We start from the raw sequence: 115,343 nt of genomic DNA on the forward strand, positions 1-115,343 counted from the left end.
CCCGCGTGGTTTCACTCCCACCAACACCCCCCGCACCCCCCATACCCCGAAAACTTGGGGCCCCGTCCGCCGTCGTGCGTGGCTCAGGCCTCGTCGGCCGCGGCCGTGACGGACGGCAGCGACTGCTGCTCGGCCGCCGCGGTCTTCTTCGCGGTCGTCTTCTTGGCGGCGGTCTTGGTCGCCGCCTTCTTGGCCGTCGTCTTCTTCGCGGCCGTCTTCTTGGCCGCGGTCTTCTTGGTGGTGGTGGCCGCCTTCTTCGCCGTCGCCTTCTTGGCCGTCTTACGGGCCGTCTTCTTGGCGGCGGGCGCCTCCTCGGCCTCGGGAGCCTCGGTGGCCTCCTCCGTGGCCGACGGGACGACCAGGACGGCCGTCTCCTCGGACGCGGTCGGGGCGGTCGCCTTGCGCACGGCACGGCGGCGCGGGCGGGCCGGAGCGGCCGTCCCGGCCTCCGGCGCCGTCTCCTCGGCGGCCTTGGGCTGCTCCGCCTTCGGCTCCTCGGCCTTGGGCTCGGCGGCCTTGGGCTCCGACTCCACGACGGTCACCGCGGCGGCCTCGTCGGACGACGCCTTCGGCGCACCGGCGGGGGCGCTGGCCTTGCGGGTGGCACGACGGCGCGTCCGCGGGGCCGGGGCCTCGGCGGCCTGCTCCACCACGGGCTCGGGCGTCTCCTGCGCCGTGGGCGCCTCGACGACCGGCTCGGCCTCGGCCACCGGGGCGGCCGCGGCGGCCTCCCGCTGCTCCTCGGCCTGCTCCGCCTTGCGGGCCCGGTCGGCACGGGCGGACCGCTTGTCGGTCTGCTCGGCCTTCGGGGCACCGGCCGGAGCCGACGCGCGGCGCGTGGCACGGCGGCGCGAACGGCCGCGGCCCGCCGCGGCCTCCGCCTCGGCGGCGCTGGAGTACAGCTCGTCGTCGACCGTGAAATCGACCTCGGCCGGCGCGGTCCCGGCGGCCGTCTCGACGTCGCTCTCGGCCGTCTCCGGCGCCGACGCGTCCTCGTGGGCCTCGTGCTCGTGCGTGTCGTGCTCGTGCGTCTCGTGCTGGTGGTCCGCGCCGTTGCCACCGCGGCCACGCTTCTTGCGCTTGCCGCCGCCACCGGAGCCGGCGGAGGACGCCTGCTCCATGTGGACGATGACGCCACGGCCGTTGCAGTGCACGCAGGTCTCGGAGAAGGACTCCAGGAGGCCCTGGCCGACGCGCTTGCGGGTCATCTGGACCAGGCCGAGCGAGGTGACCTCGGCGACCTGGTGCTTGGTCCGGTCACGGCCCAGGCACTCCAGGAGGCGGCGCAGGACCAGGTCCCGGTTGGACTCCAGGACCATGTCGATGAAGTCGATGACGACGATGCCGCCGAGGTCGCGCAGCCGCAGCTGACGGACGATCTCCTCGGCCGCCTCCAGGTTGTTCCTGGTCACGGTCTCTTCGAGGTTGCCGCCCTGACCGGTGAACTTCCCGGTGTTGACGTCGACGACGATCATCGCCTCGGTCTTGTCGATCACCAGGGAGCCGCCGGAGGGCAGCCACACCTTGCGGTCGAGCGCCTTGGCGAGCTGCTCGTCGATCCGGTACGTCGCGAAGACATCGACCTCGGACGTCCACCGGGACAGCCGGTCGGACAGGTCGGGGGCGACATGGTTGACGTAACCGTGGATGGTCTCCCACGCCTCGTCACCGCTGACGATGACCTTGGAGAAGTCCTCGTTGAAGATGTCGCGCACGACGCGGACGGTCATGTCCGGCTCGCCGTACAGCAGGCTCGGCGACGACGTCGAGATCTGCTTGGACTTCTTCTGGATGTCCTCCCACTGGCCCTGCAGACGCTCGACGTCGCGGCGCAGCTCGTCCTCGCTCGCGCCCTCGGCGGCGGTGCGCACGATGACGCCCGCGTCCTCGGGGACGATCTTCTTGAGGATGGTCTTCAGACGCGCGCGCTCGGTGTCGGGCAGCTTGCGGCTGATGCCGGTCATCGAGCCCTCGGGCACGTAGACCAGGTAGCGGCCGGGCAGCGAGACCTGGCTGGTCAGGCGGGCGCCCTTGTGGCCGATCGGGTCCTTGGTGACCTGCACCAGGACCGACTGGCCGGACTTGAGGGCGGTCTCGATGCGGCGCGGCCCGTTGGCCATGCCGAGCGCCTCGAAGTTGACCTCACCGGCGTACAGCACCGCGTTGCGGCCCTTGCCGATGTCGATGAAGGCGGCCTCCATCGACGGCAGCACGTTCTGCACCTTGCCCAGGTACACGTTGCCGACGTACGAGGTCGACTGCTCCTTGTTGACGTAGTGCTCGACGAGGATGTTGTCCTCGAGCACGCCGATCTGGGTGCGGTCGCCGTTCTGCCGGACGACCATCACGCGCTCGACGGCCTCACGACGGGCCAGGAACTCGGCCTCCGTGATGATCGGCACCCGGCGGCGGCCCTGCTCACGGCCCTCGCGGCGGCGCTGCTTCTTGGCCTCCAGACGCGTGGAGCCCTTGATGGACTGCACCTCGTCCGAGGAGGTCGAGCGCTCGGCCTTCTCTTCCTTCTTGCGCGGCTCGCGGACCTTGACGACGGTGCGCTCCGGGTCGTCCGTGGACGACTGCTCGGCCTCGGGGGACGCGTCACCGGCGCGACGGCGACGACGACGGCGGCGACGGCTGCTGCTCGACCCACCGGACCCGCCGTGCGCGTCCTGCTCGTCGTCCTGCTCGTCAGCGTGCTCGTCCTGGTCCTCGTCGGCCTCGGCGTCCTCGTCGGAGGCGCCGTCCGTCTCGGCGTCGGCGTCCGTGTCGGCGGCGTCCCCGCGGCGACGGCGGCGGCCACCGCGACGGCGACGGCGGGCCGGGCGGTCGCCCTGCTCGTCGTGGTCGTCGGCGCTGTCCTGCTCGTCGGCGGCCTGCTCGTCCTGGTCGTCGGCCTCCGCCTCGACGGCGGGCTCCGGCGCGGCCACGGTCACGGCCTCGGCCTCGGGCTCGGCGGCGGGGCGCTCGTCCGTGGCGCGGCGACGACGGCGACGGCGCGGCGTCTGGTCCTCCTCGACGGCCGCGACCGGCTCGGGCGCGACCTCGGCCTCGGGCTCGGGCTCTGCGGCGGCCTCGGCCGCGGCGGCGGCAGCGGCGCGCTCCGGCGTCTGGAACATCGGCTCGGTGAAGACCGGCGCCTTGAACACGGCGATGGACGGCCGCTTCGGGCGGCCGCCGCCCTCGGTCCCGGCGGTTTCGGTCTGCTGCTTCGCCTGCTTGCCCTGCTTGCCCTGCTTGGGCTCGGAGAAGCCTCCGGCGGCCTTGCGGGTGGCGCGGCGACGGCCCCGGCGCGGGGTGCCGTCCTCGGCGTCGTCGCCGGACTGGGGGGTCTGGGTGGCCTGGGCGGGCTCGGCGGCGGGCGCGGCCTGCTCCTGTGCGGCCGGCTCGGCGGTGGGCGCGGCGGCCTGCGGGGCGTCGGGGGTGGACACGGCGCGGGTGGCCCGGCGGCGCGCACGGCGCGGGGCGGCGTCCTCGGCCGGGGTATCGGCGACCGGCTCGGCGGCGGGCGCCGCGGCCTGCGGCTCCTCGGCCGGGGCCTCCTCGACGGCCTGCGGCTCGTCGGCGGCGGGCGCGGTCACGGTGCGGGTCGCACGGCGGCGACGGCGCGGCGCGGCGGCCTCGGCCGGTGCCTCGTCGGCGGCGGCCGGGGTCTCCTCCGCGACGGCCTTCGGCTCGTCGGCGGCGTTCGTGGTGTCCGTCACGGGCGCGGACACGGTGCGGGTCGCACGGCGCCGGCGGCGCGGCGCGGCGGCCTCGGCGGGCGCCTCGTCGGCGGCGACCGGCTCGGCGGCTGCCTCGACGACCGGCTCGGCGGCCTCGGCCTGTGCGGGCGCACCGGTGGGCGCGGAGGCGCGCCGGGTGGCACGACGGCGCGGGCGGGCGGCGGGCGCCGCGTCCGCGGAAGTCTCAGGGGTAGTGGCAGCGGCCTCGGCTGCCTCGTTCACGGCGTCGAGCTCTTCCTCGGCGTCCGTGGCAGTGGCCGGTATGGCCGGCGCGGCGGCCTCGGCGTCCGTCGCGGAGGGGGCCACGGGCGGGCCCGCGGGGCGCGACGCGGCCCGGCGCCGACGGCGCGGGGGCAGGGTGTCGCTGGGGCTGTCCAGCTCGGAGGTGGTGGGTTCGGTCGGCTCGGGCATGCGGGTGGATCTCCCGTCGGGCCCCCGGGCGCCGCGCCTGATCCATGACCGGTGACGTCCGCGGCTCGCTCACGCTTCTTGTCGGGCGCGAGGGCCGCCGGTCCGGGGCGCGGGCGCCGCACGGGGGCTCTTCTGTCTGTTCTCGCCGGTTCCGGTACGCGATGTACGTACGGCCTGGCGAAAGTCCTTGGGTGGGTGCGCTGCCCGACCCAGGTGGCTCCCGAGTACGAGGGCGGCGCGACGACGACCGTCCTTACGCGGAACCGTCCGCCGCGGGCACCGTCGCGGCGGCAGTTCCTGCGGCCTCCACAAGGGGGGCGGCCGGGGCTGCCTCGCGGTCGGGCGCGAGCGGGTCGGTCACCGTGCCGGTCTCTTCATCGAAAGGCCCCTGCGCCAGCCTGGTCACCGCTGCGGGGACCGGCGGCGCCAGGTCGGCCACGGCGCGGAGACCGGACAGGACGTCGTCGGGTCGAACGGCAGGCGTCACGTGCCGAACAACCAGGCGCAGTATCGCACAGGCCGTGTCGCCGGGCCTATCAGCCGGGACATCCGAGGTCTGCGCCGCATCATGTGCCTCCAGGGACACCACGGCTCCGCGGGCGTCGAACGTCCGCATGCCGTTCTTGGTGCGGCGCTGCACCTCGACCGTCTCGGCGGTCCGGAAGGCCTCCGCGGCGCGGGCGGCCTCCTCGGCCGGGACCCCGTCGAGCCGCAGCTCCCACACGGATGCGGTGAGCCGGTCGGCGAGACCTGAGGTGCGGGCCTCGACGGCGTCGACGATGTCGAGGCCGTGGGGCATCGACTCGTCGAGCAGCGCGCGGAGGGTGCCGGGGTCGCGGGGCGCGGTGAGCGCGATCTCCAGATACTCGGCCTCACTGCCCGTGCCGGTGGGTGCGGCATTGGCGTACGACACCTTCGGGTGCGGCGTGAACCCCGCCGAATACGCCATGGGCACCTCGGCGCGGCGCAGCGCACGCTCGAAGGCGCGCTGGAAGTCACGGTGGCTGGTGAACCGGAGGCGGCCGCGCTTGGTGTAGCGCAGTCGGATGCGCTGCACCGCGGGTGCGGGCGGCGGGCCTACGGGCTGTCGCTTGCCCAGTGTCCTAATCCTTAATGAATGCGGTCTTCGTGAGAGCGGTCGTACTGCTATCAAGAGTACGTCCCTGCGCGTCCTGCGGTTCCCGCACCTCCCCGGGCGGCGGCTCGGGCGGGCGGCCCGGACCGAACAGGGCGCGCCGCACGTCGGCCCGCACCTGGCGGACCGTGGCACGGACCGTGCCGAGCGCCTCCCGGGCCACCCGGGCGGCGGGCCGCCACAGCTGGTCCCGTACGACGTGCCCGAGCGGGGTGAGCACGCTGCGGTACGCCCAGCGCACGGGTTCCACGAAGGTCCACCGCAGCAGGGTGGCGAGGAACCGCCCGACGGCGAGCGACACGTACCCGGCCACGCGCCAGGCGACGCCGAGCGCCGCGCCGATCTCCCGCAGGAGGACGCCGAGGGCCCGCCCGACGGGCACGAGCACCCAGCGCCACAGGGCGAGCGCGGGCAGCACGAGAATCCACCGGACGAGTGCCAGGGCGGCGAGGCCGAGCGGGGTGAGGAGATACCGGTACAGCGCGGCCGCGAGCCAGTGCAGACCGGCGGCGATCCCCGTGAAGAGCAGGGCGATCGCGTGCCCGATCGGGGTCAGCACGCGCGCGTACAGCCACGCGGCGGGGACGACGAGGAGCACCCGCGCGAGCCAGGCGAGCCCGCGCCCCAGCGCGACGGCACCGGCACCCAACTGCCGTACCAGCCAAGCGAGTCCACGCCCCACGGGTGCGAGCACATACCGCCACAGCGCGACCCACGGCCATACGAACAGGGCCTTGCCGATCCAGCCGAGCGCCACGCCCGCCGCCCGTCCGAGCGGCGCGAGCACGTGCGCGTACAGCCAGACCGCCGGCACGGCCACCAATACCCGCCACAGGAAGGCGAGTCCGCGGCCCAGCGGCGCCAGCACGTACCGCCCGAGCAGGACGAACGGCCAGACGATCACCGCGCCCAGCAGCAGCCCCACACCGCGGCCGAGCGGCACGAGCACCTTCTCGTACAGGAAGCGGCCGCCGGTGACGAGCGCGTCCCACACGAGCCGGACCGGCACCACGACGACGAGCGCCACGATCCGCACCGGCATGCGGATCGCCGCCACCAGACAGCCCTCCGCGGGGGCCGGTGCCGGGGCGGGCGCGGGGTCGTGGCGCTTCTCCATGTCCATGCAGTGTCAGACGCCGCAGAGGGCTCTTCGGATGCGGAGGAAACTCCTCCTCAGGTGTCGAATTGGACGCCGGTGCTTCACAAAGCGGCCGTGCCAGGCACAATCTGCGCATGATTACGCTTACGAAGGAAGACGGCCCCGCGGATCTCGACGGTGTCACCCATCTCTCCATCGGGGTCTCCTGGGACCCGACCGCCGGCAGCAGCGGTGGCGTGCTCGGCGCGCTGCGGCGCAAGCAGGGCACGGACCTGGACCTGATAGCGGTCGCCCTCCAGGGCAACGACCCGGTCCGGCTCGCGGGCCTGGACTCCCTGGACCCGCTGGGCAACGGCGCGCTGCGGCACAGCGGCGACAACCAGACCGGCAAGGGTGACGGCGACGACGAGACGGTCACCGTCGAGTTCGCGAAGGTGCCGCCGGTCATCACGTCGATCGTGTTCATCGCGGCGGCCTACAAGAAGGGCAGTTCGTTCCAGAAGGCCCGCAACATCAGCTTCAAGGTGTACGACGCCACGGGCGGCAGCAGCCAGCAGGTGGCCGACATCTGGCCGAGCCTGCTCAGCGCCGACAACGGCTGCCTGGTCGCGAAGGCGATCCGCACGGCCGGCGACGTCTGGAAGCTGGAAGTGATCAATGAGAACGGGAAGATCAAGCAGGGCGACGAGCGCGCGCTGATGCGCTTCGCCGTCAGCAAGTAGCCGTACGGCACGAGGAAGGGCCGGGCGTGTGAGCCCGGCCCTTCTTCGTGTCCGCCTGATGTCAGCGGTGGGCGCTACTTGACGACCGTCAGCGGCAGCAGCTTCTTGCCGGTCGGGCCGATCTGGATGGTCGTGTCCATCGCGGGGCAGACACCGCAGTCGAAGCACGGCGTCCAGCGGCAGTCCTCGACCTCGGTCTCGTCGAGCGAGTCCTGCCAGTCCTCCCAGAGCCAGTCCTTGTCGAGACCGGAGTCCAGGTGATCCCAGGGCAGGACCTCCTCGTACGTGCGCTCGCGCGTCGTGTACCAGTCGAGGTCCACGCCGTACTTCGGGAGCTCCTTGCCCGCGCACTCCATCCAGCGGTCGTAGCTGAAGTGCTCGCGCCAGCCGTCGAAGCGGCCGCCGTCCTCGTAGACGGCGCGGATGACGTCGCCGATGCGGCGGTCACCGCGGGAGAGCAGGCCCTCGACGATGCCGGGCTTGCCGTCGTGGTAGCGGAAGCCGATGGAACGGCCGTACTTCTTGTCGCCGCGGATCTTGTCGCGCAGCTTGGTCAGGCGCGCGTCCGTCTCCTCGGCGCTCAGCTGCGGCGCCCACTGGAACGGGGTGTGCGGCTTGGGCACGAACCCGCCGATCGACACCGTGCAGCGGATGTCGTTCGAACCGGAGACCTCGCGGCCCTTCTGGATCACGTTCATCGCCATGTCGGCGATCTGGAGGACGTCGTCGTCCGTCTCGGTGGGCAGGCCGCACATGAAGTACAGCTTCACCTGGCGCCAGCCGTTGCCGTACGCGGTCGCGACGGTCCGGATGAGGTCCTCTTCCGAGACCATCTTGTTGATGACCTTGCGCATGCGCTCACTGCCGCCCTCGGGGGCGAAGGTGAGGCCGGAGCGGCGGCCGTTGCGCGTCAGCTCGTTGGCCAGGTCGACGTTGAACGCGTCGACGCGGGTCGACGGCAGCGACAGACCGATCTTGTCCTCGGTGTACCGGTCCGCGAGGCCCTTGGCGATGTCGCCGATCTCGGAGTGGTCCGCCGACGACAGCGACAGCAGGCCGACCTCCTCGAAGCCGGTCGCCTTGAGGCCCTTCTCGACCATCTCGCCGATGCCGGTGATGCTTCGCTCCCGCACGGGGCGCGTGATCATGCCGGCCTGGCAGAAGCGGCAGCCTCGGGTGCAGCCGCGGAAGATCTCGACGGACATCCGCTCGTGGACCGTCTCGGCGAGCGGCACGAGGGGCTGCTTGGGGTACGGCCACTCGTCGAGGTCCATGACGGTGTGCTTGCTGACCCGCCACGGCACGCCCGACCTGTTGGGCACGACGCGGCCGATGCGGCCGTCGGGCAGGTACTCGACGTCGTAGAAGCCCGGGACGTAGATGTTCCCGGTCTTCGCGAGGCGGAGCAGGACCTCCTCGCGTCCGCCCGGACGGCCTTCGGCCTTCCAGGTGCGGATGATCTCGGTCATGTCGAGCACGGCCTGCTCGCCGTCGCCGATGACGGCGGCGTCGATGAAGTCGGCGATCGGCTCCGGGTTGAAGGCCGCGTGGCCGCCCGCGAGGACGATCGGGTCGTCCAGCGTGCGGTCCGCCGACCTCAGCGGGATGCCGGCCAGGTCGAGCGCGGTGAGCATGTTCGTGTAGCCCAGCTCGGTGGAGAAGGACAGTCCGAAGACGTCGAAGGCCTTCACCGGGCGGTGCGAGTCGACCGTGAACTGGGGCACCCGGTGCTCGCGCATCAGGGCTTCCAGGTCGGGCCAGACGCTGTAGGTGCGCTCGGCGAGGACGCCCTCCCGCTCGTTCAGCACCTCGTACAGGATCATGACGCCCTGGTTGGGCAGGCCGACCTCGTACGCGTCCGGGTACATCAGCGCCCAGCGGACGTCACAGGACTCCCACGGCTTGACCGTGGAGTTGAGCTCTCCGCCGACGTATTGGATCGGCTTCTGCACGTGCGGGAGCAGCGCTTCGAGCTGCGGGAACACAGACTCGACCGCTTGGGGCGCCGCGGCGGCGGCTTCGGCAGACATAACCGTGGACCTTTGTGAGCTGACAGGCATGACCCTCAACCCTAACCCGCCGAGAGGCCCGCCTCCGCCGCGCTTTCCCACACTCCGGGCAGCTCGCGCTCGCGGTCCGCGGCGGCCGCCTGCTCCTGTCCGTACAGCAGTCCCCAGGTGAACGCCGTCTCGCCCGCCGCGTGCGCCTGGATCGCGAGGTGGCGCAGCGTCTCCCGGGCGACGACCGAGTCCTGGTGGTCGCCGAGGAGGGACTGGACCGCCTTCATCCGCTTGCCGAACCGCTTGGCCTGCTTGCCGAGCGCGGGGACGGCGGCCTCGCCCGCGTACCGGGCGCGCTTGGCGGCCTTGCGGGCCTCGTGCATCGCCAGGTCGCGGTCGGTGCCGGCCGGCAGTGACAGGGCGTGCTCGACGCGGGCCGCGAGACGGGCCTGGTCCTTGAGGGCGGCGGCGACGAGCACGCCCGCGGCCGGTTTCCGGGCGGCGGGCCGCAACGGCGGGTCGGCGAGCAGCGCGTCGAGGGCGTCCAGCAGGGCCAGGTAGCGCTTGCTGTCGAGCACGGCGACCGTGTGGCGGCGCGAGCCCTGGCGCCGGGCCACCGCCCAGATCCGCAGCCGGCCGCGGACCGGGCCGAGAAGCAGGGTGCGCGGCAGGGCGTCGATCCGGGAGGTGAGCCGCTCGGTCAGCACCTCGCGGTCGCGGTCCACACCCAGTTCGGCGCCGAGCCATTTCAGCTCTTCGGCGACCGGCTCGGTGACGGCCACGTCGAGGACCTTCTTGTACGTCTTGAACGCGCTGCGCATCCGGCGGGCGGCGACCCGCATCTGGTGCACGGCGTCCGGCAGGTCGCGGCGGACGGCCGGGTCGAGGTCGACGAGCGCGTCGCGCTGGGCGCGGAGGCGGGCGATCACGTGGTCCCCGGCAGTGCCGGACGGCGGGCTCTCGGGAGGCTTGCGTGTCTGTCCCCCGGCGCCCGTCTCGTCGAGGGCGCGGGCCAGTTTGGAGACGGATCCTGAGCGGTCGGCGCCGGCCTTGCGCAGCCGCTTCTCGACCTTGCCGAGGAAGTCGGGGTCGCCGTCGTCCGCCAGCTCTACCTCGATCTCCGTCCAGGCCGTGCCGCCCAGGCCGTCGGACCGCTCGGCGCGTACGGCGTCCACGCTCACCTCAGCGAGCAGCGCGCCGTCGGCGTCGGTCAGGTGGGAGACGTCGCGGGACGACAGCAGGCGCACCACGGGCAGCAGGGGCGCTTCCCGTACGCGGGAGCGGACGAGGCCGGCCAGGGAGCGGGGCAGTTGTGCGGAGAGCGGGGCGCGGATCTCGTCGCGTACGCCCTCGCCGAGCGCGACCGGCAGTTTGAGGTGCCAGCCCGCGTCGTCGCCGCCGGTGCGGCGGCGCAGGGTGATGTCGTCGGCCGCGAGGCGCTGGTCGGCCGTGTCGTAGTACACGGCGTCGAGTTCCAGGACGCCCTTGTCGACGACCTCCGCCACGCCGGGGACCTTTCCCAGGTCGGGCAGCTCGAAGGGCTCGTCGGGAGCGCCCGGAACCTCATACTTCCGCTCGATCTCGCGCTTCGTCTCCGCCATGACCCGAATTTAGACGTTGCGGGGTTGTGCCGATAGAGGCCGGCGTCACGGGGCGCATTGAGTGCGGGCTGCTGGCAGCCCCGATAGGGGCGCGGGGAACTGCGCGAGAAGCCCCACCGGGCGTTCACCCGCGAACGGCGCTGTACTGGCCGCCCACTAGGCGCTAGCCCCGCGCCGGGGTGCCGCCTTGCCCACCCTGCCGCCCCAGGCGGCAGATTGCCCAAGACGGCGGCCGCCGGGCCAGCCGAGGCGGCGGGGGCGGCCCGGCGCAATCACCAGGCCGCCGCAAAGCCGTCAGGCAGACATAGGGCGTTGGACCCTGATCGATTGGAGGAGGCCGATTGCCACCCAGACCGCGAACATCGAGGAACCGCCGTACGACACGAACGGCAGGGGCAGACCGGCGACGGGCATGATGCCCAGCGTCATCCCGATGTTCTCGAACGCCTGGAAGGCGAACCACGCGATGATCCCGGCGGCGACGATCGTCCCGTACAGCTCCGTCGTCTCGCGCGCGATCCGGCAGGCCCGCCACAGCACCACGGCGAGGAGCAGAAGAATGGCGCCGGCGCCGAGGAAGCCGAGCTCCTCCCCCGCCACCGTGAACACGAAGTCGGTCTGCTGCTCGGGCACGAACTGCCCGGTGGTCTGCGAGCCGTGGAAGAGCCCGGAGCCGGTGAGCCCGCCCGAGCCGATCGCGATGCGCGCCTGGTTGGTGTTGTAGCCGACGCCGGCCGGGTCGAGCGCCGGGTTGGCGAACGCCGCGAAGCGGGCGATCTGGTAGTCGTCGAGGATGCCGAGCTGCCAGACCGCGACGGCGCCCGCCGCGCCGACGCCGATCAGCCCGAGCACCCAACGGTTGGAGGCCCCCGACGCCAGCAGCACGCCGAGCACGATCATCACCATGACCATGACGGACCCGAGGTCCGGCATCAGCATGACGACCATCATGGGGACGGCGGCGAGGCCGAGGGCCTGGAGGACGGTCCGGTGGTCGGGATGCTCCCGGTCACCGGCGTCCACCCGCGCCGCGAGCAGCATCGCCATCCCCAGGATGATCGTGATCTTCACGAACTCCGAGGGCTGGAGCGAGAAGCCGCCGCCGATGATGATCCACGCGTGCGCGCCGTTCACGGTCGCGCCGAGCGGGGTGAGGACCAGCAGCACCAGGAAGACCGAGATGCCGTAGAGGATCGGCACGGCGGTGCGCAGCGTGCGGTGGCCGAGCCAGATCGTGCCGACCATCAGCCCGATGCCGATGCCGGTGTTCATCAGGTGCCGGAAGAGGAAGTAGTACGGGTCGCCCTGGTTCAGCTCGGTCCTGTTGCGGGTCGCCGAGTAGACGAGCGCGGAGCCGATCAGCGAGAGCGCGACCGCCGACAGCAGTATCGGCCAGTCGAGCCGGCGCACCACCGAGTCCCTGGCCATGAGCCGGGACATGGTGGAGCGCTGCTGCGGACCGTATCCGGAGACGGAGAAACCGTTGGTGTGACCTGCCATGGCCGGCTCAGTCCCTCCTGCTGTACGTCGAGGCGGGCAGTCCGGCCGCCAGCTCCTGCTGCGCGGGCGCCTGCTGCTTGCTCGGGTCGTACGTGTCGATCGTCGGGGCGTCGATCGAACCGTCCTTCTGGATCTTCGGCAGGGCCTTCTCCGGCTCGGGCAGCAGGGCCTTCTTCAGGTTCTGCTGGCCCTTGTCGTCGAGGCCGTACATCGCGTCGTAGATCTTGCGGACGGCCGGTCCGGAGGCGCCCGAGCCCGTACCACCCTGGGAGATCGTCATCACGATCGAGTAGTCCTTGGTGTACGACGCGAACCACGACGTCGTCTGCTTGCCGTAGACCTCCGCCGTACCGGTCTTGGCGTGCATCGGGATCTTGTCCTGGGGCCAGCCGCCGAAGCGCCAGGCCGCCGTACCGCGGGTCGCCACTCCCGCCAGTGCTTCGTCTATCTCGTCGCGGGTCTTGCCCTTGAACGGCAGCTTGGCGTTGACCTTCGGCTGGATCTCCTGGACGTGCTTGCCGTCGGCGCTGACGATGGCCTTGCCGACCTCGGGCTCGTGCAGGGTGCCGCCGTTGGAGATCGCGGCGTAGATGGACGCCATCTGGATCGGGGTGACGAGGGTGTCGCCCTGGCCGATGGAGTAGTTGACGGAGTCACCGGCGCGCATGAGGTTGCCTTCGAGGCAGTTCTCGTAGTTGAGGCGCTGGACGTAGTCGCCGTCCTTCTTGCCGGACTTGCACCAGGAGTCCTTGTTGGCCTTCCAGAACCGCTGCTTCCACTGGCGGTCGGGGACCCGGCCGGTGACCTCGTTGGGCAGGTCGATGCCGGTCTCCTTGCCGAGGCCGAACTGGTGGGCGGTCTTGTAGAACCAGTCCTGGGTGTCCTTGTTGCCCTTGAGGCCGCCGTCCTTCTTCCACTCGTTGTGGGCGATGCCGTAGAAGACGGTGTCGCAGGAGACCTCCAGCGCGCGGCCCAGCGAGATCGGCCCGAAGTTCTCCGACTCGAAGTTCTTGAAGACCTGGTTGCCGATCGAGTACGAGCTGGTGCACGGGTAGCGACCGTTGAACGCGTAGCCCGCGTTGACCGCCGCCGTGGTCGAGACGACCTTGAAGATGGAGCCGGGGGCCGCCTGGCCCTGGATGGCCCGGTTCAGCAGCGGGTAGTTGGAGTTCTTGCCGGTCAGGTTGGCGTAGTCCTTGCCGGAGATGCCGCCGACCCAGGCGTTCGGGTCGTAGCTCGGGTTGGACGCCATGGCGACGACGCGGCCGGTCTTGGCCTCCATCACGACGACGGAGCCGGAGTCGGCCTTGTAGTTGGTGCCGGTGTTCTTGTCGAACTCCTTGCGGGCGGCCTTCATCGCATCGTTCAGCTCGTACTCGGCGACCCGCTGGACCCGTGCGTCTATCGAGGTGACGACGTTCGCTCCGGGCTCGGCGTCGTCGCTCTTGGCGCGGCCGATGACGCGGCCGAGGTTGTCGACCTCGTAGCGGGTGACACCGGCCTTGCCGCGCAGATCCTTGTCGTACGTGCGTTCAAGACCGGAGCGGCCGACCTGGTCGGAGCGGAGGTACGGCGATTCGCTGTCCTTCGCCTGCTCGATCTCGGAGTCGGTCACCGGGGAGAGATAGCCCAGCACCTGCGCGGTGTTGGCCTTGCCGGGCGCGGCGTAGCGGCGTACGGCGGTGGGCTCGGCGGTGATGCCGGGGAAGTCCTCGCCGCGCTCGCGGATCTGGAGCGCCTGCTTGGGAGTGGCCTCGTCGGTGATCGGGATGGGCTGGTACGGCGAGCCGTTCCAGCAGGGCTGCGGCGTCTTGGCGTCGCACAGCCGGACCTTCTCCTCGACCTCCTTGGCCGTCATGCCGAGGACGCCCGCGAGCTTGGCCAGGACGGCCTTCCCGTCGTCCTTCATCTTCATCAGGTCGGTCCGCGAGGCGGAGACGACGAGGCGGGTCTCGTTGTCGGCGAGGGCGACGCCCCGCGAGTCCAGGATCGAGCCGCGCACGGCGGGCGTGACGACCTGCTGGACGTGGTTGCCCGACGCCTCCTTGGCGTACTCGTCGCCGTTGCGCACCTGGAGGTACCAGAGGCGGCCGCCGAGCGTGAACAGGAGGGACAGGACGAGGATCTGGAGGACGACGAGACGGATCTGGACGCGCGGGGTCCGGCCGGTCTCAGGGATGTTGGTCATGGTGCCCGTGCTCCCCCTAGTACGTGTGCGAGTACGAGTAGTACGTGTACACGCCCGACCTGTGCGCGGCCGGAGCGGCCGGAGCGGTCGACTTCGCTGCGCTCACAGGCGCTTGACCCCCTTGATGCGTCCGGCGCGGGCGGCGCGCGCCTTCACGGACCTCATGCGCAGACCGCCGCGCTGATTGCCGACGCGCAGGCCGGTGCCGGACGAGAGCCATCCGGAGGAGACGTCGGAGACCTTGCCGGAGCCGCCGCTGTCGGCCAGTGGATCGTTCTCGGCGCGTCTGGCCAGCGCCATCACGCCGGGTACGACGAACGGCGCGAGCAGCAGATCGTAGAGCGCGGCGGTGAACAGCAGGCTGCCGAGGCCGACATGGCGGGCGGCGGTGTCGCCGACGAGGGCGCCCACTCCCGCGTACAGCAGGGTGGTGCCGACGGCGGCGCCGACCACCACGACCATCGGGCCGAAGGCCGAGCGCAGCTGTCCGGTCTCGGGCTTCGCGAGGCCCGCGAGGTAGCCGATGACGCACAGGACCAGGGCGTAGCGCCCGGCGGCGTGGTCGGCGGGCGGGGCCAGGTCGGCGAGCAGGCCCGCGCCGAAACCGATGAAGGCGCCGCCGACGTGGCCGTAGACGAGCGCGAGACCGAGGACGGTCAGCAGCAGCAGGTCGGGGACGGCGCCCGGGAGCTGGAGCCGGGCCAGGACACAGACCTGGACGACGAGGGCGACGACGACGAGGGTCGTGGAGAGGAGGATCCGGTTGAAGCGCATGGTGGTCAGCTCCTCCTGTTACTGCTGGACGCCGGCGGCCGGCGCGGACGGCGTGACGGTGACGGTCACGGTCGGCGCGGGCTTGGGCTTCGCGGGCTTGGACGGCAGGACCTCGTCGCGCGGGTCGCTGCGCGGCGGCTGGACGACGATGCCCACGATGTCGAGCTTGGTGAAGCCGACGTACGGCTCGACGTAGACGGTGCGGGTCAGGTCGCCGCCCGACGGGTCGACGCGGACGACCCGGCCGACGGGCACGCCGGGCACGAACGGCTTGTCGGCCTCCGAGCCGAAGGTGACGAGCCGGTCGCCCTTCTTCACCTTCGCCTTGCCGTTGAGCAGCTGGACGCGCAGCGGCCGGTCGCCCTGGCCGGTGGCGAAGCCGAGCTCGTCGGTCTTCTCCATCCGGGTGCCGACGGTGAAGTCCGGGTCGTTGGCCAGCAGGATCGTGGAGGTGCCGGGGCCGACCGTGGTGACGCGGCCGACCAGCCCGTCCCCGTTCAGCACCGTCATGTCGCGCTTGATGCCGTCGTTGGCACCGGCGTCGATGGTCACCGTCCAGGAGAAGCCCTGCGCGGACCCTATGGCGATGACCTGGGCGCCCTTGATGCCGTACTGGCCGGCGCCCGCCGTCTTGAGCATGGTGTCGAGCTGGCGGATCTTGCTGCGGTTGCGGTCGTCGCTGCCGAGCTTCGACTTCAACGCGGCGTTCTCGCGCTCCAGTTGGCCGATCCGGTCGTGCCGCTTGTCCGAGTCGCGGACCGCGCTTATGGCGTTGCCGATCGGATCGACCGCGCCGGCGACACCGCTCTCCACGGGGCCGAAGACCTTGGCGGCGGCCTGACGGGCACCGTCGACCGGCGAGTCCTCTCCTCCGCGGATGTCCACCGTGATCAGTGCGAACGCGACGGCGATCAGCAGTACCAGGAGCAGCCGGCTCTCTCGTGTGTCCCTCACGTGCGGCGGCCGTGCCTTCCTCAATCAGAAATCGGGTGGGGCGTTGTCACGATGTCCGGAGATATGGGCTTGTCGGGGTGATAGGGGGATGCCGGACGGATGTAACCGATGCAACTCATGTCCGGGAATTCTTACGCCTTGCCTCTATATCAACGATCCGCCGTACGAAGTGGCAGGCACTCGTACGGCGGACCCACCCTTTCAGGTGTCAACACCCGCTCATCTGCGCGGCGAGGCGTCAAGTACTTGCTGCAGCGCCTCGAACTCCTCGACACACTTTCCGGAACCGAGCGCCACGCTGTCCAGCGGGTCCTCGGCGATATGGATGGGCATGCCCGTCTCGCGGCGCAGTCGCTCGTCGAGGCCGCGCAGCAGAGCGCCGCCTCCGGTGAGAACGATGCCGCGGTCCATGACGTCACCCGACAGCTCGGGCGGGCACTTGTCGAGGGTGGTCTTGACCGCGTCCACGATCGCGTTGACCGGTTCCTCGATGGCCTTGCGGACTTCCGCCGCCGAGATGACGACGGTCTTCGGCAGACCGGACACCAGGTCACGGCCGCGGATCTCGGTGTGTTCGTCGGAGTCCAGGTCGTACGCGGAACCGATCGTGATCTTGATCTGTTCGGCGGTGCGCTCACCGAGGAGGAGCGAGTACTCCTTCTTGATGTGCTGGATGATCGCGTTGTCCAGCTCGTCGCCCGCGACGCGGATGGACTGCGCCGTGACGATTCCGCCGAGCGAGATGACCGCGACCTCGGTGGTGCCGCCACCGATGTCCACCACCATGTTTCCCGTGGCCTCGTGGACCGGGAGGCCGGAGCCGATGGCCGCGGCCATGGGCTCCTCGATGATGTGCACCTGGCGGGCACCGGCCTGCGAGGAGGCCTCGATGACCGCGCGGCGCTCGACGCCGGTGATGCCGGACGGCACGCAGACCACGACTCGGGGCCGGGCGAGGTAGCGCCGCTTGTGGATCTTCAGGATGAAGTAGCGGAGCATGCGCTCGGTGATCTCGAAGTCGGCGATCACGCCGTCCTTCAGCGGGCGCACGGCCACGATGTTGCCAGGGGTGCGCCCGATCATCTTCTTGGCTTCGGCGCCGACCGCGAGAATGCCACCGGTGTTGGTGTTGATCGCGACCACGGACGGTTCGTTGAGCACGATCCCGCGACCCCTGACGTACACCAGCGTGTTGGCGGTCCCGAGGTCGACAGCCATGTCACGGCCGATGAACGACATTGAGTTCCCCATCAGGATTCGTCTGGCCTTCCCAAGTGGAGCGTTTGATTGCTTGTCAGGTAGGCGAGAGGTGGACGCGGTGTGGCGTGGAGGCTCCATCGTAGTCTCGCCTGCACGATCACGGCGCGAGGGTCTTCGCCATTGTCAGCAGATGAATCCCCGCCCCGCTAATGGGGACGTGCCGACGGAGGGTTGCGTTCCCCCAATCGGGGCGCATATGCCAAAGAACGACCTGAATTCTCAGGCCGTTCCAGGTCAGTGGCGCTCCGTGACTGACGAATCGTCAGAATCATCAGAAGGAGAATGCCGGTTCGTCTCAGTGGACGAGATCCGGGCTTCAGACCAGGTTCGGGAAGAAAATCTTCAGCTCGCGCTCGGAGGACTCCTCGGAGTCGGACGCGTGAATGAGGTTCTCGCGGACGATGGAGCCGAAGTCTCCTCGGATCGAACCCGGGGCCGCCGCGATCGGGTCGGTCGGACCGGCCAGCTGGCGGACACCCTCGATGACGCGCTCGCCCTCGACGACCAGCGCCACGACCGGGCCGGACGCCATGAACGTCATCAGCGGCTCGTAGAAGGGCTTGCCCTTGTGCTCGCCGTAGTGCTGCTCCAGCGTCTCCTGGCCGAGCTCGCGCAGTTCGAGTGCGCTGATCGTCCAGCCGGCCTTGCGCTCGATTCGGCCGAGGATCTCGCCGATCAGGCCACGGCGGACTGCGTCGGGCTTGAGCAGGACGAGCGTGCGCTGGGTCATTTTGGGTGGGCTCCTTGTGCGGCCTGGATGTGCGGTGGGCCCGAGATTACAGGGGGTTATCGCCCGCCCGGCACCGGGGTTCCACGTTCACCTGCGGCCCGGCGGGGCTTCTCGCGCAGTTCCCCGCGCCCCTCGTCGGGTTGTCGTTCGTCCGCGGCCCGGTGGGGGCTGGTCGCGCAGTTCCCCGCGCCCCTGAGGCAGGCGCTGCGCGCCGCCTCCCCTGAGGCTGCGCTTCGCGCGCCTCTCCTGGGGGACCGGGGCGCGGCTCTCCTGGGGGACGGGGGGCTCGCCTCCACCTTGGGCAGGTGGCGCGCCTCTCCTGAAGGGGGGGGTGACGCGCCTTTGATGAGATGGCGCACGAAGTGCGCATCTCAGGGGCGCGGGGAACTGCGCGAGAAGCGGCCACCGGGCCGCAGACGAACAGCCCCGCCCGAGCCGTGGCTCAGGCCGCGCTCGACTCCTGCTGCGCCCAGCGGGCCTTCGCTTCGTCGATCTTTCGGCCGAAGTGGATCGAGGCCCACCACAGCGCCGCGAAACAGGCCCCGAGGAAGAACATCACCGGCACCCAGAACCCGCTGACGATCAGCGCGATCTGCAGGGCCCAGCCCAGCTGGACGCCACCGGGACGGGTGACCATGCCGCACAGCAGCACCGAGAACAGCATGGCCACGCCACAGACCGTCCAGACCAGGCCGCTCGACAGGTCCTGGTCCTTCATGGCGACCAGCCCGGCGAACCCGATGACGAAGAACTCGCCGATCAGCGTCGACGCACACAACGTACGCACAGTGCTCAGTCCTTCCCCAGCAACAACAGCCGGGCTTCCCCGACGGTGATCACGGAACCGGTGACGAGAACGCCGCCGCCCGCGTACTCGCCCTCTTCCTCGGCGAGCGTGATCGCGGCCTCCAGCGCGTCGTCGAGCCGCGGCTCGACCTGCACCCGGTCGTCCCCGAAGACCTCCACCGCGATGCCCGCCAGCTCATCGGCGTCCATGGCCCGGTGGCTGGAGTTCTGCGTGACGACGATCTCCGCGAAGATCGGCTCGAAGGCCTCCAGCAGTCCCCGTACGTTCTTGTCGGCGCTGGCCCCGACGACCCCGATGAGCCGGCTGAAGTCGAAGACCTCGCTGATGGCGTCGGCGGTGACCCGGGCGCCCGCGGGGTTGTGCGCGGCGTCGAGCACGACGGTCGGCGACCGGCGTACGACTTCCAGGCGGCCCGGCGAGGTGACGGACGCGAACGCCGTACGGATGGTGTCGATGTCGAGCGGGCGCGCGTGCTCCGAGCCGATGCCGAAGAACGCCTCGACGGCCGCGAGCGCCACCGCCGCGTTGTGCGCCTGGTGGGCGCCGTGCAGCGGGAGGAAGACCTCCTCGTACTCGCCGCCGAGCCCGCGCAGGGTGACCAGCTGGCCGCCGACGGCGATCTGCCGGTCCACCAAACCGAACTCCAGGCCCTCGCGGGCGACCGTGGCGTCCGTCTCGACGGCCTTCTTCAGGATCACCTGCGCCGCGTCCACCGGCTGCTGCGCCATGATCACGGTGGCGTCCTGCTTGATGATCCCGGACTTCTCGACCGCGATCTCGCCCGGCGTGGAGCCCAGGCGGTCGGTGTGGTCGAGGTCGATGGGGGTGATGACGGCGACGGAGCCGTCGATCACGTTCGTCGCGTCCCAGCTGCCGCCCATGCCGACCTCGACGACCGCGACGTCGACGGGGGCGTCCGCGAAGGCCGCGTAGGCCATTCCGGTCAGCACCTCGAAGAACGACAGCCGGTACTCCTGCTGGGAGTCGACCATGTCGACGTACGGCTTGATGTCCTCGAACGTCTCGATGAAGCGCTCGTACTCGATCGGCGCGCCGTCCAGGCTGATGCGCTCGGTGATCGACTGCACGTGGGGCGAGGTGTAGCGGCCGGTGCGCAGGTCGAAGGCGGCGAGGAGGGCCTCGATCATGCGGGCCGTCGACGTCTTGCCGTTCGTCCCCGTGATGTGGATCGACGGGTACGCCTTCTGGGGCTCGCCGAGCACGTCCATCAGCGCCGCGATCCGGGCGACGGACGGCTCCAGCTTGGTCTCGCCCCAGCGGGTGGCCAGGTCCGCCTCGACCACCCGCAGCGCCTTCTCCACCTCCGGGTCCTGCGGCCGGGCCGGGATGCCGTCGCCCTGCGGGGTGCCGCCCTGCGTGCGCAGGGTGCGGCTGCCCGCCTCGATGACCGCGAGGTCGGGGTCGCGGTCGGTCTCGGCGCCCACGATCTCCTCGAAGGCGTCCGGGCTGTCGCTGGGGCCGTGGTCGTCGCTGCTGTCGCGCGGGGGGAGGTCACTCACGTACGCCAGTCTACGGAGGTCCCCGACAAGTGCGGACAGCGGTACGCAAGCCGCCCTCCGGGACGGAACGGGACTTTGGGCCTGTCCGAATCGGGACTTTGGTCCCGCCGCGGCACAGAGTCACCCTGCAAACTTGGCGATCATGGACATAGGTATCGATCTCGGAACCGCCAACACTCTTCTCTACGTACGCGGTCAGGGGATCGTGCTGAACGAACCGTCGGTGGTCGCCGTCAAGCAGGGCGGCAAGCACGACTCCGTGCTCGCCGTGGGGACCGAGGCGAAGGAGACCATCGGGCGCACCCCGGGCTCCATCACCGCGATCCGGCCGCTGCGCGACGGCGTCATCAGCGACTACGAGGCGGCCGAGCAGATGATCCGGCACTTCGTCCGCAAGGTCGCCCCGGGCCGCCGGCCGCGTACCCGGATGGTCGTGTGCGTGCCCAGCGGGGTCACGCCCGTCGAGCGGCGGGCCATCATGCACGCCGCGCAGAGTTCGGGGGCGCGGGCCGTACATCTGATCGAGGAGCCGATGGCGGCGGCGATCGGGGCCGGGCTGCCGGTGTCGGAGCCGCGCGGGTCGATGGTGGTCGACATCGGCGGCGGGACCACCGAGGTCGCCGTCATCTCGCTCGGGGGTGTCGTCACGGCGCGGTCGCTGCGGGTGGGCGGGGACCGGTTCGACGAGGCCATCACCGCTCACGTGCGCAGGGAGCACGGGCTGCTGATCGGGGAGCGCACCGCCGAGGACGTCAAGGTCGCGATCGGGTCGGCGTGGCCCGTGCCCGGGGAGGACGCGTTCGAGATGCGGGCGTTCACCGTGCGGGGGCGGGAGAAGGTGGCCGGGCTGCCGAAGACGGTGGAGCTGACCGTGCGGGAGGTGCGGGCCGCGCTGGACGAGCCTGTGGAGGCGGTCGTCTCGGCCGTGAAGGCCACCCTGGAGGAGTGTCCGCCGGAGCTGTCCGGCGATGTGATGGAGCACGGGATCGTGCTGACCGGTGGGGGTGCGCTGCTGCCCGGGCTCGATCTTCGGATTGCTTCCGGTACGGGGATTCCGGTGTTCGTCGCCGACGAGCCGTTGGACAGTGTCGCGCTGGGGTGCGGGAAGTGTGTCGAGGACTTCGACGGGCTGGAGCGGATGCTGGGGGCCGCCTGACGGGGCGGGTGCGGGTGCGCCGTGGGTTTTGCGCAGTTCCCCGCGCCCCTGAGGGTGGGGGTAGAGGTGCGTGGGTGGGTGACCCGTGCGTCGTGGCTGGTCGCGCAGTTCCCCGCGCCCCCCGCCGCCTTGGGCAATCTGCCGTCCCCCAGACTCCGTCCGGGGGGTCCCCCGGAGCGGCAGGGTGGGCAAGGCGGCACCCCGGCGCGGGGCTAGCGCCTCATGGGCGGCCAGTACAGCGCCGTTCGCGGGTGAACGCCCGGTGCGGGCTGAGCGCGCCCACGCGGCGGAGCCGCAAATCGATACAGCCCCGCGCCCCTGGTGGGGCGCACCGCCATATGTCGTAAAGGCGCACCGCTGTTCGGCGCGGTGAGCGCCCCGTACGGGCGACAAGGGGTCCAATCGGACCATGTGGTACGCACATCAGCCGAGTCGGCGCGCTCGGCAGATCATCGGTGACGGGGCGGCTCTGCTGTGGGTCGCGGGGTGGGCCGGGATGGCGGTCGTGGCTCATCGGGTGCTCGGGCACGCGACCCGGCCGGCGCCCGCCGGGCCCCGGATCGGGCTGCCCGGGCCGCTGCACGGTGTGGCGCGGGCCGGTGACCGGATCGTGAGCGCCGCGCCCGAAGGGGCGGGGCCGGTCAGGGTGCTGGTGCTGCTCGCCGCCGTCGCGGTGTTCGTCGTGCCGGTGGCGCTGCTCTGCGCGCTGTGGCTGCCGCGCCGGATCCGCTGGGTGCGGCGGGCCGCCGCCGCCCGGGACCTCGCGAACAGCGAGGACGGCCGGGAACTGCTCGCGCTGCGGGCGCTGCTGCGCCCCCTCGACGAGGTCGGCCGCACCGCGGAGACGCTGCCCGAGAGCACCCCGGGCAGTCTCGCCGAGGGCTGGCGCGAGGGCGACCCCGCGACCCTGGACGCGCTGGCGGAGGCCGAACTGATCCGGCTCGGGCTGCGCACCGCGTGACGTCGCAGGGGCGCCCGTCCACCGAACGGGCGCTGCCGCTGCTGCTCGTGGCGGCCCCGGCCGATGTCCACCGCCTGGTGCGCGCCGAACTCAACGACACCCGCTACACCTTCCACCTCGTGACCACCGGCACCGAGGCGCTGCGCGACCTCTACCGCTACCGGCCGAACGTGCTGCTGCTGAGCGCCCGGGTGCGCGACCCGGACCTGTGGGAGGTCCTGGGGCGGGTGCGCGAGATGACCGAGGACCTCTTCGTGGCGGTGTACGACCGCACGTACCGCGAAGGCGTCGCCCGGCGGGCGCTCGCGGCGGGCGCCGACGACTACGCGACGCCGGACGTGCCGCTGCCGCTGGCCAGGGCGCTGCTCGGTGCCCGCCTGCGGCGCGCCCGGCCGGCCGATCCCGGGGCCCAGCTCGTCGACGACGGCTGCGTCCGCCTCGACACCGTCACCCACGAGGCGTCGGTGGCGGGCAACTATCTGCCGCTGACCCCGCTGGAGTTCCAGGTCCTCCTCGTCCTCGCCCGCAACCCCGGGCAGGTGTTCAGCGCTGCCCAGCTCCTGGAGCGCGCCTGGCGCGACCCGGCCGGCAGCGACCCGGCCAACGTCCGCTACGTCGTCCTGCGGCTGCGGCGCAGTTTCCGGGCGGCCGGTTTCGAGGCGCCGATCGAGACGGTCCGCGGCGTCGGCTACCGCTACCGGCGCGTGCGGTGACCTTGGCCCCGGGCCCAACGGCCCCAATGGCGACCCGAGTTGCCGCTGCCACATTCGTGCAACATTGAACCAACATCTCTGCCACAGCTCCGGCCCACAGTCGGCGGCGTACGGAAATCCCCGTACGGCACGACGAAGGCCCGAGGGGCTGCTTGGCAATGGAACTGGTCGCGGTGATCCCCGCGCACGACGAACAGGACCGCATCGGCACGGCCCTGGCCGGCCTGCGGCAGCAGACCGTGCCGCCGGACCGGATCGTGGTGGTCGCCGACAACTGCGCCGACGGCACCGCGGACTTGGCCCGCGCGGCCGGCGCCGAGGTGTTCGCCACCGAGGGCAACCGGCACAAGAAGGCCGGCGCGCTCAACCAGCTCCTGGCCACACTGCTGCCCACCCTCGCCGACACCGACGCGGTCCTCGTCACGGACGCCGACTGCGCCCTCGACCCGGCGTTCCTCGCCGTGGCCCGCGACCATCTGGCCCGGGGCTACGGCGGTGTCGGCGGCGTCTTCCGCGGTGACGGGGGCGGCGGCTTCGTCGGCCACCTCCAGCGCAACGAGTACGCCCGCTACGCCCGTGACGTCGCCCGCCTCAAGGGCCGCTGCCTGGTCCTGACCGGCACGGCCGCCGTCTTCCCCGTCCACGTCCTGCGGGAGATATCCCGGGCCAGGAGGTCCGGCGCGCTGCCCGCCGGCGACGGCACCGGCGGCATCTACGACACCACCGTCCTCACCGAGGACAACGAACTCACCTTCGCCATCAGGCACTTGGGGTACGAGGTGATATCCCCCGCCGGATGCACCCTGGTCACCGAGGTCATGCCGACGTGGCGCGATCTGTGGCGCCAGCGGCTGCGCTGGAAGCGCGGCGCCGTCGAGAACTGCTTCCAGTACGGCATGACCCGGATCACCTGGCGCTACTGGGGCCGCCAGCTCCTGACGTTCCTGGGCGTGCTGGTCACCTTCGTCTACCTGGGGACCATCGTCTGGGCCCTGGCCTCGGACGGCCTGCACGTCCAGCCGTTCTGGATCGCGGTGACCGGGATCTTCGTGGTCGAGCGGGTGGTGACCGTACGGCTGCGGGGCTGGCGGCAGATGCTCGTCGCCGCCTCCATGTACGAACTCGTCCTCGACTTCTTCCTCCAGGCCTGCCACGGCAAGGCGTACGCCGACGTGCTGCTGCGCCGCCGCCGCGCCTGGTGACCCCCGAACCACCCTGGGAGGCCCTCATGTACAACAACCCGACCTCGGCCGCCGCCGCGGGCACCGTCGCCTCGGGCGGCGCGCTCGCCGCGACCGGCGCGCAGGTGCTGTGGCTGTTCCTCGCCGCGTTCGCGCTGATCGCGGTGGGCACGGCGATCGCCCGGATCGTGCCGCGCGGACGCAAGCGGTAGCCGTACGTGAGTGGGCCCCCGGAACCTTTCGGTTCCGGGGGCCCACTCACGTACGGGTACAGGTCACGCCTGCGGCAGTCGCTCCAGCTGCGCCTGGATGCGGGCGATGTCCTCGTCCGCCTTGGCCAGGCGGGCCCGGATGCCGTCGACGACCTTCTCCGGGGCCTTGCCGAGGAACTTCTCGTTCCCGAGCTTGCCCTCGGCCTGCGCCTTGTCCTTCTCGGCGGCGGCGAGGTCCTTGGCGAGCCGCTTGCGCTCGGCCGCCACGTCGATCGCACCGGACAGGTCGAGCGCGACCTCGGCGCCGGCGACCGGAAGCGTCGCCGCGGCCGAGAAGTCCTCGCCCTCCGGCTGGAGCTTCAGCAGCTGGCGGATGGCCGGCTCGTGCGGGGCGAGCGCGGTGCCGTCCAGGGTGAGGCGGGCCGGGACGCGCTGGCCCGCCTTCAGGCCCTGCTCGGCCTTGAACCGGCGGACCTCGACAACGACCTGCTGCACCGTGGCGATCTCCCGCTCGGCCGCCTCGTCGCGGAAGCCGCTGTCCTTCGGCCAGTCGGCGATCACGACGGACTCGCGCCCGGTGAGCGTCGTCCACAGCGTCTCGGTGACGAAGGGGACGATCGGGTGCAGCAGGCGCAGCGTGACGTCGAGGACCTCACCGAGGACCCGGCCCGACACCTTGGCCGGCTCGCCGCCCGCCATGAACGTCGTCTTCGACAGCTCGACGTACCAGTCGAAGACCTCGTCCCACGCGTAGTGGTAGAGCGCGTCGGAGAGCTTCGCGAACTGGTAGTCGTCGTAGAACGCGTCGACCTCGGCCACCGTCTTGTTCAGCCGGGACAGGATCCAGCGGTCGGTGGCCGTCATCTCGGACGGCTCCGGCAGCGGGCCCTCGATCGTCGCGCCGTTCATCAGCGCGAAGCGCGTGGCGTTCCAGATCTTGTTGGCGAAGTTGCGGGACGCCTGGACCCAGTCCTCGCCGATCGGGACGTCCGTGCCCGGGTTGGCGCCGCGCGCCAACGTGAAGCGGAGCGCGTCCGAGCCGTACTTGTCCATCCAGTCCAGCGGGTCCACCACGTTGCCGAACGACTTCGACATCTTCTTGCCGTTCTCGTCGCGGACGAGACCGGTCAGGGCGACCGTCTTGAACGGGACCTCGCCGTCCATCGCGTACAGACCGAACATCATCATCCGGACGACCCAGAAGAAGATGATGTCGTGGCCGGTGAGCAGGACGTCGGTCGAGTAGAACTTCTCCAGATCCGGGGTCTGCTCGGGCCAGCCCAGCGTGGAGAACGGCCACAGACCGGACGAGAACCAGGTGTCGAGGACGTCCTCGTCCTGCTTCCAGCCCTCGGCCTCGGTGCCGGGCGGCTGCTCGTCGGGGCCCACGCAGACGACCTCGCCGTTCGGCCCGTACCAGACCGGGATGCGGTGGCCCCACCACAGCTGACGCGAGATGCACCAGTCGTTGAGGTTGTCGACCCAGTCGAAGTACCGCTTCTCCATCTCCTTGGGGTGGAGCGTGACCCGGCCGTCGCGGACGGCGTCACCGGCAGCCTTGGCCAGCGTCTCGACCTTGACCCACCACTGGAGCGACAGGCGCGGCTCGATGGTGGTCCGGCAGCGCGAGCAGTGGCCGACCGAGTGGACGTAGGGGCGCTTCTCGGCGACGACGCGGCCCTGCTGACGCATGGCGTCGACGATGGCGGAGCGCGCCTCGAACCGGTCCAGACCCTGGAACGGGCCGGGGACCGTGATGACCCCGCGCTCGTCCATGATCGTCATGAATTCGAGGTCGTGCCGCTGGCCGATCGCGAAGTCGTTCGGGTCGTGGGCGGGCGTGACCTTCACGGCGCCGGTGCCGAACTCCGGGTCGACATGCGTGTCCGCAACGACCGGGATCGTGCGGTCCGTCAGCGGCAGCTTGATGCGCTTGCCGATGAGGTGCGCGTACCGCTCGTCGTCCGGGTGGACGGCGACCGCGGTGTCACCGAGCATCGTCTCGACCCGGGTGGTCGCGACGACCACGCTGTCGTTGCCCTCGCCGTACTTCAGCGAGACCAGCTCGCCGTCGTCGTCCTGGTAGTCCACCTCGATGTCCGAGATGGCGGTCAGGCAGCGCGGGCACCAGTTGATGATGCGCTCGGCGCGGTAGATCAGCTCGTCGTCGTAGAGCCGCTTGAAGATGGTCTGGACGGCGCTGGACAGGCCATCGTCCATCGTGAAGCGCTCACGCGACCAGTCGACGCCGTCGCCGAGGCGGCGCATCTGGCCGAGGATCCGGCCGCCGTACTGCTCCTTCCACTCCCACGTCTTCGCGACGAAGGCCTCACGGCCGATGTCGTGCCGCGACTTGCCCTCCTCGGCGAGCTGCTGCTCCACCTTGTTCTGCGTCGCGATGCCGGCGTGGTCCATGCCGGGCAGCCACAGCGCCTCGAAGCCCTGCATGCGCTTGCGGCGGGTGAGGGCGTCCATGAGCGTGTGCTGGAAGGCATGGCCCAGGTGGAGCGAGCCCGTGACGTTCGGCGGCGGGATGACGATCGTGTACGGCGGCTTCTCGCTCTTGGCGTCCGCCGTGAAATAGCCCCGGTCTACCCAGCGCTCGTACAGCGTCTCCTCTACCTCGGCCGGCGCGTACTGGGTCGGCAGTTCGGTGGTGGGCGCTGAGTGCTGCTGCTGAGAGTTCTCGGTCACGCAGCCAGTTTAGAGGGGTCACAGTCCCGTACTGAAACCGAATCCGGTGGCCCGATCCGCACGGGCGTACGCCAGGATGTCAGGAGCACATAAGCATCGGGAGGGAACCCAACCCATGAGCTACAACCAGCCGGGCCCCTACGGAGGCCAGCAGCCGCAGCAGCCGGGGCCGTACGGCCAGCAGCCGCAGCAGCCTGGCCCGTACGGCCAGCAGCAGCCGCAGCAGCCCCCGCAGCCCGGCTACGGGTATCCCCAGCAGGCACCCCCCGGTGTCCCGCCCCAGCAGCCGAACCCGTACGGCCAGCAGCCGCAGCAGCCCCAGGCCCCGCAGGCCGGGTACGGCTACCCGCAGCAGCAGGCCCCGTACGGCCAGGACCAGTACGGCCAGTACCCGCCGCAGCCCCCGGCCGGCGGTGGCGGCGGCAAGAAGGTCGGCCTCATCATCGGCGCGGTCGCGGTGGTCGCGGCGATCGGCGTGGGGGCGTACTTCGTGATCGGCGGGAGCGGGAGCGGCAGCCAGAGCGTCTCCGACGACGGCGCCCACAAGCTGTCGACACCCGCGACGGTCCTCACCGAGTACAAGAAGGACGCCAGTACGACCGGTGGCTTCAGCTCCTCGGACATGCAGGACGCCGAGAAGGACGGCCTGAAGAACGGCACGCCCGTCAACGCCTCCTACAAGGCAGGGGAAGCCTCCGACCCCCTGAACGGCAAGATGTTGCAGTTCCAGGGCGCCTACGGCGAGATCGACGACCCCGGCAAGCTCGTCACCGGCATGTTCGACAAGGGCGCGCTCGGCAGCAGTGGCGACGGCAAGACCTCGCTGGTCGGCAGCCCCACGGACTACAGCACGGACGACTACGTCATGAAGTGCCAGGAACTGAAGACGGACGGCTCCGCGGCCGGCTCGACCGCCGGCAAGGACGTCCACATGCCGGTCTGCATCTGGGCCGACAACAGCACGGTCGCCCTGGTCATCCCGATCACGCTCTCGGACATGATGTCCGGCAAGACGGCGGACCTGAAGTCCGCGGCGGACATCACCGCCAAGCTCCGCAAGGAAGTCCGCGTCCCCGCGTAACACGTGCGGCGGTACGCGAAAGGGCCCCGACCGGAGATCCGGTCGGGGCCCTTCGCTGCGTCAGATGCCGTACGGCTACGCCGACTTCTGCTCCCCGCTGCCGCCGCCCCGCACATCGCGCGGGATCAGCGTCGGGTTCACGTTCGAGTGGACGGCCTCCGCTGTGATGACGACACGGGCCACGTCCTTGCGGGACGGGACCTCGTACATCACCGACTGGAGGACCTCCTCCATGATGGCCCGCAGACCTCGCGCACCGGTGCGGCGCAGGATCGCCTGGTCGGCGATGGCCTCCAGCGCCTCGCGCTCGAAGTCCAGCTCCACACCGTCGAGTTCGAACAGGCGCTGGTACTGCTTCACCAGTGCGTTGCGCGGCTCGACGAGGATCTGGAGCAGGGCCTCGCGGTCCAGGTTGTGGACCGAGGTGATGACGGGGAGACGGCCGATGAACTCGGGGATCATCCCGAACTTCACCAGGTCCTCCGGCATGACCTCCTGGAACTGGTCCTTCTCCTCCAGCTCGCGCTTGGAGTGGATCGTCGCGCCGAAGCCGATGCCCTTGGCGCCGGCCCGCGACTCGATGATCTTCTCCAGACCGGCGAAGGCGCCGCCCACGATGAACAGCACGTTCGTCGTGTCGATCTGGATGAACTCCTGGTGCGGGTGCTTGCGACCGCCCTGCGGCGGGACCGAGGCCGTCGTGCCTTCGAGGATCTTGAGCAGGGCCTGCTGGACGCCCTCGCCCGACACGTCGCGCGTGATGGAAGGGTTCTCGCTCTTCCTCGCGACCTTGTCGATCTCGTCGATGTAGATGATGCCCGTCTCGGCCTTCTTGACGTCGTAGTCAGCGGCCTGGATGAGCTTCAGCAGGATGTTCTCGACGTCCTCGCCGACGTAGCCCGCCTCGGTGAGCGCCGTGGCGTCCGCGATCGCGAACGGCACGTTCAGCATCCGGGCCAGGGTCTGTGCGAGGAGCGTCTTGCCGGAGCCGGTCGGGCCGAGCAGCAGGATGTTGGACTTCGCCAGTTCGATGGCGTCGTCACGGCTGCTGCCCCCGCCGTTCTCCCCGGCCTGGACGCGCTTGTAGTGGTTGTACACCGCCACGGAGAGCGCCTTCTTGGCGGCCTCCTGGCCCACGACGTAGCCCTCGAGGAACTCGTAGATCTCGCGCGGCTTGGGAAGCTCTTCCCAACGCACTTCGCTCGTCTCGGCGAGCTCTTCCTCGATGATCTCGTTGCAGAGGTCGATGCACTCGTCGCAGATGTATACACCGGGGCCTGCGATGAGCTTTTTGACCTGCTTCTGGCTCTTTCCGCAGAACGAGCACTTGAGCAGATCGCCGCCGTCACCGATGCGTGCCACGAGGTGCTTCCCCTTCGCCTGGGAGACGCCACGTTCAGCGACTCCTGGTGCCTGTATCCGACGGTACCTTGCCGGGCCCCCCGTTCGGGCCCCCCTTGGCACGGTTCACTTTGACGTGAACCGTGCCGGGGAATGGCAGACGATACAGCGCGCGGTTACGCGATCGCCTCGTTGTTCATCTTGCGGGTGGAGATGATCTGGTCCACCAGGCCGTACGCGAGGGCGTCCTCGGCCGTGAGGATCTTGTCGCGCTCGATGTCGTCGCGGATCTTCTCGATCGGCGTCGTCGAGTGCTTGGCCAGCATGTCTTCCAGCTGCGTACGCATCCGGAGGATCTCGTTGGCCGCGATCTCCAGGTCGGAGAGCTGCTCGCGGCCGGTGCCGCCGGAGGGCTGGTGGATCAGGACGCGCGCGTTCGGCAGGGCCATGCGCTTGCCCGGGGTGCCGGCGGCGAGCAGGACGGCGGCCGCGGAGGACGCCTGGCCCATGCAGACCGTCTGGATGTCCGGCTTCACGAACTGCATCGTGTCGTAGATGGCCGTGAGGGCCGTGAACGAGCCGCCGGGGCTGTTGATGTAGATGGAGATGTCGCGGTCCGGGTCCATCGACTCCAGGCACAGCAGCTGCGCCATGACGTCGTTGGCCGAGGCGTCGTCGATCTGGACGCCGAGGAAGATCACGCGCTCCTCGAACAGCTTCGCGTACGGGTCGTACTCACGCACGCCCTGCGAGGTGCGCTCGACGAAGCGCGGGATCACGTAGCGGTTGTCGACCTGCGGGCCCGTGTAGAGGCCGCTGCCGGGGATGTTGTTCATGATGGCGGTGTTCCGTCCTGGTGAGGGAGGCAGTGGGCTGGGATCGGGGCCTGGGCTCAGGCGCCCGTGCCGCCGCCGCCCGGAACACCCGTAGCGGCAGTGATGATCTCGTCGATGAGGCCGTACTCCTTGGCCTCCTCGGCGGTGTACCAGCGGTCGCGGTCACCGTCACGGATGATCGTCTCGATGGTCTGGCCGGAGTGCTCGGCGGTGATCCGCGCCATGCGCTGCTTCGTCCGCAGCAGGTACTCGGCCTGGATCTTGACGTCCGAGGCCGTACCACCGATACCGGCGGAGCCCTGGTGCATCAGGATGTCGGTGTTCGGGAGCGCGAAGCGCTTGCCCGCGCTGCCACCGGTGAGCAGGAACTGGCCCATCGAGGCCGCCATACCCATACCGATCGTGACCACGTCGTTCGGGATGTACTGCATGGTGTCGTAGATCGCCATGCCGGCCGTCACCGAGCCGCCGGGGCTGTTGATGTAGAGGTAGATGTCCTTGTCCGGGTCGGCGGCAAGGAGCAGCATCTGCGCGGTGATCTTGTTGGCGATTTCGTCGTCGACCTGCTGGCCGAGGAAGACGATCCGCTCGCCGAGCAGCCGGTTGTAGACATGGTCGCCGAGGCCACCACCGATGGACGGCTCGCCTGCGGCGGAAGGCATCTGAATCGTCACGTATCCACCTGCTCGTCTCTGACGGCCACGCGCCGTCTCGCGTCTCTAGCTGGGGGCGGGGCCCTTGCTCAGGGACTCCCCTGCCCTCCTCTTCATGGACCCTAACGCGCGGGTCCCTTCGGGGAATCCCGCAGATGGAACTGTTCGCTGTGAGCGCAGGTTCAGGTCAGCCCCGCCAGGGGCGCGGGGAACTGCGCGAGAAGCCCCACGGACCCGCAGGCGCGTCTGCCACGCGAGCGACCACGGCGGGTGCGGCTCGCACGTGGCTGAGCGCGCCCACGCGGCGGAGCCGCAAACAGACACAGCCCCGCGCCCCTGGCGGGGCGCGAAGGCCCCCGGGACATCACATGTCCCGGGGGCCTTCGCTGATGACGCTACGGACGATCAGGCGTCCTGGGACTCCTCGGCCGGCGCCTCGGCGGCAGCGGCCTCGTCCTCGTCGTCCTCGAGGTCGACGACCTCACCGTTGGTGTCCTTGACGGTGGCGGCCTCGACGACCACGGCAAGAGCCTTGCCGCGGGCGACCTCGCCGACCAGCATCGGAACCTGGCCACCCTCGACGACCGCCTGGGCGAACTGGTCGGGGGACATGCCGGAGGAGGCGGCGCGACGCATGAGGTGCTCGGTGAGCTCCTCCTGGTTCACGTTCAGCTTCTCCTTGTTGACGAGCTCGTCGAGGACGAACTGCGTCTTGATGCCCTTGACGGCCTGCTCGCGCGTCTCGGCGTCGAACTCCTCGACCGTCTTGCCCTGGATCTCGAGGTACTTCTCGATGTCCAGGCCCATCTGGCCGAGCTGGTGGTGCTCGAGGTTGTGCTTGCGGGTGTTGACCTCGTCGTCGAGCAGCTTCTCGGGGACGGGGACCTCGACCAGCTCGAGCAGCTTCTCCAGGACACGCTCCTGGGCCTGCGTGGCCTGGTCGTACTGCTTCATGTTCTCGAGGCGCTTGCGGCTGTCGGCCTTCAGCTCGTCGAGGGTGTCGAACTCGGAGGCGAGCTGGGCGAACTCGTCGTCCAGGGCCGGGAGTTCGCGGGCGGCGACCTGGGTGACCTTGACGGTGACCTCGGCCTCCTTGCCCTCGGCGGAGCCGCCCTTGAGCTCGGAGGTGAAGGTGGCCTCGCCACCGGCCTCCAGGCCCTTCACGGCGTCGTCGATGCCATCCAGCAGTTCACCGGAGCCGATGGTGTAGGAGACGCCCGAAGCGACGCCGTCCTCCAGGACCTCGCCCTCGACCTTGGCCTCAAGGTCGATCGTGACGACGTCGCCGTCCTCGGCGGCGCGCTCGACCGGGGAGGTCGAGGCGAAGCGGTCGCGCAGCTGCTCGACCGACTTCTCGATGTCCTCGTCGGTGACCTCCACCGCGTCGACCTCGACCTCGATGCCGGAGTAGTCCGGGATCTCGATGGCCGGGCGGATGTCGACCTCGGCGGTGAAGTTCAGCGTCTCGCCGTCCTTCAGCTCCGTGATGTCGACCTCGGGCTGGCCGAGGACGTTCAGCTCGGCCTCGTTGACCGCCTCGGTGTAGAACTTCGGGAGGGCGTCGTTGACGGCCTCCTCCAGCACCGCACCGCGGCCGAAGCGCTGGTCGATGACGCGGGCCGGGATCTTGCCCTTGCGGAAGCCCTTCACCGTGACCTGCTGGTTGATCTTCTTGTACGCCGCGTCGAGGCTGTCCTTGAGCTCCTCGAAGGGCACCTCGATGCTGAGCCGAACCCGGGTCGGGTTCAGGGTCTCCACGGCGCTCTTCACGGTTCGGTCTCCTTGGGGGCTGACTTCTTGGGTTCTGCCCGGTTGAGAGACACACGGGCATGCAGCTTGCATAGTAACGGCACGCCGCAGCCCAGCCACAATGCGATCTTGAAGCAGCCCGTGATGCGGGCGGGAGACTGGGTGAAGTAGCTGGTCGGGGTGGCGGGATTTGAACCCACGGCCTTCCGCTCCCAAAGCGGACGCGCTACCAAGCTGCGCCACACCCCGTTCGGTGCGACACGTAGGGTACATGCCCGCAGACCGTGCGGCCCCCGCATTCCGGACCGCGGCGCGGAGGCCGGCGAGGTCGTCGGCACGGCCGTCGGCGGGGGCGCCCGAAAGGGGGTGTGCGGGCGAGGCCCATGACCCGCTACGATGCCTTTCGTGCCGCCGCCGGTGATCGGTGGTGGGCGCTGTGCGGGCGTAGCTCAATGGTAGAGCCCTAGTCTTCCAAACTAGCTACGCGGGTTCGATTCCCGTCGCCCGCTCCATTCGGCACAAGGCCAGGCCAGAGGATTCGTTCTCGGTCTGGCCTTGTTCGCGTTCCGGGGGCTCTTCCCGGGGCTCATGGGGGACGCGGGCCGGGCCGGGGCCTTTCTCGATCCCCGGCCCCGGCCTCAGAAATTGATCGAGCTGATGCTCTCCGCGACGGAGTTGAGGAAGTTGTTGATCGCGGGAGCCATTCCGGTCGACGCCAGGAAGAAGCCGAAGAGCACCGCGACTATGGCGGGCCCCGCCTTGATCGAGCCTCCGCGCATGAGCACCACGAGGACGATCGCCAACAACAGCACCACTGACAGCGAAATGGCCACACTGATCACACCCTAGGTCGGTCCGCTCTCCCGGCCCGGGGGGCACAGCCCCGCACACCCCCCGCCAGAACCATCGTGCCACCAACCCGGCCCCTGTATGCGGTCGGTGACGCATCGTCGGCCACGCGGGCACGGGGGCGCGAACGATGCGCATGCCCGCGGCGCGGGTGCGGCGCACGTCGCGGCAGGGATGGCGGGGGTCCACAGGGGCGCCGGCGGGGGTCGGAATTCGGCTTGATCGTTTCCATCGGGGCACGTGCGGCGCACACATGCCCCTCGCATGTCGTTCCCGGTTTTCACGCGCTTTCCACCTGGCATACGCACAGGTGAATCCAGGGAATTCGGCGGCTCATTACCGCCCCAGGACGGCACGGTACGGAATGGCTCGTACGGGGGCATTCCGGCGTAGTCGACCGAGGGCGATATGCGCTGTTTAAGTGGGATTAACAGTGTGATGACGGACAGATCGTCACGAGTTCGACGACGTACGGACGCATGTCGACTTCCGCGAATCCGGGGGTACCCGGAAGCGATAAGGAGGAATCACATTGCGGGTTTTACGAAATCCCACAGGCACCACTAGGGTGCCTCAGATGTTCCACACTGCCATGACCTCCTCCGGCGCAGTGCGGTCCCGGACGGTCTCCCCGAGTTCTCGGCGGGAGGGCCTGTGACCAGCTCGCTGTATCCGCACGGCTCGCATCGCACGCCTCTCCCCCCGGCCGCGGTTCCCGCGGACGGCGTGCCGTCCCCCAAGACCCGGCAGCCTCCCAGCCCGGCAGCGGCTCCCGCTCCCGCCGGCGCCCCCAGGGCGAAGCAGCGGGACGCGTTCTTCGACAACGCCAAGTACCTCGCCATCGTGTTCGTGGCGATGGGGCACTCCTGGGAACCGCTGACCGACCGCAGCCGCGCCGCCGAGGCGCTGTACATGGTCGTCTACACCTTCCACATGCCGGCGTTCATCGTCATCTCCGGTTATTTCTCGCGGTCCTTCGACGCGAGCCCCCACCGACTCAAGCGGCTGATCACCGGGGTCGCGGTCCCGTACGTCCTCTTCGAGATCGCGTACACCTTCTTCAAGCGGACCGCCGGGGGCGACCCCGACTACCCGATCAGTCTGCTCGACCCCTGGTACCTGACCTGGTTCCTCGTCGCGCTGTTCGTGTGGCGGCTGACCACGCCGATCTGGAAGATCGTGCGGTGGCCGCTGCCGCTGGCCGTCGCCGTCGCCGCGCTGGCGTCCATCTCGCCGGAACTCGGGGACGACCTGGACCTTCAGCGGGTGCTGCAGTTCCTGCCGTTCTTCGTCCTCGGCCTGTGCCTGAAGCCCGAGCACTTCCAGCTGGTGCGGCGGCGCGAGGTACGGATCCTGGCGGTGCCGGTCGCGCTGTGCGCGCTCGCTCTCGCGTACTGGGCCGGACCCCGGATGACGTCCGCCTGGTTCTACCACCGCGACAGCGCGCAGGAGCTGGGTGCTTCGTGGTGGGCCGGCATCGTGATGACGCTCGCGCTGTTCGGCGCCTCGGTCGTGCTCACCGCCTGCTTCTTCGCCTGGGTGCCGGGGCGGAAGATGTGGTTCACGGTGCTCGGTGCGGGGACGCTCTACGGGTATCTGCTGCACGGGTTCCTGGCGAAGGGGTCCCGGTTCTGGGGCTGGTTCGACGCCGCCTGGGTGCACACGCCGTGGGGCGAGATCGTCGTCACGGTCATTGCCGCGTCCATCATCACCGTGCTGTGTACGCCGCCTGTGCAGCGGCTGTTCCGGTTCGCCATGGAGCCGAAGATGGAGTGGGCGTTCCGGCGGGATGCCGCTGAGTTGGCGCGGCGGCGGCACGGGGCTTAGTTCTTTTCCGGGTTCGTTTCCGGGGCCAGGCCGAGGAGGGTGCGCATCTTCGCGTATTTCCGGGTCAGGCGGGTGCGGGTCGGCTCGTCCAGGGTCGCCAGGCGGGCCGGGTTCGTGTTGTGGGCCAGGTCCGCCTCCTTGATCAGGCGGGCGCCGGGGGTGGCGAGGATGCGGTGGGCGTAGGTCTCCGGGTCCTCGCCCTTCTGTTTCGTCAGGGCTCGGATCATGGCCTTGGTGTGGTCCGTGAGCGGTGCTGTCGTCAGCCATTCCTCGGAGAGGGCGTTGTCCTCGATCGCGTCGTGGAGCCAGGCTGCCGCGATCTGCTCTTCGGTGCCGTTGTGGGCTTTGACTCCGTCGGCTACGGCTTGCAGGTGCTCGGTGTAGGGGTGGCCGGCCTTGTCGGTCTGGGTGGCGTGGGCCTGGCGGGCCAGGGCCTCTACTTCGGTGAGGGTCAGCATGGGGTGAGGGTAGGTGCGTTGCGCAGTTCCCCGCGCCCCTGATGGGTTGGCCTTCGGCTGACGGCCGGTGGCCGCTTCTCGCGCAGTTCCCCGCGCCCCTGGAGCGTGCGCTACGCGCTGCTCATCCGTTGTCGGCTGACCGCCGGTGGCCGCTTCTCGCGCAGTTCCCCGCGCCCCTGAGGCAGGCGCTTCGCGCCGCCTCCCCCTGAGGCTGCGCTTCGCGCGCCTCTCCTGGAGGGACGGGGCGCGCCTCCACCTTGGGCAGGTGGCGCGCCTCCACCTTGGCCAGGGGCGCGCCTCTCCTGAAGGGTGGGTGGCGCGCCTTTGATGAGATGCCGCACGAAGTGCGCATCTCAGGGGCGCGGGGAACTGCGCGAGAAGCCCCACCGGCCGTCAGCCGACCGACAACCCAAGGGGCGCGGGGAAGGCCGCAGGTGAACGGCAAACCCACGGGTGCCGCGGGCTACCTGCGGATTGTCCATCTGGCCGGGAGGGTGGTGGAGGCCAGGCCCAGGGTGAGGGTTGCCGCGGCGAATGCGGCGTAGAGGGGCGGGGGGATGTAGGGGGAACGGTCCAGGAGGCCCTGGGTCATGGGGGTCAGGGTGGCCAGGGCGATGGCCGTGCCGAGGACGATGCCGGTGCCCGTCACCAGGAGCGCCTCCCAGTGGATCATGCGGAGCACCTGGCGTCGGGTAGAGCCGATCAGCCGCAGGGTGCCGAGTTCCCGTCGGCGGTCCAGGACGGTCATCACCAGCGTGTTCGCCGCCGCGATCGCCGCGAACCCGCCCAGCACGGCGGCCATCGTCGTGTTCGCCCAGGCGTTCAGCTCCCGGTCCAGGGACTGCGCGGAGGTGTAGTCGGCGCGGGCCAGCGGCGTGCCCAGGGCGGACAGGGCGTGTGTCGTGCCGCCCTTGGTCCAGAGTTCGGTGGCGTACGGGTTCGTGACGTGGCCCGCCAACGCCGCGCGGGGAAGCGTGACCTGTGCGAGGCCCAGACCGCGTTCGTACGTGGCCGAGACCGTCGGGGACGCCTTGGTGCCGTCGGGCAGGTGCAGGGCGACGTGGTCGCCGACTCCCACGTCAAGGCTGTCCGCCAGCGAGGCGTCCAGGGCCACGCGGTCCGGGGACGACAGGTCCAGGGCGCCGTGGGTGACCTTCAGGTCCTGGACGCGGGCGAGGTCCCGGGCGGTGCCGGTGACGGCCTGGGTGGACGCCGGCATCAGCGAGCCGGCCGCCGGGACGAGCACCGAGGAGCGGTACACCCCGACGGCGGCGGTGACCCCGGAGATGCGGCCGGCCTCGGTGACGGCGTCCGGGGCCAGGCCCGCACGGGACGTGACGATGTGGTCGGCCGTGATGCCGGCCTTCTGCTGGTCGGCGGCGGCCCGGTCCTCGCTGGTGTGCAGGAAGACCAGGACGGAGGAGAAGGCCATGGCGAGGACGATCGGAGTGATCGCGGAGGCGAGACGGCGGGCGTTCGAACGGGAGTTGGCCGCCGCGAGGGAGGCCGACGCGCCCGCGCCGCGCAGCGGGAGCCCGAAGAGTCCGGCGAAGGCGCGGGCCACCAGCGGGCCGAGCAGCGCCACGGCGAGCATGAAGCACATGACGACGCCGAGGGCGGTGTTGGCCGCGTCGTCCCCGCTGAGCTGTCCGGCGACGACCGCGAGGACGGCGCCCCCGACCGCCGCCGCGATGCCCAGCGGCGTGCGGATCCAGCCGACGCGCAGCCGCTCCACCGACGCCTCGGCCAGGGCCTGCCCGGGCTTGCTGCGGGCGGGGCGGCGGGCGGCCAGGTAACCGGCGAGGAGCGCGGTGAACAGGGCGGCGCCCACCGCCACGACGAGCGGGATCCACGAGACGGAGAGGTCCACGGCCCCGGGGACCGCGCCCTTGTCCCGGAGCTGGCCGAACCACCAGTGGGCGAGGGCGATGCCGGGAAGGCAGCCGAGCGCGGCCGCGGGCGGGGCGACCAGGAGGGTCTCGGTGGCGATGGCGCGGCGGATCTGGCGCGGGGTGGTGCCGATGGCCCGCAACAGGGCGTATTCGCGGGCCCGTTGGCCCACCGAGAGGGCGACGGTGCCGGCCGCGGTGAAGACGGCGACGAGGGTGGCGATGCCGCCGAAGGAGCCGCCGAGGCCCATGAGGGTCTCCTTCGCCTCGGCGAGGCTCGCGTCCTCGACGGCGCCGCGGTCGTCGCCGGTGTGCACGTGTGCCGCCTTCGCGCCGGACAGGGCGTGTTCGACCTGTGAGGCGAGGGTGGCCGCGGAGACTCCGGCCTTGGGCAGGACGGCGATCGCGTCGGTCCGCCCCGGGTGCCCTGAGGCGCGTACGGCGTCGGAGTCCGCGAGCCAGAACGTGCCGCCGCCCGTCGTCGTGCCGGAGACGCGGTAGGTGTGCGCGCCCTCGGGGGTGGTGAGGGTGACGCGGTCGCCGGTGCGGGCGCCGCCCGAGGTGACGATCTCGCCGGATTCCGGGGCGCGGCCCGAGGTCAGTTTCTCGCCGGTGAAGGCGGTGGAGGCCCAGTTGTGGGCGTCGGCGGCCCGGCCGTCGCGCTGGACCGGGAAGGTGAGGTCGGCGACCGCCGTGCGGGCGCCGGGGGCCGTGCCCGCCTTCGCCGCGAGGGAGTCGGCGAGCCGGGCCCGGTCCGGGAGCGGGACCGCCTCGTCCTCGCGGGTGTCGCCGGAGCCGGTGATCCGGTGGGCGCGCTGGTCGGCGGCGACCACGACGGGGGCGTTCGCGTAGCGCTCGGGCGGGACCGACGCCCGTATCCCCGTCTCCAGGAGGATGCCGCACGCCGAGACGATCAGGGCGGCCATCATCAGGGCGACGAAGGTGCCCGCGAACGCGGCGGGCTTGAAGCGCAGTGCGGCCCGGGCCAGGCCGTTGGGGCGGAACATCAGGCGGCCGCCGGGACTGCGGCGCGGGCGGTGAGGGTGTTCATGCGGGCGGCGATGGCGTCGGCCGGGGCGCCTTCGAGGTGGTCCACGATCAGGCCGTCGGCGAGGAACAGGACGCGGTCCGCGTGGGCGGCGGCCACCGGGTCGTGCGTGACCATGACGACGGTGGCGCCCATCCGGTCGACGGCGGCGCGCAGCAGTCCCAGGATCTCGCGGGCGGTCGTGGTGTCGAGGGCGCCGGTCGGCTCGTCGGCGAAGATCACGTCGGGGCTCGTGACGAGGGCGCGGGCGATGGCGACGCGCTGCTGCTGGCCGCCGGAGAGTTCGCCGGGGCGGCGCTTTCCCTTGTCGCCGAGGCCGACCCGGGTGAGGACGTCGGCTGCGCGGCGGCGGTCGGGGCGCTGTCCGGCCAGGCGCATCGGGAGCAGCACGTTCTGCTCGACGGTGAGCGAGGGCAGCAGGTTGAACGCCTGGAAGACGAAGCCGAGGCGGGTGCGGCGCAGCTCGGTGAGCCTGTTCTCGTTCATGCCGGTGATCGTCGTGCCGCCGAGGGCGACGGTGCCGTCGGTGGGGCGGTCCAGGCCCGCCGCGCACTGCAGGAACGTCGACTTGCCGGAGCCGGAGGGGCCCATCACGGCGGTGAACGTGCCGGTGGGCAGGGCGAGTTCGATGCCGCGCAGGGCGTGCACCGCGGCTGCCCCGCGACCGTACTGACGGCGTACGCCGCGCAGTTCGACGGCCCAGCCGCCCTCGCGCGGTGCCTCGTCGTGACGCTGGCGCTTCTTGCGCAGGCCCATGGTCGCCCTCTCGTACGTGCCGGTGTCGGTGTCGGTGCCGATACCTCGAACGTACGGATTCCAGGGCCCCGTGGACCATGAGGGCGACCGGCGGATCGGGGGTGGGGAGAACCCCACCACGGGACCTTCGGCCTGCCCTCCGAGTACTTTGGTAAGCTAACTATTGACGTTTTCTTGACGATCCCTTTACCAAAGCGGGTCGCCAGTACAAGGAGGAACGGGCCCATCGGACACGCAGACACCTTGATAGCCATGGGCGGCGCCTTTCTCGCCGCCGCCGTTCTCGCCCGCCTCGGCGGGCGCATCGGACTTCCCACGATCCCCCTGTTCATCCTGGCCGGGATCCTGCTCGGCCCCCACACACCGGGCGTCGTGCTCCTGTCGGACCCGCACGACCTGGAGATGCTCTCCGCGCTCGGTCTGGTCCTGCTGCTCTTCTATCTCGGCCTCGAGTTCCACATCGACGACCTCAAGGCGGGCGGCCGCAAGATGGCCGTCGCCGGCGGGACGTACCTCGCGCTGAACGTCGGCGCCGGCCTCGGCTTCGGATTCGCCCTCGGGTGGGGCACCTCCGAGGCTCTGGTCCTCGCCGGGGTACTCGGCATCTCGTCGTCCGCGATCGTCACCAAGGTGCTGGTCGACACCGGGCGCCTCGGCAATCCGGAGACCAAGCCGATCCTCGGCATCATCGTGGTCGAGGACATCTTCCTGGCGCTGTACCTGGCCGCGTTGCAGCCGATCCTGTCCGGCGCCGACTCGCTGTCCGCGGCGGTGATCGACGGCGGTAAGGCGTTCGGGTTCCTGCTGCTGCTCGCGCTCGCCGCGCGGTTCGGGACCCGGGTCGTCGGCAAGCTCTTCAACACCAAGGACGACGAGCTGCTCGTCATCTCGTTCCTCGGTGCCGCCGTGTTCGTGGCCGGGGTCTCCGAGTGGTTCGGGGTGGCCGACGCGATCGGGGCGTTCATGGTCGGACTCATGCTCGGGTCGACCGCGTCCGGGCCGCGCATCCTGAAGCTGGTGCATCCGTTGCGGGACGCCTTCGGCGCGATCTTCTTCTTCGGATTCGGGTTGTCGATCGATCCCGGGGATCTGCCGAGTGTGGTGTGGCCGGTGCTGGCCGCTGTCGCGGTGACGCTGGTGATGAATGTGCTGGCCGGGTTGGGGGCTGCCAGGGTGTACGGGTTCGGGGCCGGGCCCGCCGCCAATATCGCTACGACGCTGCTGGCTCGGGGGGAGTTCGCGTTGATCCTGGCCACGATGGCCGCCGGCGCGGGGCTCGACGAGCGGCTTTCGCCGTTCATCGCCGGGTATGTGCTGGTGCTTGCCGTGCTTGGGCCGTTGGCCGCCGGGCGCTCCGCTTGGTTGGGTCGGATTTTGCCTGGGGGGCGGGTGCCTGTGCCGGTCGAGGAGCGGGTCGGGGCCGGGGTCTGACCCTTCGGTCGTCGCCGGGGGGGGGCGGGGCGGTGGGGCCGTCACCATGGTGCCGCTGCCGTCGTGGCTGGTCGCGCAGTTCCCCGCGCCCCTTATCGGGTTGTCGTTCGGCTGACGGTGAGTGGGGCTTCTCGCGCAGTTCCCCGCGCCCCTGAAGGGTTGACCTTCAGCTGACGGCCGGTGGCCGCTTCTCGCGCAGTTCCCCGCGCCCCTGAGGCAGGCGCTTCGCGCCGCCTCTCCCTGAGGCTGCGCTGCGCGCGCCTCCACACGAGACAGGGGCGTGCGCCTCTCCTGTGGAGGCGGCGGGCGCGCCGCCTTTGATGAGATGCCGCACGAAGTGCGCATCTCAGGGGCGCGGGGAACTGCGCGAGAAGCGGCCACCGGCCCGCAGACGGAGAACTACCTAGGGGCGCGGGGAACTGCGCGAACAGCCCCGGGCTAAGCGTCCCGGCAGATCAGGAGGAGGGCCCGGTCGTCGTTGACGTCCTTGGCTACTGCTTCGATCAGGTGCCAGGCCGCGCCGTGGAAGCCTCCCTGGACGTAGCGGTCGGCCTCGCCGGTGAGGCGGTCGATGCCCTCGGCGATGTCGCGCTCGGAGGTCTCCACCAGGCCGTCGGTGAAGAGCATCAGGACGTCGCCGGGCCGCAGCGAACCCTTGGTCGCGTCGAACTCGGCGCCGTCGTACACCCCGAGAAGGGGACCCTCCGCCGCCATTTCCTCCCAGCGGCCCGTACCGGCACTCAGCTGGAGGCCCGGCGGGTGACCGGCCGAGTAGAGCTCGTAGTCGCCCGATTCGAGGTCCAGCACGAGATGGATGGAGGTCGCGAAGCCCTCGTCCCAGTCCTGGCGGAGCAAGTAGCCGTTGGCCGCCGGGAGGAAGGCGTGGGGCGGCAGCGAGCCCAGGAGGCCGCTGAAGGCGCCGGCCAGGAGCAGTGCGCGGGACGCGGCGTCCATGCCCTTGCCGGAGACGTCCGTGAGGACGACTTCGAGCGTGCGGCCGTTGTTCGTGCGGGCCGCCACCACGAAGTCACCGGAGAACGACTGACCGCCCGCCGGCCGCAGCGCCATCTCCCGATGCCAGCCGACCGGAAGCTTCGGCAGCCGCGACTGGGTGCGGATGCGCTCGCGCAGGTCGAAGAGCATCGTGCCGCCGCGCCGCCAGGGCACACCCACCCGGCTGCGGAACTGCGCTATCAGCAGCCCGAAGAAACCGCAGGCGGCGACCGTGAGCACGGTGCCGGGCGTGACCGCCGCCGGATGCTGCTCGTAGGGGCCGAGCCGGTACGACTCGACGATCAGCGCCGTGGCGGCCGCCGCGTACAGGCCGAGCAGGCTGGCCGGACGCAGCAGCAGACCGCCCGCGACGATCGGCAGGACCAGCACGGCAGGGGAGCACCAGACCGGGTTGAGGATCGTGGCGCAGGCGATCAGAGGGACCATGAGCAGCAGCCCGGCCAGGGCGATCCAGTCGGAACCGTCGCCGCGGAAGTAGTCCACCCCGGATTTGCGCACGGCTGTGCGGACCCGGTGCATACGCATTCTCAACCGGGCCGGGAACGTCTCGGCTTCGGCGCGCTGTTCGCGCGCACGCCTGTCTCGTCGTACGGCCATTGCTCGTGGACCTTATCCATCGGTCCAGGATCTGTGCACGGGAGGTCCCACTTGTCCCCCTTTCCGGGCACGTCCCGGGCCGGGACGCCACGGCTAATTCGCTCGCTGTCGTCCCGCTCGCCCTGGTACGCATGTCGGATGACGATCGACCTGCGCACGCTGAACCGCGACGAGTACGACCGCTGGTACGGGCGGCTGATGCTGGCCTTCGGCGGGGTGCCTGAGCCGCCGCAGGAGCGGCAGCTGATGGACGACCTGACGGAGTTCGACCGGTCGATCGGGGCGTGGGACGGCGCGGACTGCGTGGGCACCGCGAGCGCGTTCTCGTACCGGGTCGCGGTGCCGGGCGGCGCGTTCCTGCCCGCCGGGGGCGTGACGATGGTGAGCGTCGCCGCCACCCACCGCAGGCGCGGCATCCTCACCTCGATGATGCGGCGCCAGCTCGACGACGTACGGGAGCGGGGCGAGGCGCTCGCCGTGCTCACCGCGTCCGAGCCGGCGATCTACGGCCGTTTCGGCTACGGCATCGCGACCCGGCAGCTGGCGGTCACCGTCGAGTCGTCGCGGGTGCGCATCGAGGCGCCGGACGGGACGGACGACGTCACGCTGCGGTTCGTGGACGTGACGGAGGCCGCCGAGCGGTGCGAGGCCGTGTACGCGCGCACGATCGGTACCCGGCCGGGGAACCTGGCCCGCTCCCCCGGCTGGGAGCGGCTGCCGCTGCTCGACCCGCCGGAGGAGCGGCACGGAGGGTCGGCGATGCAGTGCGTGCTCGCCGAGCGGGCGGGCGAGGTCGTCGGATTCGTCCGCTTCCACATCAAGCCCGACTCCGAGTGGTCGGTGCCGACCAGCCGGATCCAGGTGCGCCACATCAGCGCGCTCGACCCGGCGGCGTACGCGGCGCTGTGGCGGTTCCTGCTCTCCGTCGACCTGACGGAGTTCGTGGAGGCGCGGAACGTGCCGGTGGACGACCCGCTGCTGTCGATGGTGTCGGACATCCGCCGGTGCGCCGTCCGGATGCGTGACTCCCTGCACGTACGTCTGGTGGATGTGGGCGCGGCGCTCGAAGCGCGTACGTATCTCACGCCGGTGGACGTGGTGTTCGAGGTCGAGGACGCCTTCTGCCCCTGGAACGCGGGGCGTTGGCGGCTGACCGGCGACACGAAGGGCGCGTCCTGCAAGCGGACCGAGGACTCCCCCGAACTGTCGCTTTCCGTACGGGAGTTGGGCGCCGCCTATCTCGGTGACACGTCACTGGGCGCGCTGGGGGCGGCCGGGCGGGTGCGGGAGTTGCGGCAGGGGGCGCTGGCGGAGGCGTCGGTGGCGTTCGGGTCGGCCGTCGCGCCCTGGTTGCAGCACGGGTTCTAGTAAGCGCCGGGAGGCTGGCAGGTCGGGCACCAGAAGAGGTTGCGCGCCGCCAGTTCGGCGGCGCGGATCTCCGTGCCGCACAGGTGGCAGGGCTGCGGGGCGCGCCGGTAGACGTAGACCTCGCCGCCGTGGTCGTCGACGCGCGGCGGGCGGCCCATCGCCTCCGGGGTGTGCTCGGGGCGGACCGTGTCGATGCGGTTGAGGCGGACGCCCTCGCGCATGAGGGCCACCAGGTCGTCCCAGATCGCGGTGAAGCGGGCCTCGGTGATGTCCCTGCCCGGGGTGTACGGGTCGATGCCGTGCCGGAAGAGGACCTCGGCGCGGTAGACGTTGCCGACGCCCGCGATGACCTTCTGGTCCATGAGGAGTGCGGCGATCGTGGTGCGGCTGCGGGAGATCCTCGCGTACGCCCTGGCCGGGGTGTCGGTGGGGCGCAGGGGGTCCGGGCCCAGGCGATCGTGTATCGCCTGCTTCTCGGCGTCCGTGATCAGGGCGCAGGTGGTGGGGCCGCGGAGGTCCGCGTAGTGGGTGTCGTTCTTCAGGCGCAGGCGGACCGTGTCCGTGGGGGGTGGGGCCGGGGTGTCGCCGAGGGTGTATTTGCCGAAGAGGCCGAGGTGGATGTGGATCCAGGACTCGTCGAAGCCCAGGAACAGGTGTTTGCCGTGGGCCTCGGTGGTGGTGAGTTCCTGGCCCGTGAGGAGGGCCGCCGCGTCGGAGAATTTGCCCTGGGGGCTGGTGACCTGGGTTTTTCGGCCTGCGAATCGCTCCGCGTGGTCTTTTGCCAGGCGGTGGATCGTGTGGCCTTCGGGCACGACTTTTCCTCTCGGGGCGGGCATGGCGACGGCGATCGAGGACCAGGACACGGGGCTCTGCCCCGGACCCCGCTCCTCAATCGCCGGAGGGGCTTGATCTGGCCGTGATTACGCCTGCGGGTGGTGGGCCGGGATCGCCGGGAGTTCGCCGGTCTCCTCGTAGCGGGACAGCATGTCGATGCGGCGCTGGTGGCGCTCCTCGCCGGACCAGGGCGTGGTGAGGAAGGTCTCGACGAACTTCGTCGCCTCTTCCTGGGTGTGCATGCGGCCGCCGACCGACATCACGTTGGCGTTGTTGTGCTCGCGGCCGAGGGCCGCGGTCTGCTCGCTCCAGGCGAGGACGGCACGAACGCCCTTGACCTTGTTCGCGGCGATCTGCTCGCCGTTGCCCGAACCGCCGATCACGACACCCAGGGCGTCGGGGTCCGCCGCCGTGCGCTCCGCGGCGCGGAGGCAGAACGGGGGGTAGTCGTCGACGGCGTCGTAGATGTGGGGCCCGCAGTCGACGGGCTCGTGGCCGTGGGCCTTCAGCCATTCGACCAGGTGGTTCTTGAGTTCGTAGCCGGCGTGATCGGAGCCGAGATAGACGCGCATGGATCCGAGTGTGGCACGGCACGGGCCGGGTAGTCGCTGGCGGGGCCCTGACCTCCTGATTCACCGGCGTAACTCGGCGTAACAAAGACAACGATCCGGAGTCAGCCCTTCCGCAGGGGCCGATCCTGAGCTTTGAATGCCAGGGCTCGCCCCACCGAGACCCTAAGGAAGTCTGCATGTCTTCGCAGTCAACCCTGGCGCCGAACGAGACACCGCCCGAGGAGGACGGCCTCAAGGCCGGACTCAAGAACCGTCACCTGTCGATGATCGCCATCGGCGGTGTGATCGGCGCCGGACTCTTCGTCGGATCCGGTTCCGGGATCGCGGCGGCCGGACCCGCCATCCTCGTCTCGTACGCCCTGGTCGGCGCGATGGTCGTCCTGGTGATGCGGATGCTCGGCGAGATGGCCGCGGCGCGGCCGTCGTCCGGGTCCTTCTCCGCCTACGCCGATCAGGCGCTCGGGCGCTGGGCCGGGTTCTCCATCGGCTGGCTGTACTGGTTCTTCTGGGTCGTGGTGCTCGCCGTCGAGGCGACCGCGGGCGCGACCATCCTCAACGGGTGGATACCGGCGGTCCCGCAGTGGGCCTGGGCGCTGATCGTCATGGTCGTGCTCACCGTCGTGAACCTGGCGGCCGTGGGCTCCTACGGCGAGTTCGAGTTCTGGTTCGCCGGGATCAAGGTCGTCGCCATCGGCGCGTTCGTGATCATCGGGCTGCTCGCCGTGTTCGGGGTGCTGCCCGGCTCGGACAACCCGGGCAGCGGCTTCGGGCACCTCACCGACGCGGGCGGGTTCTTCCCCAAGGGGCCCGGCGCCATCCTCACCGGTGTGCTGATGGTCGTCTTCTCCTTCATGGGCAGCGAGATCGTCACGCTGGCCGCCGGTGAGTCGGAGAACCCGCAGAAGGCCGTCACCCGCGCCACCAACTCGGTGATCTGGCGCATCGGCATCTTCTACCTCGGCTCGATCTTCGTCGTGCTGACGCTGCTGCCGTGGAACGACCCGTCGATCGTCAAGGACGGGTCGTACGTCGCCGCCCTGAACTCCATCGGCATTCCGCACGCCGGCCAGGTCATGGACGTCATCGTGCTGACCGCAGTGCTGTCCTGTCTCAACTCCGGGCTCTACACCGCCTCCCGCATGGCCTTCTCGCTCGGGCGGCGCGGTGACGCGCCGAAGGCGTTCGCGAAGACCACCTCGCGGGGTGTGCCGCGCACCGCGATCCTCGGCTCGGTCGTCTTCGGGTTCCTCGCCGTCTGGTTCAACTACCAGTGGCCGGACACCGTCTTCAACTTCCTGCTGAACTCGTCGGGCGCCGTCGCGCTGTTCGTGTGGCTGGTCATCTGCTTCACGCAGCTGAAGATGCGCGGCATGATCCTGCGCGAGCAGCCGGAGAAGCTCGTCGTGAAGATGTGGCTGTTCCCGTATCTGACGTGGGCGACGATCGCGATGATCTCGTTCGTGCTCGTGTACATGCTGACCGATGACGCCGGGCGTGAGCAGGTGCTGCTGTCGTTGCTGGTGGCCGTGTTCGTGGTGGCGTTCGCGCTGGTGCGGGAGCGGGTGCAGCGGCAGCGGCAGCCTTGAGCGGCGCCCCGCGCCGGGGCTGAGGTCTCGGGGCTCCGCCCCGGACCCCGCTCCTCAATCGCCGGAGGGGCTTGAGCGGGGCCTGGTTGTGGTTATGGCCTCAGCACCGTGAAGGTCTTCTTCACCTGCTCGTACCTCGCCTGCGCGGGGCCCGCGACCTGCGGCTGGTACCAGGTGCCGATCTGGTACGAGCGTGAGTCCTGGTCGAAGCCGAGGAGTTCGGCGTGCCAGCGCCTGCCGTCGAGGGTGAAGAGGTACTCCCAGACGACGGCGGGGCGGCCCCGGAACGTCGTGCGGTCCAGCCGGATCTTCACGTAGTCCTGGCCCTGGTGGGCGTCGCGCTCCGACTTCTGCCAGGTCGCCAGCAGGTCGTCCTTGGCGAGCGCGGACTGGGTGACCAGTTCCTGGGTGCCGTCGGGGGCGGTGTAGTGCACCTCGGACGCCGTCTTCACCGCCCGCTTCCATCCCTTGGGCGGCACCCACGCGTAGCCGACCTCGCGGATCGAGCCGGGGGGCAGGGTCTGGGCCGTGGGCGGGCGGGACGTGCCCTCGACGGTGGGCGGGCGCGACGCCGTGGCCGTGGGGCCCGCGCCGCCCGCCTGTGAGTCACCGCCGCCGGGCAGCGTGAGCGCGAGCGCCGCCGCGACGCCCGCGGCCACCGCCACCGCGAGGGCGATCAGCAGATTGCGGCGGCGCCTCCCGCGCGGGCCCGCCGGGGCGGCGGGCGGGGCGGACGGCGGGCCGAGCAGATCGTCGCCGCGGATCGGTTTCGCGCACTCCGTCGGGGCCTCCTGGGCGGGGGGCGGTGGCGGGACCGGGCGGCGCAGGCCGATGTTCAAGGTGGGCGTGGGTGTGGGGGCGGGGGCGGGGGCGGGGGTCGGGCTCCCCTGAGGCGGGTGGGCCGCCGGGCTCGCGGCGGGCGGTGCGAGCGCCTTCACGACCTCGTCGAGGCCGGGGCGTTCCTGCGGCTCCTTCGCGAGGAGCCGGGTGAGCAGCGGCGTCAGCCGGCCCGCCTCGGGCGGCAGCCGGGGCTCCTCGTAGAGGACGGCGTGCAGCGTCGCGAGGGTGGTGTCCCGGCTGAACGGGGAGCTGCCGCCGAGCGCCGCGCACAGCGTCGCGCCGAGCGACCACAGGTCGGAGGGCGGGCCCTGCGGTTTGCCCGAGATCCGCTCGGGCGCCATGTAGTCGGGCGAGCCGACGAGCATGCCGACCATGGTGAGCGCCTCGGTGTCCTGGATGGCGGCGATCCCGAAGTCGGTGAGCATGACGCGGTGCCTGCCCACCCGTTCGAGCAGGACGTTGCCCGGTTTGATGTCGCGGTGCAGGACGCCGCCCGCGTGCACCTCGCGCAGCGCCTCGGCCAGGCCGCGGCCGATCCCCGCGACATCGTCCACGCCGAGCGGCCCGTCCTCGACGAGCGTCTGCTCCAGGGAGCGGTTGTCGATCAACTCCATGACGATCCACAGCCGTTCACCCTCGTCCACGACGTCGTAGACGCGCACCACGCCCGGGTGGTCGATCCGGGCCGTGGCGCGGGCCTCGCGCAGGGTGCGCTCGCGGCGGGTGCGGGCGTCCTCGGGGTCGAGGCCGTCGATGCGCATCTCCTTCACGGCGACGGGCCGGTCGAGCATCTCGTCGACCGCACGCCACACACGCCCCATGCCCCCCTGGCCTATGTGCTCGTCCAAGCGGTAGCGCCCAGCCACCACCCATCCCCGGACGCCTCCGCTTACATTTCCTGACTGCCCTGGCAATCGACTGCACCCCCGAAACACAGAGAAACACAAAATCGATACATCGCGCTCTCCCAGCATAGTGGGGAGAAATCTTGTGGTACCTCTTCAAGTACTGCGAATTCGGACGCAGTTGCAGCCGTCACGGGGGAAACAGAAACACCAAGGGGGACGAACATGAGTTCAGTTATGCGTGCGGGGCGCCGGGCCACCACGGCTGGGCCACTGCTGACCGCGGCCGTCGCGGCGGCGCTGGTCCTGCCCGCCACCGCGGTCGCGGACAACGCTCCAGGTCCGGGCAGCAGTGAGGGGGGCAAGGTCATGGGCAAGGCGCCCGCCGGCGTCGAACCGACCACGACTCTGCCCAAGAAGATCTCGGTCGACAATTCGACGGGGAAGACGAAGGATCTCGTCGCTACCGTCCAGAACAAGGGCACCGAGGACAGCGGGAAGATCTCTTTGGCGGTCGTCGGATTCGACGGACTCACCGTGAAAGATGTACCGGGCTGCACATCTATTCCGGAGAACAAGCTGCCGAAGGGTTCCAACAGCGGATTCTCCTGCCCGGTGTCGAATCTCGCGGCCGGGAAATCGAAGTCGTTCCCGGTCTCCGCGACCTTCGATCTGTCGAAGACCGGGAAGATCTGTCTGCCGGTGCAGAGCGCGGACGGGAAGACGACGTTCTGGCAGCAGGGCCCGGTGCCGTTCGGCACGACCAGCCCCTCGCCGAACGCGCCGGTGACACCGCTGCTGCTGAACACGGTGAACAAGCCGGCCACCCCGGCCGGTGACAAGGGAGGCGAGGGAGGCAAGGCCGGGGACAAGGGCGAGCTTCCCTCGACGGGCCCCGCGGACCGGGTGCTGCCGCTCGGCGCGGTGGGCGCGGCGCTGCTCGCGGTCGGTGGCGCGGGCCTGTGGTGGACCCGGCGCCGTCCGTCGGAGGAGTCCTCGGCGGCCCGCTGAGACCGGCGGCCCGCCGGATTCGGCGAGCCGCCGAAAAGCTGACGGATTCTGTCAGGTTGAGCGCGCAGAGTGCGGGACATGACGACGATCCCTGACGCTCATGACCCGCACTCCGTGCGCACCCTCCGCCCGGCGGACACCGGTTACGACGACGAACGGACCGGGTTCCAGACCGGTTTCACCCAGCACCCCGACGTGATCCACGCGGCGGCGGCGCCGGACGACGTGGTGGCCGCCGTGGCGTACGCGGCGCGGGCCGGTCTGCCGGTGGGCGTCCAGGCCACCGGTCACGGGCTGCCGGACAGTTCGACGGGCGGGGTGCTCATCACGACACGGCGGATGGACGAGGTCCGTGTCGACGCGGCGGCCCGCACCGTACGCGTCGGCGCGGGCGCCACCTGGGGCGCCGTGGTGCGCGCCGCGGCACCGCACGGCCTCGCCCCGCTCAACGGCTCGGCGCCGACCGTCGGCGCGGTCGGCTCCACACTGGGCGGCGGACTCGGCATCCTGGCGCGGGAGTTCGGCTACACCGCCGACCATGTGCGCTCCCTGGACGTGGTGACCGCGGACGCCGTCCCGCGCCGCGTGACGGCGGACAGCGACCCCGAGCTGTTCTGGGCGCTGCTGGGCGGCGGCGCGGGCCTGGGCGTGGTGACGTCCCTTGAGGTCGGCCTGGTGCCGGTGGCCCGGCTCTACGGTGGCTCGCTCGGCTACGACGGGCGGGAGACGGACGTGGCCGATGTCGTCGGGGCCTACACGGCCTGGGCCGCGACCGTCCCGGACACGCTGACCTCGTCGCTCGCCGCGCTGGTCTACCCGGACTCCCCCGCGATGCCGCCGCACCTGCGCGGCCAGTACGTGATCTCCGTACGGATCGCCTTCACCGGGACGGCAGCCGAGGGCGAGCGGCTGCTCGCGCCGCTGCGGGCCGCGCTCGGGGAGCCCGGCACGGACACGGTGCGCGAGATGCCGTACGGCGACAGCCACACCATCCACGCCGACCCGGACTTCCCGCACCCCTACTACGGGGACAGCGCGTTCCTCGAAGGTACGGACGTCGCGGACGGGCTCGGTGAGCTGTTCCGGCTGTCGGGGCCCGGCGCCGACGGCATGCACATCGTGCAGCTCAACCATCTGGGCGGGGCGCTGTCGCGGCCCGCGCCGAACGCGGTGCCGTACCGGGACGCGGGCTGGCTGGTGCGGATCCTCTCGCCGCTCGGCGACGGGGGCAGGGACGCGGCGCGGGTCCATCACGCGCGGGCGTTCGCGGCCGTCGGGGACCACACGGTCGGCCGCTCGCTGAACTTCGCCTTCGGCGGCGGCGACCGTACGGACGGGCTCCACGACCCGGACACGCGAAAGAGGCTCGCCGTCGTGAAGGCCGCGTACGACCCGGCGAACCTCTTCCGGAGGAACTACAACCCGCGTTAGCCGCTTACTTGTCGGCGAGCTTCCAGGCGGCGGGCAGCGCGCCCATCGCCAGGGCGGCCTTGAGCGCGTCGCCGATCAGGAACGGGGTCAGGCCCGCGGCGAGCGCGGCGCCCAGACCCATGCCGGTGGACAGCGCCAGGTACGGGACGCCGACCGCGTAGACGATGGCCTCGCCGATCAGGAAGGCGCGGGCGGTGCGCCACACCGAGCGGTCGTCGCCGCGGCGGGCGAGGGCGCCGACGGCCGCGGAGGCCAGCATCAGGCCGATGACGTAGCCGAACGACGCCGTCGCCCAGCCCGAGCCGCCCTCGGCGAACCACGGCATGCCGGCCATGCCCGCGAGCGCGTACAGCGCGAGCGCGAGGAAGCCGCGGCGGGCGCCGAGCGCGGTGCCGACGAGCAGCGCGGCGAAGGTCTGCCCGGTGACCGGCACCGGGGAGCCCGGGACGGGGATCGCGATCTGCGCGGCGATGCCGGTGAGGACGGCGCCGCCGACGACCAGGGCCGCGCTCTTCGCAACAACGGCGGACTTGGTGCGGGAGGCGGGGAGGAGGTCGGCGAGGACCTTGCCCGGGCGGGCGACTGCGGCGGCGGTACTCATGGGGACTCCGCGAGGTTCGTGGGTGGGCAGGGCGGGACGTGGTGACGCTATCCCAGGGGGGTTGAGCCGATCACGGTCTCCGATCGACAAAGGCTTGAGCGCAGTGTTGGTGGGCTCTGCACAAAGAACCGCATGTACACCACATCCGGGGTGACGCTCGTCACTGGGAAGGGTCCGTTTTGCGTGCGGAGGCGCGCGAAAGCGAGACTGTAGGTTCCCGCCAACGCGTTGCTCGCCTCAGATCGGCTGAACCCCCCATGCACGACGACGTACCGCCCGAACCGCTCTCCGGGGGCCTCAAGCAGCGCCACCTCACGATGCTCGGTCTGGGCGGTGTCATCGGGGCGGGGCTCTTCGTCGGCTCGGGCGCCGGGATCCAGGTCGCGGGCCCCGGCATCGTGCTGTCGTACCTGATCGCGGGCGCCATCGCGATGTGCGTGATGCGGATGCTCGGCGAGATGTCGGCGGCGATGCCCGCCTCCGGCTCGTTCTCGGTGCACGCGGAGCGGGCGCTCGGCCGGTGGGCCGGGTTCAGCGCCGGCTGGCTGTACTGGTTCCTGCTCGTCGTGGTGCTCGCCGTCGAGGCGACGGGCGCCGCGCAGATCGCGAACGGCTGGGTGCCGGGCGTCCCGCAGTGGGCCTGGGTCCTGCTGTTCATGCTGGTGTTCACCGCGGCGAACCTGGCGGCGGTGAAGAACTTCGGCGAGTTCGAGTTCTGGTTCGCCACCCTCAAGGTCGTCGCCATCGTCGCGTTCCTGGTGCTCGGCACGCTCGCGATCTTCGGGCTGCTGCCCGACACCGACCCCGTCGGCCTCACCCATCTCACCGGCGACGGCGGCTTCCTGCCGCACGGCTGGCAGGGCGTGGTCTCCGGCGTGCTCGCGGTGGTCTTCGCGTTCGGCGGTCTGGAGGTCGTCACCATCGCGGCCGCCGAGTCCGACGACCCGGTGCGCTCGGTGGCGCGGGCGGTGCGCAGCGCGGTGTTCCGGATCCTGTTCTTCTACGTCGGTTCGATGCTGGTCATCGTCACGGTGCTGCCCTGGACGGCGCAGAAGGCGGGCATCAGCCCGTACGTGACCGTCCTGGACTCGATCGGCATCCCGTCGGCCGGCCAGATCATGAACATCGTCGTCTTCGTGGCACTGCTTTCCGCGCTCAACGCCAATCTCTACGGCTCGTCCCGCATGATCTTCTCGCTGGCCGAGCGCTCCGAGGCGCCCCGGGCGCTGCTGAGGGTGAGCGGGGGCGGGGTGCCCCGGCGGGCGGTGCTCGCGTCGGTGGCGTTCGGCTTCGTCTCCGTACTGCTCAATCTGGAGTGGCCGGACAGCGTCTTCCTCTACATGCTCAACTCGGTCGGCGCGGTGCTGCTGTTCGTGTGGGCGCTGATCGCGCTGTCCCAGCTGCGGCTGCGGCGCCGGATCGAGCGGGAGTCCCCCGAGCGGCTCGTGCTGCGGATGTGGGCGTTCCCGTGGCTGACCTGGGCGGCGCTCGTGGCGATGGCGGCGGTGTTCGTGCTGATGCTGACCGACGACACGGCGCGGCCGCAGCTGCTGTGGTCGACGGGGGCGACGCTCGCGGTGCTCGCCGTCGCGGGTGTGCGGGAGCTGCGCGCACGGCGTGTCTGACCGTTCACGGTACGTCGACACGAACGTCGCCGAGTGTGAGCGTCGTGTCCGTATTCCGGAAACGTCTTCCCTGTAGGCGGAGTGCGCACTCAGACTGTGGCGGTTTTACGCGCTCATTACATCGGCGCACCCGCACCCCGTCTCAGCTACTGAACAGGGCAATTCCATGTCTCGGACGTCCGCGCAGTCGCCGGCCGACGCGCAACCGTCGACCGGCCGGCCCGACCAGCCGGTGGACACCTCGTCGCTCTCGCCCGGCCTGAAGCAGCGCCACCTCTCCATGATCGCGCTCGGTGGTGTGATCGGCGCCGGGCTCTTCGTGGGCTCCGGCACCGCGATCGCCGCGGCCGGTCCCTCGATCATCCTCGCCTACGCGATTTCGGGCGCCCTCGTGATGCTCGTGATGCGCATGCTGGGCGAGATGGCGGCGGCGTATCCGGCCTCCGGCTCGTTCTCCGTGCACTCCGAGCGGGCCATCGGTCCGTGGGCCGGGTTCACGGCGGGCTGGTCGTTCTGGTTCCTGCTGTGCGTGGCGGTCGGCCTGGAGGGCATCGGCGCGGCGCAGATCGCGCACGGCTGGGTTCCGGGTGTGCCGGAGTGGCTGTGGGTCGCCCTGTTCATGCTCGTCTTCACCGCGACCAACGTCTCGGCCGTGAAGAACTTCGGCGAGTTCGAGTTCTGGTTCGCCACCCTCAAGGTCGTCGCCATCGTGGCGTTCCTCGTCATCGGCGTCCTGGCGGTCTTCGGGCTGCTCGGCAACGACGCGCCGGGCACCGAGAACCTCACGGGTCACGGCGGCTTCATGCCCAACGGCACCGAGGGCCTGATCGCCGGACTCCTCGCGTCGGTCTTCGCGTACGGCGGTCTGGAGACCGTCACCATCGCCGCGGCCGAGTCCGAGCACCCGGTGCAGGGTGTGGCGAAGGCCGTGCGGACGGCGATGTGGCGCATCGCGATCTTCTACGTCGGCTCGATGGCCGTGGTCGTCGCGCTCATCCCCTGGTCGGACAAGGCGCTGGTGGACCCGGACAAGGGCTCCTACGTCGCCACCCTCGAATACCTGGACCTGCCGGCGGCCGGCGTCATCATGAAGATCGTGGTCTTCGTCGCGCTGCTCTCGGCGATGAACGCCAACATCTACGGCGCGTCGCGCATGGCCGGTTCGCTGGTCGCGCGCGGCCAGGGCCCCAAGGTCATCGGGAAGATCCACGGGGGCGTGCCGCGGATCGCGGTGCTGCTGTCCGCGGTGTTCGGCTTCGTGTGCGTGCTGCTCAGCTACTGGCGCCCCGACGACATCTTCCAGTGGCTGCTGAAGACGATCGGCGCCCTCATCCTCGTCGTCTGGTTCTTCATCGCCGCGTCGCAGCTGATCCTGCGGCGCCGGCTGGAGCGCGAGGCCCCGGAGCGGCTCGTGGTGAAGATGTGGGCCTACCCGTACCTGACCTGGGTGGCGCTCGCGGGCATGGCCGTCGTCTTCGTCCTGATGGCCCGCGAGGAGGGCACCCGCGAGCAGCTCTACTACGCGGGCGGCCTCACCGTGATCCTCGCGGCCGTCGGTTACGCGCGCCAGAAGCTGGCCGGGCAGAAGTAACTCCCCCACCTGCGACGAGAAGGACCCCCGGGCCGTGCGGCCCGGGGGTCCTTCTCGTTGCGCGCGGCACTGTTGCTGTTAGCCTGCACTTGCGAACTACTTGCAATAAGCAGCCGGAGGGCACGGAGAGACATGGCCACGTACACGCTTCCTGAACTTCCGTACGACTACGCGGCACTTGAGCCGGTCATCAACCCGCAGATCATCGAGCTGCACCACGACAAGCACCACGCGGCGTACGTGAAGGGCGCGAACGACACCCTGGAGCAGCTGGCGGAGGCCCGGGACAAGGAGCAGTGGGGCTCGCTCAACGGCCTGGAGAAGAACCTGGCCTTCCACCTCTCCGGCCACATCCTGCACAGCATCTACTGGCACAACATGACCGGTGACGGCGGCGGCGAGCCGCTGGCCGCGGACGGGGTGGGTGACCTCGCGGACGCCATCACCGAGTCGTTCGGCTCGTTCGCCGGGTTCAAGGCGCAGCTGACCAAGGCCGCCGCGACGACGCAGGGCTCCGGCTGGGGCGTGCTCGCGTACGAGCCGGTGAGCGGGCGGCTGATCGTCGAGCAGATCTACGACCACCAGGGCAACGTGGGACAGGGCTCGACGCCGGTCCTCGTCTTCGACGCCTGGGAGCACGCCTTCTACTTGCAGTACAAGAACCAGAAGGTGGACTTCATCGAAGCCATGTGGCGGGTCGTCAACTGGCAGGACGTGGCCAAGCGCTACGCCGCCGCCAAGGAGCGGGCCTACAACCTGCTGCTGGTTCCCTGAGCCGACGGCTCCCCCATGCGTCCCGCCTCGTGATCGTCTTCTCAACCTTCACGCGGGTGGGCGGCTGAAAAGGACAGACCCCGCGAGGACGTGACTCGCGGGGTCTGTCGGTATGCGGGGTTCCGGGGGACCGTCGTGCCTATGCCGATGTCCAAGAACTGCGAGAACTGCCAGGGGCCACTGCAGAACTTCCGTCACTCCACGGACGCCGAGCAGGCCTACTTGATCAAGGAGGAGGGCCTGAGCCCCGCGGAGGCGAACGGTTTCTGGCGCTGCCAGGGCAATGACGGGAAGTGCCGCAGGGTGCAGCACCACCTCAATGCACGCAACGGGTACACCCTCCCGGAAGATTTCGCCTAGGTCAGTCGAAGACCGGCCCCTGCGTGCGCGTGCGCTTGATCTCGTAGAAGCCCGGGACCGAGGCGACGAGCAGGGTGCCGTCCCAGAGCTTGGCGGCCTCCTCGCCCTTGGGGGCCGGGGTGACGACCGGGCCGAAGAAGGCGATCTGCTCGCCGTCGGCGCCGGGCACCGCGATGACCGGGGTGCCGACGTCCTGGCCGACCTTGTCGATGCCCTCCTTGTGGGAGGCGCGCAGCTCGGCCTCGTACTTCGTGCCGTCCCAGTGGTCGAGGAGGGAGGCGGGCAGGCCGACCTCCTCCAGGGCGCCGGCGACGGCCTCCTTCGTGGGGCCCTCGCCGCGGTTGTGGATCCGGGTGCCGAGCGCCGTGTACAGCGCGCCGAGGACCTCGGGGCCGTGCTCCTCCTGCGCCGCGATGACGACGCGGACCGGGCCCCAGGCCTTGGTCGCGAGCATGTCGCGGTACTCCTCGGGCAGCTCGTCGAGCCTGTTCTCGTTCAGTACCGCGAGGCTCATCAGGTGCCAGTGGACCTCGATGTCGCGGACCTTCTCGACCTCCAGGACCCAGCGCGACGTCATCCAGGCCCAGGGGCACAGGGGGTCGAACCAGAAGTCGACGGGGGTCTTCTCAGCCGTGGTGGACATGGCTCTCCTCAGAAGTCACCGGGTGGTCTTGCCTGCGGCAACGCGGCCCGTGCCGATCGCATTCCCTGCATGTCCGGCGCCGGGGGCGCGTGCGAGGATCGTAGGAGTTCGAACAGTCCCGCATAGCCCCGCACAGTCCCACAAGGACGCCGCGCCGTCAGAAGGAGTGCCGCCCGTGCCCGGAGAGAATCTGTCCCGCGACGAGGCCCGCGAGCGGGCGGGTCTGCTGTCCGTCGACGGGTACGAGGTCGCGCTCGACCTGCGCTCGGCGGTCGGCGGGACCGCCGCGGACGGGCCGCGCACCTTCCGGTCCGTGACCACGATCCGGTTCCGGGCGAACGAGGCGGGGACGAGCACCTTCGTCGACCTGATCGCGCCGTCGGTGACGGCCGTGACGCTGAACGGCGAGGACCTCGACCCGGCGGCGGTGTTCGACGGCAGCCGCATCCAGCTGGAGGGCCTCGCGGAGGACAACGAACTGGTCGTCGACGCCCAGTGCGCGTACTCGCGCACCGGCGAGGGCATGCACCGCTTCGTCGACCCCGAGGACGGCGAGGTCTACCTCTACACGCAGTACGAGCCCGCCGACGCGCGCCGCGTCTTCGCCAACTTCGAGCAGCCGGACCTCAAGGCGCCCTACCGCTTCTCCGTACAGGCGCCGCAGGGCTGGACGGCCTGGTCCAACGGCCTGGGTGAACTCGTCGACGGTGTCTGGCGGTTCGCGGAGACCAAGCCGATCTCGACGTACATCACGACGGTCGTGGCCGGCCCGTACCACTACGTCACCGACTCCTACGAGCGTGCCCTCGACGACGGCTCCAAGCTCGTCATCCCGCTGGGCGCCATGTGCCGCAAGGGTCTCGCGCCGTACTTCGACGCCGACGACATCTTCGCGATCACCAAGCAGGGCCTGGACTTCTTCCACGACAACTTCGACTACCCGTACCCCTTCGGCAAGTACGACCAGGCGTTCGTGCCCGAGTACAACCTCGGCGCGATGGAGAACCCGGGGATCGTCACCTTCCGCGAGGAGTACATCTTCCGCGGGAAGGTGACGACGGCGTCGTACGAGCGTCGCGCGAACGTCATCCTGCACGAGATGGCCCACATGTGGTTCGGCGACCTCGTCACCATGCAGTGGTGGGACGACCTGTGGCTGAAGGAGTCCTTCGCGGACTTCATGGGGACGTTCTCGATGGTCGAGGCGACGCGCTTCACCAACGGCTGGATCACCTTCGCCAACAACCGCAAGTCCTGGGCGTACCGCGCCGACCAGCTGCCGAGCACGCACCCGGTCACGGCCGACATCCGGGACCTGGAGGACGCGAAGCTCAACTTCGACGGCATCACGTACGCCAAGGGCGCCTCCGTCCTGAAGCAGCTCGTGGCGTACGTCGGCCGGGACGCGTTCCTGGAGGGCGCGCGCCGCTACTTCAAACGGCACGCGTACGGGAACACGCGCCTCGGTGATCTGCTGTCCGTCCTGGAGGAGACCAGCGGGCGCGACATGGCGTCCTGGTCGCGGTCCTGGCTGCAGACGGCGGGCGTCAACTCGCTTACTCCGCAGGTGACGTTGAGCGGTGAGGGGCGGATCGTCGAGCTGGCCGTGGTGCAGGAGGCCGCCGAATCCCACCCGGAGCTGCGCCCGCACCGGGTCGCGGTCGGCCTGTACCGGCGTACGGCGGAGGGCGCGCTTGAGCGCTACGCGCGCGCCGAGGCCGACGTGGACGGGCCGCGCACCGTGGTCGGCGAGCTGGCCGGGGCCGAGGCACCCGAGCTGGTGCTCGTCAACGACGACGACCTCACCTACTGCAAGATCCGGTTCGACGCGGAGTCCCTCGCGACGCTGCGCGAGCGGCTCGGCGACATCACCGACCCGCTGGCCCGCGCGCTGTGCTGGTCCGCGCTGTGGAACCTGACGCGGGACGGGCTCATGCCGGCCCGGGACTTCATCGGCCTCGTCCTGCGGTTCGCCGGGCGCGAGTCGGACATCGGGGTCCTGCAGATGCTGCACGCCTGGGCACGCGGCGCGCTGGTGCACTACGTGGCTCCCGCGTGGCGCGAGGAGGGCGGGCGGCTGCTCGCCGAGGGCGCCCTGAAGGAGCTGCGGCTCGCGGAGCCGGGCAGCCAGCACCAGCTGACGTGGGCCCGCTTCTTCGCGTCGGTCGCGTCGAGCGATGCCGATCTCCAGCTGCTTTCCGGGCTGCTGGCGGGCAACGCGAGGATCGACGGCCTGGAGGTCGACCAGGAACTGCGCTGGGCGTTCCTGGACACGCTCGCGTCGTACGGTGTCGCCGACGAGGCCGCGCTGGCCGCGGAGCTGGCGCGCGACGACACCGCGTCCGGCAAGCGGCACCAGGTGCGCTGTCTGGCCTCCCGCCCGTCGGCGGCGGTCAAGGCGCAGGGCTGGGCGCAGGTCGTGGAGTCGGACGCGCTGAGCAACGCGCTGGTGGAGGCGACCATCGCCGGGTTCCAGCAGTCGTCGCAGCGCGAACTCACCGCGCCGTACGCGCAGAAGTACTTCGCGGCGATCGAGCGGGTCTGGGACGAGCGGTCCATCCAGATCGGCATGGACGTGGTGCGGGGGCTCTTCCCCGAGCTTCAGGACTCGCCGGAGACGCTCGCGGCGACGGACGCCTGGCTCTCCGCGCACGAGCAGGCCGCTCCAGCGCTGCGGCGGCTGGTGCTGGAGGCCCGGGACGATCTGGCCCGGGCGCTGCGGGCGCAGGACTGTGACGTGGCCGCGGGCTAGTCGCCGCGGCTGTACCCGTGCGGGGCGGGCGTTCGATAAATCGCTCGCCCCGCACGGGGTCGTCTCTTTAGGATGACCGCGATGAAGAACTCCTCCTCTTTCGGATCGGGGGAATCGTCCGCGCAAGGTGAGTGCTGATGGCACATCACCTCGTGACCGGGATTCCGACCCGCCTGTCGATGTGGCAGCGCGTACGTGCGTACGCCGTGCCACCGTCCATGATCGAGACGTGTACCGCGCGGCGTGCCGCCGGTGACTGGGCCGGGGCCTGTGCCGCCGCCCGGGTCGACGTCGATCTCGATCTGCGCGCCGTGCGCCGTCGCCACGGCACTGACCTCGCCCAACGCCTCCGGGCCGATCTGCGGTGCCTCGCACCGGATCTGCTGCGCTGGCACCTGCCCCGGATCGCCCCCGACGGGCGGCTGCGGCCCGCGCTGACCGTCGCCCTCGCCCGGTACGGGCCGCTCCGCCTCGTCGTACGGACGCCTCCGGCGCCGGCGGACGGCGGGCAGCGGCTGTCCCTCTCGTTGTGGGAGGGGCCCGGGAGCGTCCCGGCCCGGGCGCATCCCCATCCGTATCCGCAGCGGCGGTTCCGGCTCGATCTGCACCGGCATCTGTGGGACGCCGGACGCGCTTCCGAGCTCGCGGTGCGCGCCGATGCCGGGTGGGCCGTCGAGGCGGAGGTGCTGCTGCGTGCCGAACGGGGCTCCTCTCGTGGGGCGTTCACCGTGCGGCGCGGGGCCCGCGACCACGACGTCCTCGAACTCCTCGCCCCCGACGACAGCCATGCGCCAGTGTGCCGGCCGGTGCGCGAGGTGCTGCCTCCGCAGGTAGTCGCGGCGCTTCCGGTCCTTCCGGAGGCCGCGGCGCGGCCGCTCCCCGATCTCGAACTCCTCCGGGCCGGGCTCGTCGCCGTCGAGCGGCTGCATCCGCTGGTCGCGGGGGCGTTGGCCGGGCGCGGTGCGGGGGTGCCGGGCGGCGCGGTCGACGCCGATCCCGGTGATCCGCATCGGGTGGAGTGCCGGGGGGAGGTGCACCGGATCGCGCTGCGGGACGGGGTGCTGTCCGCGGTCGACCACGGTCCGGACCAGCTGCGCCGGGAGGAGCTTCTCGTGGCGCTGGGCGGGCCCGGGCTTCCGTGTCTGCGGGCCATCGACGCCGTGCATCGCAGCCCCGAGGCGTTGCCCGCCGTGCGGGAGCGGTTGTTGCACGGGGACGGGGGTGGGGCGCTCGCCGTCGTCGAGGGGTTGCTCGGGGGCGGGGCCGTGTTGCGTGACGGGGCGCTCAAGGACGAGCTGGAGTGGGCCGCGGGGCGGGTCGTCGGGCATGGGCTGTTCCGTGCCGGGCTCGATGGGGCGCCGGTCGATTGCCGGGATCCCAGCGCGGTGGAGCTCAAGTCCAATGCCCGTGGTCGGGCTCGGCCCCGTTTCGCCCTGTCCCGCTGATCGCCGCTGTCGTCTCTCCGACGGTGGGGGCTGGTCGCGCAGTTCCCCGCGCCCCTTATCGGGTTGTCGGTCGGGTGCGGGCCGGTGGCCGCTTCTCGCGCAGTTCCCCGCGCCCCTGAGGCAGGCGCTTCGCGCCGCCTCCCCCTGAGGCTGCGCTTCGCGCGCCTCCACCCGGGGGGGGGAAGGGCCGCACCTCCACCCGGGGGGGGAGGGCCGCACCTCCAACCGGGGCAGGGGCCGCGCCTCCGCCTTGGGCAGGCGGCGCGCCTTGATGGAGATCGCGCACGAAGTGCGCATCTCCAGGGGCGCGGGGAACTGCGCGACCAGCCACGACGAGACCCGCAGATGAGACGAGACGTGTCTCTTTCCTACTCACATCACAGGTGATGCTCATGATGAACAACAGCCAGCTCTCCGTCGCCGACGACCTGCTGGGCCTGCTCCGGGCCACCGGGACCGAGTCCAGGCCCGATGAACAGCTCGAAGCGCTCACCCTGGCCGTCGCCGCCGACCTGCCGGTGCTGCTGTGGGGCGAACCCGGCATCGGCAAGACGGCCGTGCTCACCCGGCTCGCCGAGTCGCTCGGGCTCCCGCTGACCACGGTGATCGCCAGCGTCCACGAACCGTCCGACTTCTCCGGCCTGCCGATCGTGGGCGACGACCCCGCCGTACAGGGAGTACCCATGGCACCGCCCCAGTGGGCGGTCGAACTGGTCAGGGCCGGACACGGGCTGCTCTTCCTCGACGAACTGTCCACCGCCACCCCGGCCGTCCAGGCGGCCCTGCTCCGCGTGGTCCTGGAACGCAGGGTCGGCGCCCTCCAACTCCCGCCCGGAGTAAGGATCGTGGCCGCCGCCAACCCCCGCGCCTCGGCCGCCGACGGCTGGGAACTGAGCCCGCCGCTGGCCAACAGGTTCGTCCATCTGCAATGGGTGCACGACCGGGAAGTGGTGGTGCGCGGCCTCGGCGGAGTCTGGCCCCGGGCCGAACTCCCCCACCTGGAGCCCGAGGCGCTGGCCCCGGCAGTGGCGTACGCGCGGCGCGCGGTGTGCGGGTTCCTGGAGGCCAGGCCCACCCTGATCCACCGGCTGCCGAACAGCGAGACACGGCGCGGCGGCGCCTGGCCCTCGCCGCGCAGCTGGGAGACCGCGCTGACCCTGCTGGCCTTCGGGACCGCGGCGGCCGTCTCCCGCGATGTGCTGGCGCTGCTCGTGCGCGGCGCCGTGGGCGACGGCCCCGGCCTCGAACTCCTCGCCCACCTCGACCGGATGGACCTCCCCGACCCCGAGTCGCTCCTGGCCGACCCGCCGACCGCCGACCTCCCCGAACGCGGCGATCTGCGCCAGGCCGCCCTCGAAGCGGTGGTCGCCGCCGTCGGCGCCCGCCCCGAACGTGCCCGCTGGGAGGCGGCCTGGGCCGTCCTGGTCCGCGCCCTGGAGACCGGCGCCCCCGACCTGCTGGTCGCCCCGGCGTCCGCGCTGGCCGCGCTGCGCCGCGACGACTGGGAGGTGCCGGACACGGTGGACCGGCTGGCCGGGATCGTCGGGCTCTCCCGGCGCGCCGACCGGTCGGTCGCCAGAACCGCGGGCGGCGTCGCCACGGCGGTACGCCGATGAGGGCCCCGGCGCAGAAGCGGTCGGTACCGCGTCCGGTGCCGCGCCCCGCGCCGCCGCGTCCCGTGACGGCGGCGCCGCGGGCCCGGCCGGACCGGCCCGGACTCGCGCTGGACATGGACAAGTTGCTGGCCGCCCGGCTGCACGCGGTGCGGGTCCGCCCCTATCTGGCCGCCGCGCTCTTCGCCCTGCACGTGGTCGAGGACCCGTCGGTGCCGACGATGGCCGTGGACGCGTACTGGCGCTGTTATGTCTCACCCGGCTTCGTGGACCGCACCCCCGTCGAGGACCTGGCGGGCGTCTGGGTGCACGAGGTGTCCCATCTGCTCCGCGACCACCACGGCCGGGGCGAGCGCTACGCCCGCGAGAACGGCGAGCACGGCCGGGGCGAGCGGCTGCGGCGCAACATCGCCGCCGACTTCGAGATCAACGACGACATCTACGGCGACGGGCTGAAGCAGCCCACGGGTGTCGTGCTGCCCTCGATGCTCCGGCTCGACGACGGGCTGCTGATGGAGGAGTACCTGCGGACGGCGTCGATGGCCGACCTCGGCCCGGAGCTGGCCTGGCTGGACTGCGGCAGCGGCGCCGACGGGCACGCCCGGCCGTGGGAGCTGGGGCCCGAGGGGGCGAACGGGCTGACCCGGCAGCAGCGGGACGCGGTGCGGTTCCGGGTCGCGGAGGGCATCAAGGGCCGGCCGGGCTCGGCGCCGGACGGCTGGCGGCGATGGGCGGACGAGGCGTTCCATCCGCCGCAGCCCTGGCGTCAGTTGCTGGGGTCGGCGGTGCGGTCGGCGGCGGGGGCGCCCGGGACGGGCGAGAACCACAGCTACCGGCGGCCCTCGCGGCGCTCGGCGAGCCTGCCGGGTGTCGTGCTGCCCAGCCTGCGGCGCGATCCGCCGCGTGTGTGCGTGGTGATCGACACGTCCGGGTCGGTGAGTGATGCCGAGTTGGGGGCGGCGTTGCTGGAGGTCGCGGCGATTTCGCGGGCCGTGGGTGGGCGGCGGGATCTGGTGTCGGTGATCTCGTGCGATGCCGCCGCCGGGGTGGCTGTGCCGTTGTGCCGGGCCGAGAGTCTGGAGTTGGTGGGGGGTGGGGGGACCGATTTGCGGTCCGGGTTCGCGCGGGCGCTGCGGGGGCCATGGCGGCCGGATGTGATCGTTGCCCTGACTGATGGTCAGACGCCTTGGCCGTCCGAGCAGCCGCCTTGCCGGGTGGTGGTCGGGCTGTTTCCTCGGGGTGCCCGGGGTGTGGACGAGGACGATCCGGAGTATGTGCCGGACTCGCCGCCGGGGTGGGCCCGGGTCGTGCACATCGGGTGACCTGGGGGCGCCGGGCGGGGGCACAGGCCTGTCGAAGCGCTCGCCCCGCGCCGGGGTGCCGCCTTGCCCACCCTGCCGCTCCGGGGGACCCCCCGGACGGAGTCTGGGGGACGGCAGATTGCCCAAGGCTACGCGGCAGGTTGCCCGAGGCTACAGTGTTACCGAATTTGGGCATCCATGGCCGTAACCCCCCGCACCGCCTGGGCTTTTCGGCAGGTTGGGGGGTTGACTTTAGGGCGGGCTTGTCCGGGTTTGCCGACAGGGGTGTAACAGCGGTTAGCGGGGGCGGTGCCGGTGGGCACAACCACCTCATGAACCACAACACCCCCGTTTCCCCCCGCCCCCTGCGCCACCTCGTCACGACCCAGCGGCGCGTCATGAGCGGCGCCCAACTGAAGGCGCACGGGGTCTCCGCCTCCGCCGTGCAGGAGCAGTGCCGGGCGGGCGGGCCCTGGCAGCAGGTGCTGCCGGGGGTGTTCCTGCTGCACGCCGGGCCGCCGACCGGTGAGGAGCGGCTGCACGCGGTGATGTTGTACGCCGGGCGGGCCCCGCAGCGGCGCACCCCGGCCGACGCCGTCCCCGTACAGCCGGCCGCGGGCGATCCGCACGCGGCGCAGGTCGCACCGGTGACGCCGTACTCCGACGCCCTGGTCACCGGGCTCGCGGCGCTGGCCCTGCACGGATTCTCGGCCGCTCCCCCGCTGCTCTCCCTCGACCACATCGACGTACTGGTACCGAGGACGCGGCGGCTGCGGTCGACCGACTTCGCGCGGCTGGTGCGCACGCCGGGGCTGCCGGATCCCGTACAGATCAAGGGGGTTCCGGTGGCGCCGGTGCCGCGGGCGCTCGCGGACGCCGTGGCGCAGCTCGCCGACGCGGAGGCGGTGCGCCGGCTGCTCACCGAGGCGGTGCGCGGCGGCCACTGCGAACCGGCTTCTTTGGTACGGGAGTTGACCGTGGCCCGGCTGCTGACCCGGCCGCACGTGGTGGCGGCCGTGGACTCGCTGCTCGCGGAGGGGCGGGCGATCGCCGAGGACCGGCTGTACGCGATGGTGCGCGAGGGCGGCCTGCAGGACCCGGTGTGGAACGTGGACCTGCGCCTGCCGGGCGGCCCGCATCTGGGCGGCGTGGACGCCTACTGGCCGGACCACGCGGTCGCCGTCGAACTGGACACGCGGGCACCCAGGGCGGGCCTCGGCGGGGGCGACGACCCGCTGTTCAGCCAGTACGTCCGCAAGCGCGAGCACCTGGAGCGGCTCGGGATCACGGTCGTGCACATCACGCCGAGGAAGCTGCGGGAGTCGATCGAGCAGCAGGCCGCCGTCGTACGGACCGCGCTGATGGCGTCCGGCGACCGGGATCCGGCGGCGTATGTCGTGGTGGTGCCCCGGTAGTGACGGACCAGGGAAGAATCCAGGGGGGGGCGGAAGGGAGGGGGCACCCCCCGCCCCCCCCCCCTCCCCCCCCTCGGCGGCGCCTGTCGGGTTCCCGTGCAGGCGCCCGCACCCGTCTTCCCCCACAGACGACCGGAGAGGAAAGGCCTTGTCGGCCAGCGTTTCCACCGAAGACTCGATACCCGGCCCCCCGGCCGAGCCGGGTGCGCCCGGCTCGGAACTCCGCCCCGAAGAATTCCTCAGAGCGCTGTACCACCTGCACGGCAACGCGTTGCTCCAGTTCGCCGCCCGACGCCTCGAAGGTGACTGGCACCGGGCCGAGGACGTCCTCCAGGAAGTCGCGATCCGCGCCTGGCGGCACGCCTCGGAACTCGACCCGACCTCCGACTCGGTGCGCCCCTGGCTGTTCACCGCGCTGCGCAACCTCGTCATCGACAACCACCGCGCCCGCCAGGCCAGACCACCCGAGACCGGTGACCCGGAACTCGCCCACCTGCCGGTGTCCGACGGCGTGGACCACATGCTCACCTCCCAGGTGCTCATCGAGGCGCTGGGCGACCTGCGGCCGGCCCAGCGCGAGGTCCTGCTGCACGTCCACTACCTGGGACGCAGCGTGAACCAGACGGCCAAGGTCCTCGGCGTCCCGCCGGGCACGGTCAAGTCCCGTACGTACTACGCCGCCCGCGCCATGCGAGAGGCACTGCACAACCGCGGGATGTACGCGGGCGGACACGACCGTGAGCCCGGCTGACCCTCACGCCATCCGTCCCGCGTGCCGGGTGATCTGCAGACCGAGCGGACCGGTGTCCAGCGAACCGTCCGGCCCGATGCGCCAGCGCCACCCCGTGGCCGCCTCGCCGAGCACCAGCAGCGCGTCCCCGCGCCGCAGGCCCGCCAGCGCGCTCTCGCGCCGGGGAAGCTGCGAGGCGTCCACGACGAACAGATGGGGCGCCTCGCCCTGGACGGCCAGCCGGCTGCTGCCCTCGATCAGCCGGAAGATCTGGGTCACCTCGGGCGATCCGGGCTCCTGCGCCCCCGCGCCCGACGCGGCACCGGCGAACGCCTCCTCCAGGCTGGCCGCGCTGTGCAGCCGCGAGCTGCGCGTCTCGTCGCCGTGCAGCAGCGTGCCGTCGGACAGCGACCCCACCAGGGTGACCTGCGCGAGCGCGCCCACCGGACCGGCCAGCGCCTCCACGACGATCGTCCGGACCAGCTTGCGCACCTCCTCGGGCGCACCCGTCAGCGACACCGCTCCGGTCGCCCGGGACAGATCGACCAGCACCCGGTCGGGGCCGTCCAGGCCCAGCGTCACCGTCAGCGCGTACGGCAGGGCCGGCTCGCCCTCCGGACCCGGCCGGTGCAGATCGTCGGTCGAGATCACCCAGCGCTCGCCGTCCTGCTCGGCGGTCCACGGCGCGGGGGCCTGCTCCTCGGGCGCGGCCAGCAGCAGACCGAGCCGCTTCTCGGAGTAGACGACGGCGTACAGGTCCGGCAGCGACCGGCCGGAGCGCAGGCATTCGCCCGTCAGCCGGCGCAGGCCCGCGTTGACCACGTCCAGCGCCCCGCGGCTCAGCACGGCCGCCGAGGGCGCCACGGGCTTCGGCTTGCGCGGCCGCCGCCGCTCGGTGACGATCAGCGCGATCACCGCGCAGATCAACGCCAGCCCCAGCACCACTGCCAGGACGTACCAGATCATCTTCTGACTCCTTGTCAAGCGGCACCGCGCAGCCACCGCGCCATGCACCCGATGGGCACTACGGGGCGCGGCCACGGATGGTTCACCGCAGGCGGGAGTGAACCATCCGGCGACGCGGTCCGTAGAGGCCAACAGTGGTACGGGAGCCGCCGTCAGCGGCTGCCCCGACCCCCGTTTCAGGCCGGCTGGAGGACGTTTTCGTGTCGTTGATGTTGACCGTGGTCGAGGAGGGCGGTGACGCGTTCGACGTCCATCTCGACGCCGACCCCGACACGCCCGTGAGCGCAGTCGCCCGGGCGCTCGCCGGGGCGGGCGGCGTACCCGTGCCCGCGCACGGCCTCGGCCTGTACGCCGGCGACCGGCTGCTCCCCGCCGACCTGCGGCTCGGGGACGCCCCGGTCCACCACGCGGCCGTCGTGGGCCTCGGCCGCCCGGCCGGCGCCGCCGCCGGCGAACCGGACGGCCTCGTCGAGATCCGCACCGTCGGCGGGACCGGCGCGGGCGCCGTGCACCGGCTCGACATGGGCGAGTACCGCATCGGCCTCGCCCACGACGGCACCGCCCAGGTGCAGCGCGCCGACCCGGCCCGGCCGCTCGCCGTCGTCGCGGTCAGCCCCGGCGGCCGCTGCCGGGTCACGCCCGAGGCCTCCCGGCCCGCCGGCAGCCTCCTGCAACTGGACCGCGAGGACCTCACCGAGGCGACCGCCTGGCAGCCCGGCGCCCAGCTCCTCGTCGGGGACAGCCTGCTCGAACTGGCCCTCCCGCAGAAGCCGGACGCGGCCGTGCAGCCCTCCGAGGACGGCACCGGCTGGGACTACAACCGGCCGCCGCGACTGCGCCCGCCCGGCACCGAGACCCGCTTCGCGCTGCCCTCGCCGCCGTCCCCGCCCGCCGCCCGGCCGCTGCCGTGGATCACCGCGCTGGCCCCGCTGGTGATGGCCGGCGCCGGAGCGCTGATCTTCGGCCGGATGACGATGCTGCTGTTCGGCCTGCTCTCGCCGGTCGCGATCGTCGGCAACTACATCATGAGCCGGCGCACCGGACGCCAGTCGCACTCCGACCGGGTCGCCGAGTACGAGGAGAAGAAGGCACGGATCGAGGGCGACGCGACCCAGGCCCTGACGGCCGAACGCACCGCCCGGCGCCGCGGCTTCCCCGACCCGGCCGAGGTCGTGCTGACCGCCGTCGGCCCGCGCCGCCGCCTGTGGGAGCGCCGCACCACCGACGCCGACTTCCTCGAACTGCGCATCGGCACCGCCGACATGGACTCCGACGTCGTGCTCCACGACCCGACGAAGGACGAGCACCGCCGCCAGGACCCCTGGACCGCCTACGACGTCCCGGTGACCGTGCCGCTGCGCGAGCACGACGTCCTCGGCATCGCGGGACAGGGCCCCGCCGCCCGCGCCGTGGCCCGCTGGGTCGTCGCGCAGGCCGCCGTCCTGCACAGCCCGCAGGACCTCCAGATCCATCTGCTGACCACCGGTGAGAAGGGCCGCGACGGCTGGTCCTGGCTGCGCTGGCTGCCGCACGTGCGCAAGAAGTCCGGCGACACCCCGGCCAGCATCGGCTACGGCACCGAGACCTGCGCCCGCCGCGTCGCCGAACTCACCGCCCTGATCGCCGAACGCGCCCTGCAGACGGCGTCCGAGCGGCGCAACCGGGCCGCGGGCCCCGACGTGCTCGTCATCCTCGACGGCGCCCGCCGGCTGCGCTCGCTGCCCGGCGTCACCCAGATCCTGCGCGACGGACCGGCCGTCGGCGTCCGCGCGGTCTGCCTGGACGCCGAGGAGCGACTGCTGCCCGAGGAGTGCCACGCCGTCGTCGCCGAGGAGCCCGGCGGCACCGTCCGCGTCGGCCGCTCCGGCCGGGGCGTCCTCGGCGGGGTCCGCCCCGACGTGGTCTCCGCCGACTGGTGCCGCTCGCTGGCCCGCGCGATGGGCCCGCTGCGCGACCCGGGCGGCGGCGACGAGGAGACCGCGGTGCTGCCGGCCTCCGCGCGCCTGCTCGACGTGCTCGCCCTCGACCCGCCGCAGGCCTCCGGCATCAAGGCCCGCTGGACGGCCGGTGGCCGCTCCACCCGGGCGGCCGTCGGCGTCTCCCTGGACGGACCCTTCCACCTCGACCTGAAGCGGGACGGTCCGCACGGCCTGGTCGCCGGCACCACCGGCTCCGGCAAGTCCGAACTCCTCCAGACGCTGGTCGCCTCGCTCGCCGTGGCGAACCGCCCCGACGCCATGACGTTCGTCCTCGTCGACTACAAGGGCGGCTCCGCGTTCAAGGACTGCGTGGACCTGCCGCACACCGTCGGCATGGTCACCGACCTCGACGCCCACCTCGTCGAGCGGGCCCTGGTCTCGCTGACCGCCGAACTCACCCGCCGCGAGCACATCCTCGCCGCGGCCGGCGCCAAGGACATCGAGGACTACGTCGACCTGCTGGAGCGGGAGCCGAGGGCGGGCCGCGAGCCGATGCCCCGACTCCTCATCGTCATCGACGAGTTCGCCTCGATGGTGCGCGACCTGCCGGACTTCGTGAAGGGCCTGGTCAACATCGCCCAGCGGGGCCGCAGCCTCGGCATCCACCTGATCCTCGCGACCCAGCGTCCCAGCGGCGTCGTCTCCTCCGAGATCCGCGCCAACACCAACCTGCGCATCGCGCTGCGCGTGACGGACTCCGGCGAGAGCCAGGACGTCCTCAACTCCGGTGAGGCCGCCGGGATCTCGCAGAGCAACCCCGGCCGCGCCTATGTGCGCCTGGGCCAGAACTCCCTCGTCCCGTTCCAGTCCGGACGGGTCGGCGGCCGCAGGCCCGGCGCCACGACGGCCTCGCTGCCCGCGCCCTGGGCGGTGGCGGTCGGCTGGGAACGGCTCGGCGAACCGCTCCCGGCCAAGCCCCGCGGCGCCGCCGCCGCACCCGCCGACGTGGAGACCGACCTCACCGGACTCGTCGCCGCGATCCGCGCCGCCGACCGGGAGATGGGCATCCCCGCCCAGCACAGCCCCTGGCTGCCGCCGCTGCCCGAGGTCCTGGTCACCGCCGAACTCCCGACGCCCCCGCCCTCGGACTACGACCTGCCGCCCGTCGCGTACGGCGTCGTGGACCTGCCCGCCCAGCAGGCCAGGCAGCCCCTGGTCATCGACCTGGCGACCCTCGGCCACCTGCACATCATCGGCTCGCCCCGGCAGGGCAGGTCGCAGACGCTGCGCACCATCGCGGGCAGCCTCGCCTCCGCCCATTCCGCGGACAAGCTCCACCTGTACGGCATCGACTGCGGCAACGGCGCCCTGCTGCCCATCGAGAAGCTGCCGCACTGCGGGGCCATCACCCAGCGCAGCCAGCCCGACCGGGTGGCCCGGCTGCTCGCCCGGCTGACCACCGAACTGACCCGGCGTCAGGAAATGTTCGCCGCCCGCGGCAGCGCCGACCTGCCGGAGCTGCGCCGCTCCCTGCCGGAGTCCGAACGGCCGCCGCACATCGTGCTGTTCATCGACCGCTGGGAGGTCTTCGACAAGCAGCTCGGCGAGTACGACTCGGGAAACCTGCTGACGTCCGTGCTGAACCTGCTCCGCGACGGCGCCAGCGTCGGCATCCACCTGGTGATGACCGGCGACCGCGCGCTGTTCTCCAGCCGCGTCAACGGCTCCACCGAGGACAAGCTCGTACTGAAGCTCAACGAGAAGTCCGAGTACGGACAGATCGGCATCACCCAGCGCAACGTGCCCGACGAGATCCCGCCGGGCCGCGCCTTCCGGGCCGCCGACAAGGCGGAGGTGCAGATCGCGCTCCTCACGAAGAACCCTGAGGGCCAGGCGCAGGCCGCCGCGCTCCAGCAGATCGCCGCGCACTGCCGCGAGCAGGCGGCCGGACTGCCGGACAGCACGCGTCCGTTCCGTGTCGACACCCTGCCGGACCGGCTCACCCTGGAGCAGGCGATCCGCTACGCGCCCCGGCCGCTGCCGTCCCACCGGTGGGCGCTGGCGGGTGTCGGCGGTGACGAACTCACCGCCGTCGGACCCGACTTCGCCGTCACGCCGACGTTCCTGGTCGCCGGGCCCGCCCGCTCCGGACGCAGCACGGTCCTCGCGACCCTGGCGATGTCGCTGCTGTCGGTCGGGACGTCCGTCGTCATCGGCGCGCCCGCCCGCTCGCCGCTGCGCCAGCTCGCGGGACGGCCCGGGGTGCTCGGGGTGTTCGCCGACTCCGACCTCGACCCCACCGCGCTGGAGGCGGCCCTCGCGACCGCGCCGCGCAGCGTCGTGGTGATCCTGGACGACGCCGACCTGCTGCTGAAGACGAAGGCGGAGCCGGTCCTCACCGCCATCGCCAAGTCCGGCGCGGAGAACCGTCGCGGCCTGGTGATCGCAGGCCAGACCGACCGGCTCTCCTCGGGCTTCTCCGGCTGGCACGCCGAGGCCCGCCGCAACCGCTGCGGTCTGCTGCTCAAGCCGCAGAACATGAGCGACGGCGAACTGATCGGCGTCAAGGTGCCCCGCAGCCGCCTGGGCGCGACCCGCCCCGGACGCGCGATCCTGCATCTGGGCGACGGTGTGCTGCGCACCGTCCAGGTCCCGGAGACGGTGCTGCCGCCGGCTCTGGGCTGACGACACGACAAAGCCCCTCTCCCCGGCACAAGCGTCGGGGAGAGGGGCTTTGTCGTGTCGTCAGCCGGTCGTCCAGTATTCGGTTCCCGCCGCGGGCTTGGCGGAAGGTACCCATGAAGAGCGGTCCGCGGCAGGGTCCCAGTCGGGCACGTCTCCGTCGTAGTAGATGAACAGCGCCCAGTAGGTGGCCTCCTCGTGGAGGATGATGTCGCTCTCCTCCAGGAACTTCTGTTCCGGCCACTGGGCGTTGATCCGTGCTACGGCCTCCGCCCGCGAGATGGCGAACATCGCCACCATCTCGTCGGCGACCTCGTCCAGCAGCTCCAGCACGTCGGCCGAAGCCTTCGCCAGGAATGTACTCATGACAGTGTTCCTCAACTCGTTACTTCGCGCCGCGCGGCAGGAGGCTGTTGGTGAGGAGCTTGCCTGCGTCGTCACCGAAGAACACCACCTGGTTCCCGAACCACTTTCCCCAATCATTTTTCATGAATTCCTTCGGGTTGCCCAGCATCGGGCCCTCCACCACCTGGTAATCCACGTCCTTGCCGCCGGATCGGTAGTAGTAGACGAAGTTGTCGAGCTCCTCGCTCTCACCCTTGAACGTCTTCGTCTTCAGGGCATCGAACTCCGCCTTGGGAATGCGGAAGTGAAGCACCTCGGCGTTCTTGCCGTTCCTGCTCGCCCACTTCGTCGCCTGCCCGAGGTCCCGCGTGGTGTAGAAGCCGTTGCCGAAGTCCATGGGACGCGTACTGAAGCTGGTGTTGACGCCGTCCTTGCGGATGCTCGAGCCGGCCGTCTTGTTGGTCCCGTGGAACAGGTCCACGGTGCAGTCGGGCGCCAGGCCCAGGACGTCGGTCGCCGTCTGCGGCGTGTTGACGTAGGTGACGGGGTTCGGCGCCGGGTCGAGGCCCAGCGGGTCCGGTGACGCGTAGCGCCCCGTCTCGGGGTCGTAGTGGCGGAAGTAGTTGTAGTGGAGGCCGGTCTCGCGGTCCTCGTACTGACCGGGGAAGCGCAGCGGAGTGACGGCCGTGGCGTCCCGGTTGCGGGTGGTGGCGCCCCACAGGGTGGAGCGGGAGCGCCAGGCGATGCCGCCCTGCTCGTCGACGAGCTCGGTGGGCGCGCCCACCAGGTCGGTGACGATGGCGAAGAAGCGGGAGTCGTACTCCTCCTGCGTCCTCGGCCTGCGCTCCAGCTGGGTCAGCGGCCGATGGCCGTCGAGGTCCCAGGTGAGGGTGACGCCGGTGGTGCTGTCGGTCTGCTCGGCGAGACCGGTGCCGTCCCACGTGAAGCGGACGGTCTCGGCCACCGAGCCGTCCTCGGCCAGCCGGAACTTGGCGGTACGCCGCCCCATCGGATCGTACGTGTACTGCCAGCGGGTGCCGTCGGGGGTGGTGCAGGAGGTGAGGCGGTCCTCGGCGTCCCATGCGTAGCGCCAGGTGTCGGGCTTCTTCGACAGCCGCTGCTTCTGGCGCAGCACCATGCGGCCCGCGCCGTCGTACTCGTACCGCACGCCCCCCGCCGCCTGGAGGCGGGTGCCGGTGTAGGTGCGCTCGCCGCGCGCCTCGGCGCGGCCGGCCTTCTCCGGCCAGTCGGCCCGGGTCTGGTTGCCCGCCTGGTCGTACGCGTACGACTCGGTCCAGCCGTCGGCGGTGACCGTCAGCGGGCGGCCGACCGGGTCGAGTTCCATCCGCCGGCCGCTGCCGGTCGCCTCGTCGGTGACGGAGGAGAGGTGGTCGTCGGCGCGGTACCCGTACCTGCGGTCCCGCAGCGTCCTGCCGCCGCCCGCGAGACCGTGCGCCACCGGGCGGCCCGCCGTGTCCCACGTGGTGGACATCGTCACGGGCCGCTCGGCGCGGGCACCCAGCACGCGGGTCAGTTCACGGCCCACGGCGTCGTGGGTGAACTCCAGACGGCGGCCGTCCGTCGTCAGCGCGCTGCGCCGGCCCGCCGTGTCGTAGGCGAACTCGGTGAGCACGCCCGTCGGAGTGGTGCGTGAGACGCGTCGTCCCTGGTCGTCGTAGCCGTGGCGGACGGTACGGCCGTCGACCGTCTCCGCCAGGAGGCGGCCCACCGGGTCCCGCTCGAGGGCGAGAGCGGAGGTGGGGGAGACGGCGCCGGCGAGGTCGCCCGCCGCGTCGTAGGCGTACTCCGTGCGCACACCGGCCACGTCCTTGGCCGTCATGCGGCCGAGGACGTCGTACGTGAACGCGATCTCCTCGCCCAGCGGCGTCCTGCGGGCGGCCAGCCGGCCCGCCGCGTCGTGCGTGTACGCGATCTCGCGGTCGTCGAAGTCGGACTCCGCTATCAGGTTGCCCGCGCGGTCGAAGGTGTAGTCCCAGGTGAGCCCCTGCGGGTTGGTGACCCGGGTGAGGCGGAGCTCGGGGTCGTAGGCGAAGGCGTGGCGGACGCCGTCCGGCGTGGTCCGCGCGGCCATCAGGTCGAAGTGGGTGTACTCGAAGCGGGTTGTGTTGCCCGCGGGGTCGGTCCTGGTCAGGCAGTTGCCCTCCCCGTCCCACGTCATCCGCTCACTGCGGCCGTCGGGGCCGGTGCGTCGCGCGAGCAGCCCCTCGACCGTCCACACCGAGGTGCTGCGCGCGCCCAGCGGGTCGGTGACGGTCGTGGGACGGCCGAACGCGTCCCGTTCCACCGTGGCCGTGCGGCCGGTCGCGTCGGTGACGGAGACCGGCAGGCCCGCGCCGTCGACCTCGTAGGTCGCCGTCGCCCCCGACAGGTCCGTGCTGGTGGCGACGGCCCCGGTGGGGTGGTGGGTGAACCGGTTCGTGACGCCTTCCGGGCCGATGACGGCGGTCAGGTTGCCCCGCTCGTCGAACTCCTGGCGCCAGGTCACCCCGTCGTGGCCCGTCGACTCGACGGGGAGGTGCAGCGCGTTGTAGGCCGCGGCCGACCGGGCGCCGTCCGCACGCTCGACGACGGTGAGGTCACCCCTCGCGTCGTACTCGAAGCGGGTGGTGTGGCCGAGGGCGTCGGTGCGGGACAGGAGGTTGTCCCAGCGGTCCCACTCGGAGCGGACGGTGTGGCCCAGCGGGTCCGTCTCGGCGACGACCTGGTACAGGTCGTTGAGCTGGATGACCGTCGTGGCGCCGCAGGCGTCGGTGTAGTGGGTCCGCATCTCGACGGGGTCGTAGGACCACTGCGAGGAGAGGTGGCCGTCGGGGCCGATGGTCTCGGTGACGCGGTCGGCGTCGTCGTAGACGTAGCGGTACGTGGAGTGGTTCCGGTCCGTCCAGGAGGTGACGCGGGACTTCTCGTCGTAGCCGAAGACCAGTGCCTTGCCCGAGGAGTTCACCACGTGGGTGAGGTTGCCGTCGGCGTCGTGCTCGTAGGACACGACCTCGACGGGGCCCTCGGGTGTGGCGAGGGAGAGGCCGGTGATCAGGCCGACGACGCAGTGGACGTCGACGCGGTAGCCGCCGGAGTGGATCAGCGCCGTCGGGGTGCCGTCCGGGAGGCGGGAGACGGTGACCTCGTTGCCGTTGCGGTCGTTCCAACGGGCCAGCCAGTGCAGGCCGTTCTCGTCGTCCTGGTGGTCGGCGAAGGTCTGGACGAGCCCGGAGCGGGGGTCGGTGACGCGGTAGGTGACCCGGCCCGTGGTGGCGTCGGTGCCCGCGCAGGTCAGCGGCAGGCGTGGGCCCTCCTCGGGCCACACCGGCTCGTCGGACCCGGCGCCCGGAAGGCTCGGATAGGTCAGGATCGACCCGTCCTCGCGGGCCCACGACACCCGTCCCCGGCCGTCGGTCTCCAGGCGCTCGTCGAGGATCGAGGCCCAGGAGGGGCCGAAGAACTGTCCGTAGCGGTAGGTCGACTGATACGTCCGCGAGAGCACCAGCGGCAGCACACCGGGCAGTTCCAGATCGCTCTGCGTCAGCAGCATCTCGCCGCTGGCCACGTCGACCGGGTCGGTCTTGCAGGTACGGGTGTTCAGGCCCCGGCTGCTGATCCGGACGTTGGGCGGCTTGATCGCGCCGGGCTTGACGCCCTTGAGGGCAGCCCCGATTCCCTTGACGCCCTTGAGGAGTGCGCCGCCGCCCGCGACGAGACCGACGATGCCGAGGACGATTTCGGCGATGTCCCAGTCGCCGGTCTCGGCCATGATCGACATGTTGATGCCGAGTGATGCGGCGCCGGTGAGGATGGCGCCGATGGTGAGGGCGAGGCCGAGGCCCTGGAGGCCGGGGATGAGGAGGGCGATGACGCCGAGGACGGCGCTGATGATGCCGAGGATCTTGCTGAAGGCTTTTTTGATCTTGTCCCAGAGGCTGTAGCCCGCGACGGATTCGTCGCGGGCGTCGTCGAGTTTCTGGGCGGCGGTGGCGGCGTCTTCCTCGCGGACCTGGCGGGCGTCCTCGGCGAGCATGCGGGCGGCGTCGAGGTCGGCCTGGGCGTCGTCGGCGTGGGACTGGGCGGAGGACTGCTTGGAGTGGGCCTCGTCCAGGGCGCGCTGGTTGCTGGCGCGGGCCTCTTTGTCGTCCTTGTCGGGTTTGGCGTCGCCGAGTTTGGTGATGTCGGCGCCGACGGCCTTGACGATGTCGCTGGCGGAGTCGAGTCGTTCCTTGGCCTCGCGGCCCTTTTCGAGGGCGTTGTCGGCGTTGCGCTGCTGGTCGCGCAGGGAGTTGACATACGTGTCCAGCGCGCCGGCGGCCTGGTCGTAGGAGCTGTGCAGCTTGCGGACCTGGTTGGCCAAGTCACCGAGCTTGTCGCGGAGTTTGTCCATGGTCTTGCCCTCGCCGACCTGGTTGTCCTCCAGACCGGAGACCAGGGGCAGGGCATCGCCCGCGTTGTCCGCCACGGAGCGGTACTGGCGGGCCAGATCCCCGAGCATGTCCGCATCGCCGGGGGTCGGGTCGTCCGAGAACCCGAAAACGTCTTCCCAATCGGACACCGCAGGCCGAACCATGGCCGTAACCTCAATTTTTTCGGAGTTTTCCGGCCGCCTGCGCGCCGGTCATGAATGGAGCCGAGAGTCCCGTGGCGGGCGTCTTCGTGCAGTACGAAGACGCCGTCCTCCGCGAGCTATTTCTTGGGCTTGTTGGGGAAGATCACCTTGTTCAGGAGCTGCCCCGTCTTGTGATGGGTGAACTGGAAGCCCTTGCTTCCCGTGGCGTTCAGTTGCAGATGTGTCGGGATGGGGTTCCGCCCCTTGTAAATGGGCGTCACCTTGTATTCGATCTTTTCGCCCTTGTCGACAGCCTTGCGAATCGCGTTCTCGTAGTGCCGGTGGACCGGCGAGTTCGCGTAGCGGTGCAGGGTGACGAAGTTCAGCGGGCTCTTGTTCGTGCCGCCGAGCTGGGCGCCGAGCAGATGGCCGCGGTCCATCGCGACCTTCTGTCCCCCGGTCCAACCCGGCGGCTCGGACGTGGGCTTGGGCTTGGTCCTGCCACCCATCATGCTTTTGTCGAGCTTGGCGACCATTCCGCGCGGGCGCTTCATGAAGTCGAGCGACTTGTAGATGACCTTGTTGTTCCAGGTGATGTTCTTCTCGTCGCAGGGGGCCAGTCCCAGCGGGTCACTGAAAGCCTGCGGATTGTCGACGTACGCCACCGGGTTGGGGGCGGGATCGAGTCCCAGGGGATCCGGTGTCGTGTACCGGCCGCTCTCCGGGTCGTAATGCCGGAAGTAGTTGTAGTGGAGGCCGGTCTCGCGGTCCTCGTACTGACCCGGGAAGCGGAAGGGCGTCACCGCCGTGGCATCGCGGCTGTGTGCGGTGGCGCCCCACATGGTGGTGCGGGAGCGCCAGGCGATGTCGCCCTGCTCGTCGACGAGTTCGGTGGGGGTGCCGATCAGGTCGGTGACGATGGCGAAGAAGCGGGAGTCGTACTCGCCCTGGCCCCTCGGCCTCCGCTCGAGCTGGGTGAGCGGCCGATGGCCCTCGTGGTCCCAGGTGAGGGTGATGCCGGTGGTGCTGTCGGTCTGCTCGGCGAGGTTGGAATCGTCCCAGGTGAACAGGGTGCTCTCGGCGACGGTCTCGCCGTCCTCGGCCAGGCGGTGCTTGGCGGTGCGCCGCCCCATCGGGTCGTACGTGTACTGCCAGCGGGTGCCGTCGGGTGTGGTGCAGGAGGTGAGGCGGTCCTCGGCGTCCCATGCGTAGCGCCAGGTGTCGGGCTTCTTCGACAGGCGCTGCTTCTGGCGCAGCACCATGCGGCCCGCGCCGTCGTACTCGTACCGCACGCTTCCCGCCGCCTGGAGGCGGGTGCCGGTGTAGGTGCGCTCGCCGCGCGCCTCCGCGCGGGGCGCCTTCGCGGGCCAGTCGGCCCGGGTCTGGTTGCCGGCCCGGTCGTAGGCGTAGGACTCGGTCCAGCCGTCGGCGGTGACCGTCAACGGGCGGCCGACCGCGTCGAGTCGGATGTCCCGGCGCTTGCCCGTCGCACGGTCCGCGACGCCGGTCAGGTGGTTGTCGGCCCGGTAGGTGTAGGACCGGTCGCGCAGGGTGCCCCCCGGTGCGACGAGAGAGTGGGAGACGGAACGGCCTGCCAGGTCCCAAGCGGTCGTCGCGCTCACGCGGGAGGCCGGCGTGCCCCACACGCGGGACAGTTCCTGCCCGAGGACGTCATGGGTGAAGTCCAGCCGGTGGCCGTCGGAGGTGAGGGCGTCGCGGTTCCCGCTCCCGTCGTAGCTCAGCTCGCTGACGGCGCCGGTCGGGGTGGTGCGGGAGGTGCGCCGGCCGAGCAGGTCGTACGTGAAGCGGCTGGCGCGGCCGTCGACGGTCTCGGCCACGATCTGTCCGAGAACGTCCCGTTCGATCTCCATGGTCGAGGACGGCGAGGCCGCCCTGACGAGCGCTCCGGCGGAGTCGTACGCGAACGACGTGACCGCCCCGGCCACGTTCTTCTCCACCAGCTCACCGACGGAGTTGTACCGGAAGGTGATCTCCTCGCCCAGCGGTGTGGTGTGGGAGACGACCCGGCCCGACGCGTCCAGCACATAGGCGACCTCGCGGCCGTCGAAGTCGGACTCCGCCGTCAGGTTGCCCGCGCGGTCGTAGGTGTAGTCCCAGGTCAGCCCCTGCGGGTTGACGACGCGGGTGCGGCGGAGCTCGGTGTCGTAGGCGAAGGTGTAGCGGACACCGTCGGGCATGGTCTGGGCCGACGGCTGGTCGAAGTGGGTGTACTCGAAGAGGGTGGTGCCGCCCGCGGCGTCAGCGTGGCTGAGGCAGTTGCCCTCACCGTCCCAGGTCAGCCGCTCGCTGCGGCCGTCGGGTGCGGTGCGCTCCGACAGCAGGCCCTCGACGGTCCATGCCGCGCGGGTGATCGCGCCCGCCGGATCGGTGACGACGGTGGGCCGGCCGAACGCGTCGCGCTCGATCGTCGCCCGCTGGCCGGCCGGGTTGCCGATGGCCACGGGCAGGCCCGCGCCGTCGACCTCGTAGGAGGCCTGCGCACCGACCGGGTCCGTGGTCGTGGCGACCGCGCCGTTGGCGTGATGGGTGAACCGGTTGGTGGCGCCGTTCGGTGCGGTGACGGCGGTCAGGTTGCCCCGCTCGTCGAACTCCTGGTGCCAGGCCGTCTCGTCGTGGTCCGTCATCGTGACGGGGAGGTTCAGCGCGTTGTACGTCGACGTGGACCGGCTGCCGTCCGGGAGCTCGATGACGGTGGGGTTGTGGGTCCGGTCGTACTCGAAGCGGGTGGTGTGGCCCAACGCGTCGGTGTAGGCCAGCAGGTTGTCCCAGCGGTCCCACTCGGACGAGGTGGTGTTCCCCAGGGGGTCCGTCTCACCGATGACCTGGTAGAGGTCGTTGAGCTGGTAGACGGTGGTGGCGCCGCAGGCGTCGGTGTAATGGGTGCGGTGCTCGACCGTGTCGTAGGACCACCGGGAGGACAGGTATCCGTCAGGGCCGACGGTCTCGGTGATGCGGTTCTCGTCGTCGTAGACGTACCGGTAGACGGAGTCGTTGCGGTCCGTCCAGGAAGTGATGCGGGACTTCTCGTCGTAGCCGAAGACCAGCGCTCTGCCCGAGGAGTTCACCACGTGGGTGAGGTTGCCGTCGGCGTCGTGTTCGTAGGACACGACCTCGACGGGGCCCTCGGGTGTGGCGAGGGAGAGGCCGGTGATCAGGCCGACGACGCAGTGGACGTCGACGCGGTAGCCGCCGGAGTGCAGCAGGCCGGTCGGGGTGCCGTCATCCAGACGCTCGACGCCGACCTCGTTGCCGTTGCGGTCGTGCCAACCGCTCAGCCAGTACAGGCCGTTCTCGTCGTCGGGGTGATCCGCGAAGGTCCGTACGAGACCGGTCTGCGGGTCCGTGACGCGGTAGGTCGCCCGGCCCGTGGCCTCGTCGGTCTCCCCACGGGTCAGCGGCAGGCGCGGGCCCTCCTCGGGCCGCACCCCTTCGTGCTCGCCCTCGCCCGCGCCGGATTCGGCGCCGGGAAGCCCCGCATAGAACAGGATCGATCCGTCCTCACGGGTCCACGACACCCGGCCCCGCTCGTTGATCTCCAGACGTTCGTCGAGGGTGGAGGCCCAGGAGGGGCCGAAGAACTGTCCGTAGCGGTAGGACGACAGATACGTGCGGGAGACCGCGAGCGGCAGGACGCCCGGCAGTTCCAGGTCGGTCTGCGTCAGCAGCATCTCGCCGCTGGCCACGTCGACCGGGTCCGTCTTGCAGGTGCGCTTGTCGACGTCGCGGCCGGCGAAACGGCCGCCCGGCGACTTGACCGCGTTGGGCTTGACGCCCTTGAGGGCGGCCCCGATTCCCTTGACGCCCTTGAGGAGTGCGCCGCCGCCCGCGGCCAGGCCGACGATGCCGAGGACGATTTCGGCGATGTCCCAGTCGCCGGTCTCGGCCATGATCGACATGTTGATGCCCAGTGATGCGGCGCCGGTGAGGATGGCGCCGATGGTGAGGGCGAGGCCGAGGCCCTGGAGGCCGGGGATGAGCAGGGCGATGACGCCGAGGACGGCGCTGATGATGCCGAGGATTTTGCTGAAGGCTTTTTTGATCTTGTCCCAGAGGCTGTAGCCGGCGACGGATTCGTCGCGGGCGTCGTCGAGTTTCTGGGCGGCGGTGGCGGCGTCTTCCTCGCGGACCTGGCGGGCGTCCTCGGCGAGCATGCGGGCGGCGTCGAGGTCGGCCTGGGCGTCGTCGGCGTGGGACTGGGCGGAGGACTGCTTGGAGTGGGCCTCGTCGAGGGCGCGCTGGTTGCTGGCGCGGGCTTCCTTGTCGTCCTTGTCGGGTTTGGCGTCGCCGAGTTTGGTGATGTCGGCGCCGACGGCCTTGACGATGTCGCTGGCGGAGTCGAGTCGTTCCTTGGCCTCGCGGCCCTTTTCGAGGGCGTTGTCGGCGTTGCGCTGCTGGTCGCGCAGGGAATTGACGTACGTGTCGAGCGCGCCGGCGGCCTGGTCGTAACTGCTGTGCAGCTTGCGGACCTGGTTGGCCAAGTCGCCGAGTTTGTCGCGGAGTTTGTCCATGGTCTTGCCCTCGCCGACCTGGTTGTCCTCCAGACCGGAGACCAGGGGCAGGGCATCGCCCGCGTTGTCCGCCACGGAGCGGTACTGGCGGGCCAGATCCCCGAGCATCTCCGCGTCACCCGGGGCCGGGTCGTCCGAGAACCCGAAGACGTCTTCCCAATCGGACACCGCAGGGCGAGCCATGGACGTAACCTCACTTATCCTTTTCGGCTTCGGCCCCGCCGTCGAAGCGGAGCGACTCCGCGATCGCGTCGAAGACCTCGTAGAACTGCTCCGCCAGATCCACGTTGGGAGTGGAGCTGGAGAGCACCAGGTAGTCGTGGGTGTTCGGCACCGGGACGAAGGTGTGCCGCACCGCGGTGGGCACCCGCGTCCCCTGGTAGTCCACTTCCTCGATCCTGGTGATCCGCCCGGCCGCTCCGGCGTGCGGCAGCTCCACCAGCTCCACCTCGCCGGTCGGCAGTCCGGTGCCCTCCGCCTCGGTGCCGATCTGTACGGCGGCGGCCATGACGACGTCCGCCAGATCCTCCGCGTCGTCCTCGTGGACGGAGATCCGGAGCACCACCGTCGTGGCACTCAGCACCAGGGGGCCGCTGCCCGCGCGCAGGATCCTGAGCATCCCCGCGGCCCGCAGCGCGCCCTGCGCGTACGCCTCGCGGGCTGTGCGCCGGGAACTGCGGATCAGCCCGTCCAGCTGCTCGCGGGTCAGCTGCGGGGCCTGCTCCACCTGCGCCTCGATACGGCGGCGGATCGACGCGTCCCGGGTGCTCGGGTCGAGGTCGAGATGCCACCACGAATCGGGGAACCTCAGGCTGTATTCCGCGGGCGCGGCCGCCTCTGGCTGCTCCGTGGCCGGTACCGTCATGGCGCTGTTCCCTTCGGCGTGACGTGCTTGGGTCACGCGTCCTGCTTGTCGTCGTCCAGCGAGCTGGCGCTGTCCTCGTCGGTCGTCGTGAAGTTCTCGGCGATCGTGTCCGTGTTGTCGGCGAACTTCTTCACGTTGTCGTGAACCCGCTCGTGACCCGCCACCCACGCCTTGTCGAACGCGTCGAGGGCGTCCGCGAGCTTGCTGTCGCCTGCCAGGCTCTTGAAGTCCCCCGACTCGCCGGCGGCGTGGTAGAGCGTCGCCGAACTCCCGATCAGGTCCCCGATGTTCTGGAGCTCCTTGACGGTGTCCTTCAGATCCTGAACAGGCACGCTGATCCTGCCCATCGGTGTCTCCTCTCCTGTCCCAGCCGCCCGGCCCCGCCCTCGAGGAGAGGGCGGGGCCGGGCGATGCGGGGGAGCCTCAGCCGATGGAGCCGGCGGTCTGGTCGTCGGTGTCGACGAACGCGTCGGCGACCTGCTTGATGAACTCGCTGACGCCCTGGAGACCCTCGATGGCCTTCTCCGTGCCGTTCTTGTACTCCTCCCAGAACGGGCGGAACTTGGACTCCGAGCCGGGCGTCGCGTAGGCCGCCTCGACCATCTCGTCCATCTTGGTGTTGGCCTCGTGCAGGCTCTGCTGCATCAGTTCCTTCTGGTTCTGCAGCCAGGTCGAGGCCTCCCGCATCTCGTCCGGGCTGATCTGGATGTTGCCGCCGGCCATCTCGGTTCCTTCTCTCGTCTCGATTCGCCCGCGGTAACTGATCCGCGCACACCGGGCTCTACGGTGCGCCCGCCGAGGTGGTTCACGCCTGTTGCGGAACGGTGACGAAATACACGGCAGCTACAAAGTCAGCTCCTCCAGCGAGCGCCCCTTGGTGGCGGTGGACAGCGTGAGCGTGATCACACAACCCGCCGCGAGGACGGCGCAGATGAGCGTGAAGACGCCGCTGAAGTGCAAGGACGCGTACATCGTGCCGATCAGCATCGGCGCGACGATGCCGCCGACCCGGCTGAACGCGTCCGAGGTGGCCGCCGCCATCGACCGCAGCTCGGTCGGGTACACCTCGGGCAGATACGTGTACAGCGGCGCGTACAGGCCGTTGAGGAAGAACCCCAGCAGCAGGCTCAGGACGAGGACCCACAGATCGGTCGTCGCCCGGGACAGCAGGAGGGCGCAGAGGGTCGACGCCGCGAGACACGTCACGATCGACCACTTGCGGTCGGTCCGGTCGGCGAGCCGGGCCGCCGGGTAGTAGCCGAGCACCTGCGCCACCTCGACCAGCAGCGCGTAGGTGAAGCTGTCGGTGATGCTCATGCCGCGGTCGAGCAGCATGCTCGGCAGGAACGTCAGGAAGCCGTAGTAGGCGAAGCTGGCGACGAAGAACATGCTCCACACCACGACGGTCTGCCGCAGGAACGGGCCGCGCCACAGCCCGGCGAACTGCGCGGCGGCTCCCAGGTCCGCCTGCGGCGGGACCGAGGAGGGGGCCGCGGGTTCCGGCAGCGGTGCGCCGGTGCGCAGCCGTACGGCGTGCTCCAGCCCGGCGACGACGGACTCGGCTTCGTCGTCGCGGCCCTTGAGCAGCAGATAGCGGGGCGACTCCGGGAGGTTGCGCCGCCACCACAGGGCGAGCGCCACGGGCAGCCCGACGAGGACGAGACCCCACCGCCACCCGTGGTCGACCCGGGCGACGACGAACGTGCCCACCAGCGCGGCCAGCACGTACCCGAGCCCGAAGAAGCCGGCGAGTGAACCGACGTACGTGGCACGGGACTTGAGCGGTGCGAACTCGGCCAGGTACGGAATGACGATGTTGACGTTGACGCCGACCCCCACACCCGCGAGGAAGCGCAGGGCCAGCAGGATCCCGTAGTCGGGGGAGGCCGCGGACAGCAGGGTGCAGCCGCTGTACAGGACCAGGGACCACAGCAGCAGCGGCTTGCGGCCCAGCCGGTTGCCCAGCAGCGCCAGGGAGAGATCGCCGACGAACGCGCCGGCCAGCGTGGCGCTGGCGATCATGCCCTGCTCGGTGCCGGTGAGCGCGAACGCCGTGGTGATCAGCGGCAGCAGGAACGACATGATGCCGAGATCGAGGCCGTCGAGCGTGGTGCTCAGGCCGCCCTGGGTGAGGATCCGGCCCTGCACCCACGTCATGGGGAGCCGGTCGATGCGTGCGGTGAGACGGGCGACGCGCTCGGTGCGGTCGGCGGTCCGGTCCGCGAGGCCGGTGCCCGCCGGTGCCGGTTTGCTCGCCTTGTCCTCGGTCTGTTCAGATGTCATGACCCGTCGGCTTTCGGTTGGAGGGCGGCCCGGTCCGTTGCCGTGGAGCGAGGGCCGCCCCTGATGGGCGGGTTACCGGTCGGGCGGCGCGCTGATACGGGCCGCCCGACCCGGTGGTCAGCTCCCGGCGTCCGCCGTGAGGACGTCGGCGTACAGGCGCAGCCAGTTGCCGCCGACGACGGCGTGCGCCTCGTCGGAGCTGAAGCCGGCCGCGCGGAGCCCGTCGGTGACGAGGGCCAGCCCGGAGGCGTCGGTGAGCCATTCGTGGGTGTCGTTCGCCGCGGCTGAGGGGGAGTTGAGGTCGGCGCCGCGCTGTTCGCCGCGGGTCCAGCGGCCCTTGCGCATCCAGGAGAACTCGGCAGGACCGGCCTTCGGGCTCAGATCCGTTCCGATCGCCACGTGCCGTACGCCGACGAGGTCGACGGTGCGTGCCACCATCGTGCACCAGTCGGCCAGACTGCCCGCGTAGTGCCCGCAGATGGAGCGGTACGTGGCCAGCCCGACGACACCGTCCCGCGCGGCCAGCGCCTTGAGCGTGGCGTCGTCGGCGTTGCGCGGATGGTCGTACAGCGAGCGGGGGTTGGCGTGGGTGAGCGCCACCGGGCGCGCGGAGTGCTCGATCGCCTCGCGCCGGGTGCGGTCGCCGGAGTGGGACAGGTCGACGAGCATGCCGACCGTGTTCATCTCCCGCACCACCTCGTGCCCGAAGCGGGTGAGCCCGGGATCGGTCGTCTCGTAGCAGGAGCCGCCGAACTCGTTGGTGTTGTTGTACGTCAGCTGCATCACCCGCAGCCCCATGGCGTGGAAGTGCCGCACGAATCCGAGCCGCCCCTGCAACGGGCTCGCGTTCTGCGCGCCCAGCAGGATCCCGGTACGCCCCTCGGCCCGTGCCCGGTCGATGTCGGCGGCCGTCCTGACGGGTACGACCAGGTCGGCGTTGGCGGCCATCAGGTCCTGCCAGGCGGCCAGGGCGTCCATGGTCTCCACCGCGTCCTCCCAGAAGGCGACGGTGGCCGTGGCGCAGGCGACGCCGCCCGCGCGGAGCTGGAGGAACACCTCACGGTCGTAGGGGCCGCACTGGAGTCCGTCGACGACGGGCGCGGCGGTGCCGGTCACGCGGCGGGCTCCACGGGCTCGTCCTCGCCGGCCTCGGCGAGGATCTGCCCGTCGGGGCCGAACACGGAGTCGCCCGCGTGGGTGCGGGAGAGCGGGCTGTCCGGGGTCAGGGCCGTCTCCGCCTCCGCGACGAGGCGCCTCCACAGCGCGGCGTCGACCGGCACCCCGTCGGTGAGCGCGCGCAGCTCGGCGGCGTCGGGACCGGAGCGCGGGCCGCCGGGCGCTCGGCGTGCGGTGACGGAGTCGGCGGTGAACGACAGCTCCACGCCGTGCCGTTCGGCCAGCGGGAGCAGGGACCGCACCGCCCAGTCGTGGCCCGGAGCGGCGAGGGTGACCGGCCCGTCGGCGAGGGCCCGGGCGACCGCCAGGTCGAGCAGATCGGGGGCGGTCGCGAGCGGCGGCTGCGCCGCGGGGTCGGGGAACTGGCCTCCACCGTCCAGCAGTTGAGGCCGCAAGTGGCGCGAGCGCAGCGCGGGCAGGGCGTCGAGCAGCCGGGCCACACCGTCCAGACCGTGCGTCTCGGCGCCGACCACGACCTCGCGGGTCGCGGCGACGGATCCGAACGGGATCGCCGTGGTCAGCAGCGCGCGGCCGGTCATCAGACGCAGCTCGCGCACCGACACACGCGGTGTCGGCGGATTCAGGTGGTTCACGCGTTCTCCTCGGTGGACGCGGCGGCCGGGCGGGCCGGCAGCGTCCAGTCGTCGTGGTGGGGAAGGCCGAGATCGTGGCGGGTCGGCGCGCCGTGGAAGAGCAGCCCGAGGACGTTGCGGCCGGCGGAGTCGGCGGTCTTGTCGAGGCCGTGCACCGCGGAGTTGAGGAACCGCACGATGTGCGCGGGCACGAACGCGTCGTCGGCGATGTTCATGTGCGGGCTGTGCAGCGCGCTGTCCGCGAGGGCCTGCACCCGCGCCACCGTGTCCCGGTGCTCCGGATGCCGTACGCAGAACGCGCCGGTGCTCCCGCCCGGATCGGCGGCGCGCAGCTCCCCGTACAGCGCCTGGACCGACCGCGGCACGTTGAGCTGCCAGTCGAGGCCCTCGGCGACCTCGGTGCGCGGCCCGCGCCGGGGTTCCTCGGCGGCGCGCGACTTGTACCAGACGTACCGCAGGGCGTCCGGCGCGCCCAGATCGATGTCGAGCGCCCACCGGTAGGCGTCGTCGAGGTGGGCCAGCAGCTCGGCGACGGTCTGGGCGGGGCGGGCGGTGAGTGTCTCGTCCACCCGCTGGCGGTCCACGAGCGGGTCGGTGAGGTCGGGCACGCTGTCGATGAGCACCCCCGCGAGCACCTCGACGGTCCGCTCGTCCGACTCCGCGTTCCACGCGGCCCACAGGCGCGGCAGCGCGTCCTCGTCGTGCGGCCGCTCCAGCGCGTCGAGCAGGGCGAGCGCCTGCCGCAGGGACCGCGCGAGCGGGTGCGGCGGGGCGAACATGTCGTAGACCGTCGGGTCCTGCTCGTGGAAGCGCGCCGTGCGTGCGACGGCGGCCCGTACGGCGGTCAGGTGCGGGGCGCCGCGGCGCGCGTCGAGCGCCTGGGCGAGGGCCTGTTCGCGCAGGGTCAGCCAGCGGTCGACGAGGCGGGGGTGGTTGTTGGCGAAGAAGACCAGGCCGAGCGCGGAGGCGTTGCCGAGGCCCAGGCAGCGCCGCAGCTCCGGGTCGAGCCGCTGGGCCCGCTCGTCGCGCTGGCGGGCCAGGTGCTCGGCCAGGTCCGCGGCGAACTCCCGCATCAGGTACGCGGCGAGCATCTGGGCGTGCAGCGGGGCGGCCAGTGGATGGCCCTCGGGCAGCGCGGCGAAGGAGCGGGTGCCGAAGGTGCCGTTGCCGTCGAGGCCCGTGTTGCGCATCAGATAGCCGACGTCCCACAGCCGTGCCGCGTCCGGCTGCCGCCCGGCCGCGAGGCTGTCCACGACATGCTCGAACAGGCGCAGGCTGCGGTTCGAGCGGCACCAGATCAGGGTGTCGGCGGTGGCCCGTCCCTCGTACAGCTTGGGCAGTTCCCGCTCGGTGTGCGCGAGATCGGCCTCGTCGGCGACGCCGTCGAACAGTGCGCCGGTCATGTCCCAGTCGGTGCCGACGATGCGGCTGGTGCGGCCCTCCAGGCGGGGCCGGAAGGAGAAGGCGACGAAGTCGAACGGGCCGTCCGGTGTCCTTACCCGGTACCTGGCCCGCCCTCTGGCCTGGTCGTCGACGGCGAATTCGAGCGGTTCGACCGTCCAGTGCCGTGCCGTCATGCGGTTGACCAGGGCCCGGCTCGCGCTGAGCCGGGTGGGCGGCAGCTGGGCGAGGCGCTCCGGGCGCAGGAGGTCCGCGGGAGTGCGCCCGACAGGTGTGGCGACGGAAGAGGGCATGTTCATGCGCAGTCCTGGTGATGGTGGGTGAGCTGCCCGGCGGGCGGCGCGGTGGACGCGGCGGGCCGGGAGTGAAAGGGGAGCGGCGCGGGCCTGTCGCCCGGGGCCGGTCAGCCGTGCAGGCCGAAGGCGCCGCTGCTGTCGAGTCGGAGCAGCGCCTCGATCTCGCGCGCGGCCGGGCGGAGCACGGCGAGCGCCTCGGCCGTCGTGACGCGGTCGCGGGGGCCGTGCACACTGAGCGCCGCGACGACCTCGTCGTCCTGCCGGCGCAGGGGGACGGCGAGTGCCGTGATGCCGTCCTCGTCGTCGTCGGTCGAGGTGGCCCAGCGGGTGCCGGTGATCACGGCGAGCGCGTCGGCGTCCGGCAGGGCCGTGCCGCGCTCGCGCAGGGGGCGGACGACGTCCGGTGGGCACAGCGCCGCGAGGAGCCGGCCGGAGGCGCTGGTGGTCAGGCTCAGCCGGTCTCCCAGGAGCAGCGTGGCGTGCAGGGACCGGCCGGGCTCCGCACGCTGGACGACGCGGGCCGTGTCGGTGTCGAGGACCGCGATGCTGACGACCTCGCCCGCCTGCCGGGCGGCCCGCTCAAGCAGCGGAGCGGTGCGTTCGCCGATGCCGGCCTGGCGCAGTGCCGCGTGCCCCAGGTGGGCGGGGCGCAGGGTCAACCGGTAGGCGCCGTCGGGGAGTTGCTCCATCCAGCCCGCCGCCTCCAGGGTGACCAGCTGGCGGTGCGTCTCGGCCCGTGACGTCCCCATCGCCCGCGCCAGGGCCGACACGCGCACGGGCTCCGGCGCGTCGGCGAGCACGTCGAGCAGAGCCAGGATCTTGAGAACAGTGGTCAGGGGAGGGGTGCTCGGACCGGGCGGCTTCGGCGTCCCCGCGTCTGTCACAGTATTCATGACACCGTCTTTCTCTGAGAGACGCCGGGACCTTAGACAGCGATCAGGGGACGCGCAAGGGGGCCCGGGGACAATTCCGGGCCCCACGTATGCTCCTGGGCATGAACGCTGTCCGACCTGCCCGCAAGCGCGACGGAGCCGCGACCCGCGAGGCGATCCTCGCGGCGGCGGTGGTGGAGTTCACCGAGCACGGTTACGCGCGGGCCGGGGTCCGGCAGATCGCCGAGCGGGCGGGCGTGACCGCCATGATGATCAACCGCTACTTCGGTTCGAAGGAAGGCCTGTTCGCGCAGGCGGTGGACCGGGCCTTCGGGCCGCCGACGGTCATCGGCGACGAGCGCCGGGGCCTGTCGCGGGCGATCGCGCACACACTCGCCGAGCGCACCGCGCCCGGCGCCGGCGATCTCGATCCGTTCCTGCTGCTGCTGCGCTCGGTGCAGGATCCCGAGGCGGTGGACGCCCTGCGACGTGGCATCGAGACGCACGTCGGGTCCCGGCTGGCCGGGCTGCTGGAGGGGCCCGAGCCGGAGGTGCGGGCCCAGCTCGGCCTCGCGCTGGTCGCCGGGACCTGGCTGCTGCGCACGGTCGTCGGTACGTCGGCCCTGGCGGAGGCCGACACCGACGTCCTGACGGACCTTCTGACGGGCATGCTGGACCAGGTCACCGGAGAAGCCGGAGAAACCGGAGAAACCGAATAACCGGTCGCCCGGCCGTGCGGCTCAGAAGGCGGAGCGGATGAGCCCGCCGTCGACGCGCAGGGTGGCGCCGCTGACGTAAGCGGCGTACTCGCTGCACAGGTACGCCACCGCCGCCGCGATCTCGTCGGGCTCGCCGAAGCGCTCCTGGTCGTTGGGGATCAGGGCGTTCACGGCGTTGGGCCGGATCTCCTCCCAGGTGTCGCCCCAGCCGCGGGCGGGGCCGATCCCGGTGACGAGTTCCTTGGTGGCCTCGACCAGGATCGCCCCGGGCGAGACCACGTTCGAGGTGACACCGGTGCCCTTCAGGTCGCGGGCCAGCGACACGGCGAGGTTGTGCCGGGCCGCCAGGGTGGCGTTGTACTGCGGGTGCGTGTTCATCGGCTGGGAGGCGAGGCCGCCGCCGATCGTGATCACGCGGCCCCAGCCGCGCTCCCGCATCGCCGGGACCAGGTGCTGGATCATCCGCACACCCGAGACCACGTTGACGTTGTAGGTCTCACGCCACTCGTCGGGCGTCGCCTCCGCCCACGACAGGTGCCGGTAGAAGCCGGCGTTGTTGACGAGGATGTCGACGGGCCCGTCCTCGGTGGCCGCCCGCGCGACCTCGGCGGCCGCCGCGTCGTCGGCCAGATCCCCCAGCACGGTACTGGCGCTCCCGCCGGCCTCGCGGATCTCCCGCGCGACCTTCTCCGTACGTTCCTTGTCGCGCCCGTGGACCACGACGGCGGCCCCTTCGGCCGCCAGCAGCTTCACGGTGGCCTCGCCGAGTCCGAGATTCGACCCGGTGACGAGCGCGCGCTTTCCGGTCAGATTCAGGTCCATGTCCTGTGTGCCTCTCTGGGGTTTCCCGCGCCGTGGCGATCGGGGGGAAAGTGTTTCCCTGGAGACAAGTATACGACTGTAGACTTAGGGTCCTGTGCGGCAGCGGCGACGGCGGTGCCAGGATGCCCCGATGAGCGCATCAGAGGTCCCGCCCGGCACCCGGCTCCTCGTCGTCGACGACGAGCCCGCCATCCTCGACGTCCTGGCCACCTCGCTGGAGTTCCTCGGGTACGAGGTGGACCGGGCGGCGACCGGGCTCACCGCCCTCGCGGCGGTCCGCGAGCAGGCACCGCACCTCGTGCTGCTGGATGTGATGCTGCCCGACATCGACGGGTTCGAGGTCGTACGGCGGCTGCGGCAGGCGGGCTCGCCGACCCCGGTGATCTTCCTGACCGCGCGCGAGAGCGGACGCGACGTCGTGGACGGCCTCGACCTGGGCGCCGACGACTACATCACCAAGCCGTTCAGGCTCGCCGAGGTCGCCGCCCGGGTCCGCGCCGTCCTGCGCCGCGGCGAGAGCGGCGCCGAGGCCCGCCTGCTCGTCTGCGGGGACGTGGAGATGAACACCGAGACGTACGAGGTGCGCAGGGCCGGGACGCCGGTGGAACTCTCGCCCACCGAGTACAAGCTCCTGCGGCACCTGCTGATCAACCGTGATCGCGTCCTGACCCACGAGCAACTCCTCGAACACGTCTGGGACTTCGGCGAGGGCGACCACGGAGTGCTGAAGACCTACATCTCGTACCTGCGCCGCAAGCTCGACGTGCTCGGCCCCGGCCTGATCGAGACGCGCCGAGGAGTCGGCTACATCCTGCGCGACCGGGGCACGGCGTGAGTCCGGTCCGGCCCCGGTCGCTGCGCGGACGGCTCCTCCTCGCGCTGCTCGGCCTGGTCGCCGTGGCCCTGATCGCGCTGGACGCCGTCGTGTACACGGCCCTGAGCCACGATCTGATGCACCGTACCGATGTCACTCTGCGTGCGGTGCGCCAGCGGGTCACGCAGCAACTGCGGCAGGCGGAGCCGGACGGAAAACTCGGTAACGACGTCCGGCTGCTCGGCGCCTCGGAGTTCTATCTCCAACTGCGCAGGACCGACGGCACCGTGCGGGACCTGGTGCCCCAGCTGCGGGATCCGGAGGACGCCGCGCCGCGTGTGCCGGACCCGCTGTCCGAGGTCCGCGGCGCCGGCCTGTCGACGGTGGGCCCGGCGGCGGCCGGCGGCCCCGACTACCGGCTGCTGGTGCAGCGGGTTCCGGGGCGCGGTACCCTGATCGCGGCCACCCCCCTGGACCAGGTCCAGGGCACGCTGCGCCAGGTCCTGATCGTCGAGGCGGCGGCGACCGGCGGCGTCCTGGTGCTGCTCGCGGCGGCGGGCCTGTGGGTGCTGCGCCGCGGCCTGCGCCCCCTGGAGGCGATGGCGCGGGACGCCGACGCCATCGCCTCCGGCGACCGTGCCGGACAGGTCGCGCCCGCCGCCGACGACACCGAGGTCGGCCGGCTCGGTCTGGCGCTGAACACGATGCTGGCCGTCGAACGCACCACCCAGGACCGGCTGCGCAGCTTCGTCGCGGACGCCTCGCACGAACTGCGCACCCCGGTCACCGCGGTGCTCGGCTACGCGGATCTGTACGAACAGGGGGCCGTCGTCACCGCCGCCCAGCGGGCGCGCGTGATGCACGGCATCACCACCGAGGCGCTGCGCATGAAACGGCTCGTGGACGATCTGCTGCTGCTCGCCCGGCTCGACGGCGCGCCGGCCCGTGGGCGGTCCGCCGTGGACCTGTCCGAGATCGTGCGCGACGCGGTCGCGGCCGCCCGCGTCGTGGACCCGCGCGGCTCGGTGTCCCTGCGCACCGACGACGGCACCACGGTGCACGGCGACGCCGAGCAACTGCGGCGCGTCGTCGACAACCTCCTGGCCAACGTACGCAACCACACACCGCCCGGCACGCCCGCGCGGGTCTCCGTGACCACCGGCGGCCCGGCCGTCGCCCGGGTGACCCTCACCGTCGCCGACGACGGCCCGGGCATCCCGGAGGAGACGCTGCCCCGCGTCTTCGACCGCTTCTACCGCGGCGACCCGGCGCACAGCGGCGACGGCAGCGGCCTGGGCCTGGCCATCGTCGCCGCGGTGGCCCACGCGCACGGCGGCACCGTGGACATCGGCGGGGCGCCGGGGGAGGGGACGAGGGTCACCGTCGGTCTCCCGGCGCAGTCATGACACTCCGTCAGCCAGCCGCGGCGCCGCACTCCTTCGATCCCGCGCAGTCCCGCATCTTCTCCAGCGTCGACGTGAGCCGCGCCTTCGTCTCCGAGGACAGCCGCGCGTAGACGTTGTGCAGCATGTCCGGATCCTTGGCGCGGTCGTAGTACTCGTGGGCCCCGTTCCGGTACGCGACGTAGGTGTACCGATCGGTGCGCAGCGCCTCGTAGGACGGTGGATTGCCGCTGCCCTTGCGGGGTTTGTCGGGATCCTTCGGCGAGTTGTCGGGGCCGTGGTGCTCCACCAGCGCGGTCTTCGGCCAGTCCTCGGGGGTCTCGCCCTCGAACAGGGGCACCAGGCTGCGTCCGTCGGCGCGCGGGTCGGGCTCGCCGCCGCCCAGCTCCGTGAAGGTGGGGCAGATGTCGATGTTGGACGCGACGGCGTCGGTGGTCGCCCCGCGCGCGACGCCCGGACCGGTGACGATCAGCGGCACGTTCACGTCCGTGTCGAAGGCGGTCTGCTTTCCCGGCATCAGACGGTACTGGCCCATGTGGAAGCCGTTGTCGGAGGCGAAGGCGAAGACGGTGTCGTCGTAGACGCCCTCCTTCTTCAGCTTTTCCTGGAGGTCACCGATCATGCGGTCGACGGCCTGCACCGCGCGCACGCGCTTGCGATAGGTCTTGGTGATCTTCTTGATCTGCCGGGGCGTGAAGGACTTCTTGTCCTTGAGCCACTGCGGGGCGTCCGTAGGCGTCCTGTCGAAGGCGGGCGGCCTCGGTAGCTTCAGGTCCGTGAACCTGTCCTCGTCCTCGGGCGCCGGGGTGGCCGGGCCGTGCGGCGCGAACGTGGAGATGTCGAGGACGAACGGCTTCTTGTCCTGGACGGATTTCTCGATGAATTCCTGGCCCTTTCCGCTCACGACATCGGTCAGATAGTCCTCGGGATCGTGCTGGTAGCCGACCGTCCTGCCGTTCTGGTTGAGGGTGTAGTCGTATTCCTTGTAGCCGTTCCCGGCCACGTCCCACTCGTTCCAGCCCGGCGGTACGTAGTTCTTCTCGCCGTCCACGGTCATGTCCGGCTCGTATCCGTTGAGGTACTTGCCCATCATCGCCGTGCGATAGCCCTGCTTCTGCAGGGCGGTGGCGAACGTCTTGGACTCGTTGCCCTTCTCGTGGAAGGTCTGGAAACCGCCGTCGGGCGGTGTGTTGGTGAACACCCCAGTGTTGTGCGGGAACTTGCCCGTGAAGAGGGACGAACGCGACGGGCAGCACAGGGAGTCCGTGACCGTGTAATCGGTGAAGGACAGCCCGTCCTTCCGCATCTCCTTCACATGCGGCATGTAGTTCACCAGGTCCGACGAGAGGTCGTCGGTCAGCACCCACACGATGTTGGGGTGCCGGGGCGGAGAGCTGCTGCTCGGCGCACTGTCGCACGCGACCAGGCCGGCCGCGAGCGCGGCCGTGCCCAGCCACAGCGGAACATTTCTGCGGACGTCTGCAAAGGGCAACGGTTCTCCTCGTGACGGCGTGACGGCGTGGCGGAACAACTCCTCCAGGCTCCGACCGTGCCGCAGCAGAGTGGGAGAACGGTGTGAGGCGGGCGGGCGAGGCGTGGGAATGCGGGCCGAAAGCCCGGCGCGGCGCATGTCCGCGGCCGAGACGGACAGCCGATTCCTATGAACGCGACAAAGACGAACAGGAAGACGAGCCTGTACGCGGCGGCGCTCGTGACCGTGGGCGTGGTCGCCGTGACCGCGTGCGGTGCCGACGGCGGCGGGAACCAGGCGCACGCGACAGCACAGAGCCCGACGCCGACCGGGGCAGCGCCGTCGGCGGAGGAGTCCACCTCCGGCGCGACCCCGAACGGGGCCGCCTCCCGTACCGCGTACCCCTCCGCGACCGGCGCGGGCACCACCGGCGCGAGCACGACCGACGCGCGGCCCCGGATGGGCAGCGACTGCACCACCGCCGACCTGAAGGCCGCGCTGAAGGCCACGGGGCAGGAGATGAACAGCAAGTACTTCGACCTGACCCTGACCAACACCACGGACGGGACCTGCGCGCTCAAGGGTTACCCCGGTCTTTCGCTGACCGACAGCTCCGGCAAGCGCATCGGCCGGCCCGCCACGCGGTCGAACAACGGCAGCGCGGAGAACGTCGTGCTCAAGGCCGGACGGACCGCGCACGCGGTGGTGCAGACCCCCGACCGGGGAGTGACGGACGGCAAGTGCTGGGCCAAGCCCTCGCGCGTCAAGGTCTATCCGCCGAACAACACCGCGTTCCTGACCACCGCCGCGCCCGGCACGCTCGAGGTGTGCGGGAACACCTTCACCGTCGGGCCCTTCACCGCGCGGGCGCTGTGAACCGGAGGTGTCCGGGTGAACACGGTGGCCCCCGTGCCGTTGAAGCGCCGTCGCCGGGTAGGGGAGATGAGTCACGACGCGAAGGGAGCTGGGACGCATGGCCGCCTGGGAGTACAAGGTGCTGAAGTACAAGCTGAAGATGAAGGGCTTCGACTACGAGCAGATCGAGAAGGACCTCAACGAGCTGGGGGCGGAGGGCTGGGAGGCGTTCAGCACGATCGCTCCCAGCTACGGCACGGGCCAGGCCGTCGAGATCGCCGTCGCCGTGAAGCGCCCCCGCCTGTGACGGAGGCGACCCGCCGCCGGGCCCGGCGGCTGCGCTTCGACGGCTGGATCGCGGGCGTCGGCACGGCCTCCGGGACACGGCTGGTCGTCGGGTACTGGCCGCGGTCGCCCTGGGGCCCGTTCGCCGACGTGATGGTGGAACGGCCCGACGGGCACCGCGAGTTGCTCGCCCCGACCGCCCGGGTCGCCGACTTCGTGGCGGGCACCTACTCCTTCGACACCGTCACGCACTGCCCCGTGACGGTCGCCCCGGCGCCCGCCGCGTGGCAGGTGACCGCCGGGCCCCTGCGGCTGAACATCACGCCGGGGCGCCGGGACCTGCTCGGCCATGTGCTGCGCGCCGTCCCGCGCCGGGTGGCGGTCGAGCCGGCCTGGGCGGCCGTGTGCGACCTGCCCGCCCGGTGGCTGATGTCCGGCGTCCGCACGCGCGGCAGCGCCGGGGGCGGACGGCGCGAGTGGTACGCGGCGCTCGACCACCACCTGGTCACCGCCGTCGACGCCACCTGGGACGGCGCGGACCTCGGGGCGCTGCGCGCGGTGGATCCTCCCGTCCGCTTCGGATTCGGGTCCGTGCCGCGCAGGCCGTCGCTCACCCGCGTCGTCTCCACCGTGGAGCTGCCACCCGCGCAAAATCTCAACAGAATTACGTAGATTGCCGATTCGGCGACGAAAACTCCTCGCTCTTCTCTTGTGGGGGCGGCCACGGCCGCCCTACTGTCACCGCACCCGTGAGAGAAACGAGGAACTGATGTCGTCGTACAGCACCCGCGCGGCCGCGGGACGGCTCGACGTCCCGCCGCGAAGACCGGGCAGAGCGCGAAGACCCGCCAGGATCGCCACCGTGCTCGTCGCGGTGTCCGCCTCCCTCGGCCTCACGCTGGTCGGCACCGACGCCGTGGCCGGGCCGAGGGCCGACGCCCGGCCCGTCGTGACGCGCGCGGGCCTCGACCCCGCGCTCGTCGCGGGCCGCGGCGCCGAGGTGCCCTTCGCCGAACAGGAGGCGGAGAACGCCTCGACGAACGGCACGGTCATCGGACCCGACCGCACCGCCTACACCCTCCCGTCCGAGGCGTCGGGCCGCAGCGCCGTCAAGCTCCGGCCGGGCCAGTACGTCGACTTCGTCCTGCCGCGCACGGCCAACGCCGTCACGGTCCGCTACAGCATCCCGGACTCCGCGGGCGGCGGCGGCATCACGGCGCCGCTGGACGTCTCGGTGAACGGTGCGCGCCGCGCCTCGATGACGCTCACCTCGCAGTACTCGTGGCTCTACAACCAGTACCCGTTCAGCAACGACCCGCAGGCGGACCTGCTCCACCCGGACTGGTGGATCACCGAGTGCCAGTGCGTGCCGAGCGCGACCACGCCCGCCCCGGCCGTCGACAAGCCGTTCCGGCCGAGCCACTTCTACGACGAGCAGCGGCTGAAGCTGGGCCGGACCTATCACGCGGGCGACACGGTGCGCCTGAGCGTGCCCGCCCGCACCCCGGCCGCCTGGACCGTGATCGACCTGCTCGACTCGGAACTCGTGGCGCCGCCGCACGTCGTACTCGGCGCCGCGAACGTACTGGCCTTCGGCGCCGATCCGCTGGGCCGCCGCGACTCCGCCGGGGCCCTGGACAAGGCCATCGCCTTCGCCCAGCGCAAGCACCTCAAGGTGTACGTCCCGCCGGGCACGTACAAGGTCGACCGGCACATCGTCGTGGACGACGTGACGATCGCCGGCGCGGGCAGCTGGTACACCGTCTTCAAGGGCCGCGAGGTCGCCCTGAGCACCCCGGCACCGGACGGCTCGGTGCACACCGGCGTCGGCTTCTACGGCAAGGACGCGGCGGACGGCGGCAGCAGCGACGTCCACCTGTCGGGCTTCGCCGTCGAGGGCGACGTACGCGAACGGATCGACACCGACCAGGTCAACGCCGTGGGCGGCGCGCTCAACGACTCCAGCGTCTCCGGCCTGTACCTGCACCACACCAAGGTCGGCCTGTGGTTCGACGGCCCGATGCGCGGGCTGCGCGTCACCGGCAACGTCATCGCCGACCAGATCGCCGACGGCCTCAACTTCCATACGGGCGTGACCGATTCGACGGTCTCCGGGAACTTCGTGCGCAACACGGGCGACGACGCGCTCGCCATGTGGTCGGAGAAGACCGGCAACGCGCGCAACACCTTCTCCCGCAACACCGTCCAGACCCCCGTCCTCGCCAACGGCATCGCGATCTACGGCGGCACGGACAACACCGTCACCGGCAACCTCATCGCCGACCCGATCAGGGAGGGCAGCGCGATCCAGGTCGGCTCGCGCTTCGGCGCCGAACCCTTCACCGGCCAGCTCAAGATCACCGACAACACCACGGTGCGCGCGGGCACGTTCGAACTGAACTGGCGGATCGGCCTGGGCGCCATCTGGTTCTACGCGCTGGAGAAGGACATCGACGCGGACATCCAGGTCACCGGCGACCACTTCCTGGACAACACCTACAACGCGATCATGTTCGTGTCCGACTTCCCGGTGAAGGACAAGTACAAGATCGAGGGTGTCCACTTCAAGGACATCCGCGTGGACGGCACCGGCACCTCGGTGCTCAGCGCCCGCTCCGCCGGTTCGGCCTCCTTCGAGAACGTCGACGCCCGCAACGTCGGCGCCGTCGGAATCAACAACTGCGGTTCCTTCAACTTCCCCTCGACAGGATCGGAGTTCACCGTCCAGGACCGCGGAGGCAACGACGGCGGCGGCACCACCGGCCCCTGGCTCGCCCCCTGGGAACTCCCCAACACCATCACGTGCGACGACCGCCCGGCCGTCGTCGCCCCGCCCGCCCCCGGGACGTGGTGACGCCTGCCTGACGCCGAACGGGGCGCGCTCGTCCGGCGACGAGCGCGCCCCTGAGCAGGGAGTTCACCTCGCCGGGTGCCCGGTGGGACAGCCGCCGTCGGCGATGAAGTCCGCCAGCGCGGCGGCGACAGCTTCGGGCTGCTCGTCGGGGATGAAGTGTCCGGCGTCGGGCACGACGACCCGGGTGGTGTTCTCGGCCCACGGGCCGATGGCGGCGGCCATGTCCGGAACGGAGCCGTGGCTGCTGGAGACGCCGAGGACGGGCACGGTCAGGTGGCGCCGCCCGAGCGCCTCGCGGTTCTTGCGCGCCGACTCCGCGGCGTCCCGGTAGTAGGCGAGGGAAGCGCGCAGGCCGCCGTCGGCGGCGACGGCCGCCGCGTAGTGGTCGATCTCGGCGTCGTCGAACGTGTCGGGCGACAGGGTCTTCGCCCTCAAGAACCAGCCGACGTAGTCGCGTTCACGGCCGGCCAGCAGTGTCTCGGGCAGGTCGGGCACCGTGTGGAACGCGAAGTGCCAGGTCTTCCACGCGCGGTCCGGGTCGGTGGGAATCGACTCCGGGAGGCTGATGCCCGGAATTCCGGCGTCGAGCAGAGCGACCCCGCGCAGGTGGCTCTCGAAGCCGAGGGCGAGGGAGAAGGCGACCCAGGCGCCGACGTCGTGGGCGACCAGGGTGTACGTCGACACTCCGAGAGCCTGTACGGCGGTGTGCACGTGCGCGGCGACGATGTGCGTGTCGTAGCTGCCCTCCGGGCGTTCGGAGTGGCCCTGACCCGGCAGGTCGATCGCGAGGACGCGGAACCGGTCGGCGAGCCCGGGCATCACCTTCCGCCAGGCCCACCAGGTCTGCGGGAACCCGGCGAGCAGGACGACGGCCGGCCCGTCCGGCCGCCCGCCGTCGACGGCATGCAGGCGGACGCCGTCCGCGTCGACCCACCGGTGCGTGAATCCGCCCAGCTGCCGCAGGGGCAGGTCGGGGACGGGGTTGCTCACTGTCGGGCCGGTCATGGGGATCCTCCATAGCTGTCGGGTGCGCGACTCCTGAAGGCTAACGCATGTTGAACCAAACAGTTCAAGATAAGATGGTGCGCGGCACGGCCCGAACCATCGACGTACCGACGCACCGGCAAGGAAGTAGCGCGTGGCAGGCAAGAAGCAGTTCGACATGGACACGGCGCTCGACGCCGCGATGATCCAGTTCTGGCGCGACGGCTACGCCGACACCTCACTGGACGATCTCTCCCGGGCGACCGGCCTGAACCGCAGCTCCATCTACTCCTCCCTCGGCGACAAGGACACGCTCTTCCTGCGCTGCCTGGATCGCTATGCCGCGCGCTACGGCGAGAAGTACGCCGCCGCCCTGACGAGCGCGGCCCCGGAACCCGTCGCCGCCGTTCGCGCGTTCTTCGACGTCACCCTCCAGCGCATCGCCGACCCCGAACTCCCTGACGGATGCCTGATCGCCCAGTCGGCCATGGCGATCCCGGTGCTGAGCCCGGGCGTCGCGGCGCACGCCAAGCAGGCCCTCGGCTCCCAGCGCCGGCGCTTGCGCGCGGCATTGACGGTCGGCGGGCTCACCGACCAGGACGCCGAGACCTTCGCCGTACACGCGGCGGCGGTGAATCAATCGCTCGCCGTCATGAGCAGGGCCGGGGCGACCCCGGCGCAGCTCCAGGCTGTCGTGGGCGTGACCGTGGACGCGCTGGCGCGGGCGCCGCGCGCCTAACGGTGCGCGCCTACAACCAGTCCCGCCGCTTGAACACGAAGTACAGGCTCACGCACACCAGCGCCATCAGCCCGATCGCGAACGGATACCCGAAGCTCCAGCCCAGCTCGGGCATGTTCTCGAAGTTCATCCCGTAGATCGTGCCGACCAGCGTCGGGGCGAACAGGATCGCCGCCCAGCTGGAGATCTTCTTGAAGTCGTCTACTAGGTCGCCCTCGGTGACGAACGTGACGGGCGGCAAGGACGTACGGGCCATCGCGGCCGGTGCCCACCACTTCGTGGCCCTGAAGGGTGACCCGCCACAGGAGAGCTGAGCGGAACAGCAGGGCGGGCGCGGGCCGCAACCGGCCCGCGCCCTGGAACCAGGCGCGCGCATCGCCGCCAGGCACATTTTCCTCGTGCTGATGAGCGGCTTTGTGGGCGGGCCGACGGTATGGGGATTCCTCGTCAGGCCAGGGGCCGGTCCGGCTCGGGCGAGATTTTCACGGCCGCACCGCGCACGAGGACAGCAGGCACAGGTTGCCTCCCTGGACGAGCCCTATCCCACCGGAGGCATGTCCATCGGACCCGATGGAACACCGGGAGAGCAGGCACAGGTTGAAGCCCTGTGTTCCGCGGTAGCCGGCCTGGTGGCTCTGCGTGCTGTGGGTCATGAGCGGTACGGATTGAGATGACCGTCCAGCCTCCTTCATGGCTGGGGCGTCGGCGGCGGACGCGCTTGCCGCCCCCGTGAGCCCCAGGATCGCGACGCTGCCTGCCACGGCCATCGCGCTCAACGTCCTGCCCCACCCTGATCGGTGCATCGAGTCTGCTCCTCTGCGTATGGAGTTCGGCGGCTTCTCGCCGGTTGCGTCTTGCGCCCTTGATCCGTAGCCCTCATGCGAGGTGGATGGGTCCGTTTCGAGGAGCAGAATGCGGACGTTCTACGCGTCGGTAACAAAGCGTGTCGTGTGTCACACACCAATCCGTAATCCCATGCGTCACGGATTAGGCACGGAAGTCGATGCGTCGTCTGCTTCGCATACGCATCGAACCGAATGGGATCGGAAGGGTGGTCGACGGTGTCGGCACGGGAACGTCGGAACTGGGACGGTCGCATGGTTGAGGAATCTGCCGACTCCCTCGCCGTGACTCCGGCTCAGGAGTCCTTGTGGCTGGCGCACGAGCTCCGTCCGATGAGCAGTGAGTTCACGATCGCCGAATATGTCGACATCGAGGGGGAGTTGAACCCTGAGGTGTTGCGTCGAGCTGTGAGGCATGTGGCCGGCGAGATCGACGCGATGCGCGCGGCGATATCCGGCGGTGGTGATGACTCATCGCTGCGCCAGGTCGTTCGCCGGGACCTGCGGACCGCTGTCCCGTTCGTCGACCTGTCCGCGAATGCGAACGGCGAGAACGAGGCGCGCGAGGCGATGCGCCGAGACCTCGCGGCTCCCGTGGACGTGACCGGCGCCGCGGTGACGTCCTTCGCTCTTTACAAGCTCTCGCGAGCACGTCATCTGCTGTATCTGCGCACGCACCACCTGGTGCTGGACGGATACGGAGCGGCTGTGGCACTCAGCCGGATCGCCGAGGCCTACGGTCTGCTCGCGGCCGGTGCCCACGTGCCCTTCGCCCCCCGCCCCCTGGGACCTCTGGTCGCCGAGGCCCGTCAGTACCCGGAGTCGGCGCAGTACGACGAGGACGCGAACTACTGGCGCGACCGGCTGACGGGGGCCCCGGCCCCCGAACGGCTGGCCGATGCCACGGCTTCTGCCGGGGAACAGGTGGTGCGGCAGTCGACCGTGCTGGACGGCGACCGGTGGCAGCGACTGCGGGACGGCGCGCGGCGCGCCAAGGTGGCCTGGCCCACGCTGTTCGTCGCGGGGACGGCGGTCTACCTGCACCGGATGCGCGGGGCGGGCGACCTGCTCCTCGGCATGCCGGTGACCGGACGGCGGACCCGGATCGCACGGGAGACACCAGGGATGATGTCCCAGGTTCTTCCACTGCGGCTGCACCTGTCCGCTCAGGACACGGCCCAGGAGCTGCTGCGGCAGACGACGGACGCCATGCGGGCCGTTCTGCGCCACCAACGGTTCCCCGCGCAGGAACTGCGCAGGCAGAGGGGACTGCGGCAGGGTGAGTTCCTGACCGGGCCGTCGGTGAATGTGCTGGCCTTCGACGGGGACCTCCGGTTCGGTGAGGCGTCCGGCACGCTCCACAATCTCTCGCTCGGACCGGTCGACGACCTCACCCTCGCCGTGCACCCCGCGCCCGGCGGCGCGAGCGCCCGCATCGACGTCCTGGCCAACGCGGCGCTGTACGACGACCGCACGGCGGCGGGACACCTCGAACGGATCGTGCGGGTCACCGAGGAACTCGTGACTCACCCGGAGCGCCTCCTCGGCGCGCTCGAACTCGCGGGCCCGCAAGAACGCGACCTACTGCTGGCCATGGGAAGCGGCCTGCCGGACGACAGGGGCGACGCGGACCGGGGCGGGCCCTCGGCCGACGCCGAGCCGACTCTGCCGGAGGTGCTGGCACGGCTGGCCCGAGAGACGCCCGACGCGCCCGCCGTCGGTGACGGCACACGCAACGTCACGTTCGCCGAGCTGGACAAGGCCGTCGACGCGGCGGCCTCGGTGCTGCGGGCCGACGGAGCGGCGCGCGGCACGGTCGTCGCGGTCGCGCTGCCCCGCTCGGTCGACACCGTCGTCGCTCCGCTCGCCGTCCTGCGCGCCGGTGCGGTCTACCTGCCCGTGGACCTTTCCTATCCGTCCGAGCGCATCGCCCATCTGCTGGCCGACGCGGCTCCCGCCCTCCTCCTCTGCGCGCCCGGCAGCCCGGTCGCCGCGCTGGCACCGGCCACCACGAAGGTCCGGAGCCTGTCCCGTCTCCCGGCTCAGGCGTCCGCTCCTGCCGCGGGTGGACCGCGTGGTGAGGACGCGGCCTACCTGATCTACACGTCCGGTTCGACGGGCAGGCCCAAGGGCGTTCTCGTCGAGCACCGCTCGATCAGCAATCTGCTGGCCCACCATCGCGAGGAGTCCCACGCGAGCGCGGAAGCCGCCCGGGGCCGCCGGTTGCGTGTCGCGCTCACTGCGGCGACCGCCTTCGACGCCTCCTGGGACCCGCTGCTGTGGATGCTGAGCGGACACCACCTGCAGATCGTGGACGACACCACGCGCCGCGATCCGGAGGCACTGGTCGCCTTCCTGCGCGCCGAACGTGTCGACGTCATCGAGACCACCCCCAGCTTCCTCCAGCAGCTTCTGGCCGCCGGCCTCACCTCTGAGGAAACCGGCACGGCCCGGACGGCGCCGCACCGCCCCACGGTGATCGCTCTGGGCGGCGAACCGGTCAACGCCGAGCTGTGGCAGCGCCTTGCCTCCGAACGGTCCCTCGTCGCCTACAACTTCTACGGCCCCACCGAAACGACCGTGGACGCCGTCACCGCGCGCGTGTCCGGCTCGGCCCCGGTGATCGGGCGCCCGGTCCGAGGCGCACGCTCCTACGTGTTGGACGCGGCCCTGCGGTTGCTGCCGAGCGGCGTGACCGGGGAGCTCTACCTCGCCGGAGAGGGGGTGGCGCGCGGCTATGCCGGTCAGCCCGGGCTGACCGCAGACCGCTTCCTCGCCGACCCCTTCGGAGAGCCGGGGGCGCGTATGTACCGCACCGGGGACCTGGTGCGGTGGCACGAGAACGGCTCTCTGGAGTTCGTCGGACGCAGCGACGGACAGATCAAGGTCCGCGGCCACCGGGTGGAAACGGGTGAGATCGAAGCGGCGCTCACGGCGCTGCCGGGAATCGAACAGGCCGCCGTCGTCCTCGGTGGCGGCCCGGACGGGGAACAGCTGGCCGCTTACGTCGTGCCGTCCGGCGACGCGGCAGGAGCGCGGGTGCGCGACGACCTGCGTCCGGTGCGGGACGCGCTGGTGTCGACGCTGCCGGCGCACATGGTGCCCGCGGTCTACGCGCTGGTCGATCGACTCCCGCTGACCCCGAACGGAAAGCTGGACGCGACAGCCCTCCCGGAGGCCACCCCCGTTTCCGCAGGCGTATCGAACGCGCCGGTCACGAGGACGGAGGAAGAGGTCTGCGCGGCAATGGCCGACCTGCTCGGCCTGGCCGAAGTCGGAAGGGAGGACGACTTCTTCATGCTCGGGGGCCACTCCCTCCTGGCCACCCGTCTGCTGAGCGCCGTGGCCGAGCGAACGGGCGTGCGACTTGCGGTGCGTGCCCTTTTCGAGGCGCCGACGGTCGCCGCACTCGCACGAGAGGTCGAAGCCCAACGCGGCTCCCCGCGAGGCGAGCGCGAATCCGCCGCCCCCGTCATCCGGCAGCGCCCCACTCGCCTGCCGCTCTCGGCGGCCCAGCACCGGCTGTGGCTCCTCGAGCACATGGGGGAGGGCGGTGCGCGCTACCACATCCCCGTCGCCATCCGTCTCGAAGGCGACCTCGACATCGTTGCCCTCCAGGCAGCCTTCGCCGACCTGTTGGCACGGCACGAGAGCCTGCGCACCGTCTATCAGGAGGACGAGCAGGGTCCGCACCAGGTCGTGCTGCCCCCCAGCGAGTGCACCGTGGCGCTGCAGGTGAGTCCAGCACGACCGGACGCGCGCCCCGGGGACTTCCCCGGGCCCGACTTCACCCTGTCGCGACAGCCCCCGGTGCACGCCGTCCTGGTGCCCACCGGTGAGCCGGACGCGGACGCCCGGACTCATCTGCTTCTTCTGACGCTGCATCACATCGTGGCCGACGGCTGGTCGATGGGGCCCCTGGTCCGCGACCTGAGCGAGGCGTACGAGGCCCGTCTGCAAGGGCGCGAACCGCGCTGGACACCACTGCGCGCCCAGTACGCGGACTATGCGCTGCGGCAGCAGGAGCGGCTCGGTTTCCGGACGGACGCCGACTCGCTCATCGCGCGCCAACTGACCGGCTGGCGGGAGACGCTGGAGGACCTGCCGCCCGAACTCCCCCTGCCCCACGACCGTCCGCGACCGGAACGGGCCACCTTCCGCGGAGGCCGTGTACCCGTGCGCCTGGACGCCACGGAGCATCGCGCTCTGACCGCCCTCGCCCGACAGGCCGGTGTCAGCCCCTTCATGGTCCTGCACGGTGTGCTCGCCGCCCTGCTGCACCGGCTGGGCGCAGGCGACGACATCGTCGTCGGAACCCCGGTCGCGGGACGCGACGAAGAGGAGTTCCACGACGTCGTGGGCTTCTTCGTCAACACGCTGGTGCTCCGCATCGACACTGGCGGCGACCCGGCGTTCCGGGATCTTCTGGAACGGGTGCGCAGGACGGACCTGCACGCCTACAGCTCCCAGGACCTGCCCTTCGAGCAGTTGGTGGAAGCTCTCGCACCGCCGAGGTCGCGCTCCCGGCACCCGCTCTTCCAAGTGATGCTCGCCCTGAACAACACAGCTGCGCCCCGATTCGAACTGCCCGGTGTTCAGGCGCACGTCCTCCCGGCGGACCGCAACACCGCGAAATTCGACCTCACCTGGGACTTCACCGAGACGCACAGCCCCGACGGATCACCCGGGGGTCTGGACGGCGAGGTGGAGTACAGCTCCGAACTGTTCGACGAGAGCACGGTGCGCCGCTTCGTCGACCATTTCGTCCGCCTGCTGCGCTCGGCGCTCGCCACTCCCGACGCGCGCCTGAGCGACCTGGACATGCTCACCAAGGATCAACGGGAAGCCGCCCTCGACACCGGCGCGCGGGACGGCGAGATCCACCGGGGGCAGGAACTGGTGCACAGCGTGTACGACGTGCTCGACACCCAGGCGGCGGTCACCCCGAACCGCATTGCCGTGACCGACGGGCACAGCACCCTGACGTTCGGCGACCTGACCGATGAACTGCACGGCGTGGCACGGCGTTTGATCGCCGCCGGGGTGCGCCCGGGAGAGCGCGTCGCCGTAGCGCTGCCCCGCTCCGGGCGGCAGATCGCGGCCGTCTTCGGCGTGCTGCGCGCGGGCGCGGTCTATGTGCCGCTGGATCCGACGCATCCGGCAGAGCGAAACGCCTCGATCCTGGACTCTGCACAGCCGACCGTGCTGCTCACCGAGCGGAGGTTCCGCGCGGCCCTGCCGGACGTCCGCATCCCCGCCCTCTACCTGGACGACCTGCCTGCGGCGGACGCCCTCACCGCGACGCTGCCGACGGACGGCCCGGACGGCTCCGACCCCGCCTACGTGCTGCACACGTCGGGGTCGACCGGCCGGCCCAAGGGGGTCGTGGTGGAGCACCGGGCACTCGCCAACCTGCTGCGCCATCACGTGCGTCACCTGATCGGTCCTGCCGAGAGGGCCAACAACGGACGCCCGCTGCGGGTGGCCCTCACCGCGGCGGCGACCTTCGACGCATCCTGGGATCCCCTGCTGTGGATGGTCGCGGGGCATGAACTGCACCTGGTGGACGACGCGAGTCGCCGCGATCCAGAGGCGCTCGTGCGGCTGCTGCACGAACGACGGATCGACGTCATCGAGACGACACCGTCGTTCCTCGAACAGCTGCGTGGCTGCGGCCTGTTCGCGCCCGGTAGGCCCTGGCCTCGCGTCGTGGCCCTGGGCGGCGAGCCGCTGCACGAGAAGTTGTGGAAGGAGCTCGCGGAGCTGGCCGGTGTCACCGTGTGGAACCTCTACGGACCGACCGAGACGACCGTGGACAGTGTGATCGCTCCGGTGACTCGCGGGTCGACACCGGCCATCGGCCGGGCGATCACGGGAATGCGTGCCCGCGTGCTCGACGCACGGCTGAGCCCCGCGCCCCCTGGCGTCACCGGCGAGCTGTACCTGGCCGGGGCCGGTGTGGCCCGCGGGTACGACGCGGCGACCGGCATGACCGCGGACCGTTTTCTCGCCGACCCCTACGGCCCTCCGGGCAGCCGCATGTACCGGACCGGCGACCTGGTACGCAGGCGCCCCGACAACTCCCTTGTCTTCATGGGCCGTACGGACTCCCAGGTCAAGGTGCGCGGGTTCCGCGTCGAGACCGGCGAGGTCGAAGCGGCACTGACCGCGCACCCCGCCGTACGCCAGGCGGTGGTGACCGTCCAGGAGGGCGAGGACGGCGGCCGGCTGGTCGCCTGGGCCGTGCCGGAGCGGGCGGCGGCGGAACCCACCGTCGCGCTGCTGCGCTCGTTCGTCGCAGGCCGCCTTCCCGCCTACATGACACCGACCCGCCTCGCGCTGGTCGAGGACATCCCGCTGACCGCGCACGGCAAGACGGACTTCGCCGCCCTGCCGGACCCGGGAGCGGAGCCGTCCGACGAGGGAGAGCGTCCGCGCACGCCGCAGGAGGAGATCCTCTGCGCCCTCTTCGCGGAGTGCCTCGGCACCGGTCCCGTCGGCCGGGACGCCGACTTCTTCGCGCTCGGTGGGCACTCATTGCTGGCCACGCGGATCGTCAACCGCATCCGGAACGCGTTCGGAGTCGAGATCCCCGTGCGCGCCCTGTTCGAGCACCCCACCCCCGCCGGACTCGCCCCGCATCTCGACGGGGCCGCCCGCGGCCGGCCGACGCTGCACGCCCGGACCGGCCGGTCCGCCGACATCCCCCTGTCCTACGCGCAGCACCGGTTGTGGTTCCTCAACCGCATGCGCCCGGGAGATCCCTCGTACAACCTCCCCATGGCGGTGGCTCTGCGGGGGCGGCTGGACACCGCCGCCCTGCACCGTGCGCTGGGCGACGTCGTGGCCCGGCACGAGAGCCTGCGCACGGTCTTCCGCGAGGCGGCCGGCCGGTCCGGCACCCCGGTCCAGCGCGTGCTGCCCGCGGGTGCGTCCCGTCCGGCTCTCACCGTCACCCCCTGCACTGCGGACCGGATCGCCGAGGCGTTGAGCGCGTCGGCCCGGGAAGGGTTCGACCTCACCGAAGACCTGCCGCTGCGCGCCGAACTGCTGGAGATCGCGGCCGAGGAGCACGTGCTCCTCCTGACGCTCCACCACATCGCCGCCGACGCCTGGTCCATGGGCCCGCTCGCACAGGACCTGGCCGCCGCCTACGCCGCCCGGACCACCGGACACGCCCCCGCGTGGACGCCGCTCCCGGTGCAGTACGGCGACTACGCGCTCTGGCAGCAGGACGTCCTCGGGCAGCCCGACGACCCCGACAGTGCGCACGCCCGCCAGCTCGCCCATTGGAAGGACGCGCTGGCCGGAGCGCCCGTCGAAGCGACCCTCCCCACCGACCGGCCCCGCCCGGAGCACGCCACCGGGAGCGGCGGCAAGGTCACCCTGCCGCTCACGAAGGACGACGGCCGACGACTCGCGGCCCTGTCCCGGCGCGAGGGCGCCAGCACCTTCATGGCACTGCACGCCGTGCTCTGCGCGCTGCTGGAGCGCCACGGAGCGGGCGACGACATCGTCGTCGGCAGTCCCGTCGCCGGACGGTCCGACGAGGCGCTCGCAGGACTGGTGGGCTTCTTCGTCAACACCCTGACGCTGCGCGTGCGCACCGACGGCGACCCCGACTTCCGAACCCTGCTGGCACGCGCTCGGCAGACCGACCTGGCCGCGTACGCGCATCAGGACCTGCCTTTCGAATCACTCGTGGAGCATCTGGCCCCGCCGCGCTCGCTCGCCCGGCACCCGCTCTTCCAGGTGATGCTGTCCCTCAACAACGCCGGGCAGCCCGTACTGGACCTGCCGGGCCTTCATGCCACCGTGCGGGGAGTGGACACGGCCGCCGCCAAGTTCGACCTGTCCTTCAACTTCTCGGAGCAGTCCGACGACGGACGGCTGACCGGCGAACTGGAGTTCTCGCGGGACCTCTTCGACGCCGACACGGCACAGAGCCTGGCCGACTCCTTCGTCGAACTGGTCCGGCTCGTCGTCGCGGACCCGGACGTGCCGCTCTCCCGCCACGATGCACTGGCCGGGCAACGCAACGCCCTGCTCGCACGCTGGCAGGGCCCGCGGTCGAGCTCGGCCAGCCCGACCGTGCTCGCCGGCTTCGAGGCCACGGCCGGGGCGGCGCGCAGCAGCGACATCGCCGTGCGCCACGGTGCGCACGCCCTCTCCTTCGCCGAACTGGCCCAGGACAGTGCCCGACTGGCCCACCTGCTGCGGGCCCACGGCGTGGGACCCGACCGGACGGTCGCCGTCCTGCTGCCGCGCTCGGCCGCATCGATCACCGCGATGCTCGGAGTGCTGTCCGCGGGCGGTGCGTACGCCCCGCTCGACGACGCCCTGCCCGGGGCGCGGGTCGGCGCTGTACTGGACGATGCCCAGCCCACGGTGGTCCTCGCGACCACGACGACTGCGGACCGGGTCCCCGACGGTCCCTGGCGGACGGTCCTGCTGGACGCCGCCGACACGACTGCCGCTCTGGCGGCACTGCCCGGCGTGCCTCCGCGCACCGGAACGCCCGGCCCCAGGGACACGGCATATGTGCTGCACACGTCGGGTTCCACCGGACGCCCCAAGGGCGTTGCCGTCGAGCACCGGTCACTGGCCCAGCTGTGGGAGCACCACCGGCACGCGCTCTTCGCCCCGGCGCGGACCGCGGCCGGTGGGCGCAGGCTCCGGGTCGCCCTGACCGCCTCACTGTCCTTCGACGCCTCATGGGATCCGGTCCTGTGGATGCTCGACGGGAACGAACTGCTGATCATCGACAACGACACCCGGCGGGATCCCGCGGCACTCGTCCGGACGGTCCGCGAAGAAGGCATCGATGTGCTGGAGACCACGCCCAGCCACGCGGCCGCTCTGCTCGACGCGGGGCTGTGCGATCCCGCGGCCGGCGGCCACCACCCGTCCGTACTGGCCCTCGGCGGCGAGGCCGTACCACCCGGCCTCTGGCAGCGACTTCGTGAGGTGCCCGCCCTGACCGTATGGAACCTCTACGGCCCCACCGAGGCCACGGTGGACACCCTCCATGCACCTCTCGACGGCACGGAAACCCCCGTCCTGGGCACGCCTGTCACCGGGACCCGCTCCTACGTCCTCGACCGCTTCCTGCGACCCGTCGCGCCCAACTCGACCGGAGAGCTGTATCTCGCCGGTGCCTGCCTGGCCCGCGGTTACGTCGGCAGGCCGGGCGAGACCGCCGCCCGCTTCGTCCCCGACCCCTTCGGTCCGCCGGGCGAGCGCATGTACCGCACCGGAGACCTCGTCCGCTGTGCGGCGGACGGCCGACTGGAGTTCCGCGGTCGGGCAGACCAGCAGATCAAGGTACGTGGATTCCGGGTGGAGCCCGCTGAGATCGAGACCGTGCTGGAGCGGCAGCCCGGCATCGCGCGGGCAGCCGTCGTCGCCCGCGCGGGGGCAGGAGCGGGAGACCGCGGTGCGGACCGGCTCGTCGCCTATGTCGTGCCCGCCCACGCATCGGCCACGGCCGACGTGCCGACCGTGCCGGTCCGCGACGCCCTGCGGGCCGCTGTGGCGGCCGAACTGCCCGGCTACATGGTTCCCGCGGCGTTCGTCACCGTCGACGAGCTGCCGCTCACGGCGAGCGGCAAGCTCGATGCCACCGCTCTGCCGGACCCGGACGACGAGCACCTGGCACGAGGAACCGGACGCCCTCCCGCCGGACCGCGCGAGGATCTTCTCTGCGCTTTGTTCGCCGAGGCCCTCGGCCTCGATCAGTGCTGGGCGGACGACGACTTCTTCGCCCTCGGCGGGCACTCGCTGCTGGCTGCGCGGCTGTTGGCCCGTGTGCGGGACTCCACCGGCACCGAGCTGGGGATCCGCGCGTTGTTCGAGACCCCGACGCCCGCCGGGCTTGCCGCTGCTCTGTCGGAACACGACACGCCGTCGTCGGACGGCGACCGAGCCACGGCGGATCTGGCGTGCCTGCTTCCGCTGCGCGTCACCGGCGGTCTGCCGCCCCTGTTCTGCGTCCACCCGGCCGGCGGCCTCGCCTGGTCCTACGCGGGCCTGCTGCAGCACGTCACCGACCGGCCGGTCTACGGGCTGCAGACCCCCAACCTGGACGGCACCCGGCACTTCCCCGACAGCATCGAGGCGATGGCGGCCCACTACGTCGCCCAGCTGCGCTCCGTCCAGCCACACGGCCCCTACCGGCTGCTCGGCTGGTCCTTCGGCGGGAACGTGGTTCAGGAAATCGCCGTCCAACTCCAGGACGCCGGCGAGGAGGTGGCCCTGCTGACGATCCTCGACGCCTTCCCCGTGGCACCTGCCGACGGGCTGGAGGACGCCGGACGAGACACCGTCTTCCGCGCCCTGCTGACCGCGCTCGGGCTCGACCTGTCCGCGTGGGACGACGATGCCCCGCTGGACGCGGCGGTCGTACGCGACGCGTTGCGTGACACGGGCAGCCCGCTGGGAGCATTGGAACCGTCGACCATCGAGACCATGGTCGGCAACTTCGCCGACCAGGCCCGGCTGATGCGCCGCTACACCCCGCGCACCTTCAAGGGCGGCGTCCTGTTCTTCCGCGCCACGGAAGAGGACCCCGCAAACGGCCTGACGCCGTCCCTGTGGGACCCCCACATCGAGGGCGACATCGAGGTCCACGACGTGCCCTGCGGCCACGCCCAGATGCTGCGCCCGGACTCCCGGGCGGTCATCGGCCCCGTCCTCGAAACGGCCCTGCGCATGTCGTAACCACGCGCCTCCCTCGCCGGTGCCGAGTGCATGGCCGACGCGAGGACGAGCCGGGGCCCGCCTTGGCGACAACTCTCCCTCTCACACCAGGAAATGAGGTCCTTTGCCATGACCAATCCCTTCGACGACCCCACCGTGCAGCACCGCGTTCTCGTCAACGACGAAGGCCAGCACTCCCTGTGGCCCGACTTCGCCGACGTGCCCGCGGGCTGGCAGCCGGTCCACGGACCGGTGTCCCGCGAGGAGTGCATTGCCTACGTCGATGCCAACTGGACCGACCTCACTCCGCGCAGCGTCCTGGCCTCCCGATGACTCCTGCCGGAACGGACCTCAGGGGCGTGCCTCGGCAGCCCCTGCCCCTCGTGACGGTCGCCACGTCCCGAGGTGACCGGGACGCGATCGTGACCCATGAACTGACGAGAAGCTTCGGCGACCGTCAGGCGCTCGCAGGCATCGACCTGCGAGCGCCGGCGGGCAGCGTGCTCGCACTGCTGGGTCCCAACGGAGCAGGCAAGACCACCACGGTGCGCATCCTGAGCACGTTGCTGCGGCCGGACGGCGGCCGGGCGACGGTCGCAGGACACGACGTCCGCACCGCGCCCCACGCGGTGCGCGAACGGATCGGGCTCTCCGGCCAGTACGCCGCCGTCGACGAACGCCTCACCGCGCGGGAGAACCTCTACCTCGTCGCCCGGCTGCACGGCATGAGCCGCCGGACCGCGCGGGACCGGGTCGTCGACCTGCTCGACAGGTTCACCCTCACCGAGGCCGCGGACCGTCCCAGCGGCGGCTTCTCCGGCGGCATGCGCCGCCGCCTGGACCTGGCGGGCGCGCTGACCACCCGGCCCGCGGTCGTCTTCCTCGACGAGCCGACGACGGGCCTCGATCCGCGCGGCAGAGCCGACACCTGGCAGGCCGTTCAGGACCTGGTGGCCGACGGCACCACCGTCCTGCTGACGACCCAGTACCTGGAGGAGGCCGATCAACTCGCCGACTCCATAGCCGTGATCGACCACGGCCGCGTCATCGCCCGCGGCACCGCCTCTGAGTTGAAGGCCGCCGTAGGAGGAGAGCGCATCTCGCTCCGGGCGGCCGCGCCCGGGACCGTCGGAGCCGTTGCCGGCGTACTGGCCGGTGTGGGCCCGCACCGACCCGAGATCGACCGACGCGCCGGCCGCGTTTCGGTCGCCACCGACAACGGGTCCACGGACCTCCAGCATGTACTCGCCGCTTTGGAGACGGCAGGGCTGGCGGTGGCGGACGTCTCCCTGGCGCCTCCCACTCTCGACGACGCGTTTCTCTCCCTCACCGGAAAACCCCGCCGCGTCCCCGACTCCGCGGATCCCGCCACGCCCGCACGCCCACGCCGTGGGCGGCGGGGGAAAGGAACCCACGCATGGCGACGGTGAACCTCATCGCCCGGCGTCCGACAGGGGCGATGCGCACCGTGCGCGACGGGGCGCTGATCGCCTGGCGCAATCTCGTGAACCTGCGCCGCACCCCCGGCGCCGTCGTCGCCGCCCTCGTCCAGCCGCTGATGTTCGTTCTGCTCCTCGCCTACGTTTTCGGGGGGAGCCTGGGCGGGGCCCAGTACCGCACGTTCCTGATGGGAGGCATCTTCGCGCAGGCGGTCACCTTCAATGCCTCGTTCACCGCGATCGGCCTGGCCGCCGACATGGACAAGGGAATGGTCGACCGATTCCGCGCACTGCCGATGCCACGCGGCTCCGTCATCCTCGGCCGCACCCTGTCCGACCTCGCCATGAGCGCCCTCACCCTCGCGGTGACGTCGCTGTGCGGCCTGCTCGTCGGCTGGCGTGTGGAAGGGTCCGCGGCCGGCGCCCTCGCCGCGTACGGTCTGGTCCTGCTCTTCGCCTTCGCGATGTCCTGGGTCGGGGCGACGATCGGACTGATGGCCCGGAGCGTCGAGGTCGCGCAGAGCGCCGGACTCATCTGGCTCTTCCCCGTCACCTTCGTCTCCGGGGCCTTCGTGCCGGTCACCACGATGCCGGCCCCGCTGCGCGCCGTTGCCGAATGGAACCCGGTCTCCGCGACAGCGACGGCGGTCCGCTCGCTGTTCGGCAACGAAGCGCCGACGGCGGTCGTCCCACCCAGTAGCTGGCCTGTCCAACACGCAACCGTCTACGCGCTGTTGAGCTCGTGCGCCGTGATCGCGATCTTCATGCCCCTGGCTGTCCGCCGGTACCTGCGGATAGCCCGCGGTTGACGGTCGGACCTTTGCGGGCGCCGCAGGATTCACCTTCTGTCACCGTGCTCGCTCAGCGTCATGATCCAAGGGGCATGGAGGGCCGGAGGGCCCTAGCGTCGAAGGTGTTGTTGTTGCACCAGGACAAAGGAGTTCCTCATGCGCATCACACTTGCCCGAGGTGCGGCCGTTGCCGCCCTCACCTGCGCCGTCGCTCTTCCGATGGCCGGTGCCGCTCAGGCCGCGACCCCCGCGCAGAGCACGGTCCAGTCGGTTCGGACCCTCCCTGCGGATGACGGGCCCGGGTGGCATCACCACGGCGGCTACTGGGGTCACGATCACTACTACGGCGGGGGCATCGGCCTCGGCCTCGGTGTGGGCCTGGGTATCGGCCTCTGACCGCCCGGAGCCGGAATGAGAAGAGTGGGCAGGCCCCGGGTCGAGGGGCCTGCCCACTCTCTCGTGCGCTCCCCGCTGACGGTTCACCAGGGGCCGGCGGCGGCAGGCGCGACGAGGCCGAGGCCGACGATCGACAGGAGCGCCGACGTCGTGAGAAGTCGATGGTGGTGAGGATGTGCCCACCAGGCTTCGCGGATTCTCCAGGCACTGGGGGTGGCCGGTGGCATCGTCACCGCCGCAGGCGGCGAAACGTCGACGCTCCTGCTGAGCAGGCTGCGTGCCATCGGTTTGCACGCGAGACTATGGCGTCAGCAGGACACCATCTCGGGCCTGGAACGAGACGACAGGGTAGTGATGGCATCCCGTCACCAACCCCCAGGGCCTCCGTCGACCAGCGGCCATGAGGAGGCGGTTCAGGACGTCATCGTGTGCTTCGAGGCATTCGCCCGTACTCGCACCGCACGGGAAAGTCTTCTGTCCTCCCACCATGTTGACCCTCGCGAAGAACAACGCGCCTTCGCCAACCTCCAGCAGGCCGTCGCCCGGCTGCGAGTCACTCGGGCACCTGAGTGACCATGCAACGCGGAGGCTCCTCCCGCGTGTTCTGCCGCGGCGAAGGACCTTGGCACGCCCGGCCCAGGGTGCGCTATCTGTCTCCGGGTGCGTCCGATCAGCGGAACCGGCCCTGCCCGGCGGAGCCGTCACGGCGGATCGGCGCGGCGGATTGGTACTGCTTCGGCGAGGCGTTTCATGCCCCGTTGGCGTGAACGACCAATCCGAACGGGTCGGCAGGACGGATTCCCGGCATGGACCACGACGCATCACACCAACCGGCGCGCGGTTTCAAGCGCCTGTCCCTGGGCGCGCTGAGCGGCCTGCTCGCCGGTTACGCGGCGATCGCCGTGGCGGAGCTGGTCTCGGCCGCGGTACGGCCCGAGTCCGGGCCCGTCATCGCGGTGGGCGGCGCGGCGATCGACCGCACGCCGCCGGCGGTGAAGGACTGGGCGATCCGGCACTTCGGCACCAACGACAAACTCGTCCTGCAACTCGGCATCCTGGCCGTGCTCACCGTGCTGGCGCTGGTCCTGGGGATGCTGGCGACGCGGTGGCGGCTGGCCGGGTCGCTGGGGGTGCTCGCGTTCGGCGTGGTCGGGGCGCTGGCCGCCACCGGCCGGCCCGACTCGACCAGCGTCACCGACGCGCTGCCCTCGGTGGTGGGCGCGGTTGTCGGGGCGGGGCTGCTGTACTGGCTCGTCGGGCGGCTCGGGCGCCGGGCCTCGGCACCGGACAGCGACTCCGCCGAGCCGGTGGCGGACACGCCGGAATCCGGGTGGGACCGGCGCGGCTTCATCCTCGCCGCGACCGCGGCCGCGGCGGCGTCCACCGGCGCGGGGTTCGCGGGCCGTGCGCTGAACAGTTCGCAAGGGGAGGGCGCCGTCGCCTCCCGCAACAAGGTGGTGCTTCCCGCACCAGCGTCGGCGGCGGCCCCGGTGCCGCGCGGCGCCGCCCTGCGGATCAAGGACATCAGCCCGTTCATGACGCCGA

General features: G+C 71.2%; 81 protein-coding genes, 2 tRNA genes and 1 pseudogene (1 of these 84 running past the window's edge). 39 read left to right on the forward strand and 45 right to left on the reverse strand.

Annotation, left to right across the window (positions count from 1 at the left end; all coding sequences use genetic code 11):
* Positions 1 to 83: 83 nt before the first annotated feature.
* The 3 genes from ACFVDP_RS20825 to ACFVDP_RS20835 all read right to left on the reverse strand — a co-directional run bounded on the left by ACFVDP_RS20825 (position 84) and on the right by ACFVDP_RS20835 (position 6,385).
* A complete protein-coding gene (locus ACFVDP_RS20825) occupies positions 84 to 4,133 on the reverse strand; it encodes an Rne/Rng family ribonuclease (protein WP_383491515.1) in 4,050 nt (1,349 codons plus the stop codon).
* Positions 4,134 to 4,386: 253 nt separating this feature from the next.
* A complete protein-coding gene (locus ACFVDP_RS20830) occupies positions 4,387 to 5,190 on the reverse strand; it encodes a TIGR03936 family radical SAM-associated protein (protein ID WP_383491517.1) in 804 nt (267 codons plus the stop codon).
* A 46-nt stretch (positions 5,191 to 5,236) separates the two neighbouring features.
* The gene (locus tag ACFVDP_RS20835) at positions 5,237 to 6,385 is read right to left on the reverse strand and encodes a hypothetical protein (protein WP_383491519.1); all 1,149 of its coding nucleotides are present in this window, start codon (positions 6,383 to 6,385) and stop codon (positions 5,237 to 5,239) included.
* Positions 6,386 to 6,501: 116 nt separating this feature from the next.
* Between ACFVDP_RS20835 and ACFVDP_RS20840 the strand changes: the two genes are divergently transcribed.
* Positions 6,502 to 7,089, forward strand: coding sequence for a TerD family protein (locus ACFVDP_RS20840; RefSeq protein ID WP_383491521.1), 588 nt, complete (start codon positions 6,502 to 6,504; stop codon positions 7,087 to 7,089).
* A gap of 74 nt (positions 7,090 to 7,163) precedes the next feature.
* On the opposite strand, the gene ACFVDP_RS20845 is transcribed toward ACFVDP_RS20840, so the two are convergent.
* The 10 genes from ACFVDP_RS20845 to ACFVDP_RS20890 form a co-directional block, all read right to left on the reverse strand.
* Complete coding sequence (locus ACFVDP_RS20845; protein ID WP_383491523.1) at positions 7,164 to 9,119, reverse strand: TIGR03960 family B12-binding radical SAM protein; 1,956 nt, start codon at positions 9,117 to 9,119, stop codon at positions 7,164 to 7,166.
* A gap of 41 nt (positions 9,120 to 9,160) precedes the next feature.
* Positions 9,161 to 10,690, reverse strand: coding sequence for a CHAD domain-containing protein (locus ACFVDP_RS20850; protein ID WP_383491525.1), 1,530 nt, complete (start codon positions 10,688 to 10,690; stop codon positions 9,161 to 9,163).
* A 294-nt stretch (positions 10,691 to 10,984) separates the two neighbouring features.
* Positions 10,985 to 12,190 carry a rod shape-determining protein RodA gene (gene rodA / locus ACFVDP_RS20855; protein WP_383491527.1) on the reverse strand — a complete coding sequence of 402 codons (1,206 nt, stop codon included), beginning with the start codon at positions 12,188 to 12,190 and terminating at the stop codon, positions 10,985 to 10,987.
* A gap of 7 nt (positions 12,191 to 12,197) precedes the next feature.
* Positions 12,198 to 14,378, reverse strand: a complete 2,181-nt coding sequence (gene mrdA / locus ACFVDP_RS20860; protein WP_383491529.1) for a penicillin-binding protein 2 — start codon at positions 14,376 to 14,378, stop codon at positions 12,198 to 12,200.
* 102 nt (positions 14,379 to 14,480) lie between these two features.
* Positions 14,481 to 15,152 (reverse strand): rod shape-determining protein MreD, encoded by a 672-nt coding sequence (mreD, locus tag ACFVDP_RS20865; protein WP_383491531.1) that lies wholly within the window; start codon positions 15,150 to 15,152, stop codon positions 14,481 to 14,483.
* Positions 15,153 to 15,170: 18 nt separating this feature from the next.
* Positions 15,171 to 16,106 carry a rod shape-determining protein MreC gene (mreC, locus tag ACFVDP_RS20870; RefSeq protein WP_383491533.1) on the reverse strand — a complete coding sequence of 312 codons (936 nt, stop codon included), beginning with the start codon at positions 16,104 to 16,106 and terminating at the stop codon, positions 15,171 to 15,173.
* Positions 16,107 to 16,325: 219 nt separating this feature from the next.
* Positions 16,326 to 17,345, reverse strand: coding sequence for a rod shape-determining protein (locus ACFVDP_RS20875; RefSeq protein ID WP_018531437.1), 1,020 nt, complete (start codon positions 17,343 to 17,345; stop codon positions 16,326 to 16,328).
* A 337-nt stretch (positions 17,346 to 17,682) separates the two neighbouring features.
* Positions 17,683 to 18,096 (reverse strand): nucleoside-diphosphate kinase, encoded by a 414-nt coding sequence (gene ndk, locus ACFVDP_RS20880; RefSeq protein ID WP_383491535.1) that lies wholly within the window; start codon positions 18,094 to 18,096, stop codon positions 17,683 to 17,685.
* A 442-nt stretch (positions 18,097 to 18,538) separates the two neighbouring features.
* On the reverse strand, positions 18,539 to 18,883 hold the full coding sequence (locus tag ACFVDP_RS20885) for a DUF4233 domain-containing protein (RefSeq protein WP_383491537.1): 345 nt from the start codon (positions 18,881 to 18,883) through the stop codon (positions 18,539 to 18,541).
* 5 nt (positions 18,884 to 18,888) lie between these two features.
* Positions 18,889 to 20,424, reverse strand: a complete 1,536-nt coding sequence (locus tag ACFVDP_RS20890) for a bifunctional folylpolyglutamate synthase/dihydrofolate synthase (RefSeq protein WP_383491539.1) — start codon at positions 20,422 to 20,424, stop codon at positions 18,889 to 18,891.
* 142 nt (positions 20,425 to 20,566) lie between these two features.
* On the opposite strand from ACFVDP_RS20890, the gene ACFVDP_RS20895 reads away from it, so the two are divergent.
* The 5 genes from ACFVDP_RS20895 to ACFVDP_RS20915 all read left to right on the forward strand — a co-directional run bounded on the left by ACFVDP_RS20895 (position 20,567) and on the right by ACFVDP_RS20915 (position 24,647).
* A complete protein-coding gene (locus ACFVDP_RS20895; protein ID WP_383491541.1) occupies positions 20,567 to 21,580 on the forward strand; it encodes a rod shape-determining protein in 1,014 nt (337 codons plus the stop codon).
* 409 nt (positions 21,581 to 21,989) lie between these two features.
* The gene (locus ACFVDP_RS20900) at positions 21,990 to 22,541 is read left to right on the forward strand and encodes a hypothetical protein (RefSeq protein WP_383491543.1); all 552 of its coding nucleotides are present in this window, start codon (positions 21,990 to 21,992) and stop codon (positions 22,539 to 22,541) included.
* Complete coding sequence (locus ACFVDP_RS20905; protein WP_383491545.1) at positions 22,538 to 23,254, forward strand: winged-helix domain-containing protein; 717 nt, start codon at positions 22,538 to 22,540, stop codon at positions 23,252 to 23,254. Before ACFVDP_RS20900 ends, ACFVDP_RS20905 begins: the two co-directional genes overlap by 4 nt.
* Before the next feature lie 158 nt (positions 23,255 to 23,412).
* A complete protein-coding gene (locus ACFVDP_RS20910) occupies positions 23,413 to 24,456 on the forward strand; it encodes a glycosyltransferase (RefSeq protein ID WP_383491960.1) in 1,044 nt (347 codons plus the stop codon).
* A gap of 26 nt (positions 24,457 to 24,482) precedes the next feature.
* Complete coding sequence (locus ACFVDP_RS20915; RefSeq protein ID WP_383491547.1) at positions 24,483 to 24,647, forward strand: hypothetical protein; 165 nt, start codon at positions 24,483 to 24,485, stop codon at positions 24,645 to 24,647.
* A gap of 63 nt (positions 24,648 to 24,710) precedes the next feature.
* Here the strand turns inward: ACFVDP_RS20915 and ACFVDP_RS20920 are convergent, their stop codons facing one another.
* On the reverse strand, positions 24,711 to 27,341 hold the full coding sequence (locus ACFVDP_RS20920; RefSeq protein WP_383491549.1) for a valine--tRNA ligase: 2,631 nt from the start codon (positions 27,339 to 27,341) through the stop codon (positions 24,711 to 24,713).
* A gap of 115 nt (positions 27,342 to 27,456) precedes the next feature.
* Here ACFVDP_RS20920 and ACFVDP_RS20925 point away from each other — a divergent pair, with 115 nt between their 5' ends.
* Positions 27,457 to 28,422, forward strand: a complete 966-nt coding sequence (locus ACFVDP_RS20925) for a hypothetical protein (RefSeq protein ID WP_383491551.1) — start codon at positions 27,457 to 27,459, stop codon at positions 28,420 to 28,422.
* Between the two features lie 75 nt (positions 28,423 to 28,497).
* Here the strand turns inward: ACFVDP_RS20925 and clpX are convergent, their stop codons facing one another.
* From clpX to ACFVDP_RS20950, 5 genes are all read right to left on the reverse strand, one after another.
* Entirely contained in the window at positions 28,498 to 29,784 is a 1,287-nt protein-coding gene (gene clpX, locus ACFVDP_RS20930; RefSeq protein WP_383491553.1) for an ATP-dependent Clp protease ATP-binding subunit ClpX, read from the reverse strand.
* A gap of 155 nt (positions 29,785 to 29,939) precedes the next feature.
* A complete protein-coding gene (locus ACFVDP_RS20935; protein ID WP_361541877.1) occupies positions 29,940 to 30,599 on the reverse strand; it encodes an ATP-dependent Clp protease proteolytic subunit in 660 nt (219 codons plus the stop codon).
* 56 nt (positions 30,600 to 30,655) lie between these two features.
* Complete coding sequence (locus ACFVDP_RS20940) at positions 30,656 to 31,261, reverse strand: ATP-dependent Clp protease proteolytic subunit (protein WP_383491962.1); 606 nt, start codon at positions 31,259 to 31,261, stop codon at positions 30,656 to 30,658.
* 396 nt (positions 31,262 to 31,657) lie between these two features.
* Complete coding sequence (gene tig / locus ACFVDP_RS20945; RefSeq protein WP_383491555.1) at positions 31,658 to 33,022, reverse strand: trigger factor; 1,365 nt, start codon at positions 33,020 to 33,022, stop codon at positions 31,658 to 31,660.
* A 151-nt stretch (positions 33,023 to 33,173) separates the two neighbouring features.
* A tRNA-Pro gene (locus ACFVDP_RS20950) sits at positions 33,174 to 33,250 on the reverse strand.
* Between the two features lie 189 nt (positions 33,251 to 33,439).
* Here ACFVDP_RS20950 and ACFVDP_RS20955 point away from each other — a divergent pair.
* Positions 33,440 to 33,513, forward strand: a tRNA-Gly gene (locus tag ACFVDP_RS20955).
* Positions 33,514 to 33,639: 126 nt separating this feature from the next.
* Here the strand turns inward: ACFVDP_RS20955 and ACFVDP_RS20960 are convergent.
* Positions 33,640 to 33,834 (reverse strand): hypothetical protein, encoded by a 195-nt coding sequence (locus tag ACFVDP_RS20960; protein ID WP_111668373.1) that lies wholly within the window; start codon positions 33,832 to 33,834, stop codon positions 33,640 to 33,642.
* Positions 33,835 to 34,504: 670 nt separating this feature from the next.
* Between ACFVDP_RS20960 and ACFVDP_RS20965 the strand changes: the two genes are divergently transcribed.
* Positions 34,505 to 35,677 (forward strand): acyltransferase family protein, encoded by a 1,173-nt coding sequence (locus ACFVDP_RS20965; protein ID WP_383491558.1) that lies wholly within the window; start codon positions 34,505 to 34,507, stop codon positions 35,675 to 35,677.
* On the opposite strand, the gene ACFVDP_RS20970 is transcribed toward ACFVDP_RS20965, so the two are convergent.
* The 3 genes from ACFVDP_RS20970 to ACFVDP_RS20980 all read right to left on the reverse strand — a co-directional run bounded on the left by ACFVDP_RS20970 (position 35,674) and on the right by ACFVDP_RS20980 (position 39,828).
* Positions 35,674 to 36,135 carry an HD domain-containing protein gene (locus tag ACFVDP_RS20970; RefSeq protein ID WP_383491560.1) on the reverse strand — a complete coding sequence of 154 codons (462 nt, stop codon included), beginning with the start codon at positions 36,133 to 36,135 and terminating at the stop codon, positions 35,674 to 35,676. The two genes, ACFVDP_RS20965 and ACFVDP_RS20970, sit on opposite strands and share 4 nt — an antisense overlap.
* Positions 36,136 to 36,598: 463 nt before the next feature.
* Positions 36,599 to 39,031, reverse strand: coding sequence for an ABC transporter permease (locus ACFVDP_RS20975; RefSeq protein WP_383491561.1), 2,433 nt, complete (start codon positions 39,029 to 39,031; stop codon positions 36,599 to 36,601).
* Complete coding sequence (locus ACFVDP_RS20980; protein WP_383491563.1) at positions 39,031 to 39,828, reverse strand: ABC transporter ATP-binding protein; 798 nt, start codon at positions 39,826 to 39,828, stop codon at positions 39,031 to 39,033. The genes ACFVDP_RS20975 and ACFVDP_RS20980 overlap by 1 nt, the downstream gene beginning before the upstream one ends.
* Positions 39,829 to 40,080: 252 nt before the next feature.
* On the opposite strand from ACFVDP_RS20980, the gene ACFVDP_RS20985 reads away from it, so the two are divergent.
* The gene (locus ACFVDP_RS20985) at positions 40,081 to 41,259 is read left to right on the forward strand and encodes a cation:proton antiporter (RefSeq protein ID WP_383491565.1); all 1,179 of its coding nucleotides are present in this window, start codon (positions 40,081 to 40,083) and stop codon (positions 41,257 to 41,259) included.
* A 438-nt stretch (positions 41,260 to 41,697) separates the two neighbouring features.
* Here the strand turns inward: ACFVDP_RS20985 and ACFVDP_RS20990 are convergent, their stop codons facing one another.
* The gene (locus tag ACFVDP_RS20990; RefSeq protein ID WP_383491566.1) at positions 41,698 to 42,870 is read right to left on the reverse strand and encodes a PP2C family protein-serine/threonine phosphatase; all 1,173 of its coding nucleotides are present in this window, start codon (positions 42,868 to 42,870) and stop codon (positions 41,698 to 41,700) included.
* Positions 42,871 to 43,008: 138 nt separating this feature from the next.
* Here ACFVDP_RS20990 and ACFVDP_RS20995 point away from each other — a divergent pair, with 138 nt between their 5' ends.
* Positions 43,009 to 44,238 carry a GNAT family N-acetyltransferase gene (locus ACFVDP_RS20995; protein WP_383491568.1) on the forward strand — a complete coding sequence of 410 codons (1,230 nt, stop codon included), beginning with the start codon at positions 43,009 to 43,011 and terminating at the stop codon, positions 44,236 to 44,238.
* On the opposite strand, the gene ACFVDP_RS21000 is transcribed toward ACFVDP_RS20995, so the two are convergent.
* Both ACFVDP_RS21000 and ACFVDP_RS21005 read right to left on the reverse strand, forming a co-directional pair.
* Positions 44,235 to 45,050: an Fpg/Nei family DNA glycosylase gene (locus ACFVDP_RS21000; RefSeq protein WP_383491570.1), complete on the reverse strand. Its 816-nt coding sequence runs from the start codon at positions 45,048 to 45,050 to the stop codon at positions 44,235 to 44,237. The genes ACFVDP_RS20995 and ACFVDP_RS21000 overlap by 4 nt on opposite strands.
* Positions 45,051 to 45,158: 108 nt before the next feature.
* Positions 45,159 to 45,644 carry a ribose-5-phosphate isomerase gene (locus tag ACFVDP_RS21005; RefSeq protein ID WP_383491572.1) on the reverse strand — a complete coding sequence of 162 codons (486 nt, stop codon included), beginning with the start codon at positions 45,642 to 45,644 and terminating at the stop codon, positions 45,159 to 45,161.
* Positions 45,645 to 45,820: 176 nt separating this feature from the next.
* On the opposite strand from ACFVDP_RS21005, the gene ACFVDP_RS21010 reads away from it, so the two are divergent.
* Positions 45,821 to 47,230 (forward strand): amino acid permease, encoded by a 1,410-nt coding sequence (locus ACFVDP_RS21010; RefSeq protein ID WP_383491574.1) that lies wholly within the window; start codon positions 45,821 to 45,823, stop codon positions 47,228 to 47,230.
* A 92-nt stretch (positions 47,231 to 47,322) separates the two neighbouring features.
* On the opposite strand, the gene ACFVDP_RS21015 is transcribed toward ACFVDP_RS21010, so the two are convergent.
* On the reverse strand, positions 47,323 to 48,891 hold the full coding sequence (locus tag ACFVDP_RS21015) for a protein kinase (RefSeq protein ID WP_383491576.1): 1,569 nt from the start codon (positions 48,889 to 48,891) through the stop codon (positions 47,323 to 47,325).
* 249 nt (positions 48,892 to 49,140) lie between these two features.
* On the opposite strand from ACFVDP_RS21015, the gene ACFVDP_RS21020 reads away from it, so the two are divergent.
* Together ACFVDP_RS21020 and ACFVDP_RS21025 are read left to right on the forward strand one after the other, a co-directional pair.
* A complete protein-coding gene (locus ACFVDP_RS21020; RefSeq protein ID WP_383491578.1) occupies positions 49,141 to 49,926 on the forward strand; it encodes an LPXTG cell wall anchor domain-containing protein in 786 nt (261 codons plus the stop codon).
* Positions 49,927 to 50,004: 78 nt separating this feature from the next.
* Positions 50,005 to 51,357, forward strand: a complete 1,353-nt coding sequence (locus tag ACFVDP_RS21025; RefSeq protein ID WP_383491580.1) for an FAD-binding oxidoreductase — start codon at positions 50,005 to 50,007, stop codon at positions 51,355 to 51,357.
* 4 nt (positions 51,358 to 51,361) lie between these two features.
* Here the strand turns inward: ACFVDP_RS21025 and ACFVDP_RS21030 are convergent, their stop codons facing one another.
* A complete protein-coding gene (locus ACFVDP_RS21030) occupies positions 51,362 to 51,958 on the reverse strand; it encodes a biotin transporter BioY (RefSeq protein WP_383491582.1) in 597 nt (198 codons plus the stop codon).
* A gap of 257 nt (positions 51,959 to 52,215) precedes the next feature.
* Here ACFVDP_RS21030 and ACFVDP_RS21035 point away from each other — a divergent pair, with 257 nt between their 5' ends.
* The 4 genes from ACFVDP_RS21035 to ACFVDP_RS21050 all read left to right on the forward strand — a co-directional run bounded on the left by ACFVDP_RS21035 (position 52,216) and on the right by ACFVDP_RS21050 (position 56,308).
* Complete coding sequence (locus ACFVDP_RS21035; RefSeq protein ID WP_383491584.1) at positions 52,216 to 53,583, forward strand: amino acid permease; 1,368 nt, start codon at positions 52,216 to 52,218, stop codon at positions 53,581 to 53,583.
* Between the two features lie 166 nt (positions 53,584 to 53,749).
* The gene (locus ACFVDP_RS21040; protein WP_383491586.1) at positions 53,750 to 55,174 is read left to right on the forward strand and encodes an amino acid permease; all 1,425 of its coding nucleotides are present in this window, start codon (positions 53,750 to 53,752) and stop codon (positions 55,172 to 55,174) included.
* A 132-nt stretch (positions 55,175 to 55,306) separates the two neighbouring features.
* Entirely contained in the window at positions 55,307 to 55,948 is a 642-nt protein-coding gene (locus ACFVDP_RS21045; protein ID WP_383491588.1) for a superoxide dismutase, read from the forward strand.
* Positions 55,949 to 56,089: 141 nt separating this feature from the next.
* On the forward strand, positions 56,090 to 56,308 hold the full coding sequence (locus tag ACFVDP_RS21050) for a hypothetical protein (protein ID WP_383491591.1): 219 nt from the start codon (positions 56,090 to 56,092) through the stop codon (positions 56,306 to 56,308).
* Between the two features lies 1 nt (position 56,309).
* On the opposite strand, the gene ACFVDP_RS21055 is transcribed toward ACFVDP_RS21050, so the two are convergent.
* Positions 56,310 to 56,951, reverse strand: a complete 642-nt coding sequence (locus ACFVDP_RS21055; RefSeq protein WP_383491593.1) for a DsbA family protein — start codon at positions 56,949 to 56,951, stop codon at positions 56,310 to 56,312.
* A gap of 175 nt (positions 56,952 to 57,126) precedes the next feature.
* Here ACFVDP_RS21055 and pepN point away from each other — a divergent pair, with 175 nt between their 5' ends.
* The 6 genes from pepN to ACFVDP_RS21085 all read left to right on the forward strand — a co-directional run bounded on the left by pepN (position 57,127) and on the right by ACFVDP_RS21085 (position 66,228).
* A complete protein-coding gene (pepN, locus tag ACFVDP_RS21060; protein WP_383491595.1) occupies positions 57,127 to 59,703 on the forward strand; it encodes an aminopeptidase N in 2,577 nt (858 codons plus the stop codon).
* A gap of 137 nt (positions 59,704 to 59,840) precedes the next feature.
* A complete protein-coding gene (locus ACFVDP_RS21065) occupies positions 59,841 to 61,148 on the forward strand; it encodes a hypothetical protein (protein ID WP_383491597.1) in 1,308 nt (435 codons plus the stop codon).
* Between the two features lie 392 nt (positions 61,149 to 61,540).
* Positions 61,541 to 62,764 carry an AAA family ATPase gene (locus ACFVDP_RS21070; RefSeq protein ID WP_383491598.1) on the forward strand — a complete coding sequence of 408 codons (1,224 nt, stop codon included), beginning with the start codon at positions 61,541 to 61,543 and terminating at the stop codon, positions 62,762 to 62,764.
* Positions 62,765 to 62,877: 113 nt separating this feature from the next.
* Positions 62,878 to 64,083, forward strand: coding sequence for a VWA-like domain-containing protein (locus ACFVDP_RS21075; protein ID WP_383491964.1), 1,206 nt, complete (start codon positions 62,878 to 62,880; stop codon positions 64,081 to 64,083).
* A gap of 311 nt (positions 64,084 to 64,394) precedes the next feature.
* Complete coding sequence (locus ACFVDP_RS21080) at positions 64,395 to 65,477, forward strand: hypothetical protein (RefSeq protein ID WP_383491599.1); 1,083 nt, start codon at positions 64,395 to 64,397, stop codon at positions 65,475 to 65,477.
* A gap of 148 nt (positions 65,478 to 65,625) precedes the next feature.
* A complete protein-coding gene (locus tag ACFVDP_RS21085) occupies positions 65,626 to 66,228 on the forward strand; it encodes a sigma-70 family RNA polymerase sigma factor (RefSeq protein WP_383491601.1) in 603 nt (200 codons plus the stop codon).
* 3 nt (positions 66,229 to 66,231) lie between these two features.
* Here ACFVDP_RS21085 and ACFVDP_RS21090 read toward each other — a convergent pair whose 3' ends face one another.
* Positions 66,232 to 67,173 carry a hypothetical protein gene (locus ACFVDP_RS21090; protein WP_383491603.1) on the reverse strand — a complete coding sequence of 314 codons (942 nt, stop codon included), beginning with the start codon at positions 67,171 to 67,173 and terminating at the stop codon, positions 66,232 to 66,234.
* A 209-nt stretch (positions 67,174 to 67,382) separates the two neighbouring features.
* Here ACFVDP_RS21090 and ACFVDP_RS21095 point away from each other — a divergent pair, with 209 nt between their 5' ends.
* On the forward strand, positions 67,383 to 71,777 hold the full coding sequence (locus ACFVDP_RS21095; RefSeq protein WP_383491966.1) for an FtsK/SpoIIIE domain-containing protein: 4,395 nt from the start codon (positions 67,383 to 67,385) through the stop codon (positions 71,775 to 71,777).
* 60 nt (positions 71,778 to 71,837) lie between these two features.
* Here the strand turns inward: ACFVDP_RS21095 and ACFVDP_RS21100 are convergent, their stop codons facing one another.
* From ACFVDP_RS21100 to ACFVDP_RS21150, 11 genes are all read right to left on the reverse strand, one after another.
* Positions 71,838 to 72,140 carry a hypothetical protein gene (locus ACFVDP_RS21100; protein WP_383491605.1) on the reverse strand — a complete coding sequence of 101 codons (303 nt, stop codon included), beginning with the start codon at positions 72,138 to 72,140 and terminating at the stop codon, positions 71,838 to 71,840.
* A 19-nt stretch (positions 72,141 to 72,159) separates the two neighbouring features.
* Complete coding sequence (locus tag ACFVDP_RS21105; RefSeq protein ID WP_383491607.1) at positions 72,160 to 76,677, reverse strand: DUF6531 domain-containing protein; 4,518 nt, start codon at positions 76,675 to 76,677, stop codon at positions 72,160 to 72,162.
* 131 nt (positions 76,678 to 76,808) lie between these two features.
* Positions 76,809 to 81,368 carry a DUF6531 domain-containing protein gene (locus ACFVDP_RS21110; protein ID WP_383491609.1) on the reverse strand — a complete coding sequence of 1,520 codons (4,560 nt, stop codon included), beginning with the start codon at positions 81,366 to 81,368 and terminating at the stop codon, positions 76,809 to 76,811.
* A gap of 25 nt (positions 81,369 to 81,393) precedes the next feature.
* Positions 81,394 to 82,065, reverse strand: a complete 672-nt coding sequence (locus ACFVDP_RS21115) for a hypothetical protein (RefSeq protein ID WP_383491611.1) — start codon at positions 82,063 to 82,065, stop codon at positions 81,394 to 81,396.
* 32 nt (positions 82,066 to 82,097) lie between these two features.
* A complete protein-coding gene (locus tag ACFVDP_RS21120; RefSeq protein WP_383491613.1) occupies positions 82,098 to 82,412 on the reverse strand; it encodes a hypothetical protein in 315 nt (104 codons plus the stop codon).
* A 76-nt stretch (positions 82,413 to 82,488) separates the two neighbouring features.
* The gene (locus ACFVDP_RS21125; RefSeq protein WP_361548127.1) at positions 82,489 to 82,788 is read right to left on the reverse strand and encodes a WXG100 family type VII secretion target; all 300 of its coding nucleotides are present in this window, start codon (positions 82,786 to 82,788) and stop codon (positions 82,489 to 82,491) included.
* A 120-nt stretch (positions 82,789 to 82,908) separates the two neighbouring features.
* Positions 82,909 to 84,348, reverse strand: coding sequence for an MFS transporter (locus tag ACFVDP_RS21130; protein WP_383491614.1), 1,440 nt, complete (start codon positions 84,346 to 84,348; stop codon positions 82,909 to 82,911).
* Positions 84,349 to 84,465: 117 nt separating this feature from the next.
* Positions 84,466 to 85,464 (reverse strand): dipeptidase, encoded by a 999-nt coding sequence (locus ACFVDP_RS21135; protein WP_383491616.1) that lies wholly within the window; start codon positions 85,462 to 85,464, stop codon positions 84,466 to 84,468.
* On the reverse strand, positions 85,461 to 86,117 hold the full coding sequence (locus ACFVDP_RS21140) for a hypothetical protein (RefSeq protein ID WP_383491618.1): 657 nt from the start codon (positions 86,115 to 86,117) through the stop codon (positions 85,461 to 85,463). Before ACFVDP_RS21140 ends, ACFVDP_RS21135 begins: the two co-directional genes overlap by 4 nt.
* Entirely contained in the window at positions 86,114 to 87,817 is a 1,704-nt protein-coding gene (locus tag ACFVDP_RS21145) for a hypothetical protein (protein WP_383491620.1), read from the reverse strand. Before ACFVDP_RS21145 ends, ACFVDP_RS21140 begins: the two co-directional genes overlap by 4 nt.
* Before the next feature lie 104 nt (positions 87,818 to 87,921).
* Positions 87,922 to 88,707: an IclR family transcriptional regulator gene (locus tag ACFVDP_RS21150; protein ID WP_383491622.1), complete on the reverse strand. Its 786-nt coding sequence runs from the start codon at positions 88,705 to 88,707 to the stop codon at positions 87,922 to 87,924.
* A 101-nt stretch (positions 88,708 to 88,808) separates the two neighbouring features.
* Between ACFVDP_RS21150 and ACFVDP_RS21155 the strand changes: the two genes are divergently transcribed.
* Positions 88,809 to 89,405, forward strand: a complete 597-nt coding sequence (locus ACFVDP_RS21155; protein WP_383491624.1) for a TetR/AcrR family transcriptional regulator — start codon at positions 88,809 to 88,811, stop codon at positions 89,403 to 89,405.
* Between the two features lie 21 nt (positions 89,406 to 89,426).
* On the opposite strand, the gene ACFVDP_RS21160 is transcribed toward ACFVDP_RS21155, so the two are convergent.
* Entirely contained in the window at positions 89,427 to 90,227 is an 801-nt protein-coding gene (locus tag ACFVDP_RS21160; protein WP_383491626.1) for an SDR family NAD(P)-dependent oxidoreductase, read from the reverse strand.
* 130 nt (positions 90,228 to 90,357) lie between these two features.
* On the opposite strand from ACFVDP_RS21160, the gene ACFVDP_RS21165 reads away from it, so the two are divergent.
* Together ACFVDP_RS21165 and ACFVDP_RS21170 are read left to right on the forward strand one after the other, a co-directional pair.
* On the forward strand, positions 90,358 to 91,062 hold the full coding sequence (locus ACFVDP_RS21165; protein ID WP_383491628.1) for a response regulator transcription factor: 705 nt from the start codon (positions 90,358 to 90,360) through the stop codon (positions 91,060 to 91,062).
* Positions 91,059 to 92,447, forward strand: a complete 1,389-nt coding sequence (locus ACFVDP_RS21170) for an ATP-binding protein (RefSeq protein ID WP_383491630.1) — start codon at positions 91,059 to 91,061, stop codon at positions 92,445 to 92,447. The genes ACFVDP_RS21165 and ACFVDP_RS21170 overlap by 4 nt, the downstream gene beginning before the upstream one ends.
* Before the next feature lie 7 nt (positions 92,448 to 92,454).
* Here the strand turns inward: ACFVDP_RS21170 and ACFVDP_RS21175 are convergent, their stop codons facing one another.
* Entirely contained in the window at positions 92,455 to 93,936 is a 1,482-nt protein-coding gene (locus ACFVDP_RS21175) for a sulfatase-like hydrolase/transferase (protein ID WP_383491632.1), read from the reverse strand.
* Positions 93,937 to 94,104: 168 nt separating this feature from the next.
* Between ACFVDP_RS21175 and ACFVDP_RS21180 the strand changes: the two genes are divergently transcribed.
* The 4 genes from ACFVDP_RS21180 (at position 94,105) to ACFVDP_RS21195 (ending at position 97,909) form a co-directional block, all read left to right on the forward strand.
* Positions 94,105 to 94,791 (forward strand): DUF4232 domain-containing protein, encoded by a 687-nt coding sequence (locus ACFVDP_RS21180; RefSeq protein ID WP_383491634.1) that lies wholly within the window; start codon positions 94,105 to 94,107, stop codon positions 94,789 to 94,791.
* Positions 94,792 to 94,888: 97 nt separating this feature from the next.
* The gene (locus tag ACFVDP_RS21185) at positions 94,889 to 95,077 is read left to right on the forward strand and encodes a DUF4177 domain-containing protein (protein ID WP_383491636.1); all 189 of its coding nucleotides are present in this window, start codon (positions 94,889 to 94,891) and stop codon (positions 95,075 to 95,077) included.
* Complete coding sequence (locus ACFVDP_RS21190) at positions 95,074 to 95,727, forward strand: hypothetical protein (protein ID WP_383491638.1); 654 nt, start codon at positions 95,074 to 95,076, stop codon at positions 95,725 to 95,727. Before ACFVDP_RS21185 ends, ACFVDP_RS21190 begins: the two co-directional genes overlap by 4 nt.
* A gap of 97 nt (positions 95,728 to 95,824) precedes the next feature.
* Complete coding sequence (locus ACFVDP_RS21195; RefSeq protein WP_383491640.1) at positions 95,825 to 97,909, forward strand: glycosyl hydrolase family 28-related protein; 2,085 nt, start codon at positions 95,825 to 95,827, stop codon at positions 97,907 to 97,909.
* 63 nt (positions 97,910 to 97,972) lie between these two features.
* Here ACFVDP_RS21195 and ACFVDP_RS21200 read toward each other — a convergent pair whose 3' ends face one another.
* Entirely contained in the window at positions 97,973 to 98,914 is a 942-nt protein-coding gene (locus ACFVDP_RS21200) for an alpha/beta fold hydrolase (RefSeq protein WP_383491642.1), read from the reverse strand.
* Between the two features lie 133 nt (positions 98,915 to 99,047).
* On the opposite strand from ACFVDP_RS21200, the gene ACFVDP_RS21205 reads away from it, so the two are divergent.
* Positions 99,048 to 99,632 (forward strand): TetR/AcrR family transcriptional regulator, encoded by a 585-nt coding sequence (locus ACFVDP_RS21205; RefSeq protein WP_383491644.1) that lies wholly within the window; start codon positions 99,048 to 99,050, stop codon positions 99,630 to 99,632.
* Between the two features lie 10 nt (positions 99,633 to 99,642).
* Here ACFVDP_RS21205 and ACFVDP_RS21210 read toward each other — a convergent pair.
* Positions 99,643 to 99,834 (reverse strand): annotated as a pseudogene (locus ACFVDP_RS21210) (CorA family divalent cation transporter); the annotation flags it as partial.
* A gap of 895 nt (positions 99,835 to 100,729) precedes the next feature.
* On the opposite strand from ACFVDP_RS21210, the gene ACFVDP_RS21215 reads away from it, so the two are divergent.
* From ACFVDP_RS21215 to ACFVDP_RS21240, 6 genes are all read left to right on the forward strand, one after another.
* On the forward strand, positions 100,730 to 111,193 hold the full coding sequence (locus ACFVDP_RS21215) for an amino acid adenylation domain-containing protein (RefSeq protein WP_383491646.1): 10,464 nt from the start codon (positions 100,730 to 100,732) through the stop codon (positions 111,191 to 111,193).
* 108 nt (positions 111,194 to 111,301) lie between these two features.
* On the forward strand, positions 111,302 to 111,505 hold the full coding sequence (locus ACFVDP_RS21220) for an MbtH family protein (RefSeq protein WP_383491648.1): 204 nt from the start codon (positions 111,302 to 111,304) through the stop codon (positions 111,503 to 111,505).
* Between the two features lie 26 nt (positions 111,506 to 111,531).
* Entirely contained in the window at positions 111,532 to 112,602 is a 1,071-nt protein-coding gene (locus tag ACFVDP_RS21225; protein WP_383491650.1) for an ATP-binding cassette domain-containing protein, read from the forward strand.
* A gap of 29 nt (positions 112,603 to 112,631) precedes the next feature.
* On the forward strand, positions 112,632 to 113,420 hold the full coding sequence (locus ACFVDP_RS21230) for an ABC transporter permease (protein ID WP_383491968.1): 789 nt from the start codon (positions 112,632 to 112,634) through the stop codon (positions 113,418 to 113,420).
* 138 nt (positions 113,421 to 113,558) lie between these two features.
* Positions 113,559 to 113,798: a hypothetical protein gene (locus ACFVDP_RS21235; protein ID WP_383491654.1), complete on the forward strand. Its 240-nt coding sequence runs from the start codon at positions 113,559 to 113,561 to the stop codon at positions 113,796 to 113,798.
* A gap of 806 nt (positions 113,799 to 114,604) precedes the next feature.
* Positions 114,605 to 115,343, forward strand: the start of a protein-coding gene (locus ACFVDP_RS21240) for a molybdopterin-dependent oxidoreductase (protein ID WP_383491655.1). The gene runs 875 nt beyond the window's last position; the window shows 739 of its 1,614 coding nt (coding positions 1-739); it begins with the start codon at positions 114,605 to 114,607; its stop codon lies off the right edge, out of view.

Origin of the sequence: Streptomyces sp. NPDC057694, from assembly GCF_042799415.1 — a bacterium.
Taxonomy (GTDB): Bacteria; Actinomycetota; Actinomycetes; order Streptomycetales; family Streptomycetaceae; genus Streptomyces.

What these genes read in the sequence shown, in the direction of transcription:
- ACFVDP_RS20825 (WP_383491515.1), bottom strand. Translation starts at nt 4,133, where the DNA reads ATGCCCGAGCCGACCGAACCCACCACCTCCGAGCTGGACAGCCCCAGC.
- ACFVDP_RS20835 (WP_383491519.1), bottom strand. Translation starts at nt 6,385, where the DNA reads ATGGAGAAGCGCCACGACCCCGCGCCCGCCCCGGCACCGGCCCCCGCG.
- ACFVDP_RS20840 (WP_383491521.1), top strand. Translation starts at nt 6,502, where the DNA reads ATGATTACGCTTACGAAGGAAGACGGCCCCGCGGATCTCGACGGTGTC.
- ACFVDP_RS20845 (WP_383491523.1), bottom strand. Translation starts at nt 9,119, where the DNA reads ATGTCTGCCGAAGCCGCCGCCGCGGCGCCCCAAGCGGTCGAGTCTGTG.
- ACFVDP_RS20850 (WP_383491525.1), bottom strand. Translation starts at nt 10,690, where the DNA reads ATGGCGGAGACGAAGCGCGAGATCGAGCGGAAGTATGAGGTTCCGGGC.
- rodA (WP_383491527.1), bottom strand. Translation starts at nt 12,190, where the DNA reads ATGGCAGGTCACACCAACGGTTTCTCCGTCTCCGGATACGGTCCGCAG.
- mrdA (WP_383491529.1), bottom strand. Translation starts at nt 14,378, where the DNA reads ATGACCAACATCCCTGAGACCGGCCGGACCCCGCGCGTCCAGATCCGT.
- mreD (WP_383491531.1), bottom strand. Translation starts at nt 15,152, where the DNA reads ATGCGCTTCAACCGGATCCTCCTCTCCACGACCCTCGTCGTCGTCGCC.
- ACFVDP_RS20875 (WP_018531437.1), bottom strand. Translation starts at nt 17,345, where the DNA reads ATGTCGTTCATCGGCCGTGACATGGCTGTCGACCTCGGGACCGCCAAC.
- ndk (WP_383491535.1), bottom strand. Translation starts at nt 18,096, where the DNA reads ATGACCCAGCGCACGCTCGTCCTGCTCAAGCCCGACGCAGTCCGCCGT.
- ACFVDP_RS20895 (WP_383491541.1), top strand. Translation starts at nt 20,567, where the DNA reads ATGGACATAGGTATCGATCTCGGAACCGCCAACACTCTTCTCTACGTA.
- ACFVDP_RS20900 (WP_383491543.1), top strand. Translation starts at nt 21,990, where the DNA reads ATGTGGTACGCACATCAGCCGAGTCGGCGCGCTCGGCAGATCATCGGT.
- ACFVDP_RS20910 (WP_383491960.1), top strand. Translation starts at nt 23,413, where the DNA reads ATGGAACTGGTCGCGGTGATCCCCGCGCACGACGAACAGGACCGCATC.
- ACFVDP_RS20915 (WP_383491547.1), top strand. Translation starts at nt 24,483, where the DNA reads ATGTACAACAACCCGACCTCGGCCGCCGCCGCGGGCACCGTCGCCTCG.
- ACFVDP_RS20925 (WP_383491551.1), top strand. Translation starts at nt 27,457, where the DNA reads ATGAGCTACAACCAGCCGGGCCCCTACGGAGGCCAGCAGCCGCAGCAG.
- ACFVDP_RS20935 (WP_361541877.1), bottom strand. Translation starts at nt 30,599, where the DNA reads ATGAACAACATCCCCGGCAGCGGCCTCTACACGGGCCCGCAGGTCGAC.
- ACFVDP_RS20940 (WP_383491962.1), bottom strand. Translation starts at nt 31,261, where the DNA reads ATGCCTTCCGCCGCAGGCGAGCCGTCCATCGGTGGTGGCCTCGGCGAC.
- ACFVDP_RS20970 (WP_383491560.1), bottom strand. Translation starts at nt 36,135, where the DNA reads ATGCTGACCCTCACCGAAGTAGAGGCCCTGGCCCGCCAGGCCCACGCC.
- ACFVDP_RS20975 (WP_383491561.1), bottom strand. Translation starts at nt 39,031, where the DNA reads ATGTTCCGCCCCAACGGCCTGGCCCGGGCCGCACTGCGCTTCAAGCCC.
- ACFVDP_RS20980 (WP_383491563.1), bottom strand. Translation starts at nt 39,828, where the DNA reads ATGGGCCTGCGCAAGAAGCGCCAGCGTCACGACGAGGCACCGCGCGAG.
- ACFVDP_RS20985 (WP_383491565.1), top strand. Translation starts at nt 40,081, where the DNA reads ATGGGCGGCGCCTTTCTCGCCGCCGCCGTTCTCGCCCGCCTCGGCGGG.
- ACFVDP_RS20990 (WP_383491566.1), bottom strand. Translation starts at nt 42,870, where the DNA reads ATGGCCGTACGACGAGACAGGCGTGCGCGCGAACAGCGCGCCGAAGCC.
- ACFVDP_RS20995 (WP_383491568.1), top strand. Translation starts at nt 43,009, where the DNA reads ATGACGATCGACCTGCGCACGCTGAACCGCGACGAGTACGACCGCTGG.
- ACFVDP_RS21005 (WP_383491572.1), bottom strand. Translation starts at nt 45,644, where the DNA reads ATGCGCGTCTATCTCGGCTCCGATCACGCCGGCTACGAACTCAAGAAC.
- ACFVDP_RS21010 (WP_383491574.1), top strand. Translation starts at nt 45,821, where the DNA reads ATGTCTTCGCAGTCAACCCTGGCGCCGAACGAGACACCGCCCGAGGAG.
- ACFVDP_RS21015 (WP_383491576.1), bottom strand. Translation starts at nt 48,891, where the DNA reads ATGGGGCGTGTGTGGCGTGCGGTCGACGAGATGCTCGACCGGCCCGTC.
- ACFVDP_RS21020 (WP_383491578.1), top strand. Translation starts at nt 49,141, where the DNA reads ATGAGTTCAGTTATGCGTGCGGGGCGCCGGGCCACCACGGCTGGGCCA.
- ACFVDP_RS21025 (WP_383491580.1), top strand. Translation starts at nt 50,005, where the DNA reads ATGACGACGATCCCTGACGCTCATGACCCGCACTCCGTGCGCACCCTC.
- ACFVDP_RS21030 (WP_383491582.1), bottom strand. Translation starts at nt 51,958, where the DNA reads ATGAGTACCGCCGCCGCAGTCGCCCGCCCGGGCAAGGTCCTCGCCGAC.
- ACFVDP_RS21035 (WP_383491584.1), top strand. Translation starts at nt 52,216, where the DNA reads ATGCACGACGACGTACCGCCCGAACCGCTCTCCGGGGGCCTCAAGCAG.
- ACFVDP_RS21040 (WP_383491586.1), top strand. Translation starts at nt 53,750, where the DNA reads ATGTCTCGGACGTCCGCGCAGTCGCCGGCCGACGCGCAACCGTCGACC.
- ACFVDP_RS21045 (WP_383491588.1), top strand. Translation starts at nt 55,307, where the DNA reads ATGGCCACGTACACGCTTCCTGAACTTCCGTACGACTACGCGGCACTT.
- ACFVDP_RS21050 (WP_383491591.1), top strand. Translation starts at nt 56,090, where the DNA reads ATGCCGATGTCCAAGAACTGCGAGAACTGCCAGGGGCCACTGCAGAAC.
- ACFVDP_RS21055 (WP_383491593.1), bottom strand. Translation starts at nt 56,951, where the DNA reads ATGTCCACCACGGCTGAGAAGACCCCCGTCGACTTCTGGTTCGACCCC.
- ACFVDP_RS21065 (WP_383491597.1), top strand. Translation starts at nt 59,841, where the DNA reads ATGGCACATCACCTCGTGACCGGGATTCCGACCCGCCTGTCGATGTGG.
- ACFVDP_RS21070 (WP_383491598.1), top strand. Translation starts at nt 61,541, where the DNA reads ATGATGAACAACAGCCAGCTCTCCGTCGCCGACGACCTGCTGGGCCTG.
- ACFVDP_RS21075 (WP_383491964.1), top strand. Translation starts at nt 62,878, where the DNA reads ATGGACAAGTTGCTGGCCGCCCGGCTGCACGCGGTGCGGGTCCGCCCC.
- ACFVDP_RS21080 (WP_383491599.1), top strand. Translation starts at nt 64,395, where the DNA reads ATGAACCACAACACCCCCGTTTCCCCCCGCCCCCTGCGCCACCTCGTC.
- ACFVDP_RS21090 (WP_383491603.1), bottom strand. Translation starts at nt 67,173, where the DNA reads ATGATCTGGTACGTCCTGGCAGTGGTGCTGGGGCTGGCGTTGATCTGC.
- ACFVDP_RS21095 (WP_383491966.1), top strand. Translation starts at nt 67,383, where the DNA reads ATGTTGACCGTGGTCGAGGAGGGCGGTGACGCGTTCGACGTCCATCTC.
- ACFVDP_RS21100 (WP_383491605.1), bottom strand. Translation starts at nt 72,140, where the DNA reads ATGAGTACATTCCTGGCGAAGGCTTCGGCCGACGTGCTGGAGCTGCTG.
- ACFVDP_RS21115 (WP_383491611.1), bottom strand. Translation starts at nt 82,065, where the DNA reads ATGACGGTACCGGCCACGGAGCAGCCAGAGGCGGCCGCGCCCGCGGAA.
- ACFVDP_RS21120 (WP_383491613.1), bottom strand. Translation starts at nt 82,412, where the DNA reads ATGGGCAGGATCAGCGTGCCTGTTCAGGATCTGAAGGACACCGTCAAG.
- ACFVDP_RS21125 (WP_361548127.1), bottom strand. Translation starts at nt 82,788, where the DNA reads ATGGCCGGCGGCAACATCCAGATCAGCCCGGACGAGATGCGGGAGGCC.
- ACFVDP_RS21130 (WP_383491614.1), bottom strand. Translation starts at nt 84,348, where the DNA reads ATGACATCTGAACAGACCGAGGACAAGGCGAGCAAACCGGCACCGGCG.
- ACFVDP_RS21145 (WP_383491620.1), bottom strand. Translation starts at nt 87,817, where the DNA reads ATGAACATGCCCTCTTCCGTCGCCACACCTGTCGGGCGCACTCCCGCG.
- ACFVDP_RS21150 (WP_383491622.1), bottom strand. Translation starts at nt 88,707, where the DNA reads ATGAATACTGTGACAGACGCGGGGACGCCGAAGCCGCCCGGTCCGAGC.
- ACFVDP_RS21155 (WP_383491624.1), top strand. Translation starts at nt 88,809, where the DNA reads ATGAACGCTGTCCGACCTGCCCGCAAGCGCGACGGAGCCGCGACCCGC.
- ACFVDP_RS21160 (WP_383491626.1), bottom strand. Translation starts at nt 90,227, where the DNA reads ATGGACCTGAATCTGACCGGAAAGCGCGCGCTCGTCACCGGGTCGAAT.
- ACFVDP_RS21165 (WP_383491628.1), top strand. Translation starts at nt 90,358, where the DNA reads ATGAGCGCATCAGAGGTCCCGCCCGGCACCCGGCTCCTCGTCGTCGAC.
- ACFVDP_RS21180 (WP_383491634.1), top strand. Translation starts at nt 94,105, where the DNA reads ATGAACGCGACAAAGACGAACAGGAAGACGAGCCTGTACGCGGCGGCG.
- ACFVDP_RS21185 (WP_383491636.1), top strand. Translation starts at nt 94,889, where the DNA reads ATGGCCGCCTGGGAGTACAAGGTGCTGAAGTACAAGCTGAAGATGAAG.
- ACFVDP_RS21195 (WP_383491640.1), top strand. Translation starts at nt 95,825, where the DNA reads ATGTCGTCGTACAGCACCCGCGCGGCCGCGGGACGGCTCGACGTCCCG.
- ACFVDP_RS21200 (WP_383491642.1), bottom strand. Translation starts at nt 98,914, where the DNA reads ATGACCGGCCCGACAGTGAGCAACCCCGTCCCCGACCTGCCCCTGCGG.
- ACFVDP_RS21215 (WP_383491646.1), top strand. Translation starts at nt 100,730, where the DNA reads ATGGTTGAGGAATCTGCCGACTCCCTCGCCGTGACTCCGGCTCAGGAG.
- ACFVDP_RS21220 (WP_383491648.1), top strand. Translation starts at nt 111,302, where the DNA reads ATGACCAATCCCTTCGACGACCCCACCGTGCAGCACCGCGTTCTCGTC.
- ACFVDP_RS21230 (WP_383491968.1), top strand. Translation starts at nt 112,632, where the DNA reads ATGCGCACCGTGCGCGACGGGGCGCTGATCGCCTGGCGCAATCTCGTG.
- ACFVDP_RS21235 (WP_383491654.1), top strand. Translation starts at nt 113,559, where the DNA reads ATGCGCATCACACTTGCCCGAGGTGCGGCCGTTGCCGCCCTCACCTGC.